This is a genomic window from Aeromonas sp. QDB20, assembly GCF_027707805.1.
GTDB classification, from domain to species: domain Bacteria; phylum Pseudomonadota; class Gammaproteobacteria; order Enterobacterales; family Aeromonadaceae; genus Aeromonas; species Aeromonas dhakensis.
Map to the genome: position 1 here is coordinate 95,305 of NZ_JAPCJC010000006.1, position 113,649 is coordinate 208,953.

General features: G+C 62.7%; 106 protein-coding genes and 1 pseudogene (2 of these 107 cut by a window edge). 59 read left to right on the forward strand and 48 right to left on the reverse strand.

Translation table 11 applies throughout. From position 1 onward, the window contains the following. Positions 1–478, reverse strand: partial view of a MocR-like pyridoxine biosynthesis transcription factor PdxR gene (gene pdxR, locus PG897_RS09585; RefSeq protein WP_270828963.1) — the 5' portion only. Its footprint begins 932 nt before the window's first position; 478 of the gene's 1,410 nt are visible here — the first part of the coding sequence; the start codon lies at positions 476–478; the stop codon falls past the left edge of the window. A gap of 170 nt (positions 479–648) precedes the next feature. Continuing rightward, positions 649–975 (reverse strand): hypothetical protein, encoded by a 327-nt coding sequence (locus PG897_RS09590; protein ID WP_043171178.1) that lies wholly within the window; start codon positions 973–975, stop codon positions 649–651. A gap of 508 nt (positions 976–1,483) precedes the next feature. Here PG897_RS09590 and PG897_RS09595 point away from each other — a divergent pair. From PG897_RS09595 to nifJ, 3 genes are all read left to right on the forward strand, one after another. Then, positions 1,484–2,509: a hypothetical protein gene (locus PG897_RS09595; protein ID WP_270828964.1), complete on the forward strand. Its 1,026-nt coding sequence runs from the start codon at positions 1,484–1,486 to the stop codon at positions 2,507–2,509. A gap of 152 nt (positions 2,510–2,661) precedes the next feature. Next, a complete protein-coding gene (locus PG897_RS09600) occupies positions 2,662–3,432 on the forward strand; it encodes a substrate-binding domain-containing protein (protein WP_270828966.1) in 771 nt (256 codons plus the stop codon). 414 nt (positions 3,433–3,846) lie between these two features. Further along, positions 3,847–7,380, forward strand: coding sequence for a pyruvate:ferredoxin (flavodoxin) oxidoreductase (gene nifJ, locus PG897_RS09605; protein ID WP_270828967.1), 3,534 nt, complete (start codon positions 3,847–3,849; stop codon positions 7,378–7,380). Between the two features lie 67 nt (positions 7,381–7,447). Here the strand turns inward: nifJ and PG897_RS09610 are convergent, their stop codons facing one another. Continuing rightward, complete coding sequence (locus PG897_RS09610) at positions 7,448–8,812, reverse strand: MDR family MFS transporter (protein ID WP_005298417.1); 1,365 nt, start codon at positions 8,810–8,812, stop codon at positions 7,448–7,450. Positions 8,813–8,989: 177 nt separating this feature from the next. Between PG897_RS09610 and PG897_RS09615 the strand changes: the two genes are divergently transcribed. Continuing rightward, positions 8,990–9,586 (forward strand): HAD family hydrolase, encoded by a 597-nt coding sequence (locus PG897_RS09615; protein ID WP_010633205.1) that lies wholly within the window; start codon positions 8,990–8,992, stop codon positions 9,584–9,586. An 86-nt stretch (positions 9,587–9,672) separates the two neighbouring features. Here PG897_RS09615 and PG897_RS09620 read toward each other — a convergent pair whose 3' ends face one another. The 18 genes from PG897_RS09620 to tapM form a co-directional block, all read right to left on the reverse strand. Next, entirely contained in the window at positions 9,673–10,470 is a 798-nt protein-coding gene (locus PG897_RS09620; protein WP_005298414.1) for a DUF1338 domain-containing protein, read from the reverse strand. A 63-nt stretch (positions 10,471–10,533) separates the two neighbouring features. Continuing rightward, entirely contained in the window at positions 10,534–12,003 is a 1,470-nt protein-coding gene (gene astD, locus PG897_RS09625) for a succinylglutamate-semialdehyde dehydrogenase (RefSeq protein ID WP_201881673.1), read from the reverse strand. A gap of 70 nt (positions 12,004–12,073) precedes the next feature. Then, positions 12,074–13,093: an arginine N-succinyltransferase gene (astA, locus tag PG897_RS09630; RefSeq protein WP_005298408.1), complete on the reverse strand. Its 1,020-nt coding sequence runs from the start codon at positions 13,091–13,093 to the stop codon at positions 12,074–12,076. Between the two features lie 75 nt (positions 13,094–13,168). After that, positions 13,169–14,386 carry an aspartate aminotransferase family protein gene (locus PG897_RS09635; protein WP_010633203.1) on the reverse strand — a complete coding sequence of 406 codons (1,218 nt, stop codon included), beginning with the start codon at positions 14,384–14,386 and terminating at the stop codon, positions 13,169–13,171. 277 nt (positions 14,387–14,663) lie between these two features. After that, positions 14,664–15,245 carry an aminodeoxychorismate synthase component II gene (locus PG897_RS09640; protein ID WP_201881671.1) on the reverse strand — a complete coding sequence of 194 codons (582 nt, stop codon included), beginning with the start codon at positions 15,243–15,245 and terminating at the stop codon, positions 14,664–14,666. Positions 15,246–15,265: 20 nt separating this feature from the next. Then, positions 15,266–15,481: a hypothetical protein gene (locus tag PG897_RS09645; RefSeq protein WP_005298403.1), complete on the reverse strand. Its 216-nt coding sequence runs from the start codon at positions 15,479–15,481 to the stop codon at positions 15,266–15,268. Positions 15,482–15,605: 124 nt separating this feature from the next. Then, a complete protein-coding gene (gene trpS / locus PG897_RS09650; RefSeq protein WP_005298400.1) occupies positions 15,606–16,610 on the reverse strand; it encodes a tryptophan--tRNA ligase in 1,005 nt (334 codons plus the stop codon). A 39-nt stretch (positions 16,611–16,649) separates the two neighbouring features. Continuing rightward, positions 16,650–17,318 carry a phosphoglycolate phosphatase gene (locus PG897_RS09655; RefSeq protein ID WP_017765004.1) on the reverse strand — a complete coding sequence of 223 codons (669 nt, stop codon included), beginning with the start codon at positions 17,316–17,318 and terminating at the stop codon, positions 16,650–16,652. Next, a complete protein-coding gene (gene rpe / locus PG897_RS09660; protein WP_010633199.1) occupies positions 17,305–17,979 on the reverse strand; it encodes a ribulose-phosphate 3-epimerase in 675 nt (224 codons plus the stop codon). Before rpe ends, PG897_RS09655 begins: the two co-directional genes overlap by 14 nt. Before the next feature lie 269 nt (positions 17,980–18,248). Then, positions 18,249–19,121 carry a Dam family site-specific DNA-(adenine-N6)-methyltransferase gene (locus PG897_RS09665; RefSeq protein WP_017765003.1) on the reverse strand — a complete coding sequence of 291 codons (873 nt, stop codon included), beginning with the start codon at positions 19,119–19,121 and terminating at the stop codon, positions 18,249–18,251. 70 nt (positions 19,122–19,191) lie between these two features. Beyond that, positions 19,192–20,799 (reverse strand): SPOR domain-containing protein, encoded by a 1,608-nt coding sequence (locus tag PG897_RS09670; protein ID WP_201881669.1) that lies wholly within the window; start codon positions 20,797–20,799, stop codon positions 19,192–19,194. Next, positions 20,789–21,871 (reverse strand): 3-dehydroquinate synthase, encoded by a 1,083-nt coding sequence (gene aroB / locus PG897_RS09675; protein ID WP_017778955.1) that lies wholly within the window; start codon positions 21,869–21,871, stop codon positions 20,789–20,791. The genes PG897_RS09670 and aroB overlap by 11 nt, the downstream gene beginning before the upstream one ends. A 14-nt stretch (positions 21,872–21,885) precedes the next feature. After that, entirely contained in the window at positions 21,886–22,404 is a 519-nt protein-coding gene (gene aroK / locus PG897_RS09680) for a shikimate kinase AroK (RefSeq protein ID WP_005298388.1), read from the reverse strand. Between the two features lie 191 nt (positions 22,405–22,595). Continuing rightward, positions 22,596–24,797 (reverse strand): type IV pilus secretin PilQ, encoded by a 2,202-nt coding sequence (locus PG897_RS09685; protein WP_201881663.1) that lies wholly within the window; start codon positions 24,795–24,797, stop codon positions 22,596–22,598. A 16-nt stretch (positions 24,798–24,813) separates the two neighbouring features. Beyond that, positions 24,814–25,344, reverse strand: coding sequence for a pilus assembly protein PilP (locus PG897_RS09690; protein ID WP_005298376.1), 531 nt, complete (start codon positions 25,342–25,344; stop codon positions 24,814–24,816). Beyond that, positions 25,341–25,940, reverse strand: coding sequence for a PilO family type IV pilus biogenesis protein TapO (tapO, locus tag PG897_RS09695; RefSeq protein WP_005298374.1), 600 nt, complete (start codon positions 25,938–25,940; stop codon positions 25,341–25,343). The genes PG897_RS09690 and tapO overlap by 4 nt, the downstream gene beginning before the upstream one ends. Continuing rightward, the gene (gene tapN / locus PG897_RS09700) at positions 25,937–26,515 is read right to left on the reverse strand and encodes a PilN family type IV pilus biogenesis protein TapN (protein ID WP_201881661.1); all 579 of its coding nucleotides are present in this window, start codon (positions 26,513–26,515) and stop codon (positions 25,937–25,939) included. The genes tapO and tapN overlap by 4 nt, the downstream gene beginning before the upstream one ends. Continuing rightward, positions 26,503–27,573, reverse strand: coding sequence for a PilM family type IVa pilus assembly protein TapM (gene tapM / locus PG897_RS09705; RefSeq protein WP_017787953.1), 1,071 nt, complete (start codon positions 27,571–27,573; stop codon positions 26,503–26,505). Before tapM ends, tapN begins: the two co-directional genes overlap by 13 nt. Before the next feature lie 287 nt (positions 27,574–27,860). Here tapM and PG897_RS09710 point away from each other — a divergent pair, with 287 nt between their 5' ends. After that, positions 27,861–30,350 (forward strand): penicillin-binding protein 1A, encoded by a 2,490-nt coding sequence (locus PG897_RS09710; protein WP_201881659.1) that lies wholly within the window; start codon positions 27,861–27,863, stop codon positions 30,348–30,350. Between the two features lie 69 nt (positions 30,351–30,419). Here the strand turns inward: PG897_RS09710 and oxyR are convergent, their stop codons facing one another. The 4 genes from oxyR to PG897_RS09730 form a co-directional block, all read right to left on the reverse strand. Next, positions 30,420–31,316, reverse strand: a complete 897-nt coding sequence (gene oxyR, locus PG897_RS09715) for a DNA-binding transcriptional regulator OxyR (RefSeq protein ID WP_201881658.1) — start codon at positions 31,314–31,316, stop codon at positions 30,420–30,422. Between the two features lie 145 nt (positions 31,317–31,461). Next, positions 31,462–33,102: a methyl-accepting chemotaxis protein gene (locus PG897_RS09720; protein WP_270828969.1), complete on the reverse strand. Its 1,641-nt coding sequence runs from the start codon at positions 33,100–33,102 to the stop codon at positions 31,462–31,464. Between the two features lie 218 nt (positions 33,103–33,320). Beyond that, the gene (locus tag PG897_RS09725; RefSeq protein WP_201881657.1) at positions 33,321–33,968 is read right to left on the reverse strand and encodes a DsbA family protein; all 648 of its coding nucleotides are present in this window, start codon (positions 33,966–33,968) and stop codon (positions 33,321–33,323) included. Between the two features lie 75 nt (positions 33,969–34,043). Beyond that, positions 34,044–34,904: a Vmh family MBL fold metallo-hydrolase gene (locus PG897_RS09730; RefSeq protein WP_042049717.1), complete on the reverse strand. Its 861-nt coding sequence runs from the start codon at positions 34,902–34,904 to the stop codon at positions 34,044–34,046. Positions 34,905–35,031: 127 nt separating this feature from the next. On the opposite strand from PG897_RS09730, the gene PG897_RS09735 reads away from it, so the two are divergent. Further along, positions 35,032–35,931: a LysR family transcriptional regulator gene (locus PG897_RS09735; RefSeq protein ID WP_017764991.1), complete on the forward strand. Its 900-nt coding sequence runs from the start codon at positions 35,032–35,034 to the stop codon at positions 35,929–35,931. Positions 35,932–35,994: 63 nt separating this feature from the next. Here PG897_RS09735 and PG897_RS09740 read toward each other — a convergent pair whose 3' ends face one another. Next, the gene (locus PG897_RS09740) at positions 35,995–36,771 is read right to left on the reverse strand and encodes a BPSS1780 family membrane protein (RefSeq protein ID WP_017764990.1); all 777 of its coding nucleotides are present in this window, start codon (positions 36,769–36,771) and stop codon (positions 35,995–35,997) included. Positions 36,772–36,947: 176 nt separating this feature from the next. Between PG897_RS09740 and PG897_RS09745 the strand changes: the two genes are divergently transcribed. Both PG897_RS09745 and PG897_RS09750 read left to right on the forward strand, forming a co-directional pair. Next, the gene (locus tag PG897_RS09745) at positions 36,948–37,799 is read left to right on the forward strand and encodes a hypothetical protein (RefSeq protein ID WP_043171192.1); all 852 of its coding nucleotides are present in this window, start codon (positions 36,948–36,950) and stop codon (positions 37,797–37,799) included. A 43-nt stretch (positions 37,800–37,842) separates the two neighbouring features. After that, a complete protein-coding gene (locus tag PG897_RS09750; RefSeq protein ID WP_005298349.1) occupies positions 37,843–38,667 on the forward strand; it encodes a M23 family metallopeptidase in 825 nt (274 codons plus the stop codon). A gap of 87 nt (positions 38,668–38,754) precedes the next feature. Here PG897_RS09750 and PG897_RS09755 read toward each other — a convergent pair whose 3' ends face one another. Then, positions 38,755–40,089 carry an MATE family efflux transporter gene (locus PG897_RS09755; protein ID WP_043171193.1) on the reverse strand — a complete coding sequence of 445 codons (1,335 nt, stop codon included), beginning with the start codon at positions 40,087–40,089 and terminating at the stop codon, positions 38,755–38,757. 155 nt (positions 40,090–40,244) lie between these two features. Here PG897_RS09755 and mscM point away from each other — a divergent pair, with 155 nt between their 5' ends. The 10 genes from mscM (at position 40,245) to PG897_RS09805 (ending at position 52,781) form a co-directional block, all read left to right on the forward strand. After that, a complete protein-coding gene (gene mscM, locus PG897_RS09760; protein WP_270828970.1) occupies positions 40,245–43,523 on the forward strand; it encodes a miniconductance mechanosensitive channel MscM in 3,279 nt (1,092 codons plus the stop codon). A gap of 22 nt (positions 43,524–43,545) precedes the next feature. Further along, entirely contained in the window at positions 43,546–44,256 is a 711-nt protein-coding gene (locus tag PG897_RS09765; protein ID WP_043171196.1) for a glycerophosphodiester phosphodiesterase, read from the forward strand. Between the two features lie 132 nt (positions 44,257–44,388). After that, entirely contained in the window at positions 44,389–46,266 is a 1,878-nt protein-coding gene (locus tag PG897_RS09770) for a methyl-accepting chemotaxis protein (protein WP_043171198.1), read from the forward strand. Between the two features lie 517 nt (positions 46,267–46,783). Next, the gene (gene frdA / locus PG897_RS09775; RefSeq protein ID WP_043171199.1) at positions 46,784–48,568 is read left to right on the forward strand and encodes a fumarate reductase (quinol) flavoprotein subunit; all 1,785 of its coding nucleotides are present in this window, start codon (positions 46,784–46,786) and stop codon (positions 48,566–48,568) included. Then, complete coding sequence (locus PG897_RS09780) at positions 48,561–49,295, forward strand: succinate dehydrogenase/fumarate reductase iron-sulfur subunit (RefSeq protein WP_005298338.1); 735 nt, start codon at positions 48,561–48,563, stop codon at positions 49,293–49,295. Before frdA ends, PG897_RS09780 begins: the two co-directional genes overlap by 8 nt. Before the next feature lie 16 nt (positions 49,296–49,311). Next, on the forward strand, positions 49,312–49,710 hold the full coding sequence (locus tag PG897_RS09785; RefSeq protein WP_005298336.1) for a fumarate reductase subunit C: 399 nt from the start codon (positions 49,312–49,314) through the stop codon (positions 49,708–49,710). 112 nt (positions 49,711–49,822) lie between these two features. Then, positions 49,823–50,179: a fumarate reductase subunit FrdD gene (gene frdD / locus PG897_RS09790; RefSeq protein WP_005298330.1), complete on the forward strand. Its 357-nt coding sequence runs from the start codon at positions 49,823–49,825 to the stop codon at positions 50,177–50,179. Positions 50,180–50,426: 247 nt separating this feature from the next. Beyond that, a complete protein-coding gene (locus PG897_RS09795) occupies positions 50,427–51,158 on the forward strand; it encodes a nucleoside recognition domain-containing protein (protein ID WP_043171200.1) in 732 nt (243 codons plus the stop codon). Continuing rightward, positions 51,155–51,622 carry a YjiG family protein gene (locus tag PG897_RS09800; protein ID WP_043171201.1) on the forward strand — a complete coding sequence of 156 codons (468 nt, stop codon included), beginning with the start codon at positions 51,155–51,157 and terminating at the stop codon, positions 51,620–51,622. The genes PG897_RS09795 and PG897_RS09800 overlap by 4 nt, the downstream gene beginning before the upstream one ends. Positions 51,623–51,656: 34 nt before the next feature. After that, positions 51,657–52,781: a M20 family metallopeptidase gene (locus PG897_RS09805; protein ID WP_201881654.1), complete on the forward strand. Its 1,125-nt coding sequence runs from the start codon at positions 51,657–51,659 to the stop codon at positions 52,779–52,781. An 84-nt stretch (positions 52,782–52,865) separates the two neighbouring features. On the opposite strand, the gene PG897_RS09810 is transcribed toward PG897_RS09805, so the two are convergent. The 3 genes from PG897_RS09810 to PG897_RS09820 form a co-directional block, all read right to left on the reverse strand. Next, on the reverse strand, positions 52,866–53,642 hold the full coding sequence (locus PG897_RS09810) for a substrate-binding periplasmic protein (RefSeq protein ID WP_017787967.1): 777 nt from the start codon (positions 53,640–53,642) through the stop codon (positions 52,866–52,868). 56 nt (positions 53,643–53,698) lie between these two features. Beyond that, on the reverse strand, positions 53,699–54,919 hold the full coding sequence (locus tag PG897_RS09815; RefSeq protein ID WP_201881652.1) for a winged helix-turn-helix domain-containing protein: 1,221 nt from the start codon (positions 54,917–54,919) through the stop codon (positions 53,699–53,701). Positions 54,920–54,993: 74 nt separating this feature from the next. Then, complete coding sequence (locus tag PG897_RS09820; protein WP_201881651.1) at positions 54,994–55,632, reverse strand: class I SAM-dependent methyltransferase; 639 nt, start codon at positions 55,630–55,632, stop codon at positions 54,994–54,996. 217 nt (positions 55,633–55,849) lie between these two features. Between PG897_RS09820 and PG897_RS09825 the strand changes: the two genes are divergently transcribed. From PG897_RS09825 to PG897_RS09855, 7 genes are all read left to right on the forward strand, one after another. Further along, positions 55,850–56,494 carry a thermostable hemolysin gene (locus PG897_RS09825; RefSeq protein WP_201881650.1) on the forward strand — a complete coding sequence of 215 codons (645 nt, stop codon included), beginning with the start codon at positions 55,850–55,852 and terminating at the stop codon, positions 56,492–56,494. Then, entirely contained in the window at positions 56,491–57,957 is a 1,467-nt protein-coding gene (locus PG897_RS09830; RefSeq protein ID WP_201881645.1) for an AMP-dependent synthetase/ligase, read from the forward strand. Before PG897_RS09825 ends, PG897_RS09830 begins: the two co-directional genes overlap by 4 nt. Then, positions 57,954–58,613, forward strand: coding sequence for a TenA family transcriptional regulator (locus tag PG897_RS09835; RefSeq protein WP_076360372.1), 660 nt, complete (start codon positions 57,954–57,956; stop codon positions 58,611–58,613). The genes PG897_RS09830 and PG897_RS09835 overlap by 4 nt, the downstream gene beginning before the upstream one ends. Continuing rightward, positions 58,610–59,455 carry an SDR family oxidoreductase gene (locus PG897_RS09840; RefSeq protein WP_076360373.1) on the forward strand — a complete coding sequence of 282 codons (846 nt, stop codon included), beginning with the start codon at positions 58,610–58,612 and terminating at the stop codon, positions 59,453–59,455. Before PG897_RS09835 ends, PG897_RS09840 begins: the two co-directional genes overlap by 4 nt. 1 nt (position 59,456) lies before the next feature. Then, positions 59,457–60,095, forward strand: coding sequence for a tetratricopeptide repeat protein (locus tag PG897_RS09845; protein WP_201881644.1), 639 nt, complete (start codon positions 59,457–59,459; stop codon positions 60,093–60,095). A gap of 82 nt (positions 60,096–60,177) precedes the next feature. Beyond that, positions 60,178–60,867 (forward strand): response regulator, encoded by a 690-nt coding sequence (locus tag PG897_RS09850; RefSeq protein ID WP_201881643.1) that lies wholly within the window; start codon positions 60,178–60,180, stop codon positions 60,865–60,867. Next, a complete protein-coding gene (locus PG897_RS09855) occupies positions 60,864–62,303 on the forward strand; it encodes an ATP-binding protein (protein WP_049048249.1) in 1,440 nt (479 codons plus the stop codon). The genes PG897_RS09850 and PG897_RS09855 overlap by 4 nt, the downstream gene beginning before the upstream one ends. 55 nt (positions 62,304–62,358) lie before the next feature. On the opposite strand, the gene rloA3 is transcribed toward PG897_RS09855, so the two are convergent. Beyond that, the gene (rloA3, locus tag PG897_RS09860; RefSeq protein ID WP_201881642.1) at positions 62,359–62,856 is read right to left on the reverse strand and encodes a retropepsin-like aspartic peptidase RloA3; all 498 of its coding nucleotides are present in this window, start codon (positions 62,854–62,856) and stop codon (positions 62,359–62,361) included. Between the two features lie 406 nt (positions 62,857–63,262). Between rloA3 and PG897_RS09865 the strand changes: the two genes are divergently transcribed. From PG897_RS09865 to PG897_RS09890, 6 genes are all read left to right on the forward strand, one after another. Then, complete coding sequence (locus PG897_RS09865) at positions 63,263–64,306, forward strand: GMP reductase (protein ID WP_005298297.1); 1,044 nt, start codon at positions 63,263–63,265, stop codon at positions 64,304–64,306. Between the two features lie 94 nt (positions 64,307–64,400). Further along, positions 64,401–65,612 (forward strand): elongation factor P maturation arginine rhamnosyltransferase EarP, encoded by a 1,212-nt coding sequence (gene earP, locus PG897_RS09870; protein ID WP_201881640.1) that lies wholly within the window; start codon positions 64,401–64,403, stop codon positions 65,610–65,612. Positions 65,613–65,657: 45 nt separating this feature from the next. After that, a complete protein-coding gene (efp, locus tag PG897_RS09875) occupies positions 65,658–66,224 on the forward strand; it encodes an elongation factor P (protein ID WP_005298294.1) in 567 nt (188 codons plus the stop codon). Between the two features lie 139 nt (positions 66,225–66,363). Then, positions 66,364–66,990: a DUF2238 domain-containing protein gene (locus PG897_RS09880; protein WP_201881631.1), complete on the forward strand. Its 627-nt coding sequence runs from the start codon at positions 66,364–66,366 to the stop codon at positions 66,988–66,990. Between the two features lie 67 nt (positions 66,991–67,057). Beyond that, the gene (locus PG897_RS09885; protein WP_017764970.1) at positions 67,058–67,810 is read left to right on the forward strand and encodes a DUF3530 family protein; all 753 of its coding nucleotides are present in this window, start codon (positions 67,058–67,060) and stop codon (positions 67,808–67,810) included. Positions 67,811–67,927: 117 nt separating this feature from the next. After that, positions 67,928–68,884 (forward strand): D-2-hydroxyacid dehydrogenase, encoded by a 957-nt coding sequence (locus tag PG897_RS09890; protein ID WP_010633165.1) that lies wholly within the window; start codon positions 67,928–67,930, stop codon positions 68,882–68,884. A 61-nt stretch (positions 68,885–68,945) separates the two neighbouring features. On the opposite strand, the gene PG897_RS09895 is transcribed toward PG897_RS09890, so the two are convergent. Together PG897_RS09895 and PG897_RS09900 are read right to left on the reverse strand one after the other, a co-directional pair. Continuing rightward, positions 68,946–69,413 carry a YMGG-like glycine zipper-containing protein gene (locus tag PG897_RS09895; protein ID WP_005298287.1) on the reverse strand — a complete coding sequence of 156 codons (468 nt, stop codon included), beginning with the start codon at positions 69,411–69,413 and terminating at the stop codon, positions 68,946–68,948. Positions 69,414–69,622: 209 nt separating this feature from the next. Next, positions 69,623–71,182: a diguanylate cyclase domain-containing protein gene (locus PG897_RS09900; protein ID WP_201881629.1), complete on the reverse strand. Its 1,560-nt coding sequence runs from the start codon at positions 71,180–71,182 to the stop codon at positions 69,623–69,625. Between the two features lie 288 nt (positions 71,183–71,470). Between PG897_RS09900 and PG897_RS09905 the strand changes: the two genes are divergently transcribed. After that, entirely contained in the window at positions 71,471–72,073 is a 603-nt protein-coding gene (locus PG897_RS09905; RefSeq protein ID WP_005298281.1) for a nitroreductase family protein, read from the forward strand. A 46-nt stretch (positions 72,074–72,119) separates the two neighbouring features. On the opposite strand, the gene PG897_RS09910 is transcribed toward PG897_RS09905, so the two are convergent. Beyond that, a complete protein-coding gene (locus PG897_RS09910) occupies positions 72,120–72,770 on the reverse strand; it encodes an HAD-IA family hydrolase (RefSeq protein ID WP_043171216.1) in 651 nt (216 codons plus the stop codon). After that, the gene (locus PG897_RS09915; RefSeq protein WP_017780557.1) at positions 72,767–73,012 is read right to left on the reverse strand and encodes a hypothetical protein; all 246 of its coding nucleotides are present in this window, start codon (positions 73,010–73,012) and stop codon (positions 72,767–72,769) included. Before PG897_RS09915 ends, PG897_RS09910 begins: the two co-directional genes overlap by 4 nt. A 116-nt stretch (positions 73,013–73,128) precedes the next feature. On the opposite strand from PG897_RS09915, the gene PG897_RS09920 reads away from it, so the two are divergent. Then, positions 73,129–74,037 (forward strand): LysR family transcriptional regulator, encoded by a 909-nt coding sequence (locus PG897_RS09920; RefSeq protein ID WP_043171217.1) that lies wholly within the window; start codon positions 73,129–73,131, stop codon positions 74,035–74,037. A 57-nt stretch (positions 74,038–74,094) separates the two neighbouring features. On the opposite strand, the gene PG897_RS09925 is transcribed toward PG897_RS09920, so the two are convergent. The 4 genes and pseudogenes from PG897_RS09925 to PG897_RS09940 form a co-directional block, all read right to left on the reverse strand. After that, positions 74,095–75,051, reverse strand: a complete 957-nt coding sequence (locus tag PG897_RS09925) for a sensor domain-containing diguanylate cyclase (RefSeq protein WP_043171218.1) — start codon at positions 75,049–75,051, stop codon at positions 74,095–74,097. A 162-nt stretch (positions 75,052–75,213) separates the two neighbouring features. Then, complete coding sequence (locus PG897_RS09930; RefSeq protein ID WP_043171220.1) at positions 75,214–75,876, reverse strand: excalibur calcium-binding domain-containing protein; 663 nt, start codon at positions 75,874–75,876, stop codon at positions 75,214–75,216. Positions 75,877–75,992: 116 nt separating this feature from the next. Continuing rightward, a pseudogene (locus PG897_RS09935) lies at positions 75,993–76,559 on the reverse strand (cysteine hydrolase family protein). Between the two features lie 33 nt (positions 76,560–76,592). Next, the gene (locus tag PG897_RS09940) at positions 76,593–77,756 is read right to left on the reverse strand and encodes an FAD-dependent monooxygenase (RefSeq protein ID WP_043171222.1); all 1,164 of its coding nucleotides are present in this window, start codon (positions 77,754–77,756) and stop codon (positions 76,593–76,595) included. A gap of 267 nt (positions 77,757–78,023) precedes the next feature. Between PG897_RS09940 and miaB the strand changes: the two genes are divergently transcribed. The 5 genes from miaB (at position 78,024) to lnt (ending at position 83,750) form a co-directional block, all read left to right on the forward strand. Beyond that, on the forward strand, positions 78,024–79,457 hold the full coding sequence (miaB, locus tag PG897_RS09945) for a tRNA (N6-isopentenyl adenosine(37)-C2)-methylthiotransferase MiaB (protein WP_043171223.1): 1,434 nt from the start codon (positions 78,024–78,026) through the stop codon (positions 79,455–79,457). Between the two features lie 55 nt (positions 79,458–79,512). After that, entirely contained in the window at positions 79,513–80,556 is a 1,044-nt protein-coding gene (locus tag PG897_RS09950; protein WP_010633155.1) for a PhoH family protein, read from the forward strand. Beyond that, positions 80,553–81,017 (forward strand): rRNA maturation RNase YbeY, encoded by a 465-nt coding sequence (gene ybeY, locus PG897_RS09955; protein ID WP_017787985.1) that lies wholly within the window; start codon positions 80,553–80,555, stop codon positions 81,015–81,017. The genes PG897_RS09950 and ybeY overlap by 4 nt, the downstream gene beginning before the upstream one ends. A 95-nt stretch (positions 81,018–81,112) precedes the next feature. Then, complete coding sequence (corC, locus tag PG897_RS09960) at positions 81,113–81,997, forward strand: CNNM family magnesium/cobalt transport protein CorC (RefSeq protein WP_005298259.1); 885 nt, start codon at positions 81,113–81,115, stop codon at positions 81,995–81,997. Between the two features lie 256 nt (positions 81,998–82,253). Next, positions 82,254–83,750 carry an apolipoprotein N-acyltransferase gene (lnt, locus tag PG897_RS09965; RefSeq protein WP_236660699.1) on the forward strand — a complete coding sequence of 499 codons (1,497 nt, stop codon included), beginning with the start codon at positions 82,254–82,256 and terminating at the stop codon, positions 83,748–83,750. Positions 83,751–83,818: 68 nt separating this feature from the next. Here lnt and PG897_RS09970 read toward each other — a convergent pair whose 3' ends face one another. After that, complete coding sequence (locus PG897_RS09970) at positions 83,819–84,307, reverse strand: zinc ribbon-containing protein (RefSeq protein ID WP_005298255.1); 489 nt, start codon at positions 84,305–84,307, stop codon at positions 83,819–83,821. Positions 84,308–84,452: 145 nt separating this feature from the next. On the opposite strand from PG897_RS09970, the gene leuS reads away from it, so the two are divergent. The 15 genes from leuS to PG897_RS10045 all read left to right on the forward strand — a co-directional run bounded on the left by leuS (position 84,453) and on the right by PG897_RS10045 (position 99,876). Beyond that, positions 84,453–87,032 (forward strand): leucine--tRNA ligase, encoded by a 2,580-nt coding sequence (gene leuS, locus PG897_RS09975; RefSeq protein WP_025201275.1) that lies wholly within the window; start codon positions 84,453–84,455, stop codon positions 87,030–87,032. Between the two features lie 148 nt (positions 87,033–87,180). Beyond that, the gene (locus tag PG897_RS09980; protein WP_005298250.1) at positions 87,181–87,663 is read left to right on the forward strand and encodes an LPS-assembly lipoprotein LptE; all 483 of its coding nucleotides are present in this window, start codon (positions 87,181–87,183) and stop codon (positions 87,661–87,663) included. A gap of 27 nt (positions 87,664–87,690) precedes the next feature. Further along, positions 87,691–88,722: a DNA polymerase III subunit delta gene (gene holA, locus PG897_RS09985; RefSeq protein WP_201885155.1), complete on the forward strand. Its 1,032-nt coding sequence runs from the start codon at positions 87,691–87,693 to the stop codon at positions 88,720–88,722. Between the two features lie 41 nt (positions 88,723–88,763). Next, entirely contained in the window at positions 88,764–89,408 is a 645-nt protein-coding gene (gene nadD, locus PG897_RS09990; protein WP_201885192.1) for a nicotinate-nucleotide adenylyltransferase, read from the forward strand. A gap of 184 nt (positions 89,409–89,592) precedes the next feature. Continuing rightward, on the forward strand, positions 89,593–89,934 hold the full coding sequence (gene rsfS, locus PG897_RS09995) for a ribosome silencing factor (protein ID WP_005298244.1): 342 nt from the start codon (positions 89,593–89,595) through the stop codon (positions 89,932–89,934). Between the two features lie 22 nt (positions 89,935–89,956). Next, entirely contained in the window at positions 89,957–90,424 is a 468-nt protein-coding gene (rlmH, locus tag PG897_RS10000) for a 23S rRNA (pseudouridine(1915)-N(3))-methyltransferase RlmH (protein WP_005298242.1), read from the forward strand. 105 nt (positions 90,425–90,529) lie between these two features. After that, positions 90,530–92,446, forward strand: coding sequence for a penicillin-binding protein 2 (gene mrdA, locus PG897_RS10005; RefSeq protein ID WP_017765125.1), 1,917 nt, complete (start codon positions 90,530–90,532; stop codon positions 92,444–92,446). Further along, positions 92,439–93,542: a rod shape-determining protein RodA gene (gene rodA, locus PG897_RS10010; RefSeq protein ID WP_005298235.1), complete on the forward strand. Its 1,104-nt coding sequence runs from the start codon at positions 92,439–92,441 to the stop codon at positions 93,540–93,542. Before mrdA ends, rodA begins: the two co-directional genes overlap by 8 nt. Beyond that, entirely contained in the window at positions 93,542–94,540 is a 999-nt protein-coding gene (gene mltB / locus PG897_RS10015) for a lytic murein transglycosylase B (protein WP_201885154.1), read from the forward strand. The genes rodA and mltB overlap by 1 nt, the downstream gene beginning before the upstream one ends. After that, positions 94,482–95,447: a septal ring lytic transglycosylase RlpA family protein gene (locus PG897_RS10020; RefSeq protein WP_201881625.1), complete on the forward strand. Its 966-nt coding sequence runs from the start codon at positions 94,482–94,484 to the stop codon at positions 95,445–95,447. Before mltB ends, PG897_RS10020 begins: the two co-directional genes overlap by 59 nt. A gap of 194 nt (positions 95,448–95,641) precedes the next feature. Further along, on the forward strand, positions 95,642–96,838 hold the full coding sequence (locus PG897_RS10025) for a D-alanyl-D-alanine carboxypeptidase family protein (RefSeq protein ID WP_005298230.1): 1,197 nt from the start codon (positions 95,642–95,644) through the stop codon (positions 96,836–96,838). A 294-nt stretch (positions 96,839–97,132) separates the two neighbouring features. After that, a complete protein-coding gene (gene ybeD, locus PG897_RS10030) occupies positions 97,133–97,396 on the forward strand; it encodes a DUF493 family protein YbeD (protein WP_005298227.1) in 264 nt (87 codons plus the stop codon). Between the two features lie 95 nt (positions 97,397–97,491). Beyond that, complete coding sequence (gene lipB / locus PG897_RS10035) at positions 97,492–98,184, forward strand: lipoyl(octanoyl) transferase LipB (RefSeq protein WP_010633147.1); 693 nt, start codon at positions 97,492–97,494, stop codon at positions 98,182–98,184. Then, positions 98,181–99,146: a lipoyl synthase gene (lipA, locus tag PG897_RS10040; RefSeq protein WP_005298218.1), complete on the forward strand. Its 966-nt coding sequence runs from the start codon at positions 98,181–98,183 to the stop codon at positions 99,144–99,146. The genes lipB and lipA overlap by 4 nt, the downstream gene beginning before the upstream one ends. Positions 99,147–99,306: 160 nt before the next feature. Beyond that, positions 99,307–99,876: an RBBP9/YdeN family alpha/beta hydrolase gene (locus tag PG897_RS10045; RefSeq protein WP_126881279.1), complete on the forward strand. Its 570-nt coding sequence runs from the start codon at positions 99,307–99,309 to the stop codon at positions 99,874–99,876. Between the two features lie 48 nt (positions 99,877–99,924). Here PG897_RS10045 and nqrE read toward each other — a convergent pair whose 3' ends face one another. The 6 genes from nqrE to PG897_RS10075 all read right to left on the reverse strand — a co-directional run bounded on the left by nqrE (position 99,925) and on the right by PG897_RS10075 (position 105,582). Next, a complete protein-coding gene (nqrE, locus tag PG897_RS10050; RefSeq protein WP_043170220.1) occupies positions 99,925–100,524 on the reverse strand; it encodes an NADH:ubiquinone reductase (Na(+)-transporting) subunit E in 600 nt (199 codons plus the stop codon). A gap of 159 nt (positions 100,525–100,683) precedes the next feature. Further along, entirely contained in the window at positions 100,684–100,977 is a 294-nt protein-coding gene (locus PG897_RS10055) for a hypothetical protein (protein ID WP_080760831.1), read from the reverse strand. Between the two features lie 318 nt (positions 100,978–101,295). After that, the gene (locus tag PG897_RS10060) at positions 101,296–101,799 is read right to left on the reverse strand and encodes a GNAT family N-acetyltransferase (RefSeq protein WP_005298211.1); all 504 of its coding nucleotides are present in this window, start codon (positions 101,797–101,799) and stop codon (positions 101,296–101,298) included. A 40-nt stretch (positions 101,800–101,839) separates the two neighbouring features. Continuing rightward, positions 101,840–103,021, reverse strand: coding sequence for a MerR family transcriptional regulator (locus PG897_RS10065; RefSeq protein ID WP_043170222.1), 1,182 nt, complete (start codon positions 103,019–103,021; stop codon positions 101,840–101,842). Between the two features lie 148 nt (positions 103,022–103,169). Next, the gene (gene recJ, locus PG897_RS10070) at positions 103,170–104,900 is read right to left on the reverse strand and encodes a single-stranded-DNA-specific exonuclease RecJ (protein WP_017780678.1); all 1,731 of its coding nucleotides are present in this window, start codon (positions 104,898–104,900) and stop codon (positions 103,170–103,172) included. Continuing rightward, complete coding sequence (locus PG897_RS10075; RefSeq protein ID WP_043170224.1) at positions 104,863–105,582, reverse strand: disulfide isomerase DsbC N-terminal domain-containing protein; 720 nt, start codon at positions 105,580–105,582, stop codon at positions 104,863–104,865. The genes recJ and PG897_RS10075 overlap by 38 nt, the downstream gene beginning before the upstream one ends. A 258-nt stretch (positions 105,583–105,840) precedes the next feature. On the opposite strand from PG897_RS10075, the gene mscL reads away from it, so the two are divergent. Together mscL and PG897_RS10085 are read left to right on the forward strand one after the other, a co-directional pair. Beyond that, on the forward strand, positions 105,841–106,251 hold the full coding sequence (gene mscL, locus PG897_RS10080; RefSeq protein ID WP_005298202.1) for a large-conductance mechanosensitive channel protein MscL: 411 nt from the start codon (positions 105,841–105,843) through the stop codon (positions 106,249–106,251). Positions 106,252–106,418: 167 nt separating this feature from the next. Beyond that, entirely contained in the window at positions 106,419–107,957 is a 1,539-nt protein-coding gene (locus PG897_RS10085) for a sensor domain-containing diguanylate cyclase (RefSeq protein WP_043170226.1), read from the forward strand. On the opposite strand, the gene xerD is transcribed toward PG897_RS10085, so the two are convergent. Then, on the reverse strand, positions 107,954–108,853 hold the full coding sequence (gene xerD, locus PG897_RS10090) for a site-specific tyrosine recombinase XerD (protein WP_201881624.1): 900 nt from the start codon (positions 108,851–108,853) through the stop codon (positions 107,954–107,956). The genes PG897_RS10085 and xerD overlap by 4 nt on opposite strands. A 183-nt stretch (positions 108,854–109,036) precedes the next feature. Here xerD and fldB point away from each other — a divergent pair, with 183 nt between their 5' ends. The 4 genes from fldB (at position 109,037) to PG897_RS10110 (ending at position 113,162) form a co-directional block, all read left to right on the forward strand. Continuing rightward, positions 109,037–109,555, forward strand: coding sequence for a flavodoxin FldB (gene fldB / locus PG897_RS10095; RefSeq protein ID WP_005298196.1), 519 nt, complete (start codon positions 109,037–109,039; stop codon positions 109,553–109,555). A gap of 298 nt (positions 109,556–109,853) precedes the next feature. Next, positions 109,854–111,254, forward strand: coding sequence for a TldD/PmbA family protein (locus PG897_RS10100; protein ID WP_201881623.1), 1,401 nt, complete (start codon positions 109,854–109,856; stop codon positions 111,252–111,254). Then, positions 111,254–112,594 carry a TldD/PmbA family protein gene (locus tag PG897_RS10105; RefSeq protein ID WP_043170232.1) on the forward strand — a complete coding sequence of 447 codons (1,341 nt, stop codon included), beginning with the start codon at positions 111,254–111,256 and terminating at the stop codon, positions 112,592–112,594. The genes PG897_RS10100 and PG897_RS10105 overlap by 1 nt, the downstream gene beginning before the upstream one ends. A gap of 175 nt (positions 112,595–112,769) precedes the next feature. After that, positions 112,770–113,162, forward strand: coding sequence for a VOC family protein (locus PG897_RS10110; protein ID WP_043170234.1), 393 nt, complete (start codon positions 112,770–112,772; stop codon positions 113,160–113,162). A gap of 72 nt (positions 113,163–113,234) precedes the next feature. Here the strand turns inward: PG897_RS10110 and PG897_RS10115 are convergent, their stop codons facing one another. Further along, a protein-coding gene (locus PG897_RS10115) for a L,D-transpeptidase family protein (protein ID WP_043170235.1) crosses the window boundary here: on the reverse strand, positions 113,235–113,649 show its final stretch. Its footprint extends 512 nt past the window's final position; the window shows 415 of its 927 coding nt (coding positions 513–927); the start codon falls outside the window, past its right edge — the gene reads right to left on this strand; it ends in the stop codon at positions 113,235–113,237.

Here is a 113,649-nt window from a genome sequence, read left to right on the forward strand (position 1 = left end):
GATAGGTGGCGATGGCGCGGCGCAGGGCCGGGTGCCCGGCCGGATCCGGCGTCACCATCTCCATATTGCGCAGATGCCGGGTGGCAAGCCGGGCCCAGCTCTTGCGCGGGAACAGATCCAGCGCGGGCACACCCAGCTGGAACGGCAGGATTTCGCTGTGAGGGATCCCCTGGGTCGGCGCAGGCGCGGCGGCGGGTCGGGGAGAGGGTGGCGCCTCGACGAGCCTGTTCAGCCCGGCGGCAACCACAGTGCCCGCGGCACCGCGGGATATCAGATACCCTTCACCGATCAGCATCTGATAGGCCATTTCAACCGTGCCGCGCGCAAGGTTGAGTTCGCTTGCCAGACTGCGCACCGAGGGCACTCGGTCACCGGCGTTCAAGGCTCCGCTCGCGATGGCATGGCAATAGCGCTGGTATATCTGCAGATAGAGCGGGGTTGCCTGCTCCCGGCTGAGGTTCAAATCCTGAATGTCCATGAGAGGGGTCCATGAAATATGGCTCTGTATTCTATCACTTCCGTTGTTTATCCATTATCCACTCCTGTTGGCATCACGATAGAAGAGCAGCATGACAATATTGGCTGATAACACCCTGTACCATGAAAACATGGTATATGGCGCCATCACGGGCGTGCCTTGGCTGACCGCTATTTGCTGATCAGCGTCAGCTTGTCAGTGGTAAAGGTGGTCGTACCGTGGCCATCTGTCGTCGATTTTATTTCATCAGCTTCAGCATTGAATTTTTCGGCAGACAAGGTGACCTTGCCAGAATATTCCATGCCATCCTGGCTTTTTCTGACCGAATCGGCAGAGACAGTCACAGACTCATTATCATTTACCTTCAACATGACATTGCCGGTAAATTCCTGAACCGTTCTGGTTTTATCTGCAGATATTTCCATGGTCATGGCCGAGGAGGTAAATAAAAGTGAAAGAGACAGCAGCGCCGCCTTATTAACAGTGAACTCGAACACGACACACTCTCCTTGGTATAGCGCTATCAGTTGGCGTATTTTTTATACAAGCCTGCTCAATACGTCAAGATTAAAATCCATCGCCTCCCGCCCGTCTTTATATCACGCTATGGCCGAATTATCTCTGCCAACCTGCCGGTTGTCGGCAATCAATAAAAGGGAGTCAAAAGAGATCTCATTACTCCCTGTTATCTGTATGGACTACTCCATATGACCATTCTTGTCCCTGTTACCCCTTGGCCGCTTTTTTTATCCTCACATTATCAACCTGGCACTCAGTTAAAGGGGAAATAAAACATATGCATTACCTGACCTCCTTGCTGAGATATTCCCTGGAATAGATTGGCCCGCCTCTCGCCGGCCCCGATTGCTGGGAGCCGACACTCGGTCACTGCGGCCGCTCGCTCATGGCGGCATGACGGGTTGCCCCGCGCAGGATATCGCGCCGCGGTTATCTGAATAGACCCGAATCAGGTGGTTTTCCGCCCTATCAAGCAGGAATATCAGTATGCCCTTGCCTTCCAGGATCGCGGACGAGAGCCGCGAGCACATCATGGTGCAGCGCCCTCACTCACTCTGTCTGCTCCCCCCGCTGGCCGCGCTCGGCTATCCGTTTCTGTTGATGATCTTCAACACATTGGTCGGCCAGAGCGGCGCAGCCAGTCTGCTCGGCGCCCTGCTCTCGCTGCTGCTGGCCTTGGCCGTTCCCCTGGCGGGGCTGATCGTCGCCAATCGGCCCGGCATCGCCACAGGCATGCGTCGACTGGCTTACCTGAGCGTGGCGGCCCCCAGCCTCTATGTCCTGCTCGGAGTGGTGCAAACGCTGGTCGGCAGCCCGCTGCCCGATGTGCTGGTGTGGTCTCTGTTCTGGGTTGGCGCCATGCTGCTGGGGTGGGAGTCACACCAGACAGTGGCAGCGCAGGCCCGTCCCGTGGGTGGACTGGGACGCTGGCGCATCGCCCATGGTATCAGCGCACTGGTGCTCTGTTGCTATGTGATCTTTCATCTGGCCAATCACCTGACCGGGCTGGTCGGCCCCGAGCTTCACGCCCGGGTCATGGAGGCGGGTCGCACCGTCTACCGGGCCAGCGTTGTCGAACCCCTGCTGGTGGCGGCGTTTCTCTTCCAGGTCGGCTCAGGTCTCTATCTTGCCTGGCGCTGGAGCAGTACCCGGCATGGCTGGCTGACCACCTTCCAGATCGCCTCTGGCGTCTATCTGTCGGTGTTCGTGCTGGGGCACATGAACTCGGTATTCATCTATGCCCGCAGCTTCCTCGGCATACCGACCGACTGGAGTTTTGCCACCGGTGGCGAGGCGGGCCTGCTGATGGATCCCTGGAATATTCGCCTGGTGCCCCACTACACCCTCGGCGTCTTCTTCGTACTGGCGCATCTGCTGGCCGGGTTGCGAGTGGTGCTCGCGGCCCACGGCGTGGCAACGAGCCGCATCAGGCTGCTGTGGTACACCGGACTGACCGGCTCGGCAGCCCTCGCGCTGGCCATCATTGCCGGTATGGTGGGCGTCAGAATATAAGAAGGAAGAGATGTTAAATCATGGTTTGCACGGCTTTAAATAATATTGATGCCTGATCATGAAATATTTCACCGCACATCTTTCGTTGCAATAAATTCGATAAACGACCGGTCCTTTTCGCTTGAACCATCAGTCCCAAAGGAGTGTAGATAATGAACAAGCATATATTTATGACGGCTTCCGCATTGGTGACCATGCTGACCAGTTATGCCACATTGGCGGACGTCAACTTATATGGCCCCGGCGGGCCGCACACCGCCTTGATCAAGGTGGGCAGCGCCTTTGAAGCGGAGACGGGGATCAAGGTGAACGTCCATTTCGGGCCGCAGGCGACCTGGAATGACGATGCCGGCAAAAACGCCGACATGCTGTTCGGCGCCTCCGAGCAATCGGCCCTGGCGATCGCCACCGACCATCAGCAGCAGTTCGACATCAACAAGATTACCCCGCTCTACCTGCGCCCGGCCATCATTCTGGTCAAGAAGGGCAATCCCAAGAATATCAAGGGGCTGGCCGATCTGGCCAAACCGGGTATCGGCATAGTCGTGCCGGAGGGGGCCGGGGTCAGCAACACCTCGGGAACCGGGGTGTGGGAAGACATGATAGGTCGCACCGGTGACATCAAGCTGGTGGCCGATTTTCGAAACAACATAGTGCAATACACCCCCAACAGCGGCAGTGCCCGCAAGGCGTTCCAGGAAGATCCCCGCGTCGATGCCTGGATCACCTGGATTGACTGGGCCAGGAGCAACCCGGACGTGGGCGACGTGGTGGCGATTGAAGAGCAGCTGGTGGTTTATCGGGATGTGAACATAGTCCTTAACAAGAGTCCGAGCCAGGATGCGGTACGTTTCGCCGAATATTTGAAAGGGGAAAAATCAAAGCAGATTTTTCAGCAGCTGGGCTGGTCCGACAAATTTTAATGACAAGAGAATGATGACCTTCTGATGACCATTATTGCATGCCAGTGCAGGGACGCATTGGCATCTATTCCCCCATTAACAGGATGGTCTGATTCACCAGATATTTATTTTGGCGATGCCGACTCTTGCTTAATAAATATGAAGACTTAATTCATCGAACGGATAAATTTGAAGATTGACAATCACAACGGCAAAACATTACTCATATTAACGTTCCATCACATATTTTTCTTGCCGCAACGTTGATTCACCCCAGCGCAAGAGCAGCGAATTCACCGTCACAGGCCAGTGACACAGATTGCCACAAGGAAGGGCACAGCACGCTTTCGCTCCCCCCGGGGCAAGGCCCGGTCTCTTTTGTCGTTTGCGTACCCACGCCGACTGTGCAACCAAGGTTTGAGAATGAAACACGACATGCTAACGACGGACGCCAACAGCGCCGTTGCCTCCGTGGTTTATCGCACCAGCGAAGTGATCGCCATCTATCCCATCACCCCCAGCTCCGCCATGGCCGAGCAGTCGTCGGCCTGGGCAAGCCAGGGCAGTGCCAACCTGTGGGGGGATGTGCCACGGGTGGTGGAGATGCAGTCGGAGGGGGGCGCCATCGCCACCGTCCACGGTGCCCTGCAGACCGGAGCGCTGGCAACCTCGTTCACCTCGTCCCAAGGGCTGCTGCTGATGATCCCCAACCTCTACAAGCTGGCGGGTCAACTCATCCCCTTCGTGCTGCACGTGGCGGCGCGCACCGTGGCGACCCATGCCCTGTCGATCTTCGGTGACCACTCTGACGTGATGGCGGTGCGCCAGACCGGCTGCGCCCTGCTCTGCGCCAGCAATGTGCAGGAGGCGCAGGACTTCGCCCTCATCTCCCAGGTGGCCAGCCTCAACAGCCGACTCCCCTTCATCCACTTCTTCGACGGTTTTCGCACCTCCCACGAGATAGCCAAAATAGTGCCGCTCGCTGACGACACCCTGCGCGCCCTGCTGCCCGCCGAGGCGATCCGTGCCCATCGGGAGCGGGCGCTGACCCCCGACAAGCCGGTAATTCGCGGCACCGCCGCCAACCCGGACACCTATTTCCAGTGTAGGGAGGCGAGCAACCCCTGGTATGACGAGGGCTATCGCCACGTGAGCGAGGCGATGGACGCCTTCGGCGCGCAGACCGGCCGCAGCTACCGGCCGTTCGAATACCTGGGTCACCCAGAAGCCGAGCGGGTGCTGGTGCTGATGGGTTCCGCCATCGGCACCTGTGAGGAAGTGATCGAACACCTGCTGGCCCAAGGGGAGAAGGTGGGGCTGGTGAAGGTGCGCCTCTACCGCCCCTTCTCGGCCGCGCACCTGCTGGCGGTCATTCCCGCGAGCGCCAGCAAGATAGCGGTGCTGGATCGCACCAAGGAGCCGGGCGCCCTGGCCGAGCCACTCTATCTGGACGTGATGGCGGCGCTGGCCGAGGCGGTCAGCCGGGGTGAGCGGGCCAGCCTGCCGCGGGTCATCGGCGGGCGCTATGGCCTCTCTTCCAAGGAGTTCGGCCCGGCCTGCGTGCAGGCGGTGTTTGACGAGCTGGCGCTGGCTAACCCGCGCCCGCGCTTCACCGTCGGCATCTTTGACGACATCACCGGCCTCTCCCTGCCGCTGCCGACCTCAGTGCCCCCGGCCAGCCACCTCAAGCTGGAGGCACTGTTCTACGGCCTTGGCAGCGACGGTACCGTGTCGGCGGCCAAGAACAGCATCAAGATCCTCGGCAACCACACCGAGCTCTACCCCCAGGGCTACTTCGTCTACGACTCCAAGAAGGCGGGCGGCCTCACCGTCTCCCACCTGCGGGTGGGAACGCGGCCGCTGCAGTCGGCCTACCTGGTGGAAGAGGCGGACTTCGTCGGCTGCCACCAGTGGCAATTCATCGATCTCTACCGGATGGCGGAGCGGCTCAAGGCGGGGGGCATCTTCCTGCTCAACAGCCCCTATGGCGCGGCCGAGCTCTGGGGCCGCCTCCCCCTCGAGGTGCAACATGCCCTGCGCGAGAAGGGGGCCCGTCTCTACACCATCAACGCCGCCAAGATTGCCCGCGACTGCCAACTCGGCCAGCGCATCAACACCGTCATGCAGATGGCCTTCTTCCAGCTCACCGCCATCCTGCCGCTGGATGAGGCCATCCAGCTGCTGAAACAGGCCATCGCCAACAGCTACGGCAGCAAGGGGCAGGCGCTGGTTGAGCGCAACTGGCAGGCCCTCGCGGCCACCAGTGCGGCCCTGACCCAGGTGCCCCTCGGCGAGATGGAGGCCGACAGCCGGCCCCGCCCGCCGGTGGTCTCCCCCAAGGCGCCGGACTTCGTGCAGACCGTCACCGCCGCCATGCTGGCAGGGCTTGGCGACAGCCTGCCGGTCTCCGCCTTCCCGCCAGACGGCACCTGGCCGGTGGGCACCACCCGCTGGGAGAAGCGCAACATCGCCAAGGAGGTGCCCATCTGGCAGGCAGACCTCTGCACCCAGTGCAACTACTGCGTGGCCGCCTGCCCCCACTCCGCCATCCGCGCCAAAGTGGTGGATAAAGAAACGCTAGAGGATGCCCCCGCCACCCTGGATGCACTGGATGTGAAGGCCCGCGACATGCGCGGCCAGCAGTACGTGCTGCAGGTGGCGCCGGAGGATTGCACCGGCTGCAACCTCTGCGTCGAGGTGTGCCCGGCCAAGGATCGCGCCGAGCCGAGCCGCAAGGCGATCAACATGGAATCCCGGCTGGATCACCTCGAGGCCCAAAAGGCCAACTACGACTTCTTCCTGGACTTGCCCGAGCGCAGCGCCGAGCAGCTGGAGCGCATCGACATCCGCACCTCCCAGCTCATCTCGCCGCTGTTCGAATACTCCGGCGCCTGCTCCGGCTGCGGCGAGACCCCCTATATCAAGCTGCTGACCCAGCTCTACGGAGACAGGTTGCTCATCGCCAACGCCACCGGCTGCTCGTCGATTTATGGCGGCAACCTGCCCAGCACTCCCTACACCACCAACGCCGACGGGCGCGGGCCGGCCTGGGCCAACTCCCTGTTCGAGGACAACGCCGAATTTGGCTTGGGCTTTCGACTCACCGTGGATCAGCATCGCGAGCGGGTACGCCGCCTGTTGGCGAGCCTGGGGGACGCCGTCCCCGCCGAACTTCAACAGGGGCTGCAGGACGCCAGCCTGCCGGTCGCCGAGCAGCGGGCCCATATCGCGCAGCTGCGCGCACTGCTGCAGGGGCGCACCGACGCCGCGGCCCGGGAGCTGGCCCGTGATGCGGACTACCTGGTGGAGAAATCGGTCTGGCTCATCGGCGGTGACGGCTGGGCCTACGACATCGGCTACGGCGGGCTGGATCACGTGCTGAGCCTGGGGGAGAACATCAACGTACTGGTGCTCGACACCCAGTGCTACTCCAACACCGGCGGCCAGCAGTCCAAGGCCACCCCGCTCGGCGCCATCACCAAGTTTGGCGAGCAGGGCAAGCGCAAGGGGCGCAAGGATCTCGGTGCCAACGTGATGATGTACGGTCACGTCTACGTGGCGCAGATCTCCCTCGGCGCCCAGATGAACCAGACGGTGAAGGCGATCCAGGAGGCGGAGGCCTACCCAGGTCCGTCGCTCATCATCGCCTACAGCCCCTGCGAGGAGCACGGCTACGATCTGGCCCAGAGCCACGAGCAGATGAAGCAGCTGACCGCCACCGGCTTCTGGCCGCTCTATCGCTACGATCCGCGCCGCAAGGAAGAGGGCAAGGCGCCGCTGGCGCTCGACTCCCGCGCCCCCAGCGCGTCGCTGGCCGACACCTTGCAGCAGGAGCCCCGCTTCGAGCGCCTCACTCGTCAGCTGCCGGAGGTGGCCAGCCGGCTCTATGAGGAGGCGCAGGAGGATGCCCACCGCCGCTTCGCCTGGCTGAGCCAGCTGGCCGGCAAAGAGGCGCCGGCGCAGGAGTAAGCGCTCAAGTTGCCACCAATAAAGAGGGCTCCCCGCGGGGAGCCCTCTTTTTACCGGCTGGCAGCCATCAGGCAGGCATGTCGGCCAGCTCGTGGCGCTTCAACGCCAGCAGGGTGACCAGCAGGGCGGCACTGGCGATCAGCGCCATGCCGATATAGGTGGCGCTGAAGCCGGGCGCCAGCTCGACCGGGCTCAGGCTGGCCAGGTTGTGGCTGCTGCCCGCTGGCAGGGCGGAGTGGAACAGCACAGCGCAGATGGCCACCCCGACCGCGCCCCCCAGCTCGCGGCCGAAGTTGAACAGCGACATGCCGATGCCGCGATCTTCCCGCGGCAGGGCGTTTTGCACCACCACCGAGAGCGCGGGCAGCACCAGGCCAAGGCCGATGCCGGCAAACGCCAGCCCCAGCCTGATCCAGACGTCGAAGTGGATCTGCCACAGGGCCAGCGCCGCCAGGGCGAACCCCACCACCACGAAACGCTTGTAGTAGCCGGTGTGACCGATCAGCTTGCCGCCGACGAAGGCCCCCGCCGTGATGCAGACCATGAAGATCACCATGATCTCGCCGCTGTCACTGGCGCTCATCCCCTTCTGCCACTGCATCTGCAGCGGCAGGTAGACCAGCACGGCGAACATCAGCAGTTGCGAGGCCAACGCCAGCAGCACGCTCACCAGATAACCGGGCTGACGCGCCAGGTGGGCCGGCAGTATGGGGTCGTGGGCCCGCCGCTCGATCAGCACCAGCAACAGCAGGGCCACCACCAGCGCGGCCGCGAGCCAGATAGCGGGTAGCGCCGCCTCCGGCGAGAGCAGCAACAGGGTGAGAGTGGTGACAGTGATGAGCAGCGCCGCCCCCTTCCAGTCGAAACGACTGTGACGACGCACATTGAGGTGGCCCAGGTTGCGGTTCACCAGCCAGAGGGCGATGGCCCCGAGCGGCAGGTTGATCCAGAAGATCCAGCGCCAGCTGAGCTGCTCGGTAAAATAACCGCCGAGCAAGGGGCCGGCGATGCTGGAAACCGCATAGACCGCCGAGATGTAGCCCTGGTACTTGCCCACCTCCCGCGGCGGTATGCTGTCGGCGATGACGGTGAAGGCGAGCGCGATCAGCCCCCCGCCCCCCAGCCCCTGCAGCACCCGGGCGGCCAGCAGGGTCGGCAGATCCTGGGCCAGGCCGCAGGCCACCGAGCCGGCCAGAAACAGGCCAATGCCGATGTTGAGCATGCGCACGCGACCGAACATGTCGCTCAGTTTGCCGTAGATGGGCAGGGCGGCGGTGGCCGCCAGCAGGTAGGCGGTGACTACCCAGGTGAGGGCGGCGCCGGCGTTCAGCTCGGCCCCTATGATGGGCAGCGGGGTGGTGACTATGCTCTTTTCCAGTGAACCCAGCGCGATCACTAGGGCCACGCTCGAGAAGATGGTTTTGGGGGACATAAGACGGGCTCGCTCCTTTGTTGCTCCAGCGTCTGCGGCGCAGAACTTGTTATTGTCTCATACATCACTGGCGGATGACCAAAACCGGGCGCCCGTGCCGGCAAGCATGACCCCGGTCGCGGCAATGTGCCCCCCGCTCTGGTAGGCTGCCCTTTTACCCCGAGAGGAAGCAGCCCCATGTCCGAGCAGTTCCGGTTTGAGCAGTACGACGCCCTTATTTTCGATATGGATGGCACCCTGGTGGACTCCATGCCACGCCACCTGGATGCCTGGGAAGCCACCAGCGCCGAGTTCGGCCTGCCCTTCGATCGCGCCCAGCTCAACGAGTACGGCGGCATTCCCACCCGCAAGATCGTCGCCATCCTGGCCGAACAGCACGGCCTGACCATAGACGTGGAGGCCTTCACCCGCCGCAAGGTGGCCCTCTACATGGAGCATATCCAGCAAGTGAGCGTCTTTCCTGCCATGTGGGAGCTGGTCAGGCGCTGCCACGGCAAGGTCCCCATGGGTATCGGCACGGGCTCGCCGCGCAATCAGGCGGAGTCGATCCTCAAAAGCACCGGGCTCGATGCCTATATCCAGGTGGTGGTGAGCGCCGACGACGTGGTCAACCACAAGCCCCACCCCGACACCTTCCTGCAAGTGGCCGAGCAGCTCGGCGCCAACCCCGCCAACTGCCTGGTGTTCGAAGATACCCAGATCGGCCTGCAGGCCGGCCGCGCTGCCGGAATGGAGACGGTACTGGTGCTGGAGGGGGAGCTCTACCAGCGCTAGCTCCCACTCTGCGTCAGCCAGGACAAAAACGCCTCCACAAGGGAGGCGTTTTGCATGCAGTCGTGCCGGAGTGAGCCGGCCCCGCCTTACATGGCGTTGGTGGATTCGAAGATCTTGTCGGCCGACGCCTCGACGAAGCCCGGGTAGAGCACGCCGTCGGCCTGTGGGTAGCGCAGGGCGAATTCGTAGAAGCAGCTCGGGATGGTGCGTACACCGTCGCTGAAGGCCACGTCCGCCTTGTCGGCCATGGTGGAGGATTGCTCCAGCATCACCTGCGGGTCCCCTTTCACCTCGCCGCCCACGCTGTTGAGCACGAAGCCGGCCGCTTTCAGAGCAGCGTTCACCTGCTCTATGGTGTCGAAATCCCGCAGGCGGTTGATGTTGACGGTGAAGTGGTTGGCGCGATAACCCCAGGCCGCCATCCAGGCCGCATACTCGCTCTCCGCCAGCAGGGTCTGGTAGTCGGCATAGGAGACCTGCCAGGGGGCACCGGCATAGAGGAAGGCGGCGGTATCGGTCAGATGATCGGGCACCTGATCCACCAGCTTGTGGATGATGGCCTGAGCGCCTTCTGAGAGCTCCTCTACCTTCAGCTCGCTGATGAACACCTTGGGAGCGTCCGGATCCTTGTGCTCGAAGTGCTTGGCGTAGAGCTTCTTGGCCTTGAACACGTACTCGCCCTTCTGCTCGTAGCCGAGCGCCAGGAAGTGGGCCGCCAGCTTCTCCAGCCCCAGCTTGGGCAGGTTGTAGGTGCGAAACGCCACGTGATCGTTGACGATGGGTTCACCGCCCCCCAGCAGGGTGTGCACCTTGTGGGCACTCGGGGTCACCTTGATGTAGTTGTCCCACAGATGACTGAACAGGGTGTCGATATCCTTTTGCATCTCTCTTTCCTTTGATTGCGGGTACAGACAGGGGCACCCTGAGGTGCCCCCTTTTCGTTGTTGTCAGAAGCTCAGGCCGGGAGACAGCTGATCCGGCATGGCAGCCTTGCTGTCTTCGACGGAAGCGACCGGATACGCACAGTAGTCGGCGGCGTAGTAGGCGCTCGCTCTGTGGTTGCCGGAGGCGCCGATGCCGCCGAACGGGGCGGCACTGGAGGCACCGGTGATGGGCTTGTTCCAGTTGACGATGCCGGCGCGAATGCGCTTGAAGAAGTGGCGCCAGTCCGCCTCGCTGTCGCCGAGCAGGCCGGCCGAGAGGCCGAAGCTGGTGGCGTTGCCCTGGTCGATAGCGGCATCGAAGTCGTCGTAGCGAATGAGCTGCAGCAGCGGGCCGAAGTACTCTTCATCCGGCAGCGCGCTGACCGCGGTCACGTCTATGATGCCCGGGGAGACGAAGCCGGTGCCCGCTTCCAGGTGCTTGAGAGTGAGCAGGCTCTCGCCACCGAGGCGCTGCAGGTTGGCTTGCGCCTCGACCATGCCCAGTGCTGCCTTCTCGCTGATCATGGCACCCATAAAGGGCTGAGCCTCGTCATCGTAGTGACCGACCTTGATCTGGCCGACCACCTCCACCAGGCGCTTGACCAGAGCATCGCCCCGCTCGCCGCGCTCGACAAACAGGCGGCGCGAGCAGGTGCAGCGCTGGCCCGAGGTGATGAAGGCGGACTGCACGATGGCATGGACGGCGCCGTCGATGTCGCTCACGTCTTTCACGATCAGTGGGTTGTTGCCGCCCATCTCCAGGGCCAGGATCTTGCCCGGCTGGCCGGCAAACTGCTGGTGCAGGAAGTGGCCGGTGCGGGACGAACCGGTGAAGAAGAGGCCGTCGATGTCTGGGTTGCCGGCCAGCGCCTTGCCGGTGTCCACCTCGCCCTGCACCAGGTTGAGCACGCCCTTGGGCAGTCCCGCCTCCTGCCACACCTTGACCATGGCCTCGGCGACCATGGGGGTCAGCTCGGAGGGTTTGAACACCACGGTATTACCGGCGATCAGCGCCGGCACGATATGGCCGTTGGGCAGGTGGCCCGGGAAGTTGTAGGGGCCGAACACCGCCACCACCCCGTGGGGTTTGTGACGCACGAATGCCTTGGCGCCCGGCATGGGGTTCTCCACCGTACCGGTGCGCTCGTCATGGGCACGGATGGAGATGGCAATCTTGCCCTGCATGGCGGCGACCTCGGTACGGGTCTCCCACAGCGGCTTGCCGGTCTCGCGGGCGATGGTCAGGGCCAGCGCCTCCTTGTGCTCGCCAAGCAGGTCGGCGTAGCGGCGCACAATGGCCAGACGATCGTCGAGGGCCAGATCGGACCAATGATAGAAGGCTTGGCGGGCGGCCTTGACGGCGGCATCAACCTGGGCGGCGCTGGCGGCCTCTCCTTGCCAGATCACCTGATTCTTGGCCGGATCCTTTGATTCGAACGGCTTGCCTTCACCGGCCAGCCACTGACCGTCGATAAACTGCACTAAATGAGTCATCCAATCACTCCCTGTGGTATGCAGGCAGCCGAGGCTGCCTGTTTCATATTCGGTTTCGTCGCCAGCCGGATCAGTCGAGATCGACGGCACGCACCATGTCGCCATCCTGCACCTTGAGCGCCGCCGCCATCTTGGGCGGAATGATGGCCTCGTGCTTGTCGAGATCGACCCGGATGTTGCCGTAGCAGGCGCGGTAGTGCTCGTAGCGGGTGTTGCAGATCAGGTGGGTCTTGCCGCCGATGGGCTCGCCCACCAGTACCCGCAGCTTCTGGCTGCGGCGCACGCTGCGAATGTTCTTCACGTCGCACTCGACGGTGGGGCCGGCATCGAAGATGTCGACATAGCCGCGATTCACGAATCCTTCGTCCTGCAGCATCTTGATGGCCGGGCGGGTCTTCTCGTGGGTCTGACCGATGACGGCGCGCGCCTCGTTGCTCAGCAGATTGACGTAGATGGGGTACTTGGGCATCAGCTCGGCGATGAAACGCTTCTTGCCGATACCGGTGAGATAGTCGACGGTGGGAAAATCCATCGAGAAGAAATGCTTTTGCAGCCACTCGTAGAAGGGGCTGTGACCATCGCCATCGGAGACGCCGCGCATCTCGGCGAAGACGGTTTCGTCAAACAGCTCGGGGTGTTCGGCCATGAACAGAAAGCGGTGCTTGGAGAGCAGACGGCCGTTGAGCCCCTCGCGGGCGCATTCGCGCAGAAACAGGGTGCAGAGCTCGGAATTGCCGGTGTAGTCGTTGGAGAGGGTGAGCGTCTCCACCACGTTGTAGATGCCGAGCTTGGGGGAAGAGTGCACCACCTTGCCGATGTGATAGTTGTAGAACGGCTGGGACAGGCCCACGGCCGCATCGATGGCGCAGGTACCGACCATTTCGCCGGTCTCCAGATCCTCGGCGACGAAGAAATAGAGGCAGTCACCCTTGCCCGCAGGCTTGTCCGAAAAGGTCTGGGTGGAGGCGTCTATCTTGCGCTGCAGCAGTTCATCGTTGACGGGCAACGAGGTCATGCCGGTGCCGGATTCGATGGCACAGGTCTTGAGACCGGCAAAATCTTTTTGCTCGATGGGACGGATAACCAACATAAATGACAACTCCCTTTCATTGACGACAGGTGGGGGCCCGGCTCCTGCCGGGCGGGTTCCCCACCTCAATTTGGATCAGGCGTTAACCACCTGGGCAACCGCTTTCTCGAACCGGGCCAGCCCTTCCTTGATGTCCGCTTCCGGAATAACCAGGGACGGCGCGAAGCGCACCACGTTGGTGCCGGCAACCAGCGCCATCAGGCCCTGATCGATGGAGGCCAGCAGGAAGTCGCGGGAACGTCCCTTGTAGTCGTCGTTCAGCACGGCGCCCAGCAGCAGCCCCTTGCCGCGCACTTCGCTGAAGCAGTGGTACTTGGCGTTGATGGCTTCCAGCCCTTCGCGGAACAGCTGCTCGCGCTGCTTGATGCCGCTCAGCACTTCCGGGGTGTTGATCACGTCGATTACCGCCTCGGCCACCGCACAGGCCAACGGGTTGCCGCCGTAGGTGGAGCCGTGAGTACCCACTTTCAGGTGGGAGGCGATCTCGGTGGTGGTCAGCATGGCGCCGATGGGGAAGCCACCGCCCAGTGCCTTGGCGCTGGTGAGGATGTCCGGCGTGACACCCAGACCCATGTAGGCAAACAGATCGCCGGTACGGCCGACGCCAGATTGCACTTCGTCATAGATCAGCAGGGCGTTGTGTTTGTCGCACAGCTCGCGCACCCCTTTGGCAAACTCGTCGGTGGGACGAATGATGCCACCCTCGCCCTGCAGCGGCTCCATCACCACGGCGCAGGTATTGTCGGAGATGACCTCGGCCAGTGCGGCCAGATCGTTGTAAGCCACGTGGGTGATGTCAGCGGGCTTGGGACCGAAACCATCGGAGTAGGCAGCCTGGCCGCCGACGCTGACGGTAAAGAAGGTACGACCGTGGAAACCCTGATGGAAGGCGATGATCTGGGTCTTGTGGGCGCCAAACTTCTCGATGGCGTAGCGACGGGCCAGCTTGAGGGCGGCTTCGTTGGCTTCGGCACCGGAGTTGCAGAAATAGACCTTGTCGGCGAAGGTGGCGGCGACCAGCTTCTTGGCCAGGCGCAGGGCCGGCTCGTTGGTCATCACGTTGGAGAGGTGCCACAGCTTCTCGCCCTGGGTTTTCAGGGCCTCTACCAGCTTGGGATGGCAATGGCCCAGGCCGTTGACGGCGATCCCGCCGGCGAAGTCCACATACTCACGGCCTTCCTGATCCCAGACACGTGACCCTTCACCACGCACCGGGATGATCTTGGCGGGTGCATAGTTGGGAACCATCACTTCATCAAACACTTCACGTGTCACTGCCAACAACTCTGACATATTGCTCTCCTTCGATCTGGCGACAGAATAATCCACCGCCCAAAAGTTAAATCCATGTAAACACATCGGCATTGTCACAGAAAAAAAGCTAAAAGTCTGCAACAAAGCGCGTTACAGGGAACAATGTTCGATTGCCCGTGAGATTTTAGGCAACCGCATTGCATAACGGCTCAGGGGGTGTTGGCAAGAGATAATTTGGACAGGTAGGCAGGTGAATAAAGTGTCAGGGAAAATATTTTTGGCCTCATCACGATTTTGAGAGGCCGATCACGACTTGTCAGGAATTTTCCAGAAAATTGGCCAGCAATTGATGGCCCTGTTCGCTCAAAATGCTCTCCGGATGGAACTGAACCCCCTCTATATTCAACTGCTTATGGCGCAGGCCCATGATCTCGTCCGGGCTGCCGTCGGCATGTTCGCTCCAGGCGGTGATCTCGAGACAATCGGGCAGGGTGTCGCGCTCCACGATGAGCGAATGGTAGCGGGTGACCCTCAACGGGTCGTTGAGCCCCTTGAAGACTCCCTCCCCCCGATGGCAGATGAGCGAGGTCTTGCCGTGCATCACCTGACGGGCGCGCACTACCCGGGCGCCAAAGGCTTGCGCCAGGGACTGGTGGCCGAGACAGACGCCGAGGATGGGAAGCTGGCCGGCAAAACGGGAGATGGCCGCCAGAGAGATGCCCGCCTCGTTTGGCGTGCAAGGGCCGGGAGAGATCACCAGATAGCGGGGAGAGAGCCGGGCGATGGCGTCCAGCGTCAGCTCGTCATTGCGCTTCACCACCACCTCCTGTCCCAGGGCGCCAAAATATTGCACCAGATTCCAGGTAAAGGAGTCGTAGTTATCGATCAACAACAGCATGGGTCAACCAGGGCAGAGAATTAACGATCCAGATAGCGGCCCTGCTCCATCTCGCGCTCGCGCTGGCACTCGGCCAGGTAGATGGCGGCGGCGATGGCGGGGATTTTGTGGTGCTTGTCGATGGCGTTGGAGACCATCAGTTGCAGGGTATGCAGGTTCTTGGCCTTGCGGAACTTGCGCAGCCAGTGACCCTTGTCACCCAACTCTTCAATCGTGGTATTTGATTCGACAGACATGCTAACTCTTGGGGCAGACGCCCGCGTTTGAAATTGGAAGATGAAAACAACGAATAGCAGGTCGGGTAAAACAAAGAAAGCCAGGCAAATACCCAGCTCTCTTCTACTACACCTTCCCAGTATGTCAGGCTCGAGGAACGAAGCCGACTACATCATATACGCTGGCCAGGGTTTTTTCAGCCCTTTCCCGCGCCTTTTGTGCACCTGCCGCCAAAATGGCCTGCAGATGAGCCTCATCCTGACGCAGCTCGTGGAAGCGCGCCTGGATCGGCTCCAGCAAGGCAACCACGGCCTCGGCGGTTTCGGTCTTGAGGTGACCGTACATCTTGCCTTCGAAATGCTGTTCCAGCTCGGGGATGGAGCGACCTGTCACCCCGGACATCAGGGTCAGCAGGTTGGAGACCCCCGGCTTGTTCTCCGGATCGAAACGCACCACCGCCGGCTCATCGGAGTCGGTCACCGCGCGCTTGATCTTCTTGACGATCTGCTTGGGATCTTCCAGCAGGCCGATGAAGTTGGCCTCGTTGTCATCCGACTTGGACATCTTCTTGGTCGGATCCTGCAGGCTCATCACCCGGGCGCCTTCGGTCGGAATGAAGGGCTCCGGCAGGGTGAACACCTCGCCGTAGAGGTTGTTGAAGCGGGTGCAGATGTCGCGGGTCAGCTCCAGGTGCTGCTTCTGGTCGTTGCCCACCGGCACCTGATTGGCCTGATAGAGCAGAATGTCGGCCGCCATCAGCACCGGATAACCGAACAGGCCGACGTTGACGTTGTTCTCGAAACGGGCGGACTTGTCCTTGAACTGGGTCATGCGCGACAGCTCGCCCATCTGGGTGTAGCAGTTCAGGATCCAGCCAAGCTCCGCGTGCTGCGGCACGTGGGACTGGATGAAGACGGTGCTCTTGGCCGGATCGATCCCCACCGCCAGATAGAGGGCGGCGGCGTCCAGGCAGGCCTTGCGCAGGGCGGCCGGATCCTGGCGGGTGGTGATGGCGTGCAGATCGACGATGCAGTAGAGGCAGTCGAAGTCATCCTGCATGTTGACCCACTGACGCAGGGCCCCCATGTAGTTGCCGATGGTCAGCTGGCCCGACGGTTGGGCCCCGCTCAATACGATAGGTTTAGTCATCAGAGTGTTGATCCTTGTTATTCGGCCTGCCTGGCCAGCTTATTCGGCCAGCAGCGCGTCGAGCTGGGCAAACTGCTCGCATACCCAGTCCGGGCGGGAATCTGCGATGGGACGGCCGTAGTTGTAGCCGTAGGTCAGCCCCACCACCTTCATGCCGGCAGCCTGGGCGGCCAGCACGTCATTTTCGGAGTCGCCCACCATCAGGGTACGCGACGGGCTGACGCCCAGCTCGTGGCAGGCCAGCAGCAGCGGTTCCGGGCTCGGTTTCTTGACCGGCACGCAGTTGCCCCCCAGCCAGAGCGCGAAGCAATCGGCGATGCCGAGGGCATCGAGGATCGGCTGCACGAAGTGGCTCGGCTTGTTGGTCACTATTCCCTGCCGGTAGCCCAGCGCCTGCAGGCGGCGCAGGCTCTGCTCAACCCCGTCATACATGGCCAGCCCTTCCAGCAGGCAGGCCTGATAGTGACGGTCAAACAGCGGACGGGCGCCGGCAAACAGCTCGGGCGCCGCGCGATAGTCCAGCGCCCGCTGGATCAGCTTGTCGGCGCCGTTGCCGACCCAGGTCCGCACCACGGCCTCGTCGGCCTCGGCCAGCCCGAGTTCGGTCAGCGTACGGTTGACCGCCAGCGCCAGTTGCGGGGCGCTGTCGATCAGGGTGCCGTCCAGATCGAACAGCACCAGGTCAAAATCACGTTCAGCGTTTGACATGAGAGAGCTCCGCCCGCATCTCGTCGATCACCGCCTTGTAGTCCGGGCGGCTGAAGATGGCAGAGCCGGCCACGAACATGTCGGCACCCGCCTGGGCAATTTCACGGATGTTCTCCACCTTGACCCCGCCGTCGATCTCGAGACGGATGTCACGGCCGCTCTCGTCGATCAGGCGGCGCACCTGGCGCAGCTTGTCGAGGGTGCCGGGGATGAAGCTCTGGCCACCGAAGCCCGGGTTGACCGACATCAGCAGGATCACGTCCAGCTTGTCCATCACGTATTCCAGGCAGGTGAGCGGGGTGGCCGGGTTCAGCACCAGACCGGCCTGGCAGCCCTGCTCCTTGATGAGGCCCAGGGAGCGGTCGACGTGATCGGACGCTTCCGGGTGGAAGGTGATGAGGGAGGCACCAGCCTTGGCAAAGTCGGGAATGATGCGATCCACCGGCTTGACCATCAGGTGCACGTCAATGGGGGCTTCGATACCGTAGTCACGCAGGGCCTGACAGACCATGGGGCCTATGGTCAGGTTGGGCACATAATGGTTGTCCATCACGTCGAAATGGACCACGTCGGCACCGGCGGCCAACACCTTGGCGACATCGTCCCCCAGACGGGCAAAGTCGGCGGAGAGGATCGAGGGGGCAATCAGAAAGTCTTTCATCAGCGTCATCCATTGGCAGCGTGGCAGAAAAAGCGGCGCAATTTTACCGCAAACGAGCGCCGAAAACGACCCGCACACGGTATGGAAAAAGCGGACGCCATCATCACCGCAAGCGGACGCTGAAAACGCCCCATACGCAATACGGAAAAAGCGAACGCCATCATCACCGCAAACGAGCGCCGAAAACGACCCGCACACGGTATGGAAAAAGCGAATGCCATCATCACCCGCGGGAGACATAAAAAACGGCACCCAAGGTGCCGTCTGTCTCAGCCGAGTGGCGCCAGTTCGGCGTCGCTCGGGTAGTAGCCCTGCTCCGGCTCGATGCCGGGCGGATAGAGCGCCAGCAGCTCGGCTACCTTGTTGCGGGTGCCACCGTTGCGGCTGATGGTGCGTTTGACCAGGATCTCGTCGAGACGGGCGCCGCGATAGAGTTCGCGGGTCAGCTCGATGTCGTGGTTGCTGATGAGCACGGGCACCCCTTTGCGGGCCGCGGTGTGGCGGGCCAGCCTGGCCAGCACGGCCTGATCGTCCAGGGTAAAGCCGCCGGCCGAATAGGTGGTGAAGCTCGCCGTGGTGGAGAGCGGCGCATAGGGCGGATCGCAATAGATGACCCAATCCTCTTCGGCGCGCTGGATGGCGTCGGCATAACTTTCACAGATGAAGGTCGCCTTCTGCGCCTTCTCGGCGAAGGCCCACAGCTCTTTTTCCGGGAAATAGGGTTTCTTGTAGGAACCGAACGGGACGTTGAAGCCCCCTTTCTTGTTGTAACGGCACAGGCCGTTGAAACCGTGCCGATTCAGAAACAGGAACAGCAGAGCACGCTCGAAACTGGTATCGGCCTGATTGAACTGGGTACGCAGCCGGTAGTAGGCGGCCTTGTGGTTGTGCTCGGCCACGAACAGCTTGCGCGCCTCGGCGATGAAGCTGTCCGGCGTCTGCTTGAGGTGGTTGTAAAGCCCGATCAGATCCGGATTGATGTCGTTGAGCACATAGGCGTCGTAGTCGGTGTTGAGAAACACGGACCCGGCCCCGACGAAGGGCTCCAGCAACACACGCCCGGCCGGCAAACGCTCGGCAATCTCTTCAACCAGGGAGTATTTTCCCCCGGCCCATTTTAAAAAAGCGCGTGTTTTTTTCATGGAAATCCGGTGTTAAGAAGGCATCGACCAAAAAAGGGGGACGATTCTACCCCCTTCCCGGCCAAAATGGCTATTGCTTCAACTCTTTTTGTACCTGCGCAAACGACTTGGGCCAGGGTTGACCCTTCAGCAAGGCGGGCGACAGCTTGCGAATGGCGGCCTTGGCCTGGTTGCTGCTGGCGTAGTCCCCCTGCAGCACCACGTACCAGGGGCTGCCGCGGAACTGGGTCTGATAGACCCAGATCTTGCCGGCCAGACCATTCTCGGCCACGAACTTGTCGACCGCCTTGGTGTTGCTCGCCCCCATCAGCTGGATGCTGTAGTGGCTGCGCGGCTTCTTGTTCAGGGTAGCGGCGGGAGTCAGCGCCACTTTGGGCGCCGGAGTCGCCAGCGGCTCGGCGGCAGCCGGTTTGACCACCGGCTTGCTGGTAGCCTGCGCTGACTGAGCCTTGGCGGCTGTTACTGGCTGGGCAGCCTGGGCGGTGGCATTGGGTATGGCCGCCTGCTTGGCTGGCGCATCCTGGGTGGCTGCCGCCCGGGAATCGGCACCGGTCAGCTCATCCACCACCGCCGTGGGCAGGGCCCCGCTGACGTTGGGCTGCTTCATCAGCTTCTCGACCACCTCGTCGGAGATCACCACCCGGCGCCCCTCGTAGTTGGTCGATTCGGTGGTAACCGTGTCGCTCTCCACCGCCTTGGGCAAGGCCTTGGCATCGGGCTGCCAGTCACGAACCACACCACCCTGATTGGTGGCGGCACCATCATTGTTCACACTCTGATTGCCGTTCTGGCTACTGTTGTTGCCGCCGACGGTGAGCGGATCGCCACCCGACACGGGGATCGGCAGCGCCGTGCTCTGGGCGGGTTCAGACACGGCCCCTTTGTCGTCACTGCTGAACAGGGCCGGCAGCAGATAACTCAGGGCCAACAGGCCGCCGGCAACCAGTGCCAGCAGGGTCGCAATCTTCTTGACGGGCAACTCGGCCTGACGTTTCTTGGGCCTTCTGTCGGTCATGATATCCTCCAGTAACTGCATGATGGTGGACGGATGTCCATTCGCCACTTTCAGGATCTCTTCCACTTTCGGCTTGGGCAAGAGGGCTGTCGGGATCTTGAGCTCTTTGGCCTTCTCATACAAGAAGATGCGTTGTTCGGGGGCGCTCAGCGGCGCGACTTCCAGCTCCAGTGCCGGCATGGCACGCCCTTTGAGCAACGCCTTCTGGGTGCGACACCAGACGTCACTGCCGGACACCATGATCGCCAGCTGATGGGGCACAGCCAGGGTGTCGTTGTGGCGGCACAGACTCCACAGCTCGCCAACCAGTTCGGCCGGCAGCTCGTCTGCCCGTTCGATCAGCAGCAGCAGGGTGGCCGGTTTGCCCTCCAGCATGCGAAAGAAGCTGTCTGCCAGCGCATCCTGTGGATTGAACAGCGGGCGGGCCACCACCTGGGGCAGCAACAACTGGCGCACGTCCACCATCTTCATGGCCGGACTGCCGATCAGGCTGGCGACGCGGACTTTTTCAGGCAGGCTATCGAGCATGGCCTGACACAAGGTGCCGCGACCACTGCCGGGTTTGCCGGAAAGAAAAATGAAAGGATGATTGAATTCAATCAGATGCAGCAGCCGGTCAACCAGCTGCCGCTGGGAAGGAAGCTTCAGCAGTTTATTTGTCACGACCAGACTCGATCACCGCCAGCAGTTCAGCATCGGAGACATCGGCCACCACCTGGGCATGACCGATGCCAACCGGCAGCACCAGACGCAGTTTGCCTTCCAGCACCTTCTTGTCGCGGCGCATGTGGCGAATGAAGGCGGCAAAATCCATCTCGGGCGGTGCCTGTACCGGCAGGTTGGCCGCCAGCAGCAGCGCCCTGATGCGGGCTACGTCCTGCTCGGTCACATCGCCACGGGCCTGTGCGGTCCAGGCAGCCAGCATGGTGCCCGCCGCCACGGCTTCGCCGTGCAGCCAGTTGCCATAGCCCTTTTCGGCTTCGATGGCATGGCCGAAGGTATGACCCAGGTTGAGCAGGGCACGCACGCCATGTTCGGTTTCGTCCTGACCGACCACATCGGCCTTGATTTCACAGCAGCGGCGGATGGCATAGGCCAGCGCGGCCGGCTCCTGCGCCTGCAGACGGGACATGTTGGCTTCGAGCCAGCAGAAGAATTCGACATCCCAGATGATGCCGTACTTGATCACCTCGGCCATGCCGGCGGCGAATTCACGGGCAGGCAGGGTCTGAAGGCACTCGGTGTCGATGACCACGTGTCTGGGCTGATAGAAGGCCCCGATCATGTTCTTGCCGAGAGGATGGTTGACGGCGGTCTTGCCGCCGACGGAGGAGTCAACCTGGGAGAGCAGTGTGGTAGGCACTTGAATGAAAGGAATGCCACGCTGGTAGCTTGCCGCAGCAAAGCCGACCACGTCACCTATCACACCGCCCCCCAGGGCGATCAGAGTGGTATCACGGCCATGGTTGGTTTCCAGCAGAGCGGACATGATCCGCTCGAAGGTTGCCAGGTTCTTGTAGGCCTCGCCATCCGGCAGGATCAGGTGTTCAACCTGATAACCGGACAGCAGCTGGGTAATGCGCTCAAGATACAAGGGGGCGACAACGGTGTTGGTCACTATCATGACCCGCTTGCCCTTGATGGTTTGCGTCAGCACCTCTGCATGCTGCAACAGACCTGCCGCTATCTCGATGGGATAGCTGCGTTCACCCAGTTCGACCTTCAACCTTTCCATGGACGTCCTCTTGATTACATGCCGATCAACTTGACGATTTGATTGGCAACAACTTTTGCGCTCTGGTCATCAGTCTGGATGACAAAGTCAGCCACTTCTTCGTACAGGGCGTTGCGCTCTTGCGCCAGACGCTCGAGTACCTCGCGCGGCGGCTCTTCGGTTTGCAGCAGCGGGCGACGTTTGTCACGTTGCGTCCGGGCCAGCTGCTTCTCAATGGTGGTCTCGAGGTACACCACGATGCCGCGAGCAGAGAGTTTGTTGCGTGTTTCACGGCTCTTGATGGCACCGCCACCCGTTGCCAGCACGATACCCTGCTGTTCGGAAAGGTCACCAATGACCTTCTCTTCGCGGATCCGGAAACCCTCTTCGCCTTCAACATCGAACACCCAGCCGATATCGGCACCACTGCGGCGCTCAATCTCATGATCTGAGTCGAAAAACTCCATATGCAGTTGTTCTGCCAGATGTCTACCTATGGTGCTCTTGCCCGCACCCATGGGACCTATCAGGAAAATATTGCGTTTCTCAGCCATGTCTTTTCGTTAGTAATTACAAACTGTACGACCCCGACAAACTCTCGATCGGGGTACCTATGAACCTTATCTTGCGATGGATCAGGAGGGGGATTATCTCAATAGAAATCAGGACTGGCAACCGCAGCCCTTACGCCCCAGCCTCATTGGGGCGTAAGGTTATATGTGTTTTACCTTCACATGTAAAGTCTTCAGAAAGTCTCGGTGACTATCTTCGGTGTCACGAAAATCAGCAGCTCCCGCTTTTTGTTCGCGCTGGTCGTCTTGCGAAACAGCACCCCCAGACCCGGGATATCACCCAGCAGGGGGACCTTGGTCACATCGTTGGTAATGGTCTGCTGATAGATACCGCCCAGCACCAGCGTCTCGCCATTGTTGACCAGCACCTGGGTGGTGATCGACTGGGCGTTGATGGAGACGGCATCACCGGTACCGGTAGGTACGGTTTCACCCTTGGTGTCCTGGGTCACGGTCAGATCCAGGATCACCCTGTTGTCGGGGGTGATCTGCGGTGTCACTTTGAGACTCAGCACTGCCTTCTTGAAGGTGACCGAGGTAGCCCCGCTGGAGGAAGATTCCACATAGGGTATCTCGGTCCCCTGTTCGATCAGCGCCGGCTTCTGGTTGGCCGTGGTCACCCGGGGACTGGCGATGATCTCGGCCTTGCTCTCCTTCTCCAGTGCCGACAACTCGAGATCCAGCAAGGTGCCGTTCGCCAGCCGCGCCACCTGGAAGGCTAGAGTACCGGCGGCGTTGGTCACCGGCAGGTTGACGTTCAGCCGATCGTCCACCCCGGGACGGGTAATGGTCGAGCCACCGTTGTTGTTGCCAGAACCATCATTGCCCTCGATGGAGCCCGAGGTACTGTTGCCGTGACCGTCGTTCTTGGTCACCCCCCAACGCACCCCGAGTGCCTCGTCGAAGCCGTCGTCTATGGTCACCATGCGCGCTTCGATCACCACCTGCTTGACCGGGATATCCAGAATATCCAGCATGCGCTTGATGTTGCTGATGACGTCGGCGGTGTCCTTGACTACCAGCACGTTGGTCCGCTCATCCACGCTCACCGCCCCCTTGGCAGAGAGCAGCTTGGTGCTTTCAGACGAAAGCAGCGCCGCCACCTCGGATGCCTTGGCATAGTTGATCTGCAGGTATTCGGTGTAGAGCGGAGCCAGATCGGCGACCTGATTGCGACTCTCCAGCTGCTGTTTCTCGCGGGCGGCAATCTCTTCTGCCGGTGCAACCAGCAGAATGTTGTTGTCGAGCCGCTTGTCGAGTCCACGCACCTTCAAGATGATGTCGAGGGCCTGCTCCCAGGGCACCCCATCCAGCCGCAGGGTGATGTTGCCCGACACCGAGTCCGTGGTTACCAGGTTGAGATTGTTGAAATCCGCGATGAGCTGCAACACGGTTCTGACCGGAATATCCTGGAAATTGAGAGAGATGGGTTTGCCCTGATACTGCTTGCCGGCACTCGCTGCGGTGCGCTTTTTCACCTCGACGATGAACATCTTGTCTGCCTGGTCGTAGCGATAATCAAACTGGCCATTGACCGACAGCTCGAACAGGGTGTCATTGCCCTGGCGAAACACCTCAACCTGAGAAACAGGGGTGGCAAAATCCTGCACATTGATCAGATTAAGCAGGTCGTCCGGAACCCGAGTGCCGTGAAACTTGGCCAGCACAGTCTGACCGCGGCTGCTGACGTCCACGGCGGCTGAGCTGTTATCCAGCGTCACCAGAAATTCCCCCTGTCCGTCCTTGCCACGTCGAAAATCCACGCCTTTGACGGAGTTGAAGTAAGCGCCACTGGCCGAAGTTTGCGGGGTTGGCAACACAGGTTTGCTGGCAACCGGCGCCACCACCGGAGCACTCTGGCGGGCAAGCTGCTGGCTGTTGATCAAGGCCGACGAAGTTGCCGGCTGGGTATTGATAAGGGCGGACGAGCTCTGCTGGCGGGCCACCATCCCGGAGGAAGAGGTCGTGGTTGGCAGCGGCATGGCCGCCTTGTCCCCCAATGCAACCAACAGCTTGTTGCCCTGCTGGTGCACCTGATAGGGAGTCAGTTGATCGAGCGCAATCTTGATATCGAGACCCGCACCCTTGCCCTCTACCTTGATGTTATCCACCCCCTGCTGCTTGATGGGCAGGGGATTCACATTGAGTGCCCCCACCGCCCCCGGCACATGCAGCAGCAACTGGTTGGGTTCATAGGAGAGCCGATCGGTAAACCCGCTGACCGGTTCACTGAAACTCAGCTCCAGCAGCAGTTGATCGGCCATCAGCGGATTGACTTTGACCTCCTGCAGGGTGGCCACCGCCCAGGCCTGGCCCCATGCACCGACGCAAAACAGCAGGGCCACTCTGGTTGCCTTACCTATTGTTGTTCTCATCGCAGTTCATCCCTGATTATCGTTTTGCTTCAAGATTGGCCATGCCCAGCTGGGTTTCTCGAGTCACCCAGCATCCCTTGCCGTCCGGTATAGTCTCAATCAAATCCACATAAGTGTCAGTGATCCTGATCACCCGCCCCTGATCCAGCCCCATATGCTGGTTGAGGCCCACCCGGATGGATTGACCATCCGGCGTTCTGATCAGGGCCCACAGCTGCCCCTGCTTGCCAAGGGAACCCTGCATGCTCAGGCTGGCCAGTGAATAGTTCTCCAGCACCTCTTTCTCTCTGTTGGCGACGATCTGGGCGCAATCCGGTTTCACCTTGGCATCCGTCTTGGCACTGCTGGCCTCGGGCTGGGGAGCGATGAAGGGACTGCGCTGATCACTGAGATGATAAGCCATGGGAGAGAAGGGCTTTATTTCGGGAAGCGGTTCAATGGGGACCGGCTTTCTGGCCTTCACCTCGGCCACGTAATTATCCATGTCATCCTGACCGCCGCAGGCCGTCAGCAACAATGCCGGCAACAGAACGCAGAGTATCCTCATTTTTTCTGCTCCACCGTCTTGCCGTTATATTTATAGGTCTTGGCCAGCATCGACATGGCGATCATGTCATCCTGCTCCTTGCCCTGACCCAGCGTGAACGACTCCAGAATGACGATCCTTGGCAAGGCCGCCATGTCAGCCGTGAACTTGCCGATCTCATGATAGGTGCCCACCACTTCTATTCGCATGGGCAGCTCGGTGGAAAACTCGTGCTTGATCTCCGGCTCCCAGTTGATGCGATTCAGCTTGAGGCCGTTGTCGGTGGCGATGAAGCTGATGTCATCCAGCAGCCCGGCCACTTCATGGGTATTGGGCAGCTGTTTTAGCTGGGTATCGACCAGTTGTTCAAGCTGCACCATCTGCGCCTTGTAGGCACCGAGATTGGCAGCCAGCATCGCCTTGCTCTCAAACTGTGACTTGAGCTCCGCCTCCTTGTCGGTTTCCTGGGTCAACAGAGTCAGCGACTTGGCAATCACGTAGTAATAGATGGCGCCCCCAAGCAGGGCGCAGAAGAACAGGATGAAGATCCCCTTGGCCAGTTTGGGCCAGCTGGCAATGTTGTTGAAATCAAGTTCGTTGAGCTGTTGCAGGTTCATTTCTGCCCCTTAGCCATCTCGAGGCTGGCTCCAGCCGCCACGGCGACCTTGAACATCATGGAAAACTGGCTGAGCGAAACAGGTGCCACGTCAGCCGCAAAGATGGTGCTGATCTGCGACTGTCCCAGCCAGCCGGAACCATCGATGCGACGCATCATGCTGGCCACCCTGCCATAGGCTTCGGTCTTGCCGTTCACGTCGATCCGGTTGTCCTGCAGGGCCAATGTATTGAGATACACCCCATTGGGTACCAACGAAGGCAGCTGGTTGAACAGACGAACCGGCAGGTTGCGACGCATCTGCAGATGCTCGATCAGCTGCATGCGGTCAATCAGCTCCTTGCGCCGCTCCTTGAGCAGGCGGATCTCGCCAAGCTGGGCATCGAGTATGGTCATCTCCTGCTGCAGGCGCTGGTTGCGCTGCTGCTGATGGCCGATCTGCTGTTCCACCAGCCAGTCGGCAGCAAAACCGAGGGATGCCGTGATGGCCATGAAGATACCTAACATGACGCCGAACTGCTTCTTCTGACGCAGCGCCCTGGCTTCACGCCAGGGAAGGAGGTTTATATTTGACATGGCGTGAAGCTCCTCAATGCCAGACCCAGCGCCGTCATGTACTTGGCACCATGGGCCGCGACCTCTCCCTTGGGTTTGCCGAACAGGGTAAAGGGATCGGGATGCAACACCTCGCAGCTGAGCTCGTTACCAATCTGAGCCGCCAGCCCGGGCAGCAAGCTGCCCCCTCCGCTCAACACCAGTTTGGAGAGCTCCCGGTGGCCGGAAGAGCTGCAAAATAGCTGGACGTTGCGCCGCACCTGCTGCAGCAACGCATTCATGTGGGGCAGCAACACATCCAGCTCGTGATCGATCGGCAACTTGCCCTGCAGCTTGGCCTGCTCGGCATCATCCAGAGAGAGGCTGTAGAAAGAGGCCAGTGCCTGGCTGTATTGGTCGCCACCGAAGTTCTGCAAGCGGGAGTAGATCACCTCCCCCTTCACCAGCGCGGCAAATGTCATGGCGCTGGCGCCGATGTCGATGACACCGACCGGTTTGTCCCACTCCTGCAGCTCAGGCAGACAGGCGAGTACCGCCCGCCCCAAGGCGTGTGCCCCGACATCCACCACCTTGGTGGTCATGTCGGCTTCCGCCAGCGCGGTGACCCGACCATTCACGCTCTCGGTGCGGGCCGCGCTCAGCAGCACCTCCTGGCGCTCCTGATCGGCGACCTTGCCCAGGATCTCGAAATCCAGGCTCACTTCATCGAGGGGGAAAGGAATGAGTTGTTCAGCCTCAAGCTGGACCTGATTTTCCAGCTCGCTTTCACTCAGGCTGGCATCCACCTGAATGACCTTGGTGATCACGTTGGAGCCGGTGACGGCAGTAGCCACATACTGGCTGCTGCCCGAGATGAGGCGCTTGAGGCCCTTGAGAGACTGGCCGACCCGCTCGATATCCTGCAGCTGATAATCGACCAGGGTGCCTTTGGGAGTGGCAACCTCCGCCACGGATTCGAGGTGCAGCTTGCCGGGACGGCCGGTGATGGTCACGGCCTTGATGGTCTGACTTCCAAAATCAATGCCTGCCAGTGGAAGCAGAGAACCCTTGTTGAATAGCCCAAACATATACACATCCATGCGTTATATGGGTTTTAGGATTGATTGTAGGACAGCTAATCAGAAGATGATGGCTTAACTCATCCTAAATGCTCTATCTATCAATGTCATAAAGTTTATGCCGAAAAGTGATGCAACTCGCTTTCCGAGCCGCGCCCTCCTCCCCTTGGTTATTGAGTCGCAGAGTGCTAACCTCCCGCCTCTTCTCGAGGAGCCGGACCGTCGTCAGGAAAACCTCGAATTCACGAAGGCAAAAGGGCTATACTCTGCGCCCGTTGGCTAATTTTAAGACGATTGGTAGTTCTTCCATGCTGAAATGGCTCGTACGCCTGTTTATTGTCATGATGCTGGGTGCTGTGCTGGGTGTTGCCAGCCTCATCGGTATCTACTTCTACATCAAGCCCCAGTTGCCGGATGTGACCGCACTGCGCGACGTCAAGCTGGCCACCCCGATGAAGGTGTACAGCCGGGATGGGGAATTGATCTCCCAATTTGGCGAAATTCGTCGCATCCCCCTGCATCTGGATGAAATTCCCCAGTCCATGATCGATGCGGTGCTCGCCACCGAAGATGCCCGCTTCTACGAGCACCCCGGCATCGACCCCATCGGCATTCTGCGGGCTGCCACCGTCTGGGCCGTCTCCGGCCAGGCACGCCAGGGCGCCAGTACCATCACCCAGCAGGTTGCCCGCAACTTTTTCCTGAGCAACGAGAAGACCCTGGTGCGCAAGATCAAGGAGGTCTTCCTGGCCTGGCGCATCGAGCAGAACCTCTCCAAAGACGAGATACTGCAGCTCTACCTCAACAAGATTCCGCTCGGCTATCGGGCCTTCGGGGTCGGCGCCGCCGCCCAGGTCTACTTTGGCAAGGAGGTGAAAGAGCTCACTCTGGACGAGATCGCCATCATTGCCGGTCTGCCCAAGGCCCCCTCCATGCTGAACCCGATCCGTTCGCCGGAGCGGGCCTTCGCCCGTCGCAACGTGGTGCTGGGTCGCATGCTGGAGACCGGCAAGATCACCCAGGCCCAGTTCGACGAAGCCTCCAAGATGCCGATCAAGGCCCGTTATCACGGTGCCGAGACCACCCTCAACGCCCCCTATCTCGGCGAGATGGTGCGCCAGAAGATGGTGGAGCAGTTTGGAGAAGACGCCTACACCATGGGCCTGCACGTCTACACCACGGTCACCGCCAAGCGTCAGCGGGCTGCCCGTCAGGCTCTGCTCGACGGCGTGTTCGACTATGACACCCGCCATGGCTACAAGGGGGTGACCGCCCAGCTGTGGAAGAGCGGCGAGGCCGACTGGGATTACGACAAGATCATGGCCCATCTGACCAAGCAGCCGACCTATCAGCCGCTGATGGCCGCCGTGGTCACCAAGCTGGGTGACAAGAGCGCGACCATAGTGCTGAAAAACGGCAAACAGGCCGAGCTTGGCTGGAACGGCATCAAGTGGGCTCGTTCTTTCATCACCGACGATCGTCAGAGTTTTGCCCCGAAATCGGCACGGGACGTACTCAAGGTCGGCGCCCAGATCTGGGTACGGGAGAAGGGTGAAGAGCTGCTGCTCTCCCAGATCCCCGAGGTCAACGCCGCCCTGGTGGCCATGAATCCGCAGGATGGCGCCATCGAGGCGCTGGTCGGCGGTTTCAGCTTCGAGTTGTCCAAGTTCAACCGGGTCGATCAGGCACGTCGCCAGATAGGCTCCAACATCAAACCTTTCCTCTATGCCACCGCGCTGGAGCAGGGCTATACCCTGGCCTCGCTCATCAACGATGCGCCGATCAACCAGTGGGATCCCTCCAAGGGCCCCATGTGGCAGCCCAAGAACTCCCCGGCTATCTATGACGGCCCCACACCGCTGCGCCTTGGTCTTGCCAAGTCGAAGAACGTGATGTCGGTCCGGCTGATGCGCGCCATCGGGCTGGATACCTATATCGACGGTCTGACCCGCTTCGGCTTTGCCCGCGACACCATCTCGCCCAACGAATCGCTGGCGCTGGGCGCGGCCGAGTTCACCCCGCTGGAAGTGGTGCGCGGCTATTCGGTGCTGGCCAACGGCGGCTTCCAGGTCACCCCCTACTTCATTACCGAGGTGACCGACAGCTTCGGCGCGCCTCTCTATCAGGCCAACCCGGCCGCCGCCTGCCGTGATTGCGGCGTACTGGCCGCCGCCGGTCTGGACAGCGCGGATGCCTATGCCAATACGGCCCCCGACTGGAAGGCCCAGTGCCCCATCGATCCCGTCGTGCCCAACAACATGGCGCCGCAGACCATCAGTGCCCAGAGCGCCTTCCTGGTCACCGATACCCTGACCACCGCCATCTGGGGCGGCAATGGCTGGCGCGGCACCGGCTGGCGGGCGGCTCGCGATCTCAAGCGCCACGATATTTCGGGCAAGACCGGGACCACCAACGAGTCGCGCGATGCCTGGTTCTCCGGCTATACCCCGAACCTGGTCGCCACCTCCTGGATCGGTTTTGACAACCACCAGCGTGGCCTGGGCCGGGCCGAGTTTGGCGGCGGCGCCGCACAGCCCATCTGGATCGACTTCATGAAGACGGCGCTCAAGCAGATCCCCGAGCGCAAGATGCCGGTGCCGGAAGGGATCATCACGGTGCGCATCGACCGTGAAACCGGCCTGCTGACCAACCGCACCGATGGCAGCAGCACGGACGAGTTCTTCAAGGAAGGCACCGAACCGACCCGCTTCGCCACCCAGAGCTCGGATGGCAATCAGGTCTATGGCGGCGATGGCTCGGACACTGACGGCCCCGTCTCCACCGACGATATCTTCTAAGCAACCGCAGCAGACAAAAACCGGCGCCAAGGCGCCGGTTTTCTTTTGGTGAACACGAATGCGTTGTCGTCAGCCGAGCAGGTTTTTCATCAGGCTCGAGATGCGGGCGGCCAGCTCGTTGAAGCAGGGCCGGCGCACCGAGTAGTGGCGATAGAGCAGCGCTATGGTACGCCCCGGCACCGGATCGATCACCGGCCGGTAGCTCACGCCCCCCTCCTCGGTATTGGCTGGCACAGCGAGCCTGGGTACCAGCGTCATGCCGCTGCCGGCCGCCACCATGTTGCGCAGCGTCTCCAGGCTGGTGCCCTTGAAACGCTGATCCTCGCCGATGCCGGCGGCAAAACAGAAGCCCATCGCCTGATCCCGCAGACAATGGCCATCGGCCAGCATCAACAGCTTCTTGCCCTTCAGATTGCTGAGCGGCACCGCCTTGGCCCTGGCCTCCGGATGCTGCTGGGGCACCGCCAGCCACATGGGCTCCTGGTAGAGAGGGATGGAGCCAAACCCTTCCATCCCCTCCAGTTCGGCCAGGATCAGGCAGTCCAGCTCCCCCTCTTCCAGCCGTTTGAGCAGCACCTGGGTCTGCTCTTCATAGAGGTAGAACTCCAGCTTGGGAAAATGTTCGCGCAGATCCTGGATGATGTGGGGCAACAGATAGGGGCCGACGGTGGGAATGAAGCCGATGTGGATCTCGCCGGACATGGGTTCGGCAAAGTGCTGGCCTATGCTCTTGAGTTCGCGCACCTCTTTGAGCACCTTGCGAGCCTGCTGCGCCATGGCATCGCCAGCCGGGGTGAACAGCACCTTGCGGGAGGTGCGCTCGATCAGGATCACCCCCAGCTCATCCTCCAGCTTGCGCAGCTGGCCGCTCAGGGTCGGCTGACTGACGAAACAGCGCTCCGCCGCCTTGCGAAAGTGCTTCTCCTCTTCCAGCGCCACCAAATACTCGAGATCGCGAAGGTTCATACATCCAGAATCCTGCCAACCAATGGGGCCATTAGCATGCCCAAGAACGGCGGGAGGGACAAGGGATGGTGAGATTGGACAGACCATGCACAGGGGATAAATAAAACGGGCCCGGATCCGGGCCCGTCGGGTCAGCGTCGCCTCATCACACCCGGAAGCGACGTACCAGCTCCTGCAGCTGGGTGGCCAGATGGTTCAGGTCGTTGCAAGCCTGCGCCATCTGGGTCGCCCCGGCCGCCACCTCTTCCGAGGCATGGCTGATATTGACCACGTTGCGGTTGAGCTCTTCACTCACCGCCCCCTGCTCTTCGGTGGCGGTCGCGATCTGGATGTTCATGTGGGAGATGCTCTCCACCGAGCCGCTGATCTCGGAGATGGACGCCCCCGCCTCACGCGCCGTACTGACGGTGGAGTTCATCATGTCCTGACTTTGCTGCATGGTGGTGCCGGCCTGCTCGGCCCGCTGCTGCAGCTCGGCAATGATGGTGTTGATCTGGGAGGTGGAGTCCTGGGTCCGTTTCGCCAGGGTGCGCACCTCGTCGGCCACCACCGCAAAACCGCGCCCCTGTTCCCCGGCCCGGGCCGCCTCGATGGCGGCGTTCAGTGCCAGCAGGTTGGTCTGCTCGGCGATCCCGCGAATGACCTCCAGCACCATGCCGATGTTGCGGCTGTCGTCACCTAACTGATGAATCACCACGGCGGTGCTCTCGATGGCACCGGCCACCTGCTCAATGCGCTTGATGGAGTCGTTGACGGTGCGGGCCCCCAGCTCGGCGGTGCTGCTGGCGGCGCTGGCGGCACTGGCGGCATCGCTGGTGTTGCTGGACACCTCCTGCACCGTCGCCTGCATCTCGTTCATGGCGGTGGCCAGCTGGTTCAGCTCGTGCTGCTGGCTGTTCATGTTGTTGGCGGACTGACGGGCCACCGCACTGATCTCCTCGGCCGCTGAGCTCAGTTGCACCACGGATCCGGAGACTTCACTGACCAGATTGCGCAAGTTTTTCTGCATCTCGCCAAAGCCCTTGGCCAGTTGACCCAGTTCGTCATTGTTGAACTGGCTGGTGTCAAGATGGGTCGCCAGATCACCTCCCGACACTTTACCAACCACCTCCAGCAACGCGTTGACCGGGCGCTTGATCTGTTGAGTCAGATACCAAGCCACCAACACCACGAAAAGCAGCGTCACGAGTCCAATCGCTATGCTGAGCAGTTTGGCTGACTCATATGATTGCTCACTGCTGGTATGCATGGCACTACCAATGCGGTCGTTAATTTCGCGCAACGTCATTGTGAGCTGAGTGGTCTGGTCCAACGTAGTGCGGGTAATGCCATCCCGATACTCGCCAATCTTGGCGCCTTCGTTGTTCATGACCGCTTGATACAGCTGATCATGGGCGCTGAAATAGGCCTCTCCTGCTGGTTGCAAGGCACGATAGGTCTGCTCTTCTTCTGCGTCGTTGAAAGCCAAACGGCCATAATCCGACAACGCTTTTAGAAAGCGAGCCTTGGCATCCGAGAAACTGTCGTTCCGTTTGGCGATATCCGCCTGGTCATTGTTGGTCAACGCAATGACCATGGCCAGTTCGGCTCGACGCGCATCCAGCAGCGCAACGTGCATTTGGCTGGCATAGCGAATGGAAGGCACCAGGTTATTGACAATAAGCTGAGTGTTCGCATTCAGGTAGGAGAGCCTGGAGATCCCAAATCCGGCGATGACCAGCACCAATAATGCCAACACCGCAAAACCGGCGCTCAACTTCTGACCTATAGACATATTTTTGAACATGATTGGTATCCTTGGCGGCTAGACGCAAGCCCCTGACATCGAACGTCCGGGCTATCCCCATAGAGCATAGCGCGATGATTGCAAGCGGATGATTTTCATACTATCCGCTGCTCAATATATCGTCCTGCCCGGGGATAGCATGAGGGCCGCCCTGGCAGGAAAATCCACTCAGGACTCATCCGATCAAGGTTATCTTCGGCAGGATACCAATTCCCCCCTCAGCGCCCCATCAGCTGCTGGATATGGCGGTCAAATGCCTGGGGCTCGCCCAGGAAAGAGGACGCTGACAAGGGCGTTACCTTGTCCCCCTGCACCAGCCCCAGAGTCGGGTAACCCTGCCCGCCGAGACGACGCATCCAGACCTGGCTGTCCGCCAGATGGCTTGCCAGATCGACCGCCTGATAAGCCTGCACGAAGGTCTCCTGCGCAATGCCCTGCTCCGCCGCCAGGCTGGTCAGATGCTCGAGAGAACCGATCCAGATGCCATCGCGATAGTGGGACTGCTGGATGCGGTGCAGCATCACCAACCCATTGCCCCCCAGGGATGCCACCGCCAGGATGGCGCGGATCGGCTGCTCCGAGTCCAGCAGCAGCCCATCGCGCAGCAGCAGCTCGTTGAAATAGCGCTCGCCAAAGGGCTGACCGGTCAGCGCCTGGATCCGCTCGTCATGGGGGCGCACATAGTCGCGCAGCGCCTGACCCATGGCCTGGCGGCGACCACCCAGCCAGAGGCCGCCGGCATGCAGTTCGATCTGCAAGCCGGCGACATCGGCCGCGGCTTTCAGCAGCGGGGCGGCACCATAGCACCAGCCACAGAGGGGGTCATAGACATAATGGAGGGTTGTTTGCACTTCGTTCATCATCATTCTCGCTGCAATTCTGGATAAAAAACCGGGCCCTAAGGCCCGGTAAAAAAACACAGGGAAGTAGGCGTCAGGGGGTTACCACTTCATCTCGCCGGTATTGACCTTGGCACCGATGGCCAGACCATCGTCGACCGGCAGGGACGGGTAAGCCTTCTTCAACGCTTCAATCAGCTGCCCGGAGTTCTTGGCCTTGGCCAGCTCCTGCTCAAAGCGCTCTACGTAGTCACGGGTGAAGGTCACGGCTTCGGTACCCTTGGGCGCAGTCCCCAGGAAGTGACCCGGCACCACGCGCTCAGGCTTCAGCGCCAGCAGATTGTTCAGCGCCTTGACCCAGTTGCTGCGAGCGACCTTGGTCTGACTGTCCGCCATCCACACATGTACGCCGCTGTAGACCGGCACACCACCAAAGGCAGTCTTGATGGATGGCGCCCACAGGTAGGCATTCGGAGTGTTCATCTCCTTGATCTCGATCTTCTCGCCATCCAGGGTCAGGTGGCTGGCCGTCATCACTTGCGGTACGGTCAGGCTCTTGGGTGCACCCTTGCCCAGAATGGGGCTCCAGTAGCTCAGCTTGGCATCCTTGGTCTGGTTGATGTGGTCAACCACATGCTGGTCGGCCAGTACCTTGACGTCGGGGAACGCGGCCATGACAGGTTCCAGACCGAAGTAGAAGTCGGGGTCACCGGCACTGATATAGACGGTGGTCAGTTTCTTGCCGCTCTTCTTGATCATATCCACCAGCGCCTGACCGTTTTGCACGTCAAACTGGGCATCGATCAGGATAGCCTCCTTGTCACCGGCCACCAGGGAAGAGGAGACCGGGAAGATGGCCTTCTCGCCAGGGTTGTAGACAGTTACGGTCAGCGGGGCGGCCATGGCGGCACCGCTCAGCAGGGTGGTAGCCAGGGTCAGATTGCGGATCAGGGTATTGTTCATCGGGTATTCCTCATCAAGTCATCAGGGGTTCATCAGATGGACACAGTTTATTGGATCACTTTCGGTACAAATACAGCATAATGAGCGCATCACTGTTGCATTAATCGAACATATAGAGAGCCTGAACATGGATCGACTGACCGCATTGCGGGTCTTTGTCAGCGTAGTCGAACAGGGCAGCCTGAGCGGCGCCGGGGAGAAACTGGAGATGTCGCGCGCCATGGTGACCCGCTATCTGGCGGAGCTGGAGCAGTGGATGGGGGCGCGGCTGCTGCACCGCACCACCCGCCGGCTCAGTCTGACCGGCCCGGGAGAAGAGGCGTTGAACCGGGCCCGGGCCATGCTGGCGCTGGGGGAAGAGATGGAGCAGATCGCCGTGCGCGGCGACGAGGCGCCCAAGGGGCAGTTGCGCATCACCAGCAGCTATTCGCTCTCGGAAGCCCTGCTGGTGGGGGCCGCCAACGACTACCTGGCGCGCTATGCGGGCACCGCCATCGATATCCTGCTACTGGACCGGACCGTCAACCTGGTGGAGGAGCGGATCGATCTCGCCATCCGCATCACCAATGATCTCGATCCCAACCTGGTGGCCCGCCGGCTCGGCACCTGCCACTCCGTGGTCTGTGCCAGCCCGGCCTATCTGGCCAGGCACCCGACACCGCACAAGGTGCAGGAGCTCGCCCTGCACAACTGCCTCACCTACACCTATTTCGGCAAGAGCCTGTGGGAATTTCAGGGGCCGGACGGGCCCGAATCTGTGCCGGTCAGCGGCAACCTCAGCGCCAACATCTCCAACCTGTTGCTGGAGGCGACCCTGGAAGGTGCCGGCATCAGCCTGCAGCCTCGCTATTCCGCCCAGCCCCATCTCGAGACCGGCACTCTGGTACCGCTGCTGGAGCAGTGGCAGCCCAAGCGACTCGGCGTCTACGCCGTCTATGGCACCCGCAAGCAGATGTCACCGCTGTTGCGCAGCTTCCTCGACTTTATGGTGGAACGCATGGCCGCCGACCCCATGTGGCGTGATTAAACCGGCATGAAAAAGGGGCCAGCAGGCCCCTTTCGTTCAATATGCCAGACTCGCTGGCCGCATTCAGGCTTCGAAACCGCTCAGCGGGGCATCGGCCGGCGTCTCCTGCGCCACATCCAGGAAGATCTCCCGATATGCCACATAGATGGAGTAGTTGAGGGCCGGGATCACCACCAGCAGCCCCACCAGCATCAGCGCCGCACCAAACAGCATCAGGATGGCGGCGACTATGCCCCACCAGAGAAAGGGCCACATGTTGGTCAGGCAGCCTTTGAAGCTGAGCTTGGCCGCCTGCAGGATCCCCACGTCGTGGAAATAGATGAGCGCGGGGGCGAAGGTGATGGCCATCAGCACCGGGATCAGCAGCGCCAGCCCCAGCAGCAGGCAGAGCAGCAGCCCCTGGGCCTGGGCCGCCGTGACCACCAGGGATTCGGGATCCTGGGTCAGCAGGGAGGTAAGCCCCCACATGGAGAGCAGCCCCAGGCAGATGAGACCGATCAGGCTGAACAGAGCCAGCACCAGCAGGCCCCCCAGCATCAGCGGGGTCAGCTTGTGGCGAAAACCGGAGAAGAAGTCGGCGAAGCGCAGCGGGTTGCCTTCATAGCCGTGGTGGGCCACCGCCACCCAGCCGGCGCCCCAGACCATGTAGAGCAACTGGGAGATGAGGCTGCCCGCCGGCAGGCGCTCCAGCAGCAGACCGACCGCAAACCAGACGAGAACCATGGCGACGCTGGCCCCCATCCCCTTGTTGAAGATATCGAAGCCGGACCGCACCCAGACCCAGCCACGCCCTATGGGGTGACGGGCGGGTGCTGTGCGCAGGGGGGACAATCCATTCATAACAGTTCCTCGGATGAAAACGGCTGGTTGCCGATTCTAGAGCCATGGGGCCCCCGACTCAATGGCGGGCCGCCGTCGACACCGCAGGTGCACGTCATGGCTGCTTGTATCAGACGTTACGGTTATCATAAGAGACCCCTCTGCAAGGGGCGTTCACTTATTCAAGAGAATCCAAAATGCGTACATCTCACCTGGCGCCGCTGCTGCTGGCCTCCCTGTTGCTCAACCTCTGGCAGTGGCAAGCCGACCACACCGTCGCCCAGCCGGAATCAGACGCCGCCGGCACCGCCCGCTCAGCCCAGTGCGACGCGTCAGCTTCCCAGAGCAGCAGCCAGAACCCGGGGCAAAGCCTGCTGGCCAAGCTGCCCGGCAAGGGCCCCCAGAGCGAGCCAGCGCCCACCCAGGAGGCGCTCCCCCCCAATCCAGAGCTGGAAGCCGCCATCAGCCAGTGGAGCCAGTCGAGCGAAGGGTCCGTGCTGATCGAACGGCTCTATGACGCCGAACAGGGCAGCCAGCTCACCACCGTCTTCGATCGGCTCGACATCGTGGAGGACGTGCGCGGCCAGGTGCAGGAGCAGCTGCGCGAGCTCTATCGCCTCGGCTTCGATCATCCCGACGCCTATGAGCAGGAAAGCCAGCGCATCTGGAGCAACCTCAGCAACCTGCTGGGGGAGGATACCCGCACCCGGCTCGAGCAGGAGATCTACTCGGGCGACACCAACCGCCTGCTGGAGATCCAGGGCCGCCTGGCGGAGCGCGGCGAGCTGCTGGCACCGGCCCAGCGCCAATCCCTGACGCGCCTGTTGAGCGAGGCGAACCAGCAGCTGGCCCAACAGGAGAGCGGCGATGCCGGCACCTATCTGGAGAACCAGCGCGCCTATACCCAGCGGGTACTGGAGAGCAGCCGCGGCTTCCTGAGCCCGGATCAGCTCAAGGTGCTGCAAGACATGCTGGAGCTGGATCTGGTGCGCCAGGAGGTCTCGGTCCAGATGGAGGCCATCTACCAGCGCTTCCAGCCAGCCTCCTGATTTCGTTACCGTTTCGTCTTAGTCAACCCAGCCTGGAATCATCATGAGAGTCGTTTGTTGTCTATTGTTGCTGCTGGCCAGCCAGTCCGCCCTCGCCGAGGGCTTCATCAGCCGCCTGCTCAATCACCCGGTGCCGGGCGGTGTCGCCGTGGTGCCCCTTGGCAGCGAGGCACAGGCCCCGACCGCCCGCTATCAGGGCAAGCCGGTGCTGGTGGTGCGTGAAGAGGGCAAGCGCTGGATTGCCATCGTCGGCATCCCCCTCAAGAGCCAGCCCGGCCCCCACCAGCTGCAGGTGAGCGATGGCCGCACCCTCGACTTCACGGTCGGCAGCAAGCACTACCGCGAGCAGCACATCAAGCTCAAGAACAGCCGCCAGGTCAACCCGCTGGCCGAGGACATGGCCCGCATCAACCGCGAGCTGGCGGAGCAGACCCGCGCCTACCAGACTTTCAGTCCGGCCCAGCCCAGCAACCTGCTGTTCGACAAACCGGTGGAGGGCCCGCTCTCCAGCCCGTTCGGGCTGCGCCGCTTCTTCAACGGCGAGGAGCGCAACCCCCACTCCGGCCTCGACTTCGCGGTCGGTGCCGGCACCCCCATCAAGTCGCCGGCGGCGGGCAAGGTGATCCTGATCGGCAACTACTTCTTCAACGGCAATACGGTGTTCGTCGATCACGGCCAGGGGCTCATCAGCATGTTCTGCCACATGTCGAAGGTCGACGTGAAGCTGGGTCAGAGCCTGCCCCGCGGCGGCATCGTCGGCCGGGTCGGCGCCACCGGCCGCGCCACCGGTCCCCATATGCACTGGAACGTCAGCCTCAACGACGCTCGCGTCGACCCCGCCATCTTCATCGGTGCCTTCAAGCCCTGAGGCCGGAGACCTGTCGCGCGCAGGCAGGGGCGTTCAAAACGAAAAAGGCAGCCGAGGCTGCCTTTTTCATGGCCGAATGACCACCTGTCAGGCAGCGCTGTGCTGGCGTGCCTCCTTGCCCATGGCTCGCCACATCACCAGGACCAACAGGGTGCTGCAGGTGGGCAATGCCAGCCAGACGCCGGATACCCCCCACAGGGAAGAGAAGCCCCACAGAAAGCCGCCGATCAGCACCAGCTTGCCGCCGGTGAGCAGGGAGGCGACGCGGGCCCGATTGATGGCCTGGAAGTAGGTGGCCCCCACCAGCAGCAGGCCCTCCATCGGCAAGCCCCAGAAGTAGAGCCAGATGCCGAGGCTGGCCACTGGCAACAGGGCCGCGTTGTCACCGGCAAACAGGTAGACCACCCCCTCCGGCCAGAGATAGAGCGGCAACATGCCGCACAGGGCCACCAGCAGCGTCACCCCCAGCGCCAGGTTGCGCACCCGCAGCACCCGTGCCCAGTTGCTCGCCCCGGCGTTGAAGCTGGCGATGGGCTGGATGCCCATGGCGATCCCCTCGAAGATGAGATAGAAGAAGGCCTCGCTGTAGCTGATGACGCCGTAGGCGGCCACGTGCAGTGAAGTGCCGACCGAGAGCAGCGCCTTGTTGTGCAGCGCCAGCACCACCGACAGGTAGAGGTACATCAGAAAGCTCGACACCCCGAGTCGCAATGTCTCTCCCATCAGCCGCCAGTCGGGCTGCAGGGTATCCCAGCGAATGCGCAGCTGGCTGCGCGGCGTGAAGAAGTGCCACAGGCACAGGCCGCCGGTCACCGCCTGGGAGAGCATGGTGGCGATGGCGGCCCCCGCCAGTCCCCAGGGGATCACCGCCATCAGCAGATAGTCGAGCAGCACGTTGAGCACGCCGCCCCCCACCAGGATCCAGGTGGTGAGGCCGGGTCGCCCATCGTTGCGCAGCAGGGCGGTAAAGGCCATGGAGAGCACCGCGAACACCCCGAGCCAGGCGTACCACTGCAGATAGGCGTATCCGGCGTCGAAGATGGTCCCCTCCGCCCCCATCCACATCAGCATCTCGTCACCGTAGTGGATACCGATGAAGGCGAGCAGCGCCGAGGCGATGAGCACCATTACCAGCGCGTTGCCGACGATGTGACGGGCCCTGGTCTGCTCCCCCTTGCCCAGATAAAACGAGGCGAGCGCCGAGGAGCCCATGCCGATCAGCGCCCCCACCGCATAGAGCACGGCGCAGATGGGGTACGCCAGCATCATGCCGGCGAGGCCATCCTGGCCCAGAATATGGCCGACGAAGATGCCGTCTATGGTGACATAGATGCCGGTGACCAGCATGGCGGCCACGGTCGGAGTGACGTAGCGCCAGAACAGGCGGGAAAGGGGGGCCGTGCCCAGATCGACTGCGAACATAGGATGCTCAATGGAGGGGAAAACGGCCGGAATGATAGCCAAAGAGGGCCGGGATCGCCCGTTATTTATGTTACAAATCATTAATATGGAAAACTTTACCCGCCCAGGCCCCTGCTTTAGGCTAGGGCGACTCCACCTGAACGGAAACGTGCGCCATGTTGCAACGCCTGCTCTCCCTGCTGCTCTGCCTTACTCTTCTTTCTCCCCTTGCCCAGGCCGATGACGCCATCACCCAGGTGGAAGAGCTGCTGCAGAGCGTGCCCAAGACGGACACCCCGGAGAACCAGAAGCTGCGGGAGAGCTACCAGCAGGCGCTGCAATTTGCCCGGGAGGCCCAGCGCTACCGCGAGCAGGGCAAGGCCTATCAGCAGGTGCTCATCGATTATCCCAAGGAGTCGGCCCGCCTCAAGGAGAGCCTGCACAACTACCAGCCCCAGCCTCGCCCTGCCCTCTCCTCCCTGAAGGAGGAGGCGCTGCGCCAGGCCATCGGCCTGAGCAGCAACCGCCAGCTCAACCTGCGCAAGGAGCGCCAGGGGGTGATGGACAGCCTCAACCAGCTGGAGAGCACCGGCCAGGAGTATCACCTGCGGGTCGACGAGCTACGCAAGCAGTTGCAGCAGACCCGTGCCCTGCTCGATCGGCTCAGCTTCAGCAGCGAGTCTGACCGCCAGCAGGATGCCCAGCAGCTGGTGACCCGCCTCAAGGAGCAGAGCCTCTCCGACCGGATCCAGATGCTGGAGCTGGAGCAGCTCTCCGCCCAGCAGCGCAACGACCTGGGCAAGCTCAGGCTGCAGGAGCTCAACCTCGCCATCACCGACGAGGACGAGTGGCAGACCAGCCTGCTCAACCAGCAGAACCAGCTGCGCCGCGACAAGACAGAACAGGCACTGGCGGAGAGCGAGCGCCTGCGCAAGCAGCTCACCTCCGACATGCCGCTGCTGCTGGAGCAGCAACAGCAGAATCAGGCGCTCTCCATCCAGCTCGGCGCGCTCGAAGATCAGATTGAGCGGGTGCAGGACGAGCAGCGGGTGATCGACACGAACCTCTCGACCCTGAACGACCTGGTCAACTCGGTGCGCGAGCAACTGGAGTGGCTGCAGATCAGCAACGCCTACGGCGAGAACCTGCGCAGCAAGCTCTCGGATCTGCCCGCCTACTTCCCCCTCGACAAGCTGGAGTCGGCCATCGTCAACGCCTGCATGGCCAAATACCAGTACGAGACCGAGCAGGATGCCCTCAAGGATCCGCGTCAGCTGCGCGATCAGCTGCTGACAACCGACGGCATCACCCTGGATCGCGCCCAGCTGGCGGTGCTCGACAACCTGCTCAAGGCCAGACGGCAGCTGCTGACCCGACTCAACGACGCCGCCGACAGCCTCATTCAGGAGCAGACCCGGCTCAAGCTGCTCTACAGCCGCCAGAACAGCAAGATCGACGAGATCCGCGAGCTCAGCGCCAGCCACCTGTTCTGGATGCCGGACGTGCGCCCGCTCACCCCGGCCGTGCTGCTCGGGGTGCCGGCCGCCCTCGGTCTCGCCCTCAACCCGGTCAACTGGTTGCAGCTGCCCCAGGCCATCGCCGAGAACAACCCCATCACCCTCACCTTCGCCGGTATCGGCATCCTGGTGCTGGCCTGGTGCTGGTTCAAGCTGGCTCGCCACCTGACCCACTACAGCCAGTACATAGCGCCCCGCATCGGCAAGGTGACCCAGGACAAGTTCAGCCTCACCAGCCGACTGCTGATGCGCTCTCTGCTGGCCTCCCTGCCGCTGCCCGCCATGGTGCTGATGGTGCGTGGCCTGCTCGACGGCGCCTGGCAATACCCGTTCGCGGTGGCGGTGGCCCGCGGCCTCGGCGAGATCTGGTTCCTGCTGCTGGCGCTCTTGATGGCCCGCCACCTGACGCTGGAGAAGGGGATCCTGATCCTCCATTTCCGCTGGCAGAAGGAGCGGGTGCAGAAGGTGTGGAGCCAGTTTCGCACCCTGCTGCTGGTAATCATCCCGAGTTTCTTCGTGCAAGGCATGGCCAACAGCTATCAGGAGCACGCCTTCTACGATTCCCTCGGCCGGCTGTCCTTCATCGTCGGCGCCCTCTGGCTGCTGCTGTTCTTCGCCCGCCTCAACCGGGAGCGGCTGCCGCTCACCTGGGGCCAGGCCGACATGAGCAAGCCCCACCTGCTGCACCACTTCATCTGGAACAGCCTGATGCTAGCGCCGCTGCTGGCGGTGATCGGCTCTCTACTCGGCTACTTCTATACCTCCCGCATCCTGCTGCGCCAATTAGAGCTGAGCCTGCTGATGGGGCTGGGTTGCCTGCTCGTCTACTATCTGGCGCACCGCTGGATGCTGATCCAGCGTCGTCGACTCGCCTTCGAGCGAGCCAAGAGCAAGCGCGCCGAGATCCTGGCCCAGCGCGGCCGGGAAGAGGGACACGACGAGCTCAGCTCCGAGATCCCGGACGTGGTGGAGGACACCGAACTGGATCTGGACACCATCAGTGCCCAGTCCCTCGGGCTGGTGCGCACCCTGCTGATGCTGGGCTTCACCATGCTGGTGGTGGTGCAGTGGTCCGAACTCAACTCGGCGTTCAGCTTCCTGCGCAGCATCGAGGTGTGGCAGGTAAGCAGCAAGATCGGCGGCATCGAGCAGGTCGTCGCCATCACCCTGCAGGATCTGATGCTGACGGCATTCACCTTCATCCTGACCGTGGTCACCGCCCGCAATCTGCCGGGCCTGATGGAGCTGACCCTGCTCCAGCACCTGAGCCTCTCCCCCGGCACCGGCTTCGCCATCACCACAGTGACCAAGTACATAGTGCTGGTGGTGGGGGCGCTGACCGGCTTCTCCATTCTCGGCATCGACTGGTCCAAGGCGCAGTGGATGGTGGCGGCCCTCTCCCTGGGCCTGGGTTTCGGGCTGCAGGAGATCTTCGCCAACTTCGTCTCCGGCCTCATCATACTGTTCGAGAAACCGATCCGGCTCGGCGACACTGTCACCATCCGCGAGCTGACCGGCACCGTCACCAAGATCAAGACCCGCGCCACCACCATAGTGGATTGGGACAGGAAGGAGATCATCGTCCCCAACAAGGCCTTCATCACCGAGCAGTTCATCAACTGGTCGCTGTCCGACGCCATCACCCGGGTACGGCTGCGCATCCGCATCGGCCTGACCCAGGAGCCGAGAAAGATACAGACCATTCTGGAAGAGTCGATCAAGGCCTCCACCCTGGTGCTGGAGACCCCCTCCCCCGAGGTGTTCCTGATCGAATTCACCGACTCGGCGCTGATCTACGAGATCCGGCTCTACGTGAACAGCATGGATCACCGCATGCCCATCACCCACGAGGTCCACTCGCTGGTGCTGGAGAAATTGCAGCAACAGGGGCTGGGGCTGCCGCACCAGCAGATCGACATTCGTCTGAGCCGGGCCTGAGTCGCCCTCACAGGAGCACAACATGCAGATCATCGCCCATCGCGGCGCCAGCGGACTGGCACCGGAGAACACCCTCAAGGCCATCAGGCTGGCGCTGACGCTGGGGGCTGGAGCCATCGAGATCGACGTGCAGCAGGCCGACGGCGAGCTGTGGGTCTTCCATGACCGAAGACTGGAGCGCTGCACCGACGGCCGCGGCGTGCTGACGGCCCAGTCACGCACCTATCTGGCGAGCCTGAATGCCGGCGAGGGAGAGGGGATCCCGACCCTGTGGCAGGTGATGGAGGCCATCGCCGGCCAGGCCGAGCTGCATATCGAGCTGAAAGGAGCACAAACAGCCGACGAGGTGGCCCGACTGACCCGGCGCGCTGAGGCCGAGCTTGGTTTCACGACCGCCCAGTGGGTCGTCTCCTCCTTCCACCATCCCGAGCTCGCCCGCTTCGCCGCACTGCGCCCCGAGATCAGGCTGGGGGCTCTCACCTCCACCATCCCCCTCACCCAGGCGGCCTTTGCGGCCGAGCTGGGTGCCTGGTCGCTCAACTGCGACGTGGATTTTGTCGATCAACAGCTGGTACAGGATGCCCACAAACGCGGGCTAAGAGTGTTGGTCTATACGGTCGATGAACCCGCCGATCAAGCGATGCTGGCCGCCATCGGCGTCGACGGCATCTTCACCAACCGGCCGGATCGTTTTCTGCCATCCGCCAAATTGGACTCATTGTGTCGGGGGTGATCGATAACCGCTGATTTAAGCTATAAATTTAATGGCGCACCGGGATACAAAAAGTTCGACTTTGGCCGATACAGTGTTGGCCCATAACAATAAAACCACACATCGCAGACTGAAGCTCACAAGGATGTAAACATGAACTTATCCATCAAGAACAAGCTTGTCCTCGCCATCGGGGTCATTATCCTGGTCATAACAGGCCTGCAGGTCTGGTACAACACAAGTCAACTGAAAAGCGAGACCCGGCGTCTGATCTGGAGCTTCATCGACGACAGCTCGGTCTCGAACGTGAAAGGCATCTCCCGCTGGCTGGACGCCCGCATCGGCATGGTCACCGCCACCAAGGAGGCCTTCGCCAAGGAAGACGAACCCATCAGCCATCTGGCCCAGACCATGAACGCAGGCAACTTCGACCTGGTCTACGTGGGCACCAAGGATGGCAAGATGATTCAGAGCAAGCCGACCGACCTGCCGGCCGGCTATGACCCCCGTCAACGTCCCTGGTACAAGGACGCCATGGCAGCCGGCAAGCTGGCCATCACCTCGCCTTATGCCGATATCACCACGGGTCAGCTGATCATCACCATCGCAGAGCCCTTCACCCGGGGCAACACTCAGGGGGTCATCGCCGGTGACGTCTCCATCGATGCCCTGGTACGCGATGTGCTGGCCCTCAATTCGGAAGGCACCTACGCCATCCTGGTTGACGGTAATGGCACCATCATCGCCCACCCGGACAAGGAGCTGGCGCTCAAGCCGGCCACCGCCCTTTCCCCCGATCTGACCGCAGCCAAGGTCAACGAACTGGCCCATGACAACACCATCTCCGAGATGGAGATCAGCGGCAAACCCAGCGTGTTCGACCTGACCGAGATCCCGAACACCAACTGGTATTTCGGCATCGTGGTGGACGAAGCGGTCGCCTACCAGTCCGTCTCCCGCATGGTCACCTCCGCCCTGTTGCAAGGCCTGCTGACCATCCTCATCGTGGCCGGTTTCTCCTACGTCGCCATCAGCGGCTCCCTGGCACCACTGAAGACCCTGGGCGATGCGATTGCCGATCTCTCCCGCGGCAACGGGGATCTGACCCGCCGCGTCAAGATCGAGCGGGAAGACGAAGTGGGTATAGTCGCCAAACACGTCAACACCTTCATCGACCGCATCCACGTGATGGTGCAGGACATCTCCAACTCCTCCGGGCAACTGAACCAGCAGGCCAAGTCGTCCCACAACATGGCGGAGAAATCGAGCCAGGGTCTGGCCCGCCAGCAAAACGAGATCTCCCAGATCGCGACTGCGGTGCACGAGATGTCCGCCACCGCGGTGGAAGTGGCCAGCAACGCCGAGCAGACCGCCGATGCGGCCCGCAGCTCCTCCAGCAGCTGTGAGCACGGCAAGCAGGTGATCGCCCGCAACCAGCGCTCCATCACGGATCTCGCCACCCAGGTCAAACAGGCTTCCGGCATCATTCAGGAACTGGAGAAGAACGCTCAGGAGATCAACACCATCCTCTCCACCATTCAGGGCATCGCCGAGCAGACCAACCTGCTGGCTCTGAACGCCGCCATCGAGGCAGCCCGTGCCGGCGAGCAGGGTCGCGGCTTCGCGGTGGTGGCCGACGAGGTGCGGGTGCTGTCACAGCGCACCCACAGCTCCACCGTCGAGATCCGCAACATGATCGAGACCCTGCAGCGCAACACCCAGGGCGCCGTCAGCACCATGCACGAAGGCCAGCTGCTGGCCCAGAACAGCGTGGAAGATGCCAACGATGCCACTCAGGCACTGGAGCAGATCACCGCCTCCATCAACCAGATCTCCGACATGGCGACCCAGATCTCCAGCGCCGCCGAGGAGCAGCGGGCCGTTACCGACGAGGTAAGCCGCAACATCCAGGCAGTCAAGGACGTCTCGGACGAGCTGGCGGTCGATGCCGACAGCTCACGCCATCTCTCTGAACAACTTAAAAATATTTCAGGTGAACTGAGCAATCAGGTCGGCATGTTCCGCATCTGATGCAGATCGACAAAAGGGGCCATGCAGGCCCCTTTTTTTATGAAAAAATGCTTTGGTTTCAATAGTTATTACCACATCAACCCGCAGGGATTACCGACTCTCCTGCACGACACCGGTCAGCCCTCGATCCTGCAACAGCTGACTCACCACGATCTTCGGATTAGTTTTTTGAACTCAACCACCACATTCTTCTATCCGTGAATAATTCTTATTAAATATTTTTGATAAAAAACTTAAAAACTTTGGGGGTAATACCTAAAAAGAGAGGTGTTTCTCATTTTTTTGAAAGAAAACTACGTATAATCCTGAGCTTAAAATAACCATAGTAATGACAGCGGCTGATACCGATAACTGCAGGATGGCGATAATTACGGCGTTTTCATCCAAGGAATGGGGTGATTTTGATAAAGATCACCATTGCCAAGCACTAAAACAGACCAGTTTGACTTGCATCAAGCCTGAATTTTTTTCATAGAGCAAAATCGTGCCCAGCAAATCTATCCCTAAGGAGGCAGATGTGGATATTATCAAGACCGATGTCGCCATCATCGGTGCTGGTGGTGGTGGCCTGCGTGCCGCAATCGCCATAGCGGAAGCTCACCCGGAGCTGGAGATCTCCCTGATCTCCAAGGTCTACCCGATGCGCAGCCACACGGTGGCCGCAGAGGGCGGCGCCGCCGGTGTCGTCCGTGATGATGACTCCCTCGAAAACCACTTCAACGACACCGTCTCCGGTGGCGACTGGTTGTGTGAGCAGGACGTGGTCGACTACTTCGTCAACAATGCCACCAACGAGATGATCCAGCTGGAGCACTGGGGTTGCCCCTGGAGCCGCAAGCCGGACGGCAAGGCCAACGTGCGCCGTTTCGGCGGGATGAAGATCCCCCGCACCTGGTTCGCGGCAGACAAATCCGGTTTCCACATTCTGCACACCCTGTTCCAGACCTCCATCAAGTACCCGAGCATCAAGCGCTTCGACGAGCACTTCTGCATGGATCTCATCGTGGAAGATGGTCGCGTCCAGGGCGTACTGACCTTTGACATCCAGAACGGCATCACCCGCTTCATCCAGGCCAAATCCGTCATTTTGGCCACCGGTGGCGCCGGCCGTGTCTATCGCTACAACACCAACGGCGGCATCGTCACCGGTGACGGCATGGCGCTGGCCTACCGCCACGGCGTACCGCTGCGCGACATGGAGTTCGTCCAGTACCACCCGACCGGTCTGCCGGGCACCGGCATCCTGATGACCGAAGGTTGTCGTGGTGAGGGTGGCATCCTGCTCAACAAGGATGGCTACCGCTACCTGCAAGACTACGGCTTGGGCCCGGAAACTCCGGTCGGCCAACCGAAGAACAAGCACATGGAGCTGGGTCCCCGTGACCGTCTCTCCCAGGCCTTCTGGCAGGAGCAGCAGAAAGGCCGCGTGATCCAGGGCCCGATGGGCGACGTGGTTCACCTCGACCTGCGCCACCTCGGCGAGAAGTACCTGAAGGAGCGTCTGCCCTTCATCTGCGAACTGGCCAAGGCCTACGTGGGTGTGGATCCGGTCAAGGAGCCGATCCCGGTACGTCCGACTGCCCACTACACCATGGGCGGCATCGAGACCAACGGCGCATGCGCCACCCGTCTGCCGGGCCTCTATGCCCTGGGCGAGTGTGCCTCCGTCGGTCTGCACGGCGCCAACCGTCTTGGTTCCAACTCCCTGTCCGAGATCGTGGTGTTCGGCAAGGTGGCCGGTGAGCACGCCGGTGAATTTGCCAAGACCCAGTCTCACGGCAACACCCAGGCGCTGGCCGCCAAGGCCGAGGCGCTGATCAAGCAGCACCTCTCCCTGCTCGACATCGACGGCACCGAAAACCCGGCCGATATCCGCAACGAACTGGGCATGTCCATGGAAGCCGGGGTCGGTATCTACCGTACCGAAGAGCTGATGCAGGGCACCATCGACAAGATCAACGAGCTGAAAGCCCGTTACAAGAAGATCAAGATCAACGACAAGTCCTCCGTCTTCAACACCGATCTGCTGTACGCCATCGAACTGGGCTACATGCTGGACGTGGCCGAAGCCATGGCGCACTCCGCCATCAACCGGAAAGAGTCCCGCGGTTCCCACCAGCGTCTGGACGGTTACGAGGAGCGCGATGACGTCAACTTCCTCAAGCACACTCTCTCCTTCTACAACGGCGAAGGGGCCCCGACCATCGACTATTCCGATGTGAAGATCACTAAATCCCAACCGGCCAAGCGCGTGTACGGTTCCGAGGGTGAGAAACAAGACGAGGCTAAGAAGAATGGCTGAGATGATCGAAATTGAAATCCTGCGCTACCGTCCCGAGCAGGATAACGAGCCCTGGATGCAAACCTTCCAGGTGCCCTACCTCAAAGAGATGTCCCTGCTGGATGCGCTGCAATACATCAAGGATCATCTGGACTCTACCTTAAGCTTCCGCTGGTCCTGCCGGATGGCGATCTGCGGCTCCTGCGGCATGATGGTCAACGGCATTCCGAAACTCGGTTGCAAGACCTTCCTGCGCGACTACCTGCCGGGCAAGATGACTATCGAGCCGCTCAACAACTTCCCGATCGAGCGCGATCTGGTGGTCGACATGTCCGACTTCATCGAGAAGCTGGAGAGCATCAAGCCCTACATCATCCCGTCTGAGCCGCGCAACCTGTGCGATGGCGAGTACACCCAGACCCCGGCTGACATGGCGAAGTATCACCAGTTCTCCATGTGCATCAACTGCGGTCTGTGCTACGCGGCCTGCCCGCAGTATGGCATCAACAAGAAGTTCACCGGTCCGGCGGCCCTGGCACTGGCCTACCGCTACAACGCCGACAACCGCGACAGTGCGTCCAAAGAGCGGATGAAAATCATCAGCCAGGACGAGGGCGTCTGGGGTTGCACCTTCGTGGGCTACTGCTCCGAAGTGTGCCCGAAAGGCGTGGATCCGGCGGCGGCCATCCAGCTTGGCAAGGTCGAGAGCGCCAAGGACTACATGATCGCCATGTTCAAGCCAGATTGAGAGCAGGAATGAGACCATGAACAACACCAATAGCAAACGTAAGCCTTACGTCCGCGAAATGAAGAAAGACTGGTGGCTGAAGAATGCCTTCTACACCGGCTACATGATCCGCGAAGGCACCAGCATCTTCGTCTCCATCTACGCCGTCGTGCTGATGTGGGGTCTGCTGCGGCTGGTACAGGGTCAGGAGGCGTTCAACGGCTGGCTGGAATCCCTGCAAAGCCCGATCGCCATCCTGTTCCATGTCATCGCCCTGGCAGCCTGCCTGTTCCACGCCAAGACCTGGTTCGCCCTGGCGCCGAAAGCCATGCGCATCTTCCGTGGCGAAGACCTGGTGCCGGAGAAGCCGATCGTCATCGCCCAGTATGTGGCGCTGGCGGTGGTATCCCTGCTTGTCCTGATCATCGTGGCCTGAGGAGAAAACAATGAGACGTTCTGACGAGCCTGGTTATTGGTGTCTGTTTGGTACCGGGCTCTCATTCAGAAACGTTGGCCACGATCACTCAATCATGATTTGAGGAAAAAATATGAGACGTTCTGACGAGCCTATATATTGGGGTCTGTTTGGTGCCGGCGGCATGGTCGTTGCCATGCTGCTGCCGGTCATTGTCCTCATCACAGGTCTGCTGGTGCCCATGGGCATCATGGACGTGGAGACCATGAGCTACGAGCGCGTGCTGGAATTCGCCAGCTCCTGGTGGGGTGCCTGCATCCTGCTGGCCATCATCGCCCTGCCCATCTGGCACGGCATGCACCGCATCTACCACGGCCTGCATGACTTGGGGATCCACACCACCAAGCTGCACCACTATGTGTTCTATGGCTTCGCCTTCCTGGTGTCCGCCATCACCCTGGGTCTGCTGATGGTGCTGGTGTTCCAGTAAGCACATCCAGACTGCATGACAAACCGGGCCAAGTGCCCGGTTTTTTATTGCCCGCCCGAAAGCCCGTCAGCCCCCCCTCAATAATCTCGGTAAAACAGAACTTTTAACCAACAATACCAAGATCACCATCACATAAAACCAACATCATACTAATATGCAGTGAACTAGCTTGACCACCATCAATTAATCAAAAGACGCAACCGCATAATTTCCTCTGACTAAACGCTTATTCAGAGGGAGTTAAATCATGACTGACAAATCACGCTCGGTAACAATAGGCAGTTACCTGGCACTGGCGTTCGCCATCGTATTCTTCTCGGGACTGCTGCAGTCCAACCAGTGGTACGGAGTATTCGACTTTACCACGCTGAACGGCTCGTTCGGCACCATGGTTCAGAGCGTCAGCGAGAACGGCGACGGCCTCAAGACCGCCATGACCGACATGCGCGGCAAGGGGGGCAACGGCGCCCGCGACGGCTTCCTGTTTGCCCTGACCCTGATCCCCACCGTGATGTTCGCCCTCGGCATGATCAATGTGCTGGAACACTACGGCGCCCTGGATGCCGCCCGCAAGCTGCTGACCCCACTGCTGCGACCGCTGATGGGGATCCCGGGCAATACGGGGTTGGCGCTGATCGCCTCCCTGCAGAGTACCGACGCCGGCGCCGCCATGACCCGCCAGCTCAAGGATGAAGGGCTCATCAGCAAGCGCGAGACCGACGTCTTCACCATGTTCCAGTTCTCCGCCGGTGCCACCATAGTCAACTTCTTCTCCTCCGGCGCCGTGCTGTTCACCTTGACCCTGGCCGATGGCAGCCCGGCAGTCAGCTCCTCCATCGGTCTCGCCGTGGTGGTGATGTTTGCCTTCAAATTTGTCGGTGCCAACCTGTTTAGGGTCTACCTCAACCTGACCGAAGGCAAAAACAGCAACAACACCCAGCACGCCACGACCCCCAGCACCCAGGAGCAATCCAAATGAGCCAGGCCAACGTCAAAAAACCCATCGTCACCGATATCTTCGTCGAAGGGGCCAAGAAGGGATGGGTCATCGCCACCACCTCCACCGTGCCCAACGTGCTAATGGCCTTCGTCATCATCAAGGCGCTGCAGATCACCGGCGCCCTGGACGCCATGGGTGCCATCTTCTCCCCCATCATGGCGGTGTTTGGTCTGCCCGGTGAGGCAGCTGCCGTGTTGATCGGCGCCTGGATGTCCATGGGCGGCGCGGTCGGCGTGGTCATCACCCTGTTCGATCAGGGCATACTCAACGGCACCCATATCGCCATCCTGGCCCCCGCCATCTACCTGATGGGCTCCCAGGTGCAGTACATGGGCCGCATCCTCGGCTGCATCGGCACCGAAGGGCGCTACATCCCCATCATGATCGCCATCTCTGTGCTCAATGCCTTCGGCGCCATGCTGTTGATGAACATCCTTCTCTGACCCTTTTCGAACAACCACATAGGTGGAGCAACCGATGACTTTTTCTCTGGATGAATACCTGGCCGAGCTGGCCCCTCTCGTCAACCTGGATTGCGGCTCATTGCATCAGCCAGGCATCGCCGCAGTGGCAGATATGATGGCCGCCAAATACGAGGCCATGGGTGGCTGGTACGTCAAGCGGGTTGACTGCGGGGTAGCAGGCGTAGGACTGGAAATTCGCAACCAGCCTGATGCCGAAAGGATCGATGTGATGTTGATTGGCCATATGGACACCGTCTTCCCCCTCGGCACCGCCGCCACCCGCCCGCTGAGCGTTGATGGCGAGCGAGCTTACGGCCCCGGCGTCTCCGACATGAAATCCGGCCTGCTCAACATCGTCTATGCCCTGCGCACCCTGCCCCGCGAAGTGCGCGACAGCCTGAGCATCTGCGTCTGCATGAATCCGGATGAAGAGATTGGCTCCCTGCACTCCAGCGACTGGCTGGCCTCGGTGGCCAAACAGGCCCGTCAGGTGCTGGTGGCCGAAGCAGCCCGTGCCGACGGCTCCCTGGTCAAGGCCCGCAAGGGGATGGCCCGCTATCGTCTCGATTTCACCGGCAAGGCGGCCCACGCGGGCAACGAGCCGCAGAAGGGGCGCAGCGCCATCACCGAGCTGGGTCACTGGATCCTGGCCATCAATGCCCTCACCAATTTCGAGAGTGGCACCACCCTCAACATCGGCATCGTCGAAGGGGGCACTGGCGCCAACATAGTGCCGGCCCACGCCAGCGCCGTAGTAGATGTGCGCTTCTGGGACAACCAGGAGTACTGCCAGGTCAACGACCAGTTACTGACCCTGGCCGAGCGCCCCCATCTGAAAGGGGTCGCCATCAAGCTGACCCGTGAGGCGCACAAGCCAGCCATGATGCCGTCAGAGGGCACCCAGGCACTTATGGCCATCGTGGAGGAGTGCGGTCAGGAGTTGGGTCTGCCCATCTGCTGGCAGGAGGTCGGTGGCGGCTCCGATGCCAACCTGACCGCCGCCCTCGGCATTCCGACCCTGGACGGCCTGGGCCCCATCGGCGCAGGTTTCCACAGTGACGAGGAGTATCTGGACCTGGCGAGCATAGCCCCGCGCATCGAGCTGCTGGTGAGGGTGTTGACCCGTATCGCGAACTGACATCGGCATTCATAAAAAGAGGATCCAGCCGGTTTACATCGGCTGGCTCCTCTTTTCTCGTCCTACTGACAGGCTGTCTGCCGGCTACTCCATCGGCGGCAAAAAACGGCGCATCACCTCGTCGCTGTAACCGCTGTCCTGAAACTCGATCAGCAACTGGTTGAGGCGGGTCACCAGCTCATAGGAGCGCGGCGAGCCCTTGCTCACCAGCAGATAGAAGCCCTTGCGGCTGGGCAGGGCGAGGTGGAGCAGGCCGCTCTCGCTCTGGTAGATGCCAAGGCCGATACCGCTCATCAGGGGTTCAATCTCGCTGGGCAAAAAGTCACAGCGATCGCGCCCCAGCATGTCCAGCGCCTGCTGCAACTGCTTGAGCCGTCGCGGCTCCTGCGCCAGCCCGTAGGGGGCATAGTTGTAGCCGAGCACCCCGCACACCCGTGAGCGATTGACCGTCTGCAGATCGGGCGCCTCGGGGAAGCGCCGCTTGAGGTAGAAAAATCCGAGGTGGGTGTAGTAAAGCGGCACGCTGTAGAAAGCATATTCCGCCCGCTCCGGCTTGTAACTGGCATCCCAGGTCAGCTCGCACAAGCGGTTCTGGCGATAGTCGGCCAGCTCCTGCTGCACCCTTGCCCAGGGCAGATAGCGGATCTTGTAGGACAAACCGAGCCGCTTCAGGGCCTCGAGCACCTGGGTTGTGGCAGAGCCGGTGAGACGGCCGGTATCGGGCACGCCATCCTTGCGCTCCCAGTAGGTGAAGGGGGCCCACTCGTTGCCCTCCCCCAGGCAGATCTGCACCTCGGGCTGGGCCGCCTCCACCAGCCCGGTCAGGCCCCATCCCAGCAGCAACAACATGGCTCGCGTCATTGTCTCCCTCCTTCGCCTCCCTTACAGCTTAGTGCAGACGGGGGTGATGCTCCCCGTCAGGGTGCCCCCTCCTGCCACAGGGCCAGCAGGGGCGCGGGGATGGCGCCGTAGCGCAAGGTCGGAGTCTGGTGCCAGTCGGCCAGCCGCTGCAGCGCTTTGGCCAGCTCCTGCGCCAAGGTTCGGGTCACCCTGACCCCCGCCTCCAGATAGAGACTCTTTATCTCGAAGATCTCCTGCTGGCGATGGGCCTTGGCGTCCATCCTGCCCACCAGCTTGCCGCGATGCAGCAGCGGCAGCACGAAGTAGCCGTACTGGCGCTTGGGGGCCGGGGTATAGCACTCGATGCGGTAGTCAAAGCCAAACAACTCGCTGGCCCGCTTGCGATCCCAGACCAGAGGGTCAAACGGTGACAAGGCCGTGGTATGGGTCGCCTTGAGGGTGCCAGCCTGCGCCCTGGCCAACTCCTCGGCCAGGGAGGCGTGCACGAAGGCGCCGTGCTGCCACCCCTCCACCCGCACCGGCAACAGCTCCCCTTCGTCCGCCAGCTGATGGAGCAGGGCGTCGTATTTGCCGCGTCGCAACCGATAGTAGTCGGCCACCCAGCCGGTCTTGACCAGCCCCAGCGCCCGGCAACTGGCTCGCACCATGTCCCTTTGCGCCTGTTCCGGGCTCGGCAGATCCCGCGCGTCGCGCCACTCGGGCATCACCCGCTCGGCCAGATCGTAAACCCGCTGGAAGTTGCGCCGCTCGCGCACCATCAGCTGGCCTGCGGTGAACAGCACCTCCAGATGGCGCTTCTCCGGCTTCCAGTCCCACCAGCCATTGCCCTTGCCCCCCTTGCGTTCAAAATCGGCCGCCCGCACCGGGCCATGCTGGCGAATGCGCTCGATGATATCGCCGATCTCCTGCTGATGGGTGGCGAGCCAGTTGGCCGAAAACTTCCAGCCCATGGCGGCGGGATCCAGCATGCGGTGGCGCAGCAGGCGGTAATCCTCCCGTGGCACGAAGCAGGCCTCGTGGGCCCAGTATTCGAATAGATCGCCATCGGCCAGCAACTGCTCCAACCAGCGCGGATCGTACTGCCCCAGCCGGCTGAACAGCACCAGGTAAGGGCTGCGGGCCACCACCGAGATAGTGTCTATCTGCAGCAGCGCCATGCGGCGGATGGTGGCCAGCAGATCGGCCGGTTTCGCCTTGCCGCGGCGCGGCGTCAGCAGCCCTTGGGCCGCCAGTTGTAGATGACGGGCGTCTTGCAATGAGAGGTGGGGGATCGACATGGAAATAGGGGCATCCGTTCCTGAGTATCGGGCCACCAGCATGCCCAACTCATGGCCAAATGAAAACGCCCGGCTCAGGGTTTGGTGATGACCGCCACATCCGCGTGAGGAAACTCGACCTGTGCCTGCCAGCGGGTCGCCAGGGTGCGAAAGGAGGCCTCGGCAAAGAAGACGATGTGGGTCGGATCGTGGCGGTAGCGCCACTGCCGGAAGCGCTCGTCCCCCAGCACCCGCTGGGTCTGCAGCACCAGCAGACCGCCGGGCTTGAGGCAGCCCCACAGCGTCTCCAGCACGGCGCGCGGCTCGGCGATGTGCTCGATCACCTCGGTGCTGGTGATGAAGTCATACTGCCGCGTCAGCAACTCGGGCTCGTCGGCATAGAACTTGTCGTAGCCCGCCATCTGGTAGCCCGCCTCCCGCCCCATGGCGATGAGCGCCGGGCCCGGGCCGCAGCCAAAATCGAGGCCGCTGGCCGGCGGAGGCAGGCGGCGCAGCACCTCGCCGAAGGCACGCAGCAAAAAGGCGCGATAGCGGGGGTCATCCACCTGGTTGTCGTGGCCGTCATAGACCGCCTTCTCGCGCGCGGGATCCAGGTGCTCGACCGCATCCAGCCAGACCAGCTCGCAGGCCCGGCAGCGATGGTAGAGCTTGCCGGCCACCGGCAGCTCATAGGCATCGGTGGCGCAGCAGAGCGGGCAGGATAAGGGGGTCATGGCATCTCCTCTCGAAAGCGGGGCGGTCAAAAGTGGCCGCAGCTTGCCTGCCTGTCTGGCGGCTGACAAGGTTTTTGTCCGGCTGCCCCGCAATCGGGTCACAGCTTTACCTCTCTTTTCAACCAGTTGCATCTGTGTGAAACAGATTTTTTACCTCTTAAGGGTTTCTTAAGTTTGCCCCTTTAGTCTGATGACAATCGACAAGAAGGAGCCATCCATGACCACCGACATTCAAGCCCCCTATCGGCTGGCACTGGCCGATACCCCGCAACAGGTCATGGCACTGCAGGGCTACATCCAGGCGGCCTACAGCCAGGAGTTCAACGCCCGCATTCCCCATTTTCTGCCCTGCCTGCTCGGCCTCTACCGGGCCGACGGCCTGCTGGCCGGCGCCTGCGGTCTCAAGCTGGCCGGCAGCGAGCGCCTCTATCTGGAACAGTATCTGGATCAGCCCATCGAGGCCGCCATCGAAACCCGGCTCGGTGCCCCCGCCCGGCGGGATCGCATCGTCGAGGTGGGCAACCTCGCCTGCAGCGAGCCCGGCAACGCCCGCCTGATGTTTGCGGCGCTCTGCCGTCTGCTGTGCGACAACGACCTCGATTATGTTGTGTTCACCGGCACCGCCAAGCTGCGCAACAGCTTTCACCGCCTCCACCTCACCCCGGTGGAGCTGGCCCCCGCCAGGGCCGACAAGGTGGGTGACGACGCCAGCGCCTGGGGCGCCTATTACCACTGCCAGCCCAAGGTGATGGTCGGCGATCTCGGCCTCGGACGGCAGGCGCTGGCCCGGGGCAGCCTGCTGCTCTCCCTGCTGGCCCCCATGCCCTCCCTGTTCAACTGCCCGCACCGGAGCGCCTTATGATGCTGTTTGACCAAATCGCCTACTTCGCCCGCCAGACGCCCCACAGCCCGGCTCTTGCCAGCAGCCAGCACAGCCTCAGCTACGAGGCGCTGTGGCAGCAGTTGCCAGCGCTGGCCGACCGCCTGCAGATGGCCGGGATCAGCCGATTGGCGCTGCAACTGGACAACGGCCTGCCCTGGGCGCTCATCGATCTCGCCTGCGCCATGGCCGGTATCGTGGTGATCCCGATCCCCCACTTCTTCAGCCTGGAGCAGCAGGAGTGGCTCTTGGAGAGCAGCGGCGCCGACGCCCTGATCGGCCCCCACCATCCGGGCTGGCAGGCCAGCGAGCCGCTGACGCTCGCGGTCGGCGAGCTGCCGCTGTGGCGCCGCACTCCTGCCCGGCTGCCCCCCCTGCCGGCCGGCACCGCCAAGATCACCTATACCTCCGGCACCACAGGCCAGCCCAAGGGAGTCTGCCTGTCGCTGGCCCAGATGATGGCGGTCTGCGCGTCGCTGGCCGAACGGGTTGCCCCGGCCAAGGTTGAGAAGCACCTGACCCTGCTGCCGCTCACCACCCTGCTGGAAAACCTCACCGGTCTCTACGTGCCACTGCTCACCGGTGCCTGCAGCCGCATCCCTTCGCTGGCAGAGCTCGGCTTTGCCGGCTCCAGCAAGCTGGATCCGGCCACCCTGGCCCAGGCCCTGCTGCGCTGGCCCACCCACAGCCTGGTGCTGGTGCCCGAGCTGCTGCGCCTGCTGCTAGCCCTGTGCAGCGCCAACCCGGCGCTGGCCGAGCAGCTGGCCGGCCTGCGCTTCGTCGCGGTGGGCGGCGGCAAGGTCTCGCCCGAGCTCATCAGCCGGGCCCGCAAGCTGGGGCTGCCGGTCTACGAGGGGTACGGCCTGTCGGAGTGCGGCTCCGTCGTGGCCCTCAACGGCCCAGACGGCCACAGCCTGGGCAGCGTCGGCCAGCCACTGCCCCACTGCCGGGTATCGATCGCCGCCGATGGCGAGATCCTGGTGGAGGGCGCCGCCATGCTCGGCTATCTGGGCAGCGACGAGCCGACGCCAGTACTGGTCGCCACCGGCGATCTTGGCCACCTGGATGATGAGGGGTATCTGCACATTACCGGGCGCAAGAAGAACGTCCAGATCACCGCCTTTGGCCGCAACTTCTCCCCCGAGTGGGTCGAGGCGGAAGCCCAGCTCTGCCCGGCCATCGCCCGCATCGTGATCTTCGGCGACGGCCAGCCAGCCAACGTCGCCCTGATCCAGCCACTGCCCGGCGCCGACGCCCAGCTGGCCCAGCAGATCGAGCAGCTCAATCACCGCCTGCCCGACTATGCCCGCATCCATCACTGGCTGCCGGTGGCGCTGGATCAGCATCCGGAGCTGCTGACCGCCAACGGCCGCCCCCGTCGCGAACGGATTTATCACCACTTTTCCCGGCAGATCAGCCAATGCCTTACAGGAGAGACCTCATGAGCTTCTATCAAGTGCTGCAACAAGCCACCGCCCCGGCCCGGGAGCATCTGTTCAACGCCCCCATCATAGAGGCGTGCCGCAAGGGGGAGATCTCCCGCGACATCTACCTGCGCTTCCTCGCAGAGGCTTACTACCACGTGCGCCACACGGTGCCGCTCTTGATGGCCACCGGCGGCAAGCTGGGCCAGGAGTATGAGTGGGTACGCGGCGCCATCGCCGAGTACATCGACGAGGAGTATGGCCATCAGGAGTGGATCCTGAGCGACATCCGCGCCTGCGGCGGCGATGCCGAGGCGGTGCGCCACGGCCGGCCCGGGCTGCCCATTGAACTGATGGTGGCCTTTCTCTATGACCAAGTGCAACGCGGCAACCCCATGGGCTTCTTCGGCATGGTACAGGTGTTGGAAGGCACCAGCGTCGCCATCGCCCTGACCGTGGCCGATCAGCTCAAGGCGGGTCTCGGCCTGCCCCCCCAGGCCATGAGCTATCTGAGCTCCCACGGCGCACTGGATCAGGAGCACCTCAAGTTCTTCGAGTCTCTGATGAACCGGGTGGAAAGCCCGGCCGATCAGGCGGCCATCATTCACTCGGCCAAGGTGGTCTACCGCCTCTACGCCGACATGCTCTATCAACTGACGGAAAACCAGACATCATGAAGCTTGAAGGAAAACTCGTGCTGCTCACGGGCGCCAGCGGCGGGATCGGCGAAGCGCTGGCCCAGGAGCTGGCAGCCCAGGGGGCGCGCCTGTTGCTGCACGGACGCAGGGCCAGTGCGCTGGAGAGGCTTCGCAAGGAGCTGCCGCACCCGGAGCGCCACCAGATGGTGATCGCCGATCTGGGCTCGCCCCAGGAGCGGGCCAAACTGCTGCAGCACCCGGCGCTGGACGAAGGGCTGGACGTGCTGATCAACAACGCCGGCTGCAACCAGTTTGCCTGGCTGGAGGATCAGAGCAGCGAGCAGGTGGAGCGCCAGTTGCTGCTCAATGTCGAGGCACCGATCCAGCTCACCCGCATGCTGCTGCCCCGCCTGCGCAAACCGGCGGTGATCATGAACGTCGGCTCCAGCTTCGGTGCCATCGGCTACGCCGGTTACAGCGTCTACTGCGCCAGCAAGTTCGCCCTGCGCGGCTTCAGCGAGGCGCTCGGCCGCGAGCTGGAGGGAACCGGCATCCAGGTGCTGCACTTTGCTCCCCGCGCCACCCGTACCCGCCTCAACTCGGAGGCGGCCTACGAGATGAATGCCGAACTCGGCACCCACACCGACAGCCCGCAGGACGTGGCCGAAGAGGCCGTCATCGCCCTGTGCAACGAAACCCGCCGCAGCTGGCTCGGCTGGCCGGAGAAGCTGTTCGTGCGGCTCAACGGCCTGCTGCCCGGCCTGGTCGACCGGGCGCTGGCCAAGCAAAAACCCATCATAGAGCGCTATGCACGCCACGCGGCGCCTGCTGCCGGCAATTCGGGGCACGCCATTTCCGTCATGACAGAGAAGGAACGTTAAGATGAAGCACGCCACTTTCCGCCCCCGTTTCACCCACGGCGCCCTCCTGCTGCTCATGCTGGGCTCGGGGATGGCCCAGGCCGCCGACGCCCTGCCCGTCATCCAGCAGCAGTGGGCCGTCTGTCAGTATCAGCAGACCGGCAAGGCCAAGGAGAGCTGCCTCGAACAGCTGAGCAGCCAGGCCGATCAGGCCAGCGCCAAGGAGGCCTTTCGCACCGACCTGCTGATCTGGTCGGCCATCGTCAAGAGCACCTGGGCCGGCGCCAAGGGTGGGCTGGGGGCGCTGGGTCTGGTCAAGGAGGCCAAGGCCAAGCTGGAGATCGCCCTCAAGCAGGACCCCAAGGCGCTGGACGGCTCCGCATATACCAGCCTGGGCTCGCTCTACTATCAGGTGCCGGGCTGGCCGGTGGGCTTCGGCGATGACGACAAGGCCGAGCAGCTGCTCAAGCAGGCGCTGACCATCAACCCGACCGGCATCGACCCCAACTTCTTCTACGGCGACTTCCTGCTGGATCAGGGCCGCAAGGCCGAGGCCAGGGGCTATCTGGAGAAGGCGCTGACCGCCCCGCCCCGGCCGGGTCGCGAGCTGGCGGATCAGGGTCGACGCATCGAGATCCGCGATCGCCTCGACAAGCTATAAACCCAAGTCGGATCAGAGCGCTATTTAAACTCTGCCCACCAGCTTGCATACTGGTGGGCAGCGTCTTTTGAGGGGAATAACAATGCGGATCCTGTTGGTGGAAGATGATGTGATGCTGGGCGACGGCATGGTGGATGCCCTGCGCAGCAGCGGCTACACGGTGGACTGGCTGCAGCAGGGGCTGCCCGCCCTGTCGGTGCTCAAGAGCGAGGAGTTTGCCGCGCTCATTCTGGATCTCAACCTGCCGGACATCGACGGCATCAGCCTGCTGCGCAAACTGCGCCGGGAAGGCCAGACACTGCCGGTGCTGATCCTCACCGCCCGCGACGCCCTGGACGACCGGGTACTGGGGCTGGATGCGGGTTCCGACGACTACATGGTCAAGCCGTTCGCCCTGCAGGAGCTCAACGCCCGCCTGCGCGCCCTGGTGCGGCGAAGCAAGGGCCAGGCCCAGGCGATACTGGAATACGGCGAGCTGCAGCTCTATCCCGAGTCCCAGCAGGTCACCTATCGGGGCGAACCGGTCAAACTCACCCCCCACGAATACAAGCTGCTGCAGGAGCTCATCACCCAGAGCGGCCGGGTGCTGAGCAAGGATCAGCTGCAGCAGAGCCTCTACGGCTGGGACGAGGGGGCAGAGAGCAACGCGGTGGAGGTGCACATTCACCACCTGCGCAAGAAGTTCTACAGCGACCTCATCCGCAATATCCGCGGGGTCGGCTATATCATTCCCCAGCTTGAACAGGCCCAGCGCCGGGACCACCGGGCATGACGCGTCCCCGCTCCATCCGCCGCTTCCTGCTCTCCGGCATCCTGGCGCTGGTCAGCGCCAGCCTGGCCATCAGCGCCCTCATCGGTTATCTGGAGGCCAACCACGAGATGGAGGAGCTGTTCGATGCCCGTCTCGCCCAGTCTTCCCGCATCACCAACCAGCTGCTCAGCCGCTATCTGGAGCAAAATGGCGAACTGCCCGCCAACGGCACCGTCTACCAGGACTGGGAGCAGCACAACCCGGATCAGTGGCAGAAGGACACCAGTTTCAACCTGCGGGGGGAGGACAGGGAGCTCACCCCCTTCGGCCACGAATTCGAGCGCAACCTCTACTTCCAGCTGCTGAGCGAGCAGGGCCACATACTGCTGCGCTCCCCCAGCGCCCCGAGCCAGCCACTCGGCGCCCTGGCCCCCGGCTTCAACAACGTCACCAAGGACAACCACGAGTGGCGCACCTTCACCCTCTACAACCAGGACGAGCACACCTGGCTCATCGTGGCGGAGCGGGATGACGAGCGCAGCGAGCTGGCCAGCAAGATGGCCACCCTGGCCATGCTGCCGCTGCTCATCACTCTGCCCTTTCTACTCGGCCTGCTGTGGTGGCTCATCTCCCGCGGGCTGGCGCCGCTGCGACAGCTGGCCCAGGCCATCGGTGAGCGCCACCCGGCCAACCTGAGCCCGCTCACCCTGAAGATCCGCGCCCAGGAGCTGACCCCGCTCACCAACGAGATCAACCGGTTGATGCACGCGCTGGCCGACACCATAGAGCGGGAGAAGCAGTTCACCAACGAGGCCGCCCACGAGCTGCGCACCCCGCTGGCGGTGCTGCGCATCCACAGCGAAAACGCGCTGGCCGCCGAGGATGCCGAGAGCCGTCAGCACTCCCTGCAGAAGATGCTGCTGGCGCTCGATCGCAGCGATCGGCTGCTGCGCCAGCTGCTGACCCAGGCCCGCATCGACAACCAGCAGGGGCTGGAGCTGACCGAGCTCAACCTGAACCAGCTGCTGCAGGGCACCCTGGCCACTCTGGCCCCCATCGCCCTGAAAAAAGATCAGCAGCTGTCGCTGGAAGGCACCGAACAGCTGACGGTGATGGGACAGGCCACCCTGCTGGAGCTGATGTTCAGCAACCTCATCGACAACGCCCTGCGCTACACCCAGGCGCAGGGCGAGATCGCGGTCGAGGCGCGCCAGGAGGGGCACAGGGTCAGGGTCGACATCCGCGACAACGGCCCCGGCATCCCCACCGCCGCCCTGTCGCGCCTGTGCGAGCGCTTCTTTCGGGTCAATCCCCAGCAGGGGGACGGGGTCGGCCTCGGCATGGCCATCGTCTCGCGCATCGCCCAGCTGCACGGCGCCGATCTCGACATCCACAACCGGCCGGAAGGGGGGCTGGAGGTGAGCGTGCTGCTGCCCGCCCCCTCTCGCCCAGCCTGATCATCACCATAAAAAACGGGGGCCAGGCCCCCGTTTTTTATGCCGTTCGCTTCCCTCAGCGACAGCTCGGCTGCACCGTGAAGGTGCGGCTCGAATCCACTGCGCCGAGATCCGCCAGCAGGCGGCGTCCCAGCAGCACCGGATAGATCATCTTGCTGCGGTCCCGCAGGGTGAACCACTCTTCATACACCTTGTCGCCCAGGCAGATGGACATGGTAACCGTGGGGCGCTGCTCCATGCCGCCGGCGCCACGTACCGTCACCATGTGCTCCACCGGCCGTTCCAGAGTCTGGCTTACCTGCCGATCGGTATTGGCATCGGTGACCTTCAGGGTAAAGCGTACCCAGGACTTGCCGTCACGCTTGAAGTGGCGCAGATCCCGCGCATCGAGCGAGGAGGTGAGCGCCCCGGTATCCAGCTTCATCTTCACCGCCACCCCGCTCGGCATGATGAGCCCCTTCTCAATCCAGCCATAGATGGCGGGCGCCGGCGCGGCGAGGGCCGGCAGGGCAAACCCGGCCAGCAGCAGCGGTATCATTCGCAATCGGATCATGTCTACTCCTTGTCAGGACGGGGCCGACACAGGCCCGAGCCGCCCAGAGTGGGGATGGAAAGCGCCGCTGTCAACCGCTGAAAAGCACGGCAGACCAGCGAGTGACGAGTGGCCGGATGCGGTGCGTCAGCAGCCTGCAGTAACGGAGCAGAACAGAGTCATCAGAAGCTGACCAGGCAGGCAAGGAGGGAGGCAATATTGGTGTTGGATGAAACCCGAGGCTGTGCTCAGGTTGTGACGCCAAAGGCTACCACAAGGCTTCGCGAATTATCAGTCTTGTTCCGGAGGGATTTTTGCCTACACTGTTGTAAACCGGAGGCCCTGAAAACCACCGGTTTTTTTGTGCCTGCCGAAAAGTTGCCACTGCAAAGTGACCTATCAAACAAGGCTCAATAAGGAATTCGTAATGCGTATCGAAGAAGACTTGAAGCTCGGTTTCAAGGATGTCCTGTTCCGCCCCAAGCGCTCTACTCTCAAGAGCCGTTCCCAAGTCAGCCTGACCCGCCAGTTCACCTTCAAGCACACCCAGACCCAATGGCAGGGCGTGCCCGTCATCGCCGCCAACATGGATACCGTCGGCAGCTTCGCCATGGCGCGTACCCTGGCCGGCTTCGAGATGATGACCGCAGTACACAAGCACTACAGCCTTGCGCAGTGGCAAACCTTCGTCAGCGAAACCGACCCGGCGCTGCTGGGCCATGTGATGGTCTCTACCGGCACCTCCGAGGATGACTTCAACAAGACCCGCCAGATCCTCGCCATGTCCGAGGCGCTGCGCTTCATCTGCGTCGACGTGGCCAACGGCTACTCCCAGCACTTCGTCGAATTCGTGCGCAAGATCCGTGACGCCTGCCCCAACCACGTCATCCTGGCGGGCAACGTGGTGACCGGCGAGATGGTGGAGGAGCTGATCCTCTCCGGCGCCGACATCGTCAAGGTGGGCATAGGCCCGGGCTCGGTCTGCACCACCCGGGTCAAGACCGGCGTCGGCTACCCGCAGCTCTCCGCCATCATCGAGTGTGCCGATGCGGCCCACGGTCTGGGCGGCCAGATCGTCGGTGACGGCGGCTGCACCTGCCCCGGGGATGTGGCGAAGGCGTTTGGCGGCGGTGCCGACTTCGTGATGCTGGGCGGCATGCTGGCGGCCCACGAGGAGTGCGGCGGCGAAATCGTCGATGTGGATGGCGAACCCTTCATGAAGTTCTACGGCATGAGCTCATCGAGCGCCATGGACAAGCACGCCGGCGGCGTCGCCGAGTACCGCGCCTCCGAGGGCAAGACGGTGCTGCTGCCCTACCGCGGCCCGGTGGAGAACACGGTGCGCGACATCTTGGGCGGGGTGCGCTCCACCTGCACTTATGTGGGGGCCAGCCAGCTGAAGGAACTCACCAAGCGCACCACCTTTATCCGGGTGCGCGAGCAAGAGAACAATGTCTACGGCAAGGAGTAACTCGCCGCAGCCACCGTCACGCGCTGACGGTTAGAAGCCAGCCAACCGGTGTGCTACCCTGCGCACCGGTTTTTTGCATCTGGAACCCCGCGACATGACAAGCCCCCTCCCCCCGTTTGACTGGGACATCTTCTGCTGCGTAGTGGACAACTTCGGTGACATCGGCGTCACCTGGCGGCTGGCCCGCCAGTTGAAACAGGAAGGAGCGCTCCCGGCGCAGGAGAGTGAGGTTCAGGTGCGGCTCTGGGTGGACGATCTGGCGAGCTTCGCCCGCATCTGCCCTGGGCTAGACCCGGCGCTGGATGGTCAGTGGGTCGACGGCATCCATGTCCAGCACTGGCACGAGACCCTGCCGGCGGACACCATCCCGGCCCGGGTGGTGATCGAGGCGTTCGCCTGTGAACTGCCCGCCCCCTTCGTCGCGCAGATGGCGAGCCGGCCCAGCCCCCCCTGCTGGCTCAACCTCGAATACCTCTCGGCCGAGAGCTGGGTCGAGGATTGCCATGGCCTCGCCTCACCCCAGCGTCTCGAGAGCCAGAGCCTCGGCAGCCTGAGCCTCAACAAATACTTCTTCTTCCCGGGCTTCACTGCCAGAACCGGCGGCCTCTTGTGCGAGCGCGGCCTCATCATCGAGCGCGAGCGCTGGCAACAGGATGAAGCGGGACTGAACGCCTACTGGGCGAGCCTGGGCCTGCCCCCCAAACAGGAGCACGAGCTGCGGGTCAGCCTCTTTACCTACGAGAGCGCCGCCCTGACCAGCCTGGTCGAGTGCTGGTGCCAGGGCGCCACGCCCGTCACCCTGCTGCTGCCGCTCGGGCGCTCCCTCAACGACGTGCTCACCGGCGCCGGGCTGGCAGACGCCATCCCCACCGCCCAGGCGGGGGATCTGCTGCGCTCGGGCAACCTCGCCATCAAGCTGCTGCCGATGACCGATCAGGCCGGCTATGATCGGCTGCTGTGGAGCTGCGATCTCAACCTGGTGCGCGGCGAAGACTCCTTCGTGCGGGCCCAGTGGGCTGCCCGCCCTTTCCTCTGGCATATCTACCCGCAGGAAGAGCAGGCGCACATGGTCAAGCTGGACGGCTTTCTCGACCACTATCTGGCGCAGCTGCCCACCGCCACCGGCCAGTGGCTGCGCGGTTTCAGCCATGCCCTCAATCAGGGGGAAAACATCCGCGAATGGTGGGCCCAATGGCCGGATCACGCCGCGATATGGCAGCAACATGGGCGACACTGGTCACATAAGCTGCTCCAGGACGGGGATCTCGTCACGAGGTTGGTGAAATTTTTAGAAAGCCGTATATAATCTGGCAGTTTTTATCCGTCCGTTTCACGAACAGGAATTTTTTACATGAAAACCGCACAGGAAATCCGCGCTGGTAACGTAGTCATGATCGGCACCGAGCCGATGGTGGTCCAGAAGGCTGAATTCAACAAATCCGGCCGTAACTCCGCCGTGGTCAAAATGAAGCTGAAAGGCCTGCTGAACGGCAGCGCCACCGAGACCGTCTTCAAGGCCGACGACAAGCTGGACGTTGTTCAGCTGGAACGTAAAGAGTGCACCTACTCCTACTACTCCGACCCGCTGTACGTATTCATGGATACCGAATACAACCAGTACGACGTCGAGAAAGACAACCTGGGTGACGCGCTGAACTACCTGGTAGACGGCATGGAAGATCTGTGTGAAGTGACTTTCTACAACGAGAAAGCCATCTCCGTAGAGCTGCCGACCACCATCGTGCGCGAAGTTGAGTACACCGAGCCGGCTGCCCGTGGCGACACCTCCGGTAAAGTGACCAAGCCTGCCCGTCTGAAGGGCACCACCTACGAGCTGGCCGTTGCCGCCTTCGTAGAGATCGGTGACAAGATCGAAATCGATACCCGCACCGGTGAGTTCAAGCGTCGCGTCAACTAAGTTGACCCCTTGGATCAGTGGTAAAAAAGCGAGCCGTCGGCTCGCTTTTTTTATGGGCGCATCGGCCCCCTGGCTGTATTCGCGGCGCAAACATGGCTAAATGGGGCATGCTGGCTTTTGCCATCCCTCGGAGCGCCCCATGACATCCCTGCACAAAGCGCTGTTGTTGCTGTTGACCCTGCTACTGCTGCTCCTCTCCGGCTGGCAACCCTATGACAGGGCGACCTGGCTGATGGAGGTCGCGCCCGTGCTCATCGCCATGCCGCTGCTTGTCCTGACGCACCGCTCTTTTCCGCTCACCAGCCTGCTCTATCTGTGCATCACCCTGCACGCCATGGTGCTGATGCTGGGCGGCGCCTATACCTATGCCCGCGTCCCGCTCGGGTTCGAACTGCAGCAGTGGCTCGAGCTCGGTCGCAACCCCTATGACAAGATTGGCCACTTCTTCCAGGGCTTCGTGCCCGCCCTGGTGTGCCGGGAGATCCTGCTGCGCGGAGGTTATGTGCAGGGCCGGCGCATGCTGGCGTTTCTGGTGGTCTGCGTGGTGCTCGCCATTAGCGCCACCTACGAGTTCATCGAGTGGGGAGCCGCCCTTGCGCTTGGTCAGGGGGCGGATGAGTTTCTCGGCACCCAGGGCGATCCATGGGATACCCAGTCCGACATGTTCTTCGCCCTGATTGGCGCCGTCAGCGCCCTGCTGCTGCTCTCCCCCCTGCACGACCGCCAGCTGGCCGGGCTGGCAAGCCTCAAGCGGCCGCCACGCTAGCGCTGCCACTTCCCCCTTCAGAAAACCGGCCTGGTGCCGCTAACCCGAATAACCGGGGGAGCGCACTATGGCCAGATTGTTCTTATCACTGCTGTTACTGACCCTGCTGGCAAGCAACCCCTTGCAGGCCAGCGAGGGCACACCGCTCACGCCCCTCGACTACTGGCAGAACAGCGACTGGCAGGGGCTGCCCAACAGCACCCAGATCGACAAGCAGACGGTGCTGTTTGCCAAGCACGACAGCGACAGCTACGTGGGGCTCGCCATCCTCTTGCCCGACTGGCAGCGCAGTGGCCAGCTGTGGCAGCTGACCCGCGCCCTCGGCCGGCTCGGCTTCGACACCCTGCTACTGCTCCCCTCACCGCAGCAAACCGAATTTGACCCCGCCGCCGAGAAGAAACAGCAGGCCATCGACGACTTTCGCAAGCAGTTCGCCACCCGCATCAGCAAGCTGGGGGACGCCAAGCTGCAGGAGGGGGGCTTCAAGCTGATACTGGCGCAAGGCACCGGCGCCGCCTGGGCCACCAACCTCATCGCCAGCGAACAGCTGCCCGCCCCCGATGCGCTGGTGCTGCTCGACGGCTTCTTCCCCGACCAGCAGAGCAACCAGATCTTCGCCAAGGAGATCGCCCAGGCCACCATGCCGACCCTCGACCTCTATCAGGAGGATGGCGGACGCTGGCCGCTGCTGGCCGCCGAAGCGCGCAGAAGCGAGAGCCGCCGCAGCCACAAGCTCAACTACCGCCCCTACGCCCTGTTGGAGCTGGATGAAACGCCGACCCGGATCCAGGGCTGGCTCACCCACCTCGGCTGGCTCTGACACCAAAAATGCCGCCTGTCTCACATCCGGCGCGATTGCCAAGGCCTTGAGGTGCAGCAAACTGGCCCTCGGCCGCCGATGTTTGGCATCATGAACGCCTCAACGGCAGGAGGCTTCATGCAGCAAATTGTGTTTCTCGACAGTGATACCCTGGATACCGGCATCACCCTGCGCCACCCCGACTTTCCCCACCACTGGCAGAGCTACCCGAGCACGGCCCCCGAGCAGGTAGTGGCGCGGCTCAAAGACGCCAGCATCGCCATCATCAACAAGGTGCGCATCGGCGCCGCCGAGCTGGCCCAGCTGCCGGAGCTCAGACTCATCGCGCTGGCGGCTACCGGCAGCGACAACGTGGATCTGGAGGCGTGCCGCACCGCCAACGTCGGCGTCTGCAACATCCGCAACTACTCGGGCCCCTCGGTGCCGGAGCACGCCATGGCGCTGATGCTGGCCCTGGCGCGCAACCTCTTCTGCTGGCGCCAGTCGCTGCTGGAGGGGCGCTGGCAGCAGAGCGGCCAGTTCTGCTTCTTCGATCATCACATCACGGATCTGCACGGCAAGCGGCTCGGCATCATCGGCAAGGGGACCCTCGGCCAGGCCCTCGGCGAGCGGGCCAGGGGGATCGGCATGGAGGTGCGTTACGCCCAGAGCCAGGTCGGCGCCAGCCACGACGAGGATCGACTGCCGCTGGACGAGCTGCTGCAAAGCGCTGACGTCATCAGCCTGCACTGCCCGCTCACCCCCTATACCCGCAACCTCATCGGCGAGCGGGAGCTGGGGCTGATGAAGCCGGGTGCCCTGCTGATCAACGTCGGCCGCGGCGGTTTGGTGGACGAGGAGGCCCTGCTGCGAGCGCTGGCCAACGGTCGCCTCGGCGGCGCCGGTTTCGACGTGGCGAGCGTCGAGCCGCCGCCCCCCGACCACCCCTTGATGAAGGCCCTGCAGTACCCCCACTTCATCCTCACCCCTCACGTGGCCTGGGCCAGCGAGGAGTCGATGCAGCGCCTCGCCGATCAGCTCATCGACAACATCAACGCCTTCGCCGAGGGGCGCCGCCAGCACCGGCTGGTGTGAACCCTCTGGCGACCAAAACGAGAGAGGGGCCCATCGGCCCCTCTCTCAATGCTGGCGGCGATCAATCATCGTCGTGCCATCTGTGTTTCTTGTGCTTCTTGTGTTTCTTGTAGTGCCTGTGGTCATCGTCGTAGTAGCGATCGTTGCTCTTGTGGCCATCCCCGGTCTTGGCCCCGATGGCAGAGCCGCTGGCCCCGCCAACGCCGGCCCCGATCAGTTGACCCGTGCTGCCGCCCACGCTCTTGCCGATGGCGGCCCCGCCCAGCGCCCCGACGGCCCCGCCGAGGGCGGCTTCATTCTTGTTGCCCTTGTTGGCCGTGGCCGCGCCGCCGGCCGCTCCGCCCAGTGCAGCACCCACCAGGGCGCCGGTGTCACCGCCCAGCTCCTTGCCGATCATGGTGCCGGCCACGCCGCCCGCACCGCCGCCCAGGATGGTGTTGAGGGTCTCCGACGCCTGCGCCGCACCGCTGGCCAGCAGCAGTGAGCCCAACAGGGCCAGGGCGCGCATGCCGTGCTTGTTCATCTCCATGGGGTACTCCTGTCAAACCTGATTAATTTCCCCGAACTATACGATTCCCGGCAAAGGGCGCCACTGTCGCAGCAGAGCGACACCCGGCCAGGCACGACCTGCCGCGCTGACAAAATCAGGATTAACCTTTTGAATTTGCTTACTAAAAAACAGATGTTGTGAAATAGCAGCAGAGGCAGTCGCCGACCCCCCGGGCAGAGCACCTCCGCTCACCCATGATCGATATGACAGGATCTGTCAGCATCTCCGTCCGGCCGGGGCCACTGCGTCAGCGACCAGCCATCGCGCCCCAGCCGCTTGCTCCGGTAGAGGCACTCGTCGGCCCGCTCGAACAGCAGAGCCCCGTCCTCCGGGCAGTGGGCGCCGCCCACGCTCAGGGTCACCGCCTCGTGAAACTCGCGCCAGCGCTGGTTGCGCACCCTGGTCAGCAGCCGAGTCAGCCCCGCTTCCAGCTCGCTGCGCGGCCAGGGCAGCAGGGCAGCAAATTCGTCCCCCCCGATCCGGAAGACGCCGCCGCTGCCAAGCTCGCTCACCAGCAGCTCGGCCACCCGGCAGAGCACGCCATCTCCCACCGCATGCCCCCAGCTGTCGTTGATGCGCTTGAAGTGATCCACGTCGAACAGCAGCAGCCAGTGGGGTGTCGCGCGCTCTTCCAGCTCGGCGCGACGCTGGGTGAAGGCCCGCCGGTTCATGATGCCGGTGAGGGGATCGTGCAGCAGCGCATCCTGCCCCTGCAGAAAACTCGCCCGCACCTGATCTATCTCGCTGAGGCTGTCGTGTACGAACCAGGTCTTCAGCCGGCCGGGTCTCCTGGCCTGGGTCGGATCCCGCACTATGCCGGTCAGCGAGCCCGCCACCAGCGCCTGCTCCTGATTGAACACCCGCACCAGAAAGTTGATGCTGCAAAACCAGATGGCAAACAGCAGGAGCAGCGGCAGCGCCACCATCAGCAGGGCTTCTTCAAGGTCGTCATGAAACAGCCTTGGCGGCAGATAGATGTTGAGATCCCAGTCGATATCCTCCAGCTCACGGCGCAGATGGCTGCCGTGCCAGATCACCGCCAGCCCCTTGTCCGCACCGCCCGGCTCGGCCGCTGACGGCTGATAGAGCCCCATGTTGCTGCCCACCACCAGCTTTCCGTCCTCCCGCGCACTGATGTAGATGGCCGCCCGGTTGCTGCCCATGGCCCGCTGCAACGCCTGTTCGATGGTGTTGAAGGACATGTCGACCATCAGCAGGCCGAGCAGTTGATCATCCAGCCCCTTTACCCGCTTGATGAGGGTCAGGATCGGCTTTTGGGTGTCGAACGCCGGATAGGGGCCGAGCCAGACGAGATCCGCCCCCGGCATCGACAACGCCCGATACCAGGGCCGGCTGGCGGCACGATACTCGACCGGCTGCTGCCAGGCAGGGTAGCTGCTGAGGCGATCCGTCTGCGGGTGATAGAAGTAGATGTAGTGGCTGTCGCGCTTGATCTGGTGGGCAATGGCCCAGAGCGGGTTGTCGGCCGGCTCGCCGCGGGCGATGGCGGCCTTGTCCAGCGACGCCTCCAGCACGGCGATCTGACGCTGGTTGGCCAGCACCAGCTCGTGGATCAGGGCTGCTTCGAGGGAGGAGAGCATGTGACCGTAGCCGGTCACCGTCTTGTCGATGCTGCGCAGATAGCTGGCCATCGCCAGGGTGAGGGTGACCACCAGCACCAGGGCCCCCAGCAAGAGGGTAAACGAGGTCAACAGATAATAACGCCGACTAACCAACCACTGGATCATCAACACTCCGCAACAAAAACTGGAATGCGAGAATTTTATGGTGCTCAAACGGAATTATTCATTGATTGATATCAGCCGGATTTCGGCTAAATGACAAAAAACACATAAACGTGACGCCGCTCTCCCGCGTCACGAAGAGGCATATCAACAAAAAGTAAAAACAGTGACCACTGTGCGTTGACGGCTAACCCGCAAGAGGGTGTTATAGTCTACAACTCGAGCAATCGGAGCCGGATGGCCTTGCCAAGGATCACCGAAGACGATTCCCCGTCAAACAAAGGAGATGTTATGAGCAGTCCGTTTATCGAACAGATCAAAGTACGTCGTACCATCTATGCCCTGGGTGACCAGGTTTCCCATACGCCGGAGCAGCTGACCGCCCTCATCCAGGACGCCATCAAGCACAGTCCCTCCTCGTTCAACTCCCAGAGCTCCCGCGCCGTCATCCTGTTTGGTGCCCAGCATCACAAGCTGTGGGACATCGTCAAGGCAGAGCTGAAGAAGATAGTGCCGCCGGAAGCCTACGCCCAGAGCGAAGCCAAGGTGAATGGCAGCTTCCGCGCAGGTGTCGGCACAGTGCTGTTTTTCGAAGACACCGACGTCATCAAGGATCTGCAGCAAAAATTCGCCCTCTACGCCGACAACTTCCCCATCTGGTCGGAACATGCCACCGGCATCGCCCAGTTTGCGGTCTGGACCACCCTGGCCCAGGAGAAGATCGGCGCCTCCCTGCAGCATTACAACCCGCTCATCGACGAGGCGGTGCGCAAGGAGTGGAACCTGCCCGCCAGCTGGCTGCTGCGGGCCCAGATGCCCTTTGGCAGCATCCAGCAACCGGCCGGTGACAAGACCTTCATGGACGACGCAGAGCGTTTTCGCGTGTTCAAGTAATTGCCCCATCGCCAGTCAGGCCCCCGCTCACGGGGGCTTTTTGTTGTCAGGTGAGCAGCGTCAGCTGCAGACCTTCAGCCTCCACCACCACACTCACCTGGCGCCAGTCCTGGATCAGGGCGCTGATGCCGGGACTGAGCCGCTGCCGGCCCCCCACCTGTACCACCCGGCAACCCGCCCGCAGCGCACTGCTGATGCCGGCGGGCGCATCTTCAAACACCAGGCAATCGGCCGCAGCCAGCCCCAGACGCTCGGCCGCCAGCAGGTAGGGTTCGGGATCCGGCTTGCCGTGTTCCACATCCTCGGCCCCTACCAGCAGGGCGGGCAGCGGCAGACCGGCGCTGCGCAGCCTATGCCTGGCCACCCGCTGACTGGCGGAGGTCACCAGCGCCCAGCGCTCGACGGGCAGACTTGCCAGCAGGGGCCGGGCGCCGGCGAGGGCCTCGGCCTGGCCAGTGTGATGGATCTCGAGATCGTCGAGCAGGGCCACCTCCTGTGCCAGGTCAAGCTGCGGGGCCAGGGTACGGATCACCTCCCGCGAGCGTACCCCGTGGCACATGGCCAGCACGGACTCGGGATCCAGCCGGTGGCGGCGACACCACAGCCGCCACACCGCCTCCACCTCGCCGGTAGAGTGCACCAGGGTGCCATCCATGTCCAACAGCAGGGCGCGGGCCCGCAGCGTGAGCATGCTCATGAAACGGCTCCGGCCACGGCGGGTTCGGCCCCGGCCAGAATATCGCCGAAGGCCCGCCGCTGGGCTGCCTGCTCATAACAGGCCAGCGCCTGCTCGGCATTGCTCGCCCAGACTTGCAGCGGACCCACCGCAAAGCCCTGCTGCAACAGGCTGGTCAGCAGCTCCCCCGTCTCCGGTGCAGCCAGCGGCTGGGCCAGCACCAGATCTCCCTTGATCAAAAACAGATAGCGTTCGGCAGGCATGAATGACTCCTTGTTAGCAAGCTGACGGGGCCGACAGGGCCCGCTTCAGGTCTATTAGAACAAGGCAGTTAGATAATTTATAATCACAAAATGGCCACTTTCGATAACCAAACAGAATGAAATTCGATTTGAGACAGCTGCAGGCCTTCGTGACCCTGGCGGAGACCGCCAACTACCGGGAGGCCGCCAACCGCCTGTTCATCACCCAGCCGGCGCTCACCAAGCAGATCCAGGGGCTGGAGCAGACCCTCGGCAGCACCCTGTTCAACCGGGGGCGTCACGGCGCCGAGCTGACCGCCATCGGCACCCAGCTGCTCACCCAAGCCAGGGCGCTGGTCGAGCATGGCAAGGGCTTTGAGCGCCACGCCCTAGCGCTGGCCAGCGGCATTGCCGGGCGACTCAAGATTGGTTTCGGGCTGTCGAGCTTTGCGCTGGCGCCGGCGCTGGTGGCCCGCTTCAAACAGCAGGCCCCCGATGTGATGGTGCACCTGCAGGACATGACCTCCGCCATCCAACAAGAGTGGCTGCTGTCGGGTCAGCTGCAGCTCGGCTTCATGCGCCGACCACAGGCCCCGCAGCTTAGGGAGCACAGGCTGCTGACCGACCGGCTGGTGCTGGCGGTGCCGACCCAGATGACACAGCCGGATCCGGCCGCCTTCGACATCGAGCAAGCCTTGGCCAGCCAGCCCTTGCTGCAGATGGTGGGGCACCGCTGCCCCGGCCTCAGCCAGCAGATCGCCAGCTTCCTCGGCGCCAACCGGCTGACCGGCATGGTGCAGGAGGCAGAGGATATCCAGACCCTGGTGGCGCTGGTGGCCGCCGGCATCGGCAACGCCATCCTGCCGCGCAGCGTCAGCTTCATCGCGGGCCGGGACGTCACCCTCTATCCCCTCTCCGGCCCTTGCTCCGAGTGGGAGATAAGCCTGGTGTGGAACCCCGACTTTGCCGACCCGATCCGCGATCGTTTCTTGCAACTGGTCGTCGACGCCCATCCCGAACCGCAGCCGGCCGGGCAACAGCGTTAACAGCAAGCAGAATCATTAATAGAGAGCAGGGTCGCAGGCAGGATAAAACGAGGGATATCAGGGGGATGGCAGGGCACTGCAGCTGACGCTGTGGCAGCGATTCTTGCCCCCCAGCTTGGCCAGATAGAGCGCCATGTCGGCGGCGCTCAGCAGCTCCTCCTCCGAGACGCGGGCCTGCTGCGGCAACAGGGTGGCGATGCCGACGCTGGCGCTGAGCCGAAGGGTGTCCGCTCCCTGGATCAGCAGCTCGCCGATGCCGAGGCGAATGGCCTCCCCCATGCGGGCGGCGGCCTCGGCCCCGGTGTTGCCGAGGATCAGGGCAAACTCGTCGCCACCGAAACGGCTCGGCAGATCGGTGGCTCGCTGGCAAAAGGTGCTCAGCAGGCGACCCACCTGCTGCAAGAAGTCATCCCCCACCTGATGGCCGAAGTGGTCGTTGCACAGCTTGAAGTTGTCCAGATCCAGCATGATGAAGGAGAGCGGGGTCTGTTCACGCATGCTGCGCCGCCACTCGTTGTGCAGAAAGCTGTTGAACAGTCGTCGGTTGGCCAGTCCGGTCAGCGGGTCGTGCAGGGAGAGGTAGGCCATGTCCAGCTCCTGCAGCTTGCGCTCGGTGACGTTGATGTGACTGATGGTGTAGAACTCGACCTCGATACCCGGGATGGCGGAGACCCGCATCATGAACCAGCGCTGGGTGTCCGGGCTGTGACAGGGATACTCCAGATGAAAGTGCTGCTGTTCATGGCGCAGTACCCGCCGGATCCCCTCCGCCGCCATCAGGGCCAGCGGCTCCACCGAGTTGTCGCACACCCGCAAGTAGTTGACCCCCACCCAGTCATAGCCTGCCGGCATGCCGTTCTGCTCGGCAAAGCGATTCCAGGCGAGGTTGGTGTAGTGGATGACGCCATCCCGGTCGATCACCGAGATCTGCTCCTCCAGCGAATTGAGCAGCGCGGCCAGGTATTGCGCCCGATCGGAGAAGTGAAACAGTGAGCCCTGAAAATAGTCCGCCATGACCGCACTCCTCACCCAAAAACGACGTCCCCGGCATGGCCGCGACAACCAGAGCCATCCCGGCCCGCCCGCGTGTTGCCAATGACCGGGGCCACACCTGCCATGACCCGACCAACAAGATAATGATAGATGATCAACGACTTGAGTCGGCCTCCGAGTCCGCTAGTGGCCACACCACTGCCGCTCGCAGGGGATGCCGTCGCCCTCGCCGTCCATCCTGGTATTGGGGCAGTTTTGCAAAAACCAGGTCGCCTCCTCGCAGGAGGTCATCTGGGAGCAGTATTGCCGACCGTCGCACTGGCGGACGAAGGTGGCGGCCTGCTGCGGGCTGTCCGAGGGGTTGGCCTCTGCCTGGCTGAACGAGGAAGTGGAGGTAGGTGAAACCGACTCGACCGAAAAACGGGAGTAGAGGGAGAAGATCCCGATCAGCACCAGCAGCGGGATGAGCTTGCCGAGCCAGTGGCTGCGGCGCCGGTAGGCGGGGCGAGGACGCGTGTGCTGCGGGGTAGGCCCGCTGCCCGCCGGGATGCGACTGCCCTCCGACATGCGGCGGCCCGCCGGCGTGGGTCGACTCTCATTGCCGTCTGCCAACGACAGGGGGCGCTCGGGGAAAAACACCTGCTCGGCCCTGGGCTTGCCATTCTGGCCGGCTCCCACCAGGTAGGAGACCCGCTCCCCCGCCATGGGCGGCAGGCCGTCGCACCGTAGTGCCGAGATGTGCACGAACAGTTCAGCCCCTTTCGGGGCACCCTCCCCCTGCTCGGGTGCGATAAAACCAAAGCCGCGCGCTTCGTTCCAGCGCACGATCCGTCCCTGATAACGCATGTCCCCATCCTTGTGGCCATCGATGCTCGCTTCATGTTGCCCAAAATGGCTGCGGCCCGACAGGGGGCCGCAGACAAAATGTCAAAACAGTGAGCAAGCTCCGCCTGCCGCCGGGATCAGGCCAGCTGGGCCACCTTGATGATCTCGGCGATGCGACCGAGCAGACGCAGCGAGGCGTGGTGCTCGTTGGCATCCGCCGCTGCGCAGGCATCTTCCAGGATGGTGATGGCGTAATCCCGATCGTGACCCTCCCGCGCCGCCGCCTGAATGGCCCAGCCGGTACTCACCCCGCACAGATAGAGGTGCTCGATGCGATTGGCCCGCAGCGCCGGCTCCAGCGCCGTGCCGTAGAAGGGGCTGACCCTGGGCTTGGTCAGCACCAGATCGCCGGGTTGCACGTCCAGATCAGGGTGAAAGTCGGTGCCGGGATCGGCCAGCGACAGCGCCCCGAACTGGTGGGCCCGGCCAAACATGGGGGAGCCCTTGGGCTGCAGCAGATAGTGCGGGTCAAAGCCCACCTTGACCTGCACCACCAGCTAGCCGTGGGCGCGGGCATGGGCCAGCGCCTGGTTGGCGTGCGCGATGGCGTCCTGCTCCAGCACATGGGCCGCCGAGGCGGCGATGCGCCCGTCCGGGTGGGCGATGTCGTTGATGAAATCGATCACCAGCAATGCCTTGTTCATGGGCTCTCCTCCCTCATGATGGCGCCACGCGCCTTAAACCAGCCCCAGCGCATAGCGTAGCGCCATCTCCTTGAGCGGGCCCGCCTTGTCCGCCAGATTGAGGGCCAGGTTGCGGGCCAGCTTGAGGGGGCCTATCTCGTTGCTGAAGACGCCGTAGAAGAGATCCATCCCCGACTGCATCAGCAGGTTGTCCGGGCGGCGCCGCCGTTCATAGCGGGTCGCCAGTTCGGGCTTGTGCCACTCGGCACCGGCACTGTGCAACAGATCCGCCCAGCAGGCCACGTCCTTGAAGCCGAGATTGACCCCCTGCCCCGCCAGCGGGTTGATGGTGTGGGCGGCATCGCCCAGCAGCACCACCCGGCCGGCGTGGTAGTCGTTGGCGTGGCGGCGCACCAGCGGGAAGCTCCCCTTGCCGGTCGCGGAAAAACCACCGAGGCGAGCCGGGAAGTGGCGGCGCACCTCGGCGGCCAGCCCCTCGTTGCTCATGGCCGCCAGCGTCCGGATCCGGGCCGGACTGTCATACCAGACCAGGGAGCCGTGCCGGCCCGGCAGCGGCAGGAAGGCGCGCGGACCGCTCGGGGTGAACTGTTGCCAGGTGATGTCTTCCTGCTCGAAGTCGGTGTCGATGTTGATCAGCATGCAGTGCTGGCGGTATTCAAAACGCGACACCCCGATGCCGGCCAGCTGGCGGGTGCGGGATTCGGCGCCATCGCACGCCAGCACCCAGCGGGCGGCTAGCTCGCTGCCATCATCCAGGGTCAGCACCGCCTCGTCCGCGCCCTGGCGCAGGCTGGTCACCGCTGCCGGGGTGTGGGTCTGGATGTTGGGGAAATCTTCCATGCGTCTGAGCAGCGCCAGCTGCACCAGCCGGTTCTCGATGATGTAGCCGAGCTGGGGCAGGCCGAGGTCGGCGGCGTTGAAGTGGGTGGCGAAGCCATCCAGCTCCCAGGTCTCCAACCGGCGATAGGGGCACAGCCGCATCTGTTGCAGGTGTTGCCAGGCACCGGCCTGCTCCAGCAGCGCCACCGAGGCCTGACTGATGGCGGAGACCCGCAGATCCAGCGGCTGCTCGGGGGCGTACTGCTCCGGCAACCGGGTCTCGATGACCCGGATGGAGAGGCCCTGCGCCGCCAGCAGACAGGCGGTGGCGGCGCCGACCATGCCGGCCCCGACAATGGCGATATCACACTGTTCCATAACTTGATTCCTGCAAGGGGTGGGCCCGGGCAAGGGGAGAGCGCAGCCGGACCGAATGGTCACATGATACCGCAAGGGGCGCCGAGAAACAGTGAAGGCCGTGGAGAATTAGTGCGCCAAATCAAGGAGAAAGCCGATGCCTGCCGAGGTGGCTACGGCTGCGTTCCGACCATGGCGGGCTGGATATTTGCTAGGCAGTCTCCGGATTGCGGAGTAAAATGCCCGGTCCTTTGACCATGCCGCATTCAAAACAAGTCAAGAGAAGCAATGAGCAAGAAACTTCACATTAAAACCTGGGGCTGCCAGATGAACGAGTACGACTCGTCCAAGATGGCCGACCTGTTGGATGCCAGCAATGGCTACACGCTGACCGAAGAGCCCGAAGAGGCAGACGTCTTGCTGCTCAACACCTGCTCCATCCGCGAAAAGGCGCAGGAGAAGGTGTTCCACCAGCTGGGACGCTGGAAAAAACTGAAAGCGAACAAGCCCGGTCTGGTGATCGGCGTGGGCGGCTGTGTCGCCTCCCAGGAGGGGGACAACATTCGCACCCGCGCCCCCTATGTGGACATAGTGTTCGGTCCGCAGACCCTGCATCGCCTGCCCACCATGATCAAGCAGGTACAGGAGGGGCGCGGCGCCCAGGTGGACGTCGCCTTCCCCGAAATCGAGAAGTTCGACAGCCTGCCCGAGCCGCGCGCCGAAGGGGCGACCGCCTTCGTCTCCATCATGGAAGGCTGCTCCAAATACTGCTCCTTCTGCGTGGTGCCCTACACCCGCGGCGAGGAGGTGAGCCGACCGCTGGACGACGTGCTCTATGAGATCGCCCAGCTCGCCCAGCAGGGCGTGCGCGAAGTGAACCTGCTCGGCCAGAACGTCAACGCCTATAGGGGCCCGACCTTCGACGGCGGCATCTGCACCTTCGCCGAGCTGCTGCGACTGGTAGCCGCCATCGACGGCATCGACCGCATTCGCTACACCACCAGCCACCCCATCGAGTTCACCGACGACATCATCGAGGTCTACAGGGACACCCCGGAAGTGGTCAGCTTCCTGCACCTGCCGGTGCAGAGCGGCTCCGACCGCATCCTGACCATGATGAAGCGCCCGCACACCGTGCTGGAGTACAAGTCCAAGATCCGCCGCCTGCGCGCCGCCCGTCCCGACATCACCATCAGTTCCGACTTCATCGTCGGCTTCCCGAACGAGACGGACGAGGATTTCGAGGCCACCATGAAACTCATCGAGGATATCAACTTCGACATGAGCTTCAGCTTCATCTACAGCCCGCGCCCCGGCACTCCGGCCGCCGATCTGCCCGATGATGTCGACATAGAGGTGAAGAAAGCCCGCCTGAGCCGCCTGCAGCACGTCATCAACAACCAGGCGATGCAGATTGGCCGCGCCATGCTGGGCTCCACCCAGCGCATCCTGGTGGAAGGGCCCTCCAAGCTCGATCCCATGCAGTTGTGCGGCCGCACCGAGAACAACCGGGTGGTCAACTTCGAAGGCCCGCACACCCTGATCGGCGGCTTTGCCGACGTGGAGATCACCGAGGTGCGCCCCAACTCCCTGCGCGGCAAATTCCTGCGCGGCGAGAACGAGATGAACCTGCGCATCGCCACCGCCCCGAGCGAAATCCTGGCCCGCCGCCCGGACAACGTGCCGGATCAGCTGGGCGTGGCCGCCTTCACTCCCCACTAATCTGTTCACCCCATCCGGCCCCGGCCGGATGGGGTCGCGTCAAGACGAGGACACTTTGAGCCGACACCTCTCGACCCTGAATCTGCATCTGGAACCCGCCGACAACCAGCGTCTCGCCAGTCTGTGCGGCCCGTTCGATGACAACATCAAACAGCTGGAGCGCCGCCTCGGCGTCGAGATCAGCTACCGCGACAACCACTTCCAGCTGCTGGGCAAACAGGCCCAGGTGGACGCGGCCGCCGTCATCATCAAGCACCTCTATGTGGAAACACAGCCGCTCAAGGGCGGCAAGGTGACCGACATCACCCCCGACATGGTCCATCTGGCCATTCAGGAGTCGCGGGTGCTGGAGCAGGATGACGAGCCGGCGCCGAGCATCCCCTACGGCAAGGAGGTGACGGTCAAGACCAAACGTGGCCTCATCAAGCCGCGCAGCCCCAATCAGGCCCAGTACATCGCCAATATCGTGCGCCACGACATCTGCTTCGGCATAGGCCCTGCAGGAACAGGCAAGACCTATCTGGCGGTGGCGGCGGCGGTGGATGCGCTGGAGCGCCAGGAGATCCGTCGCATCCTGCTGACCCGGCCGGCGGTGGAAGCGGGCGAGAAGCTCGGCTTCCTGCCCGGTGATCTCTCCCAGAAGGTGGATCCCTACCTGCGCCCGCTCTACGACGCCCTGTTCGAGATGCTGGGCTTTGAGCGGGTGGAGAAGCTGATGGAGCGCAACATCATCGAAGTGGCGCCGCTCGCCTACATGCGCGGCCGCACCCTCAATGACGCCTTCATCATCCTGGACGAAGCCCAGAACACCACCACCGAGCAGATGAAGATGTTCCTGACCCGCATCGGCTTCAACTCCAAGGCGGTGGTCACCGGTGACATCACCCAGATAGACCTGCCCCGCAACCAGAAATCGGGCCTGCGCCACGCGCTGGAAGTGCTGCAGAATGTCGACGGCCTGTCGTTCAACTTCTTCCAGTCCGCCGACGTGGTGCGCCACCCTGTGGTGGCCCGCATCGTGCAGGCCTACGAGGCGTTCGATGCCAAACAGGCGGCCGACAAAGTCGCCACCCACACCAGTAAAGAGAGTGCCCAATGAGCGTGACCCTGGATCTGCAACTGGCCAGTGCCAACACCGACGGCCTGCCGAGCGAGGCCCAGCTGCAGGGCTGGCTCGACGGCACCATTCTCGGCTTCCAGCAGGAGGCCGAAGTGACGGTGCGCATCGTCGACGAGGCGGAGAGCAACGAGCTCAACCTCACCTATCGCGGCAAGGACAAGCCCACCAACGTGCTCTCCTTCCCGTTCGAGGCACCACCCGGTCTGGAATTGCCGCTGCTCGGCGATCTGGTGATCTGCCGCCAGGTGGTGGAGCGCGAAGCCATCGAGCAGGGCAAGCCACTGATGGCCCACTGGGCCCATATGGTTGTGCACGGCAGTCTCCATCTGCTAGGTTATGACCATATCGAGGATGACGAGGCCGAAGAGATGGAAGCGCTCGAGCGCGACATCATGCAGGAGCTCGGTTTCGCCGATCCTTATCTGAACGACGAAGAGTAAACCGCGGGATGGTCATCGCCTTGAAACAGCCGATGCCCATCCTCATATAGCCACAACGATTTCAAGTGTGTTCATACGAGTAACCAAGAGAGAAAATGACCGACGATCACCCTAGTACCGGCTCGCCGAAGAAAACCTGGCTCGACAAACTCAGCCAACTCTTCCAGGGCGAGCCAAAAGACCGCAACGATTTGGTGGAAGTGATAGCCGACGCCGAAGAGCGCGATCTCATCGATCAGGACACCAAGGACATGATCGAGGGGGTGCTCGAAATTGCCGAGCTGCGCGTGCGCGACATCATGATCCCCCGCTCCCAGATGGTGACCATCGAGAAATCCCAGCCGGTGGACGAGATCCTGCCGGTGATCATCGAGTCGGGCCACTCCCGCTTCCCGGTGATCAACGAGGACAAGGATCACGTGGAGGGCATCTTGCTCGCCAAGGATCTGCTGCCGTTCGGGTTCGGCGGCCACCATGCCAGCGAGCCGCTGCAACTGGAGAATATCCTGCGCCCCACGGTGATCGTGCCCGAAAGCAAACGGGTCGACCGGCTGCTCAAGGAGTTTCGTGAAGAGCGCTACCACATGGCCATCGTGGTGGACGAGTTCGGCGGCGTCTCCGGTCTGGTGACCATCGAGGACATCCTTGAGCTCATCGTCGGCGAGATCGACGACGAATTCGACGACATCGAAGACGAGCCGGACGAGATCCGCCGCATCAGCAAACGGGTCTTCTCGGTGAGCGCCCTCACCGAGATCGAGGATTTCAACGACTTCTTCGGCACCCAGTTCAGCGATGAAGAGGTGGATACCGTCGGCGGTCTGGTGATGCACGCCTTCAGCCACCTGCCCAAGAAGGGCGAGGAGATCGAGCTGGACGGCTACCTGTTCAAGGTGATGCATGCCGACAAGCGTCGTCTGCAGCAGCTGCAGGTGAAGATCCCCGACAACCATGTCGCGGCCCAGTCCGAGGCCCAATAAGCCCTGGTTCGAGTCAACAGCGCCCCGCCCGTCGGGGCGCTGTTCGTTTGACCACATGCCCCCTGTTTCCCACCGGCTATCGGGCCCGTCATCACCCTTTTATCCCCTCGCTTCGGGCCATCGGCCGGGAGGCTCGCCGTTGACCGCCTTTACGGGTTAAGATACCGGCCATTCAACCCATAGCAGTCCAATCCGAGCCTCATCGCCCGTGAAATTACAGCCCGCAAAATCGAAACTTCTGACCAGCCTGTTTGCCATGGCCTCTGGCGCCATCGCCGTGCTGGCCTTCTCCCCATTCAACTACTGGCCGCTGGTGATCCCGTCCCTGCTCGGCCTCTACGCCCTGCTGGACAAGGCCACTCCCAAGCAGGCGGCCTGGCGCGGCTTTGGCTACGCCATGGGGCTGTTTTTGCCGGGGCTGTGGTGGATCCACGTCAGCATGACCATGTTCGGCGGCATCGCCCTGCCGGTCGCCTTCGTGCTACTGGCCGGGCTGTCGGCCTATCTGGCGCTCTATCCGACCCTGGCCTGCTGGCTGTTTGCCCGTTTCTTCCGCGAACGTCACTGGAGCCGCTGGCTGCTCGCCTTCCCGGCGCTCTGGCTGATGGCCGACTGGCTACGCGGCTGGGTGATGACCGGCTTCCCCTGGCTCTGGTTCGGCTACAGCCAGATCGACGGGCCGCTCAAGGGCTTTGCCCCCATCCTCGGCGTACAGGGCATCACCCTCGCGCTGTTGCTGACCGCCTCCGCCCTCTGGCTACTGTGGCAGAGCCGCAAGCCGGCCTGGCTGCTGGTGCCGGTGGCCCTGGTGGGCGCCGCCCAGGGGCTGATGCAGCTCAACTGGGTGACCCGCGGTGAACCGGTCAAGGTGGCGCTGGTGCAGGGCAACATCGAGCAGTCCCTCAAGTGGGATCCGGAGGCCCTGGTGCCGACGGTGCGCAAGTATCAGGATCTGAGCCGCGAGAATCAGGATGCCGACATCATCGTCTGGCCGGAATCCGCCATCCCGGCCATCGAGAAGGAGATGGGCAACTACCTGGAGAGCCTGGACAAGGCGATGAAGGTGAACGATACCGGCCTGCTGGCGGGGATCATCCACTACGATCTCGAGCAGCAGCGCTTCTTCAATACCGTGCTCGGCATGGGGGTGCAGGATGCGGAAGGCAAGGAGTCCTACTACTACCAGCACAAGAACCGCTACTACAAATATCACCTGCTGCCCATCGGCGAGTTCGTGCCGTTTGAAGATCTGCTGCGCCCCATCGCGCCCTTCTTCAACCTGCCCATGTCCTCCTTCAGCCGCGGGGACGAGGTACAGCCGAACCTGATCGCCAAGGGGCTCAAGTTTGCCGCCGCCATCTGCTACGAGATCATCTTCCCGGACGAGGTGCGCCGCAACGTACAGCCGGACACCGACTTCCTGCTGACCGTCTCCAACGACGCCTGGTTCGGCACCAGCATCGGTCCCTGGCAGCACATGGAGATCGCCCGCATGCGCGCCCTCGAGCTGGCCCGCCCGCTGCTGCGCGACACCAACACCGGCATCACCATAGTCACCGAGATCGACGGCAGCATCATCGCCCAGATCCCGCAGTTCGAGGCTGGCGTGCTGCGCACCGAGGTGCGTCCCGCCCACGGCGTGACTCCCTATCTGCGCTTTGGCAGCTGGCCCATGTACGGCATCGCCGCCCTGCTGCTAGCGCTGGGACTGGGGTTGCGTCCCCGCGCCCACCCCTGGGCGCGCAAGGGCTGACCCGCCCTGACGACATGAAAAGAGGCGCCCAGGGGCGCCTCTTTTTTGGCTTGGTAACTTCTGGCTGCTTAGGGAGAGAGCGGCTCACGGTGATACTCATCGGCCCCGCACTCGGGGCAGGTGCCTAGCTGTTCCGGGTGCAGCACGGTATGGCGCCACTCGCAGTGATCGCACACCAGCACCCCGAGCCCCACCCAGTCACCGGCCCGGTAGACCCCCTTGTGCTCCAGCTCGTCCGCCAGCTCCTGCCACTCCACCTGGGTGCGGTCGGTCACGTCCGCCAGCCAGGACCAGGCGGTGTCTTTGAGCGCCAGCATGAAGGCGGACTCCTCCACCTGCTCATCCTTGCGCCCCTCGTCATAGTTGCCCAGATCCCGCTTCACATACTCGGCGATCAGCGCCAGCTCGTCCTGGGTCAGATCCCCGGCCGCCTCCAGATAGGCCTGTACCTTGGCGATCATCCGGTTGAGGCGCTCCCCCTGGAACTGTTCTGTCTCTTGCCACTGCTTTTGCAGTTCGGCAATGAAGGCTTCGTACCCTTTTTGACGTTTGTCCATGGCCGTTACTCCTCTACTGAACCCTGATCGAGCCCGGCTTAAGGCCCGAGGGACGCTGGCGGTTGTTGCCGCCGCAGGATATGGGTATTCTATTGCGATTTCCCAGCTGATTTATCTATCCATTTCACAGATCCGGATGTCACCAATGCAAGAGCAATACGTTCCCCAATCCATAGAACCAGCAGTGCAAAAGCACTGGGATGCCAAGAAAACCTTCAAGGCGGTGGAGAAAGTAGACAAGGAAAAGTTCTACTGCCTCTCCATGTTCCCCTATCCGTCTGGTCGTCTACACATGGGGCACGTTCGCAACTACACCATAGGTGATGTGATCTCCCGTTATCAACGCCTCAATGGCAAGAACGTGCTGCAACCCATCGGTTGGGACGCCTTCGGCCTGCCGGCAGAAAATGCCGCCATCAAGAACAACACGGCGCCAGCGCCCTGGACCTACGAAAACATCGAATACATGAAGAACCAGCTGAAGATGCTGGGTCTGGGCTATGACTGGGATCGCGAGCTGGCCACCTGCAAGCCGGACTACTACCGCTGGGAGCAGTGGTTCTTCACCAAGCTCTACGAGAAGGGTCTGGTCTACAAGAAGACCTCCTCCGTCAACTGGTGCCCGAACGACATGACGGTGCTGGCCAACGAGCAAGTTGTCGACAACTGCTGCTGGCGCTGCGATACCCCGGTGGAGCAGAAAGAGATCCCCCAGTGGTTCATCAAGATCACCGACTACGCCGAAGAGCTGCTGAACGACATCGACAACCTGGAAGGTTGGCCTGAGATGGTCAAGACCATGCAGCGCAACTGGATTGGCCGCTCCGAAGGGGTCAACATCAGCTTCGCCATCGACGGTCAAACTGAACATCTCGAGGTCTACACCACCCGTCCGGACACCTTCATGGGCGTGACCTATGTGGGCATCGCCGCCGGCCACCCGCTGGCGCTGCAGGCTGCCGAAAGCAATCCGGAGCTGGCCGCCTTTATCGAAGAGTGCAAGAACACCAAGGTGGCCGAAGCCGAGCTCGCCACCATGGAGAAAAAGGGCATGGCCACCGGCCTCTACGCCATTCACCCGCTGGATGGCCGCAAGGTGCCGGTCTGGGTAGCCAACTTCGTGCTGATGAACTACGGCACCGGCGCCGTGATGGCAGTACCGGGTCACGACCTTCGTGACCACGAATTCGCCACCAAGTACGGCCTCGAGATCAAGCCGGTCATCAAGCAGGCCGACGGTGAAGCACCGAACGTGATCGAAGCCGCCTACGCCGAGAAGGGTGTGCTGTTCAACTCCGGCGAGTTCGACGGCCTGGACTTCCAGGGCGCTTTCGATGCCATCGCCAACAAGCTGGAAGCCCTGGGCCACGGCAAGCGCACCGTCAACTACCGTCTGCGCGACTGGGGTGTCTCCCGTCAGCGCTACTGGGGCGCCCCCATCCCCATGCTGACCCTGGCTGACGGCACAGTGGTGCCGACCCCGGAAGATCAGCTGCCGGTGCTGCTGCCGGAAGACGTGGTGATGGATGGCATCCAGAGCCCGATCAAGGCCGACGCCGAGTGGGCCAAAACCACCTACAACGGCCAGGAAGCGTTCCGCGAGACCGATACCTTCGACACCTTCATGGAGTCCTCCTGGTACTACGCCCGCTACTGCTCTCCGGACTACGACAAGGGCATGCTGGACCCGGCTGCTGCCAACCACTGGCTGCCGGTCGACCAGTACATCGGCGGCATCGAGCACGCCTGTATGCACCTGCTCTACGCCCGCTTCTTCCACAAGCTGCTGCGTGATGCGGGCCTGGTGAACAGCGACGAGCCGTTCAAGCGCCTGCTCTGCCAGGGCATGGTGCTGGCTGACGCCTTCTACTACAAGGACGAGAAGGGCGGCAACGTCTGGGTCAGCCCGCTCGACGTCAAGGTTGAGCGCGACGACAAGGGCCGCATCACCAAAGCGGTCGACCTCGAAGGCCGTGAAGTGATGCACTCCGGCATGACCAAGATGTCCAAGTCCAAGAACAACGGCATCGACCCGCAGCTGATGGTGGAGCGTTACGGCGCCGATACCGTCCGTCTGTTCATGATGTTCGCCTCCCCGGCCGAGATGACCCTGGAGTGGTCCGACTCTGGCGTAGAGGGTGCCCAGCGCTTCCTGCGCCGCCTGTGGCGCATCACCTTCGAGCACGTCTCTGGTGGCGCCGTTGCCGCTCTGGATCTGGCTGCTCTCACCAGCGACCAGAAAGCCGTGCGCCGCGAGCTGCACAAGACCATCGCCAAGGTGAGCGACGACGTGGGTCGCCGTCAGACCTTCAACACCGCCATCGCCGCCATCATGGAGCTGATGAACAACCTGGCCAAGCTGGGTAGCGACGCTCAGGATCGCGCCCTGATGCAGGAAGCGCTGGAAGCTGTGGTGGTCATGCTCTACCCCATCACCCCGCATATCGGCTTCGAGCTGTGGAAGATGCTGGGCAAGGGCGACGACATCGATCACGCGGCCTGGCCGGTGGCCGACGAGGCCGCCATGGTCGAGACCGAGAAGCTGGTAGTGGTGCAGATCAACGGCAAGATGCGCGGCAAGTTGACCGTGCCGGCCGAGATAAGCCAGGCCGACGTCGAGAAGCTGGCCATGGCCGATGCCTCGGTACAGAAGTTCACCGACGGCCTGACCGTGCGCAAGGTGATCTACGTGCCGGGCAAGCTGCTCAACATCGTAGCCAACTGATGCCATATCGCTTACTGGCAACCGGGTACCGGTTCGGGTCGACGCAACTGCGTCGCCAACGGAGCGGTTGCCAAGCGGTCACAGCAAACGGATGATAACGGCGGGCCCTGCGCCCGCCGCTCTTCACTTCATGCAAAGAGGATTTTCTATGGGCACCACCCTCACCCGCTGGATGGCCATCCTGCTGACCGGTCTGCTGCTGCAGGCTTGCGGCTTCCAGATGCGCGGCACCGCCATCCCGCCCGAGTTGATGACCATGAAGGTGGTCGGTGACAACAAGAGCGACTTCTACCGACTGGTCACCACCCGCCTCAAGGCCGCTGGCGTCGAACTCGCCGACAAGGAGGGCATTCCGGTGCTGACCCTGTCCGGCGTCGGCAGCACCAGTCAGGTCGCCTCCGTCGACTCCATCGGCCAGGCCCGTGAGTACGTGCTGGGCTACAACACCCAGTTCACCGTCTCCATGCCGGGCAAACCGACCCAGGTCTTCCCCATCGCCTTCAACCGCAGCTTCCTGAACAAGCCGGACGCGGCGCTCGCCTCCTCCCGCGAGCAGGAGCAGCTCGGCAAGGAGATGCAGGAGCAGGCCGCCAACCTGGTGATCCGCCAGCTCAGTCAGGTCAAATTCTGATGCGCCCATCCTGATGAGAGTGTGTTGATGAGAGTCTATCCCGAGCAGTTTTCGGATCATCTCAAGGCAGGGCTCAAGCCCTGCTATCTCATTTTTGGGGACGAGCCCCTGCTCAAGCTGGAAGCGATCGATGCCGTGCGCCAGGTGGCGCGCAAACAGGGCTTCGATGAGCGCCACAGCTTCGTGGTGGAACAGGGGCTGGACTGGAATCAGGTCTACGATGCCTGCCAGGCCATGAGCCTCTTCTCGGCCCGCCAGATCATCGAGCTGGAGCTGCCGGCCAAGGTCGACAAGGATCTGGCCGCCCGCATCAGCGAGATCGGCAAGCAGCTGCACCCCGACCTGCTGTTGGTACTGAGCGGCAATCGTCTCAACCAGACCCAGATGAAGGCAGCCTGGTTCGACAAGCTGAGCCAGAGCGGCACCTATGTGCCGGTCAACCACCCCGAGCCCCGCTTCTTCCCGCGCTGGATGAGCGCCCGCTTCCAGCGCTTCGGCCTCAAGGCGCTGCCGGATGCGGTCAACTTCATGTGCCACTCCTACGAGGGCAACCTGCTGGCCGCCAGCCAGGAGATAGAGAAGCTGACCCTGCTCTCGCCGCCCCAGCCCATCAGCGTCGCCTATCTGCAGGAGACCATTATCCGCCACGCCCACTTCACCCCGTTCCAGCTCATCGACACCCTGCTGGAAGGGAAGGTGAACCGGGCCCAGCGCATCCTGCTGGCCCTGCGCGCCGAAGGCACCGAGCCCGGCATGCTGGCCTGGTCTCTTTGTCGCGAGCTGGAGCAGCTGACCGAACTGGCGCTGGCGGCCCGCGCCGGTCAGCCCCTGGTGGAGCATTTCAGCCGCCTGCGCATCTGGCAGAGCCGCCAGCAGCTTATTCAGCAGGCGCTGACCCGGCTGCCCTTCGCCAAGCTGCAGCAGTTGTGGCAGCTGATGGCCCGCCTCGACGACGCCCAGCGTCGCTTTGATACCGAGCAGGCCTGGCTGATGCTGCAGACCATCGCCCTCGGTTTTCGCGATGGCACCCCCTTGCCGCTGGCGGGATCTGACGCATGAGCCAGCCCGTCGACATCCCGGCCATCACCGGAGGGGAGCCCATGCTGCAGCCGCCCATCGGCATCCTGGGGGGGACCTTCGATCCCATCCACATCGGCCATCTGCGCCCGGCCATCGAGGCCCGCGACGCCATTGGTCTGGCCGAAGTACGCCTGTTGCCGAACCATATCCCGCCCCACCGCGCCAATCCCTTCTGCTCGAGCGAGCAGCGTCTGGCCATGGTTGCGCTGGCAGCGGCGGAAAACCCGGGCTTCGTGGTGGATGAGCGGGAACTCAAGCGCGATACCCCCTCCTGGACCATCGACACGCTGATCGAGCTGAGGAGCGAGCTGCCGGACACTCCGCTCTGCTTTCTGATGGGGATGGATTCGCTGCTGAGCCTGCCGAGCTGGCACCGCTGGCAGGAGCTGCTCGATTACGCCCACCTGGTGGTGAGCACCCGTCCCGGCTGGCAGCCCGATTACCCGGCCGAAGTGGTCGCGCTGCTGACCCGCCACCAGGCCCGCGAAGTGGCGGAGCTGCACCGGCTGCGCCACGGCCGCATCTGGCTGGCGGACAACCTGCCCATCGAGCTGTCGGCCACCCGGCTCAGAGAGCGCTTGGCGGCGGGGGCGGATCCCCGCTATCTGCTGCCGCCATCGGTGGCGGAGTACATCCGCCAGCAGGGGCTCTATCGACCGGCCTGAACCCGGTTTGCCGGGGTGGTTGTCCGACGCGGATCGCGCACTATAGTGATCAACAGGGGGCCGTTTTCCGAGCGGGCACGGCCCCTGTTCCACTCCCCTTCACCGGACTGGGAAACGGGAGTGACCATGATATAATCCGCCGCCCTCACGCCGTGAAAGCGCGCCGGAATACAGGAGAGACTCATTGCAAGGCCAAGAACTGCATGCCTTTATCGTCGACAAGATCGATGACATGAAAGGCCGCGACATCATCACCCTCGATGTGCGCGGCAAATCCAGCATCACCGACACCATGATCATCTGCTCCGGCAACTCCAGCCGTCACGTCAGCGCCATCGCCCACCATCTGGCCAGCGAAGCTCGCCATGCCGGGCTCGATCTGCTGAGCGTGGAAGGCCAGCTCACCGGTGAGTGGGTGCTGGTGGATCTGGGCTCCGTCATCGTGCACGTGATGCAGGATGAGCATCGCGATTTCTATCAGCTGGAAAAACTCTGGAGCAACACCGCTCAGGTGAATGCGCAATAAACGAGCACAAGTGTAACGACCGATGAAAATCCAGTTGATTGCGGTGGGCACCAAGATGCCCGCCTGGGTAGAGCATGGCTTCGAAGAGTATCGCCGCCGTTTCCCCAAAGACATGCCATTCGAACTTGTCGAGATCGGCGCCGGAAAACGTGGTAAAAATGCCGACATTCCCCGCATTCTGCAAAAAGAGGGGGAAGCCATGCTGGCTGCCGCCGGCCGCTCGCGCATCGTGACCCTGGACATCCCCGGCAAACCCTGGACTACCGAGCAGCTGGCCGTGCAACTGGAAGCTTGGAAGCTCGATGGCCGCGACGTGGCCCTGCTGGTGGGCGGCCCGGAAGGGCTCTCCCCCGAGTGCAAGGCTGCCGCCGAGCAGAGCTGGTCGCTGTCGCCACTGACCCTGCCCCATCCTCTGGTGCGGGTGCTGGTGGCCGAGAGCCTCTATCGCGCCTGGAGTATCACAACCAATCATCCGTATCACAGAGAGTGAACCATGCGCTATTCCAGCATCACCCTCACATACCCATATCACAGAGCGTGAGCATGCACATCTGCACCCCGTTTCTCACCTGCTCGACAGTCATAAGGTAGCGGCATGCTGAAGACTCGCATCGAAATGCGCGACCACAGCGCCGAGGGTCGCCTCTTCTTCCGACGAACCCTGGTCGCCTACGTTGGCATGATAGTGCTGATGCTGGTGCTGCTGGGCAATCTCTACTACCTGCAAGTAGAGTCTTACGACACCTACCAGACCCGTTCCAACGACAACCGCATCCGCGTCGTGCCGGTGGCGCCGCCGCGCGGCCTCATCTATGACACCAACGGCGTGCTGCTGGCGGAAAACCGCCCTGTCTACAGCCTCGAGATCGTGCCGGAAGAGACCAAGGATCTGGAGAAGACCGCCGATGAGCTGATCGCCCTGCTGAAGCTGCCGGAGGGGACCAAGGAGAAGTTCCTGGCCGAGGTGAAACGCCAGCGCCGCTTCAAGCCGGTCGCCCTGTACGAGAAGCTGACCGAGTATCAGGTCGCCCTCTTCTCGGTCAACCAGCACAACTACCCGGGTGCCAGCATCGAGGCCTACCTCAAGCGCTACTACCCGTTTGGCGACACCCTCACCCATGCGCTGGGTTACGTGGCCAAGATCAACACCCGCGACGTGGAGCGCCTCGACAAGGAGGACAAGCTCGCCAACTATGCCGCCACCAAGGACATCGGCAAGCAGGGGGTGGAGAAGTACTACGAGGATCAGCTGCACGGCGTGGCGGGCTACCAGGAGGTCGAGGTGAACAACCGCGGCCGGGTGGTGCGCACCCTCAAGTTCCAGCCGCCCGAGCCCGGCAAGGACATCTACCTCAACATCGACATCCGCCTGCAGCTCAAGGCTCAGCAACTGCTGGCCGGCCGCCGCGGCGCCATCGTGATGATGGATCCCAATACCGGCGCCCTCCTGGCCATGGAGTCGAGCCCGAGCTATGACCCCAACCTGTTCGTGACCGGCATCTCCAGCGCCAACTACTCGGCGCTGCTCAACGATCCGGCCCGGCCGCTGGTGAACCGCACCACCCAGGGCATCTATGCCCCCGCCTCCACCGTCAAGCCCATGATGGCGGTGATGGGGCTCAACGAGGGGGCCATCACCCCCAACTACCGCTACTTCGGCGGCCCCAGCTTCTCCATCCCGGGCACCACCAAGAAGTTTCGCGACTGGCGCCGCTGGGGCCACGGCTGGCTCGACGTCTATCGCGCCATCGAGGTGTCGGCGGATACCTACTTCTACGATCTCGCCTACCGGGTCGGCATCGACAAGATCAACAGCTACATGACCAGGTTCGGCTTCGGCCAGTACAGCGGCGTCGATATCTACGAAGAGACCAAGGGGGTCATGCCGTCCCGCGACTGGAAGATGGCGCGCTGGCGCCAGCCCTGGTATCAGGGTGACACCATCTCCATCGGCATCGGCCAGGGCTACTGGAGCGCCACCCCGATCCAGCTGGCCAAGGCCATCAGCATCCTGACCCAGAACGGCCACGACGTGACGCCGCACCTGCTCAAGAGCACCGCCTCCATCGATGGCGTGGTCAACGCCCCCATCAACCCCAACATGGCCATCCAGACCAAGAGCGACAGCTACTGGCAGGTGGCCAAGGACGGCATGTGGCGGGTCATCAACGGCCACGAAGGGACCGGTCGGCGCGCCTTTGCCAACACCCCCTACAAGGCGGCAGGCAAGTCCGGTACCGCCCAGGTGGTGGGCCTCAAGGAGAACCAGGTCTACAACGCGGCTACCACCAAGGTGGAGCATCGCGACAACGCCCTGTTCGTCTCGTTCGCCCCGTTCGAAGCACCCAAGGCGGTGGTCGCCCTGGTGCTGGAGAACGCCGGGGGCGGCAGCGCCATGGCGGCGCCGGTCGCCCGCAACATGCTGGATGCCTATCTGCTGCCGCCGGAGCCCCAGCTGCCGCCGGCACCGGCCAAGAAGCCCCAATCCGAAGAGGTTGCCTCTCATGAGTAACTCCGCTCGCCAGCAGAGCATCTGGTACAAGCTGCACATCGACTTGCCGCTGCTGCTCGGCCTGCTGACCCTGATGTCCCTCTCCATGGTGGTGCTCTACTCCGCCTCCGGTCAGGACGTCGACTCCATCGTGCGCCAGCTGGTGCGCGGCGGACTGGCGTTCGCCCTGATGATCGGCATGGCCCAGCTGCCACCTTCTCTCTATGCCCGCTGGTCGGTGCCCCTGTTTGCGGTGGTGGTGCTGCTGCTCATCGCGGTGGACGTGTTCGGCCACATCGGCAAGGGGGCCCAGCGCTGGCTGGACCTCGGCTTCATGAAGTTCCAGCCCTCCGAGGTGATGAAGCTCTCCATGCCCATCATGGTGGCCGCCTGGCTCAGCCGTCATTCGCTGCCGCCCAAGTTCAGCCACCTGGTGCTGAGCCTCATCATGGTGCTGCTGCCCACCCTGCTGATCGCGGCCCAGCCCGACCTTGGCACCTCCATCCTGGTGGCCGCCTCCGGCTTCTTCGTGATCTTTCTGGCGGGGATCAGCTGGTGGCTCATCGGCCTCGCGGTGCTGCTCATCTGCGCCTTCATGCCGGTGCTCTGGTTCTTCCTGATGCACGACTACCAGCGCCAGCGGGTGCTGATGCTGCTGGACCCGGAGAAGGACCCGCTCGGTCGCGGCTACCACATCATCCAGTCCAAGATCGCCATCGGCTCCGGCGGCGTGTTCGGCAAGGGCTGGCTGCAGGGCACCCAGTCCCAGCTGGAGTTTTTACCAGAACGGCATACCGACTTTATCTTCGCGGTGTTCAGCGAGGAGTTTGGTCTGGTGGGGGTCGCCCTCCTGCTGGTGATCTACCTCTATATCATCAGCCGCTGCCTGTTTATCTCCATGCAGGCCCAGAACAGCTTCGAACGTCTGCTGGGCGGTGCCCTGACGCTGACCTTCTTCGTCTATGTGTTCGTCAACATGGGGATGGTGAGCGGCATCCTGCCCGTGGTGGGGGTCCCCCTGCCGCTGGTGAGCTACGGCGGCACCTCCATGGTGACCCTGATGGCCGGCTTCGGCATCCTGATGTCCATCCAGACCCACAGAAGGCTGCTGGCCTGATGCGACTGGCTGGTGTGTTGCTCTCGCTCGTTGCCCTGAACGCAACGGCGGCCGTCGAGCCCCCCGGGCTCGCCCGGCTCGCCGAGCAGCAGCAGGTGCCGCTGGCCGAGTTGCAGGCCGCCGCGGCCCAGGCCAGCCTGCGCCAGGAGGTGCTCGACACCATCAGCCGCCCCTGGGAGGCCAAACCCTGGCATCGCTACCGGCCGTTGTTCATCACCCCGGAGCGGATCCGGGACGGGGTCGGCTTCTGGCAACGCCACGCCGCCACCCTGGCGCGGGCCGAGCAGACCTATCAGGTGCCGGCCTCCCTCATCGTCGCCATCATCGGCATCGAGACCTTCTACGGCCGCCAGATGGGCCGTCATCCGGTACTCGACAGCCTCTACACCCTGGGCTTCCACTACCCCGAGCGGGCCGACTTCTTCGCCAAGGAGTTTGCCCAGCTGGTACTGCTTGCCCGGGAAGAGAAGTGGCCGCTCACCCTTCTCAAGGGCTCCTATGCCGGTGCCATGGGGATGGGTCAGTTCATGCCCTCCAGCTATCGCCACTACGCGGTCGACTTCGACGGCGACGGCAAGCGCGATCTGTTCGCCAATCCGGTGGATGCCATCGGCAGCGTCGCCAACTATTTTGCCGAGCATCAGTGGCGCTGGGGGGAGTCGGCGGTCGAACCCGCCTTGATCGGACTGGCGCCAGTGGGTACCCTGCTGGGGCCTGCCCCCGAGCTGACCCAGACCTGGGCCGAGCTGGCCGCCGCGGGCATTGAACTCGCCACCCCGCTGGCACCCGACACGCCGGTGAAACTGCTGGCATTGGAACAGGCCGATGGACCGGAATACTGGGTCGCGCGCCACAATTTTTACGTGATCACCCGCTATAACCGCAGCCCGCTCTATGCGATGGCGGTGCATCAACTCAGTCAAGCAATCCAGGACGCGTATGCATTACAGCCACAAACTTCTCCCGCTCAGCCTGACCTTGTTGCTGGCCGCCTGTAGCAGCCAGCCGGAACAGCTTCCCCCGCCTCCCGAACCGGTCCAGCCGGAAAAACCCCAGGTCATCGAGATCCCTCAGGCCACCGGCGCCATCCCGCGTCCCGAGCCCCTGAGCGCCAGCGGCAACCGTGACTACTGGATAGGCAAGCAGAAGAACGAGGTGTGGCGCGACATCAAGCACTACAGCGAAGAAGGCACAGCCAGCTGGCTCTCCCAGGATCTGGACGGCCAGAAGACCGCCAACGGCGACGTGCAGGACAGCAAGCTGTTCAGCGCCGCCCACCGCAACCTGCCGCTGCCAAGCTATGTGCGGGTCACCAACCTGGACAACGGACAGGAGACCATAGTGCGGGTCAACGATCGCGGCCCCTTCGGCAGCGATCGGCTGATCGACCTCTCCCATGCCGCCGCCAAGCAGCTGGGGATGGTGGAAGGGGGCGAGGCGCGGGTGCGGCTCGAGCTCATCAACGACACCCCGGATCAGATGGTGCTCATGGCCCCCATGAAGCCCATCGAGATGACGCCGACCACCCCGGCCGCCAAGGCCCCCGTCGCTCAGGACGGCTTCGTCGGCCAACCCACCGAGCTGGCCATGGCCACGCCGGCGGCAGAAGAGCCGGCCTCCGTCAAGGCGCCGGTCACCAAACCTGCCAAACCGGCAGCGGCCAAGACGGCGGCGCCCGCCAGCAGCGGCGAGGGCAAGATGATCCAGGTGCTGGCCAGCGGGTCGCAGGCACGGGCGGAGGCGATGGGCAAGGTGATGACCCAGCGTCACGGCCTGCCCTATCGGGTGGACGCCCATGGTGCCATCTTCCGGGTGCTGATCGGCCCCGTGCCTGCCGACCAGCAGGCCGCCACCCTGGAGAAAGTGCGCCAGGGGGGGCTGGAGCAAGCCTTCATCGTCCCCTGAGCGTCTCAGGCTCAAGCTGACCGAACCGCCCTCTGTGGCCCGCCATCACGTCGTTTCCCGGCGTGATGGCGGCAACGGAGGGAGAAAAAACCAGACCAGATGGCACGTCGGGCTTTGACCGACGGTCGCTTCTGGTATAGTGAAGCCCGCATTTTTAACTTGGGTTACCCCAACCAGGCACCAGGAATTTCAAGATGTCCAAATTTGCCCGTTCAGTTATTCTGGCCTCCCTGATAAGCGCCACCGCCCAGGCCAACACGCCTGTACCGACCCCGACGCCGAACGCCAACCCCGTGGTGGTTCCCGCCGCGCCGGAGATCTCCGCCAAGGCCCACATCCTGATCGACTACTACTCCGGTCAGGTACTGGCCGAGCAGAACGCCGAAGAGCGTCTGCCGCCCGCCAGTCTGACCAAGATGATGACCTCCTACATCATCGGCCAGGAGCTGCTGAAGGGGAACATCAAGCGCACCGACATGGTGACCATCAGCCAGAACGCCTGGTCCAAGAACTACTCCGACTCCTCCAAGATGTTCATCGAGGTGGGCAAGCAGGTCTCCGTCGATGACCTGAACAAGGGCATCATCATCCAGTCCGGCAACGACGCCTGCGTCGCCATGGCCGAATTCCTGGCGGGCAGCACCGACTCCTTCGCCAGTCTGATGAACAGCTGGGCCGCCAAGCTCGGCATGAACGACAGCCACTTCATGAACCCGCACGGTCTGGATGCGGAGGGTCACTACAGTACCGCTCACGACATGGCGCGCCTGGGCCAGGCCCTCATCCGCGACCTGCCGGAGGAGTACAAGATCTACGCCCAGAAATCCTTCGTGTTCAACGGCATCACCCAGCACAACCGCAACCGCCTGCTGTGGGATCAGTCCCTGCAGGTTGACGGCATCAAGACCGGTCACGTCAGCCAGGTCGGCTACAACCTGGTCTCCTCCGCCACCAACAACGAAGGCATGCGTCTGATCGCCGTGGTACTGGGCGCCAGCAGCGAAGCCTCCCGCGCCGCCGAGAGCAAGAAGCTGCTCACCTACGGTTTCCGCTTCTTCCAGAGCCTGACCCCCTACAAGGCCGGCACCGAGCTGGTGACCCAGAAGATCTGGATGGGCGACAAGCCAGAAGTGAAGCTGGGCGTCGACAAGGACGTCTCCGTGCTGGTCACCCGTGGCCAGGGCAACAACCTCAAGGCGGACTTCCAGCTCGAAAGCGAACTGAAGGCACCGCTGGCCAAGGGTCAGCGCGTCGGCACCGTGTTCCTCAAGCAAGGGGACAAGGAGATCAAGCAGGTACCGCTGGTCGCCCTGGAAGAGGTGCAAGAGGGTGGCCTGATGAGCCGTCTGTGGGACTACCTGGTGATGCTGGTTTCCAGCTGGTTCAAGTAATCCGCACGCAGGATCCCGACCAAACAGCGGCGCCAACAGGCGCCGCTGCTGTCTTTTTGGGGTCGGGCCAGTCAATAACCCTGTAAACTGCAGGTTCCGCCGACTGACGATTTGTGGTAAAAAGCAGCACCTCCATCCCTTGTCTGCCGGTCCGGCCTTGATCCCGGCCCGGGCAATGCCCATATACACTTGAGCATTGCCCCGCACAGACGGGGGCATGGCGGCCCCGAGGGGCCAACGGCCATTAGCCACAAGCAAGAAAGTCGTCTCGCGACGACCGCAAAAGGTGAGTAAATGAATACCAAGTTTGATGAACTGCTGGAGTTCCCCTGCAAGTTCCCGTTCAAGGTGCTCGGCGTTGCCGACCCGGCCCTGCCGGACATGGTGGTGGAAGTGCTGCAGCAGCACGCCCCCGGCACCTACAGCCCGACCGTCCAGCCCAGCTCCAAGGGCAACTATCACTCGGTCCGGGTCACTGTGACTGCCCAGAGCAAGGAACATATCGAAGCCATGTATACCGCCCTCGGCAACATAGAACTGGTTCGCTACGTCCTGTAAGTCGCCTCTTTCGCCCCGCCACCGGGGCGACTGATTATTTGCCGCCGGCGACCAGCGCCGTGCCGGCCGACCCAAGCGCCTGTCAGTGAGGAAAGATGTCACCCCAAACTCCCGCCGAGTCATCACAGTCCACCAGCCAGCTGCTGGTGAGACAGCTGGGCCGTCGTCCCTACCAGCCGGTATGGGATGCCATGAAGGCCTTCACCGACAGCCGCACCCCCGACACCCCGGACGAGTTCTGGGTGGTGGAGCATGACCCCGTCTACACCCAGGGGCAGGCCGGCAAGGCCGAACACCTGCTCGCCCCCGGCGACATCCCGGTGGTGCAGAGCGATCGCGGCGGTCAGGTGACCTATCACGGCCCGGGCCAGCTGGTGCTTTACGTGCTGGTGGACGTGCGCCGCAGCAAGCTGACGGTGCGCGAGCTGGTGACCTGCCTGGAGACCGCCATCATCAACACCCTGGCCAACAGCGACATCAGCGCCTATGCCAAGGCCGATGCCCCCGGGGTCTACGTGAAGAACGAGCTCGGCATGGAGGCCAAACTGGCCTCCCTTGGCCTGCGCATTCGCAAGGGGTGCTCGTTCCACGGGCTGGCCCTCAACATCAACATGGACATGACCCCCTTCCTGCGCATCAACCCGTGCGGCTATGCGGGCATGGCCATGACCCAGACCAGCGCCCTGGGCGGCCCGCAGAGCGTGGCCGAGGCGCAATCCATCCTGGTGGCCGAACTGGCCCGCCTGATTGGTTATCAAACAATAACAAACACCGAGAGTGAATCATGAGCAAACCCGTTCGTATGGAGCCGGGCGTCAAGCTGCGCGATGGCGACAAGATGGCCCTGATCCCGGTGAAATTCATGCCGGATCCCAACGAGGAAGTGCTGCGCAAGCCTGACTGGATGCGGATCAAGCTGCCACCGTCGAGCCAGAAGATCGAGCACATCAAGAGCACCCTGCGCAAGAACAAGCTGCACTCGGTGTGTGAAGAAGCCTCCTGCCCCAACCTGGCTGAGTGCTTCAACCATGGCACCGCCACCTTCATGATCATGGGCGCCATCTGCACCCGTCGTTGCCCCTTCTGCGACGTGGCCCACGGCCGCCCGCTGGCGCTCGACCCGGAAGAGCCGAAGAAGCTGGCGCTGACCATCAAGGAGATGGGGCTGAAATACGTGGTGATCACCTCGGTGGACCGCGACGATCTGCGCGACGGCGGTGCCCAGCACTTCGCCGACTGCATCAAGCAGATCCGCGAGCACAGCCCGCAGACCCGCATCGAGATCCTGACCCCGGACTTCCGTGGCCGGATGGAGCAGGCACTGGAGGTGTTCCGCGAGACCCCGCCTGACGTCTTCAACCACAACCTGGAAACCGCCCCGCGCATGTACCGGGTCGCCCGCCCGGGTGCCGACTACAAGTGGTCGCTGGAGCTGCTGCGCCGCATCAAGGAGATGCACCCCCATGTGCCGACCAAATCCGGCGTCATGATGGGTCTGGGCGAAACCAATGAAGAGATAGTCCAGGTGCTCAAGGACCTGCGCGAGCACGGCGTCAACATGCTGACCCTGGGTCAGTACCTGCAGCCGAGCCGCCACCACCTGCCGGTGAAGCGCTACGTGCCGCCCGCAGAGTTCGATGAGCTCAAAGATGTGGCCATGGAGCTCGGCTTCAGCCACGCCGCCTGCGGTCCCTTCGTGCGATCCTCCTACCACGCGGATCTGCAGGCCAAGGGGGAAGAGGTCAAATAAGCCTCTGCCCACCGACAGCAAAAGAGCGCCTTGTGGCGCTCTTTTTTATGCAAGTCGCAAAGCACATCCTGCTGGTTGGCGCCCCCGAAACGGGCATGTCGAGGGGCCTTGGTCGCTGTTATGATGTGGCGCCGTTATCGTCAACCGCCCAGGATTCGCCATGTCTCAAACCCGCCTCTTCATCGTGCACGGTTATACCGCCTCCCCCGACGCTCACTGGTTTCCCTGGCTCAAGGCCGAGCTCGAGGCCCGGGATGTCCGGGTCGAGGTGCTGGCCATGCCTGACCCCCACCACCCAAAGCCCGCCACCTGGGACGCGGCCATAGACAGCCTGGTGCGGGATCACGACGAGCGCACCTTTCTGCTCGGCCACAGCCTCGGCTGCATCACCATACTGCGCCAGCTCGACCGGCTGCCCGCCGGCAGCCAGGTGGGGGGGATCCTGCTGGTGTCCGGTTTCGATCAGCCGCTGCACACCCTGCCGGAGCTGGATCCCTTCATGACCCCGGACTATGACCCGGCCCGTATCATGGCGCTGGCACCCCGCCGGGTGGTGATCGCCTCCCGGGATGATGCCATCGTGCCCTATCCCTACAGCCAGCACCTGAGCGAGCGGCTGGCTGCGCCGCTCTACAGCCTGGAGCATGGTGGCCACTTCCTCGACCGGGACGGCTTTCTGACCCTGCCGCTGGTGCGTGACCGGCTGCTCGCCATGCTGGCGGAGGGCTGAGGCAGACAACAACGGCCACCAGGGTGGCCGTTGTTGTTTTCGACCCGGCTAGAACGACATGCCGGAGAAGGACATGAAGCCAAGCGACATCAGCCCGGCCACGATGAAGGTGATGCCAATCCCCCTCAACCCCTCAGGCACATCCGCATACTTCATCTTCTGGCGCAGGCCGGCGATGGCGACGATGGCCAGCAGCCAGCCCAGGCCTGAGCCCGCTCCATACACCACGGATTCGATGAAGTCGTAGTCCCGCTGCGCCATGAACATCACCCCGCCGAAGATGGCGCAGTGCACCGTCAGCAGCGGCAGATAGATGCCGAGCGCGTGATAAAGCGCCGGAAAGTGCTTGTCCAACACCATTTCCATCACCTGCACCAGCGCCGCCAGCACCCCGATGTAGACGATGAAATCGAGAAAGCTCAGATCAAACTCGCCGAGAAAGGTACTCTCCGGGCGCAGGATATGGCGGTAGATCAAGTTGTTGAGAGGGATGGCGATCACCATGACCACCAGCACCGTCAGGCCAAGGCCGAAGGCGGTGTTGATGTTCTTGGAAACGGCCAGGAAGGTGCACATGCCAAGGAAGAAGGCCAGCGCCAGGTTTTCCACAAAGATCGATTGAATGAAGAGGTTTACGTAATAGTCCATCGGGTCGGCTCACAACGGGTACGAACGGGAGCGCCTCCCTGCGCGCAAGCGGGCACGAAGGCGGTGCAAGAGGCGCCGGATCGGAGCCTGGCCCGCAGGCAGTACTCTGTGGCTGGGATCAGGATCGGATCGAACGGGCGCGTGGCGTGCAGCCGGCCTCTAGTCGCTGTGGCAGAACCGAAATTGCAGATGGTGGCAGCATCGCAGCCGCCGATGCAGATAGCCGAAGTGGTCGGCCAGCTGCCTGAGGTAGATGAGGGGCAGGAAGAACAGCAGGCCGCTGAGCAGGCCGAGGATCTCGTGCTGGAACCAGGCCAGCAGCATCTGGTAGAGCTCGGCATGAGCGGCCCCTTCCAGTCGTCGCCCCTGCTCGAAGCCGAGGCGCCACTGGGAGGCTGGCGGCAGGCTGGCGCTGTCGAGCAGCCCCCGCTGGGCCGGCTCGTGCAGCTGCATCGAGCCCTCCTGCCCTCCCTTTGCCGGCCCCGGGGTTGCAACGACCCCTGCCGCGGCAGAGGCGGCAAGCCAGAGAAGGCAGGCGATGGCGAGGGCCATCGACCAGGTCGACAGTCGGCCAAGGGGCAGCAAGGGATGCATCCGGTTCAAACAAAGAGGAACAAGAGGGGCGAATTTATCACAATTCCTAGATTTATTGAATTTACCATATGGTAAATCAGCTTTAATCGATGCTAAAAACCCTGATTATCAAAAAATCCAGCAATTAAAAACCACCATGATAGCAAGCGCCATGACGCCTGCTCTCATGGTGAGGACTCACCCCTGCTCAAAGGCCTGATGGTAGCGCACTTCACCACTGGGCATGGCAGCGCCGAACGAGCGGGCCATGAAGTACTCGGCCGGCACGCCGGGCAGCGTCAACCCCGGCTCGGACACGAAGCCGAAACGACCGTAGAAGCCGGGATCCCCCAGCACCACGCAACCTGCCGCCCCCATCCCCTTGAGCTCGGCCAGACCCGCCTCCATCAGCCGTGAACCCAGTCCCTTGCCGTGCAGCTCGGGGGAGACGGAAATGGGGCCAAGGCCATACCAGTGCGGGCTGCCATCGCTGATGGTCACCGGCGAGAAGCAGAGGTGGCCGACCACTCGCCCCGCCTGCTCCGCCACCAGCGACAGGCTGAGTGCCCCGGCCTGGCGCAGGTCGCGCACGATCAGCTGCTCGTTGTGATCGGTATGGGGGGCCTTGAGGAATGCGGCCACGGTCACCGCTTCAATGGCGTCATGATCGGCGCCCGTTTCGGGTCGAATGAGGATGTTCATAAGGTTTTCTCCGCTTGCTCTCTTTCAATGGATGGCCTGATCAGACTGCCTGCAGGCAGCAGATCACATAGCCGTAGCTGCCCAGGTATTGGCGGTGGATGGCCACTTCCCGGCTCAGATCCTGCCAGGCTGGGCTATCCCCCAGCTCGGCGCGATGGCGCGCCAGATTGCGCTCGATGGGATCCAGATAGTTGTGCCAGGCCCTTTGCGGCAACTGGGTGTGCCACAGGCAGCGATACCCCGCCTCCTGCACCGTCTTGAGCAGGCCAGCCAGGGTCTGCATGGCGGGATAATCCCGTTGCCAGAACGCCAGCGCCTCCTCTGGCGGCGTGTCTATCAGCCACACCAGGTCGCTCAGCACGATGCAGGCATCAGGGCCGGCAAGGTGCGCCCGCCAGGCTTTGAGCGCATTGGCCACCCCTATGGTGTAGGCGCTCCCTTCGGCCCAGATAAGGTCGGCGGGGGCCAGCTCCACCGGCAGCGCCGCCATGTTGGCGCACAGGGTGGTGACCTGCTCAAAGCCAGCCGCGCTGGCCGATCTGGCCACAGCGGCCAGCGCCTCCTCGTCGAGATCGATGGCCACGATGGCGGCATCCGTCACCTGTGCCAGCGCCATTGTGGCGGCGCCGCGCCCGCAGCCCATGTCGAGGATCCGGCGCGGTTGAATAGGCAGCGCGGCAAACTGCTGCTGGGTGAAGGTGCGATCTCCCGGTCCCCAATAGCTCATGCCATCCAGCAACTGTTTAAAATCCTGGATGTAGCGATCATGCTCGTTCATGTCTTTGCTCAGCCACTGCAGGTGATAACGCTCCTTTTCACTGAATCCCTGCTTCATCACCCAGTCGAAGTAGGCCTGCGGGGCTTGATGCTGCAGTTGCAACTGCCAGGCCTTGAACTCGTCGCCGGAGTGCACACGCAAACCGGCGAGATCCGCCAGCAGATCCCTGGCGCGTTGCATCCGCGCCAGCTCTTCATCCAGCTCCTTGACCCGGGTCTGCAGCGTTGCCTGCTCCAGCTCGCCCGCCAGGCAATCGAGGCACTGCTTGAGGCTGAGCCCGCCGGCCTGCAGGGCCTGTACCATCCGCAACCGCTGCAGATCTTCATCGTCGTAGTGGCGATAACCGTTGGCGCCCCTCGTTCCCACAATCACCCCCAGCTTCTCGTAATAAAGCAGGGTGGAGCGGGCCAGGCCGCAGCGCCTGGCCAGTTCGGATATTTTCATGACAGCGACTCGCAGTGGGGTCCGTGACCCGATGAAGGGAAGCTTAAACTGTGAAGCAATAGACGGGTCAACGGCAAAATCCGGGTTAACACCATAAAAAACGGCCACCCTGAGGTGGCCGTCATCGGCAGCAAGAGAGACTCACGGATCAGAGGCCGGCGGCTTCCAGATGCTCCACCAGCAGCTGCACGCTGCGGTTGCCGCGCCACTCGTTGACATCGAGCCGATAGACCAGCCGCACCCGTTTGACCGAGGCATCGGGCCAGCGCTGCAAGTCGACCCCGAAGGCGATGGCATCCACCGCGTGGCCGGAATCCGTGGTCAGCATCATCTTGAGGTGCTTCTCCCCCACCAGCCGCTGCTGCACCAGCACGAACTCGCCGTCGAAGAGCGGCTCGGGGAAGGCCTGACCCCAGGGGCCGGAGGCACGAATAAGTTCCGCCAGCTCGAGGGTGAGCTCGTCCGGCAGCAGTTCGCCGTCGGTGAGCAGCACCCCGGTCAAGAGCTCAGGGGTCACCAGCTCGCCGATGACCGCCTCGAACGCCCGCCCGAAGGCCTCGATATTAGCCTTGGGCAGGGTCAGCCCGGCCGCCATGGCGTGGCCGCCAAACTTGCCCATCAGGCCGGGGTGACGGGTATCGAGCAGTTCCAGCGCATCGCGCAGGTGCACCCCGGGGATGGAGCGCCCGGAGCCCTTGAGCTCGGTCTCGCTGCTCTCGGCAAACGCGATGACCGGGCGGTAGTACTTCTCCTTCACCTTGGAGGCCACCAGCCCCACCACCCCCTGATGCCACTCGTCCCGGTGCAGCACGATACCGGAGGGCACCTCGCCATCACGAAAACGGATCTGCTCCAGGGTGGCCAGCGCCTCCTGCTGCATCCCCTGCTCGATCTCCTTGCGCTCCTGGTTGAGGCTGTCCATTTCGGAGGCGAGCTGGCGCGCCAGGTTGAGGTCGTCACTCAGCAGGCAGGCGACCCCGAGGGACATGTCGTCGAGCCGGCCCACCGCGTTGAGGCGCGGCCCCAGCGCAAAGCCGAGATCGGCGGCGCACAGGCGACGACCGTCGCGGCCAGACACGTCCACCAGCGCCTGGATGCCGGGGCGGCAGCGGCCGGCCCGGATCCGCTGCAGGCCCTGATGGACCAGGATGCGGTTGTTGCCATCGAGCGCCACCACGTCGGCCACGGTGCCAAGGGCCACCAGATCCAGGTAATCCGCCACGTTGGGGGCGCGCAGCCCTTGGCGCTCATACCAGCCGCTCTGGCGCAGATGGGTGTTGAGGGCCGCCATCAGATAGAAGGCGACCCCGACCCCGGCCAGCGACTTGGAGGGAAAGTCGCAGCCATGCTGGTTGGGGTTCACTATCGCGTCGGCGTCAGGCAGCTCCTGGCCCGGCAAATGGTGATCGGTAACCAGTACCTGCATGCCGGCCGCCTTGGCTGCCGCCACCCCGGCGATGCTGGAGATGCCGTTGTCCACCGTGATGAGGAACTCGGCGCCGCGGGCCACCGCCAGCTCGACGATCTCGGGGGTGAGGCCATACCCGAACTCGAAGCGGTTGGGCACCAGAAAATCGATGTGGCGGCCACCCATGGCGCGCAGGGCCAGCACACACAGGGCCGAGCTGGTGGCACCGTCACAATCGAAGTCGCCGACGATGAGAATGCGCTTTTGCGCCGTCAGCGCCTCGGCCAGCAGGGGCACTGCCTGCGCCATGCCGAACAGGCGCTGGGGTGGCAGCAGCTGATTGGCGCTGCGCTCCAGCAGGGCAGGGTCTTCGACTCCACGGCTGGCGAAGATTTGCCGCAGCAAGGGATGAAGGGTGGCGGGCAGATGGGAATCATCCACGCGCGGACGACGACGGATTAGCAGGGGCATCGATGTGATCCAGTATCTTGAGCAGTTGTTCAGGGCTCTGATAACCGCGCAGCAGGTCGCCATTTGGCAGGACCCAGCTCGGCAGTGCCTTGATCCCGAGCCACTGGCTCAGGCCGATATGATGGGCAAGGATCTCATTACAGCCGCTCTCAGGCAAACGATCACTGAGGTCGAGTTCGCGCAGCAGCCCGGGATCGCACCAGCGCGCCTGCGCCTCGGCCAGATCGGCAAAGGGGCCAAGCACCGGCAGCAGCTGCACGCTCACCCCCCTCGCCTGCAAGGCGGACAGCTCATCCAGGGTGGTGCGACAGCCGCGGCAGGCGAGATCGGTAAACAGGGTGAGGCGGTGGCGCTCGGGCACGGCCTTGAGCTGCATCCGCCGCTCGCCGATCTGGGCCAGGGCCAGCTGCCGCTGTTGACGCTGGCCCAGCATGGTGAGGTTCTTCATGTCGTGGGCCAGATCCAGCATGGTGCCCAGCAGCACATGGTCGCCCCTGGCATCGGTATAGAGGGGCCCCTGCGCCGTGCCCAGCAGATAGAGGCCGGAGACCGGCGTCTCGTCCACCAGGTAGACCTGTACCCCGAGCCGCCGCTCTATGGTCTGTTTCAACAGTTGGGGATCCATCCCCGCGCTGACGGCAAAAGAGCCCAGCAGCATCATTCCCAGCAGTAAATAGTGCACTTTTTTACTCACTTGGCATGAACGAATGGACTCACAAGGTTACTCAGCAAATATGCTCGCCTCAACTGCTTAATTACTGATTGGTTAATAGAAGGGTCGCAAAAAAATCCCGATCTGACAGGTTGCCAATCGGGCAAAGCCCCAGCAAGCTAACCGGGACGACAGGAAACACGACGGTCATCCTCTGTTTTCCTGATGCTTTATTATTCAAACACCAGGGCGGTCCAGGCCGCTGCTAGCCCATTTTTGGAGGGGAAAATGAGTCTGATTCAAGAGTTCAAGGCCTTTGCATCCAGAGGCAACGTCATCGACATGGCGGTCGGTATCATCATCGGGGCCGCCTTCGGCAAGATCGTCTCCTCCTTCGTCGGTGACGTGATCATGCCGCCCATCGGCCTGATCCTGGGGGGCGTGGACTTCAGCGACCTCGCCGTGACCCTGAAGGCCGCCGAGGGCAGTGCGCCGGCCGTGGTCATCGCCTACGGCAAGTTCATCCAGACCATCATCGACTTCCTGATCATCTCCTTCGCCATCTTCATGGGGCTCAAGGCCATCAACACCCTGAAGAAGAAGCAGGAAGAGGAAGCTGCGGCACCGGCCGGCCCCACCAAGGATCAGGAGCTGCTGACCGAGATCCGCGATCTGCTCAAATCCCAACAGGGAAAATAAGCGCCAGCTCCTGTCGTGTACTGGAAAAAAACCGCCTTCGGGCGGTTTTTTAGCTACATCAGCAACGGAACACTTTACACTTGGCATCACCCAGACCCTGATCTGCATCCGCCCCCATCCCACGCACATCATGCTTGAATGAATGTAAACCTACAGGAATCATCGCCATGACATCCCCGACAGTGAAGACCAGAGCGAAACATGGTTTCATTCTGCGCTATTTGCTGTTGCTCTCCCTGCCCCTGCTATTGATGACAGCCAGCAACCTCTATCTGTTTTTCATCAAACAACAGAACGTAGTACGCGAGCGCATGGAGTTTTTCAGCAGCAGTACGGCCCAGCAATGGGACAACGCGCTGAGCTCGGTCGAAGAGCAACTCAATATTCTGGCGGTGGATCTCGCCAACCATGACGGCGTGCTCCCGCCAGAAATGCGGGCGCGGCACTACTCGGTGTGGCAGCAGCTCAGCCGCTCGGGCAGCCTGCTGAAGGGGCTCTACTATGTGCAGCGGGACAATACCCTGGTCAACTTCAACCACCAGCTCCCCCCTTCCCCCCAGGCAATGGCCAAACAAGCATGGTATCTGGATGCCATCCATACGCCGGGGATCAATATCTGGAGTGCCCCCTATCTCGACACCGTCCAGCACATTCCGGTGGTGACCCTGTCGCGGGCGGTCTTGAACCACAGCGGCAAGATAGTGGCCGTGATTGGCCTGGACGTCGAGCTGTCGCGAGTCTCGGACCGGATCGGGCGCATGCTGCAGGGCGGCAAGCAGATGACTTACCAGCTCTACGATCGCAGGTATCAGCGCATCGTGGCGCACAGCAACCCGCTGCTGAACGCCACCCCGCTCGACGAGCCCTGGTTATCCCGGCTTCAGGGGAAAAATGGCGCGATCCAGAGCCAGGATGACGAACTCATCGCCTACTACACCCTGGCCAACAACCCCGGCTGGCAGGTCATCATCATCTACCCCTTCAGCAACTCCTTCGTCATCAGGGAGCTGCTGCCCAACATGATGATGGGGCTGTTGCTGTCGCTGGTCATGTTCATCCTGGTGGCCGTCATCTTCCATCAGCGGCTGGAGAACACCATCGGCATGCTGGTGCAGGTGGTGCGCCAGCTGCGGGTCACCCCGCCGGGACAGCCCCTCATCATCCCCCGCATTCCGGGCATCGAGGAGCTGGAGGACGAGATCACCCTGATTTCGGACCAGATGCAGGCGGAGAGCGAGAAGGCCCAGCGCGATGCCCTGACCGGGCTCTACAACCGCCGCTACATGGACACCCTGCTGAGCGAGCTGCACCAGCAACATACCCCCTATGTGCTGGCCATCATCGACATCGACAACTTCAAGCTGATCAACGACCGCCATGGCCACCCCGCCGGCGACAGCGTGCTCAGACGCACCGCCTCCCTGGGCAGCCAGTTGCTGGAGGGCAAGGCCACCCTCTGCCGCTTTGGCGGCGAGGAGCTGGTCGCCATCTTCGAGCAGGGGCGGCTTAAGGAGGCACAGCAGCAGATGGATCAGTGGCGCCGGGCCATGGCCACGCAGAACTGGCGCGAACCGGGCTTGACCGTCACCTTCAGCGGTGGGCTGGCCGAGGCGCTGGATGCCCCGCCCGCCGAGGTGCTGGCCCGGGCGGATGCCGCCCTCTATCGCGCCAAGCAGGAGGGGAAAGATCGCCTCTGTCTGGCCTAGGCGCGCGGGTGGTGCTGGCCGTGCAGTGCCTTGAGCCGCTCGTTGGCCACGTGGGTGTAGATCTGGGTGGTGGAGAGATCCGCGTGGCCCAGCAGCATCTGCACCACCCGCAGGTCGGCGCCGTGGTTGAGCAGGTGGGTGGCGAAGGCGTGGCGCAGGGTGTGGGGAGATAGCTCCCCGCTGATGCCGGCCCGCAGGGCATAGAGCTTGATGCGGTGCCAGAAGGTCTGGCGGGTCATCATCTGGGCCCGCTTGGAGGGGAACACCACGTCCGAGCTGGTGCCCCCCAGCAGCAGGCCGCGACCCTCACGGTAATAGCGCTCCAGCCAGTGCACCGCCTCCTCCCCCATGGGAACCAGCCGCTCCTTGTTGCCCTTGCCCACCACCCGCACCAGCCCCTGGCGCAGGCTGACATGCTCGGCGGTCAGCCCCACCAGCTCGGAGACCCGCAGTCCGGTAGCGTAGAGCAGCTCGAGCATCGCCTTGTCGCGCAGCTCCAGCGGGTCATCCACCTGCGGCGCTTGCAGCAGCGCCTCCACCTCGGCTTCGCTGAGATCCGATGGCAGCTTCTTGGGCAGTTTGGGCCCCTCCAGCAGCACGGTGGGATCGTCGCTGCGCAGCTTCTCGCGGTTGAGATACTGGTAGAAGCGGCGCAGGGCCGACAGGAAGCGGGCCGTGCTGCTGGCCGCGAACTGCTGGTCCACCCGCCAGGCGAGGTAGTGCTGGATGTCGTCCAGCCCGGCCAGCAACAGGGAGCCCCCCTGCTCGTCGAGCCAGAGGGAGAATTTTTCCAGATCGCTGCGATAGGAGCTGACCGTATTGTCGGAGAGGCCCCGCTCCAGCCAGAGGGCGTCGAGAAACGGCTCGATCAGGGGATGGGATTCAGCTTTGCTCATGGTACGCCGCGCTCAGGGAAACAGGCCCCCATTGTAACGTGTCGACCCACCCGGCCCGCAAGGCAGGCTTGTCCATGGCCCGGCAAGAAGTGAAGCGCGCCGGGCAATCTGCTAGACTGGCGCCCACCCCGGGCGCCGCTGTGCCGGTCACGCCCCTTGCCTACTGCGATCAAGAGAAGAGCGATGAAGATAGGTTTGTTTTACGGCTCTACCACCTGCTACACCGAGATGGCCGCCGAGAAGATCCGCACCCTCATTGGCCCGGAGCTGGTCGATCTCCACAACATCAAGGACGTGCCCCTCATCCGCATGCAGGAGTACGACATCCTGATCCTGGGCATCTCCACCTGGGACTTCGGCGAGCTGCAGGAGGACTGGGAATCCCGCTGGGAAGACATTGCCGACCTGCATCTGGAGGGGCGCATCATCGCCCTGTTTGGCCTCGGCGATCAGCTGGGCTATGGCGAATGGTTCCAGGATGCTCTCGGCATGCTGCACGATCAGCTGGTGCCCAAGGGGGTCAAGCTGGTGGGCTACTGGCCCAACGAGGGGTACGAGTTCGACGCCTCCAAGGCGCTCATCGACGATGGTCGTCACTTCGTTGGCCTGGCCCTCGACGACGCCAATCAGTACGACCAGACCGAATCGCGCATCGAACAGTGGGTCGACCAGATTTTGAGCGAGATCCACGAACTGCTGTGACGCCGGGTTTTCTGACAGCAGTGGCGATGGCCCCCAGCCATCGCCCGCTTCCCGCACGGCATGTCGAAAAAGGCCTTGTGACTGGCCCCTTGAACAGACGTCAGCTGCGACACTTCCCCGCCTGCCGCCTCAGGTTTCGGACCACCGGGCGCATAAATCGCACCGATTTTCTCAATCGGTATCATCGCATGACGCTATAGCGACTTTTTTATGCTGGTCTGCAACAATGGAAGCGACACCCCATAACAATCACAGCCGGGTGTCGGAAGCAAACGGACAGACCAGAAAAGGACATTCTATGACCCCATTCTCCCTGTTGGCCCCCGCCATCGCCCGCGACGTGCTCGATCACGCGCTGGCGCTGGGCGCCGACTTCGCCGAGCTGTTTGTGGAGCGCAAGCGCCGCAGCCAGCTCAGCCTGCTCTCAAGCCAGATAGAAAATATCAGCGGCGGCCTCGATTTCGGCATCGGCGTGCGCCTGTGCTACGGCCACAAGGTGCTCTACGGCTACACCAACCTGGCCGATCGCAACGAACTCTTGCGCATCGTCACCCTGCTGGCGGCCAAGGACAGGCGTGACCCCGTGGTCACCGCCACCGCCTTCGATTTCACCCGCCTGAACGATCGCAACCCGATCGCCCTGCCCCTGTCGGCCGACAAGCTGCTGGAGCAGAAGATCGCCTACCTGCACGCCATGGATGCCGCGGCCCGCGCCGAGAGCGACAAGGTGAGCCAGTTTGCCGGCAACGTGCTGGGCTGGGAGCAGGAGGTGGAGATCTTCAACAGCGAAGGGGTGCAGGTGAGCGATCGCCGCCACTACAACCGCATCATGGCCCAGACCATCGCCGCCCTTGGCAGCGAGCAGAGCGTCGGTTATGAAGCCCCCGGCGCCATGATGGGCTGGGAGCACGCCGCCAGTATCGATCCCCGCGAGCTGGCCCTCACCGCCACCCGCCAGGCGCTGGTGAAGCTGGGGGCGGCTCCCTGCCCGAGCGGCAAGCTGCCGGTCATCATGGAGAACGGCTTTGGTGGCGTCATCTTCCACGAGGCGTGCGGCCACCTGCTGGAGACCACCTCGGTGGCCAAGAAGGCCTCGGTGTTCCACGACAAGATGGGCCAGCTCATCGCCAATCCGGCGGTCAGCGCGGTGGATGAAGGCTTGCAGGGCAACGCCTGGGGCTCCATCAACGTCGATGACGAGGGAATGGCGACCCAGCACACCCAGCTCATCAAGGATGGCGTGCTCACCGGCTTCCTGGTGGACCGGATGGGGGCCCTTCGCACCGGCTACGCCCGTACCGGCTCCGGGCGCCGTGAATCCTACAAGTTCGCGCCGGCCTCGCGCATGCGCAACACCTATATCGAGCCGGGCAATCACAGCCTGGACGAGATGCTGGCGACAGTGGAGCACGGCATCTATGCCAAGCGGATGGGGGGCGGCTCGGTGCAACCCGGCACCGGCGAGTTCAACTTCAACGTGCAGGAGGCCTACCTCATCGAGCACGGCAAGATCACCCGGCCCCTCAAGTCGGCCACCCTGATCGGCACAGGCCCGCAGGTATTGAAGGAGATCTCCATGGTGGGGCGCGATCTGGCCCTCTCCGCCGGCATGTGCGGCTCGGTCTCCGGCTCCATTCCCGCCTCGGTCGGCCAGCCGCCGCTCAAGGTTGACAATATCCTGGTCGGAGGGAACGCCTGATGAGCCAACTCGACATGAACCAACTGCTTGCCCGCCTGCTGGACCAGGTCGCCGACCTCGGTGCCGAGGCGGACGTCATCGCCAACCAGGACAAGGCCTTCTCTCTCAAGGCCGACAAGGGAGAGCTCAGCGAATACAAGGTCACCAGCAGCCAACAGATCGGTATTCGGCTGATAAAAGAGGGCCGGGTCGGCATCGCCTATTCGGAGTCTCTCGACGAGTCGGCGCTGGCCGCCATGGTGCAGGATGCGCTGGATGCCAGCCGCTTCGCCAAGGTGGACCCGGATCAGACCATCGCCGTGCAGCAGAGCCGGCTCATTACCGACTGCGCCGAGATCAATCAGCCCGACACCACCCCAGTGGAGGAGAAGATTGCCCTGGCCCTGCGCCTCGAGTCGGAGATGCTGGCGCTGCCGGACGTGACCGGCGCCCCCTACAACAGCTTCTTCGAGGGAGAGGGCCGGCTGTGGCTCGCCAACACCCAGGGCAGCCTCTGCCAGCATCAGGCATTCAGCGTCGGCTGCTACAGCTCCGCCCTCATCGAGCGCGACGGCCGTCAGTCAATGTTCTCCCAGGGGCAGTATGAGCGCCGCTTCGATGCGCTGGACAGCCAGACCCTCATCCAGCAGATCCACGCCGTGGCCGACGGCCTGCTGGCGGGAGACGCGGTGCCGAGCGGTCACTACAGCGCCATCTTCGACACCAATGCCCTGGCCAGCCTGTTCGGCTGCTTCCAGGCAGCGCTGTCGGGCAAGTGGGCCCAGCAGGGGATCAATCCTTGGCGGGGCAAGCTGGGCCAAAGCGTGGCTTCCCGCTGGCTCACCCTGGAGAGCCGGGCCTATATGCCGGGCGGCATGCACATCAAGGCCTTCGATGGCGAGGGTGCCGCCACCCGGGATCTGCTGCTGATCGGCGAAGGGGAGCTCAAGACCCTGCTGCACAACAGCGCCACCGCCCGCTACTTCGATGTGGCCAGCAACGGCTCGGCGGCCCGCAGCGCCCGCAGTGCGCTGGATGTCAGTCCGCGCCACCTGGTGTTCGGGCTCGGCCCCCACAGCGAGGCCGAGGCGCAAGCCGGCGAGTATCTGGAGCTGGTCAAGCTGGACGGCCTGCACTCCGGCGCCGATGCGGTGAGCGGCGACTTCTCGTTCGGCGCCTCCGGCTTCCTGTGCCGGGACGGCGTGCGGGTGGCCCCGGTACGCGGCATCACGGTGGCGGGCAACTTCTACCGCCTGCTGGGTGAGCTGGAAGCGGTCGGCAACCTGCTGCACCACGACGATGGCAAGAGCTTCTACGCGCCGCTTATCCGCTTCGGCGGGCTGAGCATTGCAGGCAACTAACTGTATATCGTGGGGAAAAGCCCCCAGATTCCCACCCGAAAGCGGCGCCATCAGGCGCCGCTTTTTTAGCTCTGGCGCTCCTCATGGGCCGCTCCTAACCTCTAGGAAGCTGTCTACGACCTGCCGCGAGAGGCCGTCAGCAAGGAACAGAGCCGCCGGTCGCATCGGCCGGCACATGCAGGAGATCACCAAGATGGACAATACCCTGGTCTGGGCCGACATTCCGACACGGGATCTGGATCGCGCCATGGCCTTCTACTCGGCCCTGCTCGACGTGCCGGTCACGCCGATACAGGAGGAGATCCGCTTCGCCATGCTGCGCCACGACGGCAACAACGCGGCGGCCTGTCTCGGTCCCATGGACAAGTACCACCAGCCGGGGCACTCGGGCCCCCTCATCTACCTCGCCCTGGGCGATCGCCTGCAGGAGGCCGAGCAGCTGGTGCCCAGCATCGGCGGACGGGTGCTCGAGCCCCTGCACAGCATCGGCAGCGGCCATGGCTCACGGGTCATCATCGAAGATACCGAGGGCAACTGGCTGGCCCTCTATGCCCCGCCGGCCGGCTGATGACGGCGGCTCCCAGAAACAACAACGGCGACCTGATGGTCGCCGTTGTGCATGAGCCAGTCTCCCGGGTCATCAGACCTGCGGGTTGAGACGGGTCGGCATGCCGGTACGCTGTTCCAGCACCTGTTTGACCACGTTGGAGTCGCTCTCCGCGTGGGCGATGAAGCGAGTGGTGGCCGGGGTCATGGGCAGCGGCACGGAGGCGGTGGAGTTGAACTCCTCCTCGGTGCGCGACAGCGGCTCGTGTACTTCCATGTAGCGGCTGCCATCCGGCTCGACCGTGGTCTTGACCGGCTGGTTGACGAACTGGACGCGGGTGCCGACCGGCACGTGGTCGAACAGATACTTGATGTCGTCGGCACGCAGGCGCACACAGCCGCTGCTCACCCGCAGGCCGATGCCGAAGGTGGCGTTGGTGCCGTGGATGGCGTACAGGTTGCCGATGTAGAGCGCGTGCAGGCCCATGGGGTTGTCCGGGCCGGCCGGC

Excerpts from the sequence above, each read along its gene's own strand:
- PG897_RS09595 (WP_270828964.1), top strand. The coding sequence starts at position 1,484 with ATGCCCTTGCCTTCCAGGATCGCGGACGAGAGCCGCGAGCACATCATG.
- PG897_RS09600 (WP_270828966.1), top strand. The coding sequence starts at position 2,662 with ATGAACAAGCATATATTTATGACGGCTTCCGCATTGGTGACCATGCTG.
- nifJ (WP_270828967.1), top strand. The coding sequence starts at position 3,847 with ATGCTAACGACGGACGCCAACAGCGCCGTTGCCTCCGTGGTTTATCGC.
- PG897_RS09610 (WP_005298417.1), bottom strand. The coding sequence starts at position 8,812 with ATGTCCCCCAAAACCATCTTCTCGAGCGTGGCCCTAGTGATCGCGCTG.
- PG897_RS09615 (WP_010633205.1), top strand. The coding sequence starts at position 8,990 with ATGTCCGAGCAGTTCCGGTTTGAGCAGTACGACGCCCTTATTTTCGAT.
- PG897_RS09620 (WP_005298414.1), bottom strand. The coding sequence starts at position 10,470 with ATGCAAAAGGATATCGACACCCTGTTCAGTCATCTGTGGGACAACTAC.
- astD (WP_201881673.1), bottom strand. The coding sequence starts at position 12,003 with ATGACTCATTTAGTGCAGTTTATCGACGGTCAGTGGCTGGCCGGTGAA.
- astA (WP_005298408.1), bottom strand. The coding sequence starts at position 13,093 with ATGTTGGTTATCCGTCCCATCGAGCAAAAAGATTTTGCCGGTCTCAAG.
- PG897_RS09635 (WP_010633203.1), bottom strand. The coding sequence starts at position 14,386 with ATGTCAGAGTTGTTGGCAGTGACACGTGAAGTGTTTGATGAAGTGATG.
- PG897_RS09640 (WP_201881671.1), bottom strand. The coding sequence starts at position 15,245 with ATGCTGTTGTTGATCGATAACTACGACTCCTTTACCTGGAATCTGGTG.
- PG897_RS09645 (WP_005298403.1), bottom strand. The coding sequence starts at position 15,481 with ATGTCTGTCGAATCAAATACCACGATTGAAGAGTTGGGTGACAAGGGT.
- trpS (WP_005298400.1), bottom strand. The coding sequence starts at position 16,610 with ATGACTAAACCTATCGTATTGAGCGGGGCCCAACCGTCGGGCCAGCTG.
- PG897_RS09655 (WP_017765004.1), bottom strand. The coding sequence starts at position 17,318 with ATGTCAAACGCTGAACGTGATTTTGACCTGGTGCTGTTCGATCTGGAC.
- rpe (WP_010633199.1), bottom strand. The coding sequence starts at position 17,979 with ATGAAAGACTTTCTGATTGCCCCCTCGATCCTCTCCGCCGACTTTGCC.
- PG897_RS09665 (WP_017765003.1), bottom strand. The coding sequence starts at position 19,121 with ATGAAAAAAACACGCGCTTTTTTAAAATGGGCCGGGGGAAAATACTCC.
- aroB (WP_017778955.1), bottom strand. The coding sequence starts at position 21,871 with ATGGAAAGGTTGAAGGTCGAACTGGGTGAACGCAGCTATCCCATCGAG.
- aroK (WP_005298388.1), bottom strand. The coding sequence starts at position 22,404 with ATGGCTGAGAAACGCAATATTTTCCTGATAGGTCCCATGGGTGCGGGC.
- PG897_RS09685 (WP_201881663.1), bottom strand. The coding sequence starts at position 24,797 with ATGAGAACAACAATAGGTAAGGCAACCAGAGTGGCCCTGCTGTTTTGC.
- PG897_RS09690 (WP_005298376.1), bottom strand. The coding sequence starts at position 25,344 with ATGAGGATACTCTGCGTTCTGTTGCCGGCATTGTTGCTGACGGCCTGC.
- tapO (WP_005298374.1), bottom strand. The coding sequence starts at position 25,940 with ATGAACCTGCAACAGCTCAACGAACTTGATTTCAACAACATTGCCAGC.
- tapN (WP_201881661.1), bottom strand. The coding sequence starts at position 26,515 with ATGTCAAATATAAACCTCCTTCCCTGGCGTGAAGCCAGGGCGCTGCGT.
- tapM (WP_017787953.1), bottom strand. The coding sequence starts at position 27,573 with ATGGATGTGTATATGTTTGGGCTATTCAACAAGGGTTCTCTGCTTCCA.
- PG897_RS09710 (WP_201881659.1), top strand. The coding sequence starts at position 27,861 with ATGCTGAAATGGCTCGTACGCCTGTTTATTGTCATGATGCTGGGTGCT.
- oxyR (WP_201881658.1), bottom strand. The coding sequence starts at position 31,316 with ATGAACCTTCGCGATCTCGAGTATTTGGTGGCGCTGGAAGAGGAGAAG.
- PG897_RS09720 (WP_270828969.1), bottom strand. The coding sequence starts at position 33,102 with ATGTTCAAAAATATGTCTATAGGTCAGAAGTTGAGCGCCGGTTTTGCG.
- PG897_RS09725 (WP_201881657.1), bottom strand. The coding sequence starts at position 33,968 with ATGATGATGAACGAAGTGCAAACAACCCTCCATTATGTCTATGACCCC.
- PG897_RS09730 (WP_042049717.1), bottom strand. The coding sequence starts at position 34,904 with ATGAACAATACCCTGATCCGCAATCTGACCCTGGCTACCACCCTGCTG.
- PG897_RS09735 (WP_017764991.1), top strand. The coding sequence starts at position 35,032 with ATGGATCGACTGACCGCATTGCGGGTCTTTGTCAGCGTAGTCGAACAG.
- PG897_RS09740 (WP_017764990.1), bottom strand. The coding sequence starts at position 36,771 with ATGAATGGATTGTCCCCCCTGCGCACAGCACCCGCCCGTCACCCCATA.
- PG897_RS09745 (WP_043171192.1), top strand. The coding sequence starts at position 36,948 with ATGCGTACATCTCACCTGGCGCCGCTGCTGCTGGCCTCCCTGTTGCTC.
- PG897_RS09750 (WP_005298349.1), top strand. The coding sequence starts at position 37,843 with ATGAGAGTCGTTTGTTGTCTATTGTTGCTGCTGGCCAGCCAGTCCGCC.
- PG897_RS09755 (WP_043171193.1), bottom strand. The coding sequence starts at position 40,089 with ATGTTCGCAGTCGATCTGGGCACGGCCCCCCTTTCCCGCCTGTTCTGG.
- mscM (WP_270828970.1), top strand. The coding sequence starts at position 40,245 with ATGTTGCAACGCCTGCTCTCCCTGCTGCTCTGCCTTACTCTTCTTTCT.
- PG897_RS09765 (WP_043171196.1), top strand. The coding sequence starts at position 43,546 with ATGCAGATCATCGCCCATCGCGGCGCCAGCGGACTGGCACCGGAGAAC.
- PG897_RS09770 (WP_043171198.1), top strand. The coding sequence starts at position 44,389 with ATGAACTTATCCATCAAGAACAAGCTTGTCCTCGCCATCGGGGTCATT.
- PG897_RS09780 (WP_005298338.1), top strand. The coding sequence starts at position 48,561 with ATGGCTGAGATGATCGAAATTGAAATCCTGCGCTACCGTCCCGAGCAG.
- PG897_RS09785 (WP_005298336.1), top strand. The coding sequence starts at position 49,312 with ATGAACAACACCAATAGCAAACGTAAGCCTTACGTCCGCGAAATGAAG.
- frdD (WP_005298330.1), top strand. The coding sequence starts at position 49,823 with ATGAGACGTTCTGACGAGCCTATATATTGGGGTCTGTTTGGTGCCGGC.
- PG897_RS09795 (WP_043171200.1), top strand. The coding sequence starts at position 50,427 with ATGACTGACAAATCACGCTCGGTAACAATAGGCAGTTACCTGGCACTG.
- PG897_RS09800 (WP_043171201.1), top strand. The coding sequence starts at position 51,155 with ATGAGCCAGGCCAACGTCAAAAAACCCATCGTCACCGATATCTTCGTC.
- PG897_RS09805 (WP_201881654.1), top strand. The coding sequence starts at position 51,657 with ATGACTTTTTCTCTGGATGAATACCTGGCCGAGCTGGCCCCTCTCGTC.
- PG897_RS09810 (WP_017787967.1), bottom strand. The coding sequence starts at position 53,642 with ATGACGCGAGCCATGTTGTTGCTGCTGGGATGGGGCCTGACCGGGCTG.
- PG897_RS09815 (WP_201881652.1), bottom strand. The coding sequence starts at position 54,919 with ATGTCGATCCCCCACCTCTCATTGCAAGACGCCCGTCATCTACAACTG.
- PG897_RS09820 (WP_201881651.1), bottom strand. The coding sequence starts at position 55,632 with ATGACCCCCTTATCCTGCCCGCTCTGCTGCGCCACCGATGCCTATGAG.
- PG897_RS09825 (WP_201881650.1), top strand. The coding sequence starts at position 55,850 with ATGACCACCGACATTCAAGCCCCCTATCGGCTGGCACTGGCCGATACC.
- PG897_RS09830 (WP_201881645.1), top strand. The coding sequence starts at position 56,491 with ATGATGCTGTTTGACCAAATCGCCTACTTCGCCCGCCAGACGCCCCAC.
- PG897_RS09835 (WP_076360372.1), top strand. The coding sequence starts at position 57,954 with ATGAGCTTCTATCAAGTGCTGCAACAAGCCACCGCCCCGGCCCGGGAG.
- PG897_RS09840 (WP_076360373.1), top strand. The coding sequence starts at position 58,610 with ATGAAGCTTGAAGGAAAACTCGTGCTGCTCACGGGCGCCAGCGGCGGG.
- PG897_RS09845 (WP_201881644.1), top strand. The coding sequence starts at position 59,457 with ATGAAGCACGCCACTTTCCGCCCCCGTTTCACCCACGGCGCCCTCCTG.
- PG897_RS09850 (WP_201881643.1), top strand. The coding sequence starts at position 60,178 with ATGCGGATCCTGTTGGTGGAAGATGATGTGATGCTGGGCGACGGCATG.
- PG897_RS09855 (WP_049048249.1), top strand. The coding sequence starts at position 60,864 with ATGACGCGTCCCCGCTCCATCCGCCGCTTCCTGCTCTCCGGCATCCTG.
- rloA3 (WP_201881642.1), bottom strand. The coding sequence starts at position 62,856 with ATGATCCGATTGCGAATGATACCGCTGCTGCTGGCCGGGTTTGCCCTG.
- PG897_RS09865 (WP_005298297.1), top strand. The coding sequence starts at position 63,263 with ATGCGTATCGAAGAAGACTTGAAGCTCGGTTTCAAGGATGTCCTGTTC.
- earP (WP_201881640.1), top strand. The coding sequence starts at position 64,401 with ATGACAAGCCCCCTCCCCCCGTTTGACTGGGACATCTTCTGCTGCGTA.
- efp (WP_005298294.1), top strand. The coding sequence starts at position 65,658 with ATGAAAACCGCACAGGAAATCCGCGCTGGTAACGTAGTCATGATCGGC.
- PG897_RS09880 (WP_201881631.1), top strand. The coding sequence starts at position 66,364 with ATGACATCCCTGCACAAAGCGCTGTTGTTGCTGTTGACCCTGCTACTG.
- PG897_RS09885 (WP_017764970.1), top strand. The coding sequence starts at position 67,058 with ATGGCCAGATTGTTCTTATCACTGCTGTTACTGACCCTGCTGGCAAGC.
- PG897_RS09890 (WP_010633165.1), top strand. The coding sequence starts at position 67,928 with ATGCAGCAAATTGTGTTTCTCGACAGTGATACCCTGGATACCGGCATC.
- PG897_RS09895 (WP_005298287.1), bottom strand. The coding sequence starts at position 69,413 with ATGGAGATGAACAAGCACGGCATGCGCGCCCTGGCCCTGTTGGGCTCA.
- PG897_RS09900 (WP_201881629.1), bottom strand. The coding sequence starts at position 71,182 with ATGATCCAGTGGTTGGTTAGTCGGCGTTATTATCTGTTGACCTCGTTT.
- PG897_RS09905 (WP_005298281.1), top strand. The coding sequence starts at position 71,471 with ATGAGCAGTCCGTTTATCGAACAGATCAAAGTACGTCGTACCATCTAT.
- PG897_RS09910 (WP_043171216.1), bottom strand. The coding sequence starts at position 72,770 with ATGAGCATGCTCACGCTGCGGGCCCGCGCCCTGCTGTTGGACATGGAT.
- PG897_RS09915 (WP_017780557.1), bottom strand. The coding sequence starts at position 73,012 with ATGCCTGCCGAACGCTATCTGTTTTTGATCAAGGGAGATCTGGTGCTG.
- PG897_RS09920 (WP_043171217.1), top strand. The coding sequence starts at position 73,129 with ATGAAATTCGATTTGAGACAGCTGCAGGCCTTCGTGACCCTGGCGGAG.
- PG897_RS09925 (WP_043171218.1), bottom strand. The coding sequence starts at position 75,051 with ATGGCGGACTATTTTCAGGGCTCACTGTTTCACTTCTCCGATCGGGCG.
- PG897_RS09930 (WP_043171220.1), bottom strand. The coding sequence starts at position 75,876 with ATGCGTTATCAGGGACGGATCGTGCGCTGGAACGAAGCGCGCGGCTTT.
- PG897_RS09940 (WP_043171222.1), bottom strand. The coding sequence starts at position 77,756 with ATGGAACAGTGTGATATCGCCATTGTCGGGGCCGGCATGGTCGGCGCC.
- miaB (WP_043171223.1), top strand. The coding sequence starts at position 78,024 with ATGAGCAAGAAACTTCACATTAAAACCTGGGGCTGCCAGATGAACGAG.
- ybeY (WP_017787985.1), top strand. The coding sequence starts at position 80,553 with ATGAGCGTGACCCTGGATCTGCAACTGGCCAGTGCCAACACCGACGGC.
- corC (WP_005298259.1), top strand. The coding sequence starts at position 81,113 with ATGACCGACGATCACCCTAGTACCGGCTCGCCGAAGAAAACCTGGCTC.
- lnt (WP_236660699.1), top strand. The coding sequence starts at position 82,254 with ATGGCCTCTGGCGCCATCGCCGTGCTGGCCTTCTCCCCATTCAACTAC.
- PG897_RS09970 (WP_005298255.1), bottom strand. The coding sequence starts at position 84,307 with ATGGACAAACGTCAAAAAGGGTACGAAGCCTTCATTGCCGAACTGCAA.
- leuS (WP_025201275.1), top strand. The coding sequence starts at position 84,453 with ATGCAAGAGCAATACGTTCCCCAATCCATAGAACCAGCAGTGCAAAAG.
- PG897_RS09980 (WP_005298250.1), top strand. The coding sequence starts at position 87,181 with ATGGGCACCACCCTCACCCGCTGGATGGCCATCCTGCTGACCGGTCTG.
- holA (WP_201885155.1), top strand. The coding sequence starts at position 87,691 with ATGAGAGTCTATCCCGAGCAGTTTTCGGATCATCTCAAGGCAGGGCTC.
- nadD (WP_201885192.1), top strand. The coding sequence starts at position 88,764 with ATGCTGCAGCCGCCCATCGGCATCCTGGGGGGGACCTTCGATCCCATC.
- rlmH (WP_005298242.1), top strand. The coding sequence starts at position 89,957 with ATGAAAATCCAGTTGATTGCGGTGGGCACCAAGATGCCCGCCTGGGTA.
- mrdA (WP_017765125.1), top strand. The coding sequence starts at position 90,530 with ATGCTGAAGACTCGCATCGAAATGCGCGACCACAGCGCCGAGGGTCGC.
- rodA (WP_005298235.1), top strand. The coding sequence starts at position 92,439 with ATGAGTAACTCCGCTCGCCAGCAGAGCATCTGGTACAAGCTGCACATC.
- mltB (WP_201885154.1), top strand. The coding sequence starts at position 93,542 with ATGCGACTGGCTGGTGTGTTGCTCTCGCTCGTTGCCCTGAACGCAACG.
- PG897_RS10020 (WP_201881625.1), top strand. The coding sequence starts at position 94,482 with ATGCATTACAGCCACAAACTTCTCCCGCTCAGCCTGACCTTGTTGCTG.
- PG897_RS10025 (WP_005298230.1), top strand. The coding sequence starts at position 95,642 with ATGTCCAAATTTGCCCGTTCAGTTATTCTGGCCTCCCTGATAAGCGCC.
- ybeD (WP_005298227.1), top strand. The coding sequence starts at position 97,133 with ATGAATACCAAGTTTGATGAACTGCTGGAGTTCCCCTGCAAGTTCCCG.
- lipB (WP_010633147.1), top strand. The coding sequence starts at position 97,492 with ATGTCACCCCAAACTCCCGCCGAGTCATCACAGTCCACCAGCCAGCTG.
- lipA (WP_005298218.1), top strand. The coding sequence starts at position 98,181 with ATGAGCAAACCCGTTCGTATGGAGCCGGGCGTCAAGCTGCGCGATGGC.
- PG897_RS10045 (WP_126881279.1), top strand. The coding sequence starts at position 99,307 with ATGTCTCAAACCCGCCTCTTCATCGTGCACGGTTATACCGCCTCCCCC.
- nqrE (WP_043170220.1), bottom strand. The coding sequence starts at position 100,524 with ATGGACTATTACGTAAACCTCTTCATTCAATCGATCTTTGTGGAAAAC.
- PG897_RS10055 (WP_080760831.1), bottom strand. The coding sequence starts at position 100,977 with ATGCAGCTGCACGAGCCGGCCCAGCGGGGGCTGCTCGACAGCGCCAGC.
- PG897_RS10060 (WP_005298211.1), bottom strand. The coding sequence starts at position 101,799 with ATGAACATCCTCATTCGACCCGAAACGGGCGCCGATCATGACGCCATT.
- PG897_RS10065 (WP_043170222.1), bottom strand. The coding sequence starts at position 103,021 with ATGAAAATATCCGAACTGGCCAGGCGCTGCGGCCTGGCCCGCTCCACC.
- recJ (WP_017780678.1), bottom strand. The coding sequence starts at position 104,900 with ATGCCCCTGCTAATCCGTCGTCGTCCGCGCGTGGATGATTCCCATCTG.
- mscL (WP_005298202.1), top strand. The coding sequence starts at position 105,841 with ATGAGTCTGATTCAAGAGTTCAAGGCCTTTGCATCCAGAGGCAACGTC.
- PG897_RS10085 (WP_043170226.1), top strand. The coding sequence starts at position 106,419 with ATGACATCCCCGACAGTGAAGACCAGAGCGAAACATGGTTTCATTCTG.
- xerD (WP_201881624.1), bottom strand. The coding sequence starts at position 108,853 with ATGAGCAAAGCTGAATCCCATCCCCTGATCGAGCCGTTTCTCGACGCC.
- fldB (WP_005298196.1), top strand. The coding sequence starts at position 109,037 with ATGAAGATAGGTTTGTTTTACGGCTCTACCACCTGCTACACCGAGATG.
- PG897_RS10100 (WP_201881623.1), top strand. The coding sequence starts at position 109,854 with ATGACCCCATTCTCCCTGTTGGCCCCCGCCATCGCCCGCGACGTGCTC.
- PG897_RS10105 (WP_043170232.1), top strand. The coding sequence starts at position 111,254 with ATGAGCCAACTCGACATGAACCAACTGCTTGCCCGCCTGCTGGACCAG.
- PG897_RS10110 (WP_043170234.1), top strand. The coding sequence starts at position 112,770 with ATGCAGGAGATCACCAAGATGGACAATACCCTGGTCTGGGCCGACATT.